Annotated in this window: 80 protein-coding genes and 2 pseudogenes (1 of these 82 only partly in view); 44 read left to right on the forward strand and 38 right to left on the reverse strand. The window is 72.8% G+C overall.

Going from position 1 to position 94,417, the window contains the following annotated elements:
• Positions 1–1,208, forward strand: a pseudogene (gene murJ, locus ABT171_RS11175) (murein biosynthesis integral membrane protein MurJ); it begins 360 nt to the left of the window's first position.
• A gap of 120 nt (positions 1,209–1,328) precedes the next feature.
• Positions 1,329–2,135 (forward strand): hypothetical protein, encoded by an 807-nt coding sequence (locus ABT171_RS11180; RefSeq protein ID WP_351242187.1) that lies wholly within the window; start codon positions 1,329–1,331, stop codon positions 2,133–2,135.
• 242 nt (positions 2,136–2,377) lie between these two features.
• On the opposite strand, the gene ABT171_RS11185 is transcribed toward ABT171_RS11180, so the two are convergent.
• The 3 genes from ABT171_RS11185 to ABT171_RS11195 form a co-directional block, all read right to left on the reverse strand.
• Positions 2,378–3,361, reverse strand: a complete 984-nt coding sequence (locus ABT171_RS11185) for a DUF1648 domain-containing protein (protein ID WP_351242189.1) — start codon at positions 3,359–3,361, stop codon at positions 2,378–2,380.
• Positions 3,358–3,708 carry a GntR family transcriptional regulator gene (locus ABT171_RS11190; RefSeq protein ID WP_351242191.1) on the reverse strand — a complete coding sequence of 117 codons (351 nt, stop codon included), beginning with the start codon at positions 3,706–3,708 and terminating at the stop codon, positions 3,358–3,360. The genes ABT171_RS11185 and ABT171_RS11190 overlap by 4 nt, the downstream gene beginning before the upstream one ends.
• A 99-nt stretch (positions 3,709–3,807) precedes the next feature.
• A complete protein-coding gene (locus ABT171_RS11195) occupies positions 3,808–4,719 on the reverse strand; it encodes a D-alanyl-D-alanine carboxypeptidase family protein (protein WP_351242193.1) in 912 nt (303 codons plus the stop codon).
• A gap of 190 nt (positions 4,720–4,909) precedes the next feature.
• Between ABT171_RS11195 and ABT171_RS11200 the strand changes: the two genes are divergently transcribed.
• Positions 4,910–5,584 (forward strand): GntR family transcriptional regulator, encoded by a 675-nt coding sequence (locus ABT171_RS11200; RefSeq protein WP_351242195.1) that lies wholly within the window; start codon positions 4,910–4,912, stop codon positions 5,582–5,584.
• Complete coding sequence (locus ABT171_RS11205; protein ID WP_351242197.1) at positions 5,581–6,888, forward strand: MFS transporter; 1,308 nt, start codon at positions 5,581–5,583, stop codon at positions 6,886–6,888. The genes ABT171_RS11200 and ABT171_RS11205 overlap by 4 nt, the downstream gene beginning before the upstream one ends.
• A 24-nt stretch (positions 6,889–6,912) precedes the next feature.
• Here the strand turns inward: ABT171_RS11205 and ABT171_RS11210 are convergent, their stop codons facing one another.
• Positions 6,913–7,737: a maleylpyruvate isomerase family mycothiol-dependent enzyme gene (locus ABT171_RS11210; RefSeq protein ID WP_351242199.1), complete on the reverse strand. Its 825-nt coding sequence runs from the start codon at positions 7,735–7,737 to the stop codon at positions 6,913–6,915.
• A 182-nt stretch (positions 7,738–7,919) separates the two neighbouring features.
• Between ABT171_RS11210 and ABT171_RS11215 the strand changes: the two genes are divergently transcribed.
• A complete protein-coding gene (locus tag ABT171_RS11215; protein ID WP_351242201.1) occupies positions 7,920–8,714 on the forward strand; it encodes a carbon-nitrogen family hydrolase in 795 nt (264 codons plus the stop codon).
• Between the two features lie 89 nt (positions 8,715–8,803).
• Here ABT171_RS11215 and ABT171_RS11220 read toward each other — a convergent pair whose 3' ends face one another.
• Both ABT171_RS11220 and ABT171_RS11225 read right to left on the reverse strand, forming a co-directional pair.
• Positions 8,804–9,298, reverse strand: a complete 495-nt coding sequence (locus tag ABT171_RS11220; RefSeq protein WP_351242203.1) for an LURP-one-related/scramblase family protein — start codon at positions 9,296–9,298, stop codon at positions 8,804–8,806.
• Positions 9,299–9,329: 31 nt separating this feature from the next.
• Positions 9,330–10,298 (reverse strand): GlxA family transcriptional regulator, encoded by a 969-nt coding sequence (locus ABT171_RS11225; RefSeq protein WP_351242205.1) that lies wholly within the window; start codon positions 10,296–10,298, stop codon positions 9,330–9,332.
• Positions 10,299–10,350: 52 nt separating this feature from the next.
• On the opposite strand from ABT171_RS11225, the gene ABT171_RS11230 reads away from it, so the two are divergent.
• Positions 10,351–10,764 carry a cupin domain-containing protein gene (locus ABT171_RS11230; RefSeq protein WP_351242207.1) on the forward strand — a complete coding sequence of 138 codons (414 nt, stop codon included), beginning with the start codon at positions 10,351–10,353 and terminating at the stop codon, positions 10,762–10,764.
• 103 nt (positions 10,765–10,867) lie between these two features.
• Here ABT171_RS11230 and ABT171_RS11235 read toward each other — a convergent pair whose 3' ends face one another.
• On the reverse strand, positions 10,868–11,494 hold the full coding sequence (locus ABT171_RS11235; protein ID WP_351242209.1) for a nucleoside/nucleotide kinase family protein: 627 nt from the start codon (positions 11,492–11,494) through the stop codon (positions 10,868–10,870).
• A 168-nt stretch (positions 11,495–11,662) separates the two neighbouring features.
• Between ABT171_RS11235 and ABT171_RS11240 the strand changes: the two genes are divergently transcribed.
• The gene (locus ABT171_RS11240) at positions 11,663–13,522 is read left to right on the forward strand and encodes an NHL domain-containing thioredoxin family protein (RefSeq protein ID WP_351242211.1); all 1,860 of its coding nucleotides are present in this window, start codon (positions 11,663–11,665) and stop codon (positions 13,520–13,522) included.
• 13 nt (positions 13,523–13,535) lie between these two features.
• Here ABT171_RS11240 and ABT171_RS11245 read toward each other — a convergent pair whose 3' ends face one another.
• The 3 genes from ABT171_RS11245 to ABT171_RS11255 form a co-directional block, all read right to left on the reverse strand.
• Positions 13,536–13,787 carry a DUF6458 family protein gene (locus ABT171_RS11245; protein ID WP_351242213.1) on the reverse strand — a complete coding sequence of 84 codons (252 nt, stop codon included), beginning with the start codon at positions 13,785–13,787 and terminating at the stop codon, positions 13,536–13,538.
• A gap of 66 nt (positions 13,788–13,853) precedes the next feature.
• On the reverse strand, positions 13,854–15,152 hold the full coding sequence (locus tag ABT171_RS11250; RefSeq protein WP_351242215.1) for a M18 family aminopeptidase: 1,299 nt from the start codon (positions 15,150–15,152) through the stop codon (positions 13,854–13,856).
• 77 nt (positions 15,153–15,229) lie between these two features.
• On the reverse strand, positions 15,230–17,056 hold the full coding sequence (locus tag ABT171_RS11255; RefSeq protein WP_351242217.1) for an acyl-CoA dehydrogenase: 1,827 nt from the start codon (positions 17,054–17,056) through the stop codon (positions 15,230–15,232).
• Positions 17,057–17,253: 197 nt separating this feature from the next.
• On the opposite strand from ABT171_RS11255, the gene ABT171_RS11260 reads away from it, so the two are divergent.
• From ABT171_RS11260 to ABT171_RS11275, 4 genes are all read left to right on the forward strand, one after another.
• Entirely contained in the window at positions 17,254–17,718 is a 465-nt protein-coding gene (locus ABT171_RS11260; RefSeq protein WP_031172737.1) for an SseB family protein, read from the forward strand.
• 110 nt (positions 17,719–17,828) lie between these two features.
• Positions 17,829–18,800, forward strand: coding sequence for a pirin family protein (locus ABT171_RS11265; protein WP_351242219.1), 972 nt, complete (start codon positions 17,829–17,831; stop codon positions 18,798–18,800).
• A gap of 244 nt (positions 18,801–19,044) precedes the next feature.
• Positions 19,045–19,368, forward strand: coding sequence for a hypothetical protein (locus tag ABT171_RS11270; RefSeq protein ID WP_351242221.1), 324 nt, complete (start codon positions 19,045–19,047; stop codon positions 19,366–19,368).
• Between the two features lie 141 nt (positions 19,369–19,509).
• Positions 19,510–20,598: an AI-2E family transporter gene (locus tag ABT171_RS11275; RefSeq protein WP_351242223.1), complete on the forward strand. Its 1,089-nt coding sequence runs from the start codon at positions 19,510–19,512 to the stop codon at positions 20,596–20,598.
• On the opposite strand, the gene ABT171_RS11280 is transcribed toward ABT171_RS11275, so the two are convergent.
• Complete coding sequence (locus ABT171_RS11280; protein WP_351242225.1) at positions 20,526–22,685, reverse strand: SpoIIE family protein phosphatase; 2,160 nt, start codon at positions 22,683–22,685, stop codon at positions 20,526–20,528. The genes ABT171_RS11275 and ABT171_RS11280 overlap by 73 nt on opposite strands.
• A gap of 172 nt (positions 22,686–22,857) precedes the next feature.
• On the opposite strand from ABT171_RS11280, the gene aspS reads away from it, so the two are divergent.
• Positions 22,858–24,621, forward strand: coding sequence for an aspartate--tRNA ligase (gene aspS / locus ABT171_RS11285; RefSeq protein WP_351242227.1), 1,764 nt, complete (start codon positions 22,858–22,860; stop codon positions 24,619–24,621).
• A 14-nt stretch (positions 24,622–24,635) separates the two neighbouring features.
• Here aspS and ABT171_RS11290 read toward each other — a convergent pair whose 3' ends face one another.
• Complete coding sequence (locus ABT171_RS11290) at positions 24,636–25,343, reverse strand: nucleotidyl transferase AbiEii/AbiGii toxin family protein (protein ID WP_351242229.1); 708 nt, start codon at positions 25,341–25,343, stop codon at positions 24,636–24,638.
• Between the two features lie 194 nt (positions 25,344–25,537).
• On the opposite strand from ABT171_RS11290, the gene ABT171_RS11295 reads away from it, so the two are divergent.
• Entirely contained in the window at positions 25,538–26,911 is a 1,374-nt protein-coding gene (locus ABT171_RS11295) for a pectate lyase family protein (protein WP_503074786.1), read from the forward strand.
• An 85-nt stretch (positions 26,912–26,996) separates the two neighbouring features.
• Positions 26,997–28,352, forward strand: coding sequence for an FG-GAP and VCBS repeat-containing protein (locus tag ABT171_RS11300; RefSeq protein ID WP_351242233.1), 1,356 nt, complete (start codon positions 26,997–26,999; stop codon positions 28,350–28,352).
• A gap of 78 nt (positions 28,353–28,430) precedes the next feature.
• Here ABT171_RS11300 and metG read toward each other — a convergent pair whose 3' ends face one another.
• The 6 genes from metG to ABT171_RS11330 form a co-directional block, all read right to left on the reverse strand.
• The gene (metG, locus tag ABT171_RS11305) at positions 28,431–30,143 is read right to left on the reverse strand and encodes a methionine--tRNA ligase (protein WP_351242235.1); all 1,713 of its coding nucleotides are present in this window, start codon (positions 30,141–30,143) and stop codon (positions 28,431–28,433) included.
• A 132-nt stretch (positions 30,144–30,275) separates the two neighbouring features.
• Positions 30,276–32,018, reverse strand: coding sequence for a VWA domain-containing protein (locus ABT171_RS11310; protein ID WP_351242237.1), 1,743 nt, complete (start codon positions 32,016–32,018; stop codon positions 30,276–30,278).
• 71 nt (positions 32,019–32,089) lie between these two features.
• On the reverse strand, positions 32,090–34,033 hold the full coding sequence (locus ABT171_RS11315) for an FUSC family protein (protein ID WP_351242239.1): 1,944 nt from the start codon (positions 34,031–34,033) through the stop codon (positions 32,090–32,092).
• Positions 34,034–34,070: 37 nt separating this feature from the next.
• Positions 34,071–35,027 carry an endonuclease/exonuclease/phosphatase family protein gene (locus ABT171_RS11320; protein WP_351242241.1) on the reverse strand — a complete coding sequence of 319 codons (957 nt, stop codon included), beginning with the start codon at positions 35,025–35,027 and terminating at the stop codon, positions 34,071–34,073.
• A 124-nt stretch (positions 35,028–35,151) separates the two neighbouring features.
• Positions 35,152–36,081, reverse strand: a complete 930-nt coding sequence (locus ABT171_RS11325; protein WP_351242243.1) for a hypothetical protein — start codon at positions 36,079–36,081, stop codon at positions 35,152–35,154.
• 275 nt (positions 36,082–36,356) lie between these two features.
• On the reverse strand, positions 36,357–36,842 hold the full coding sequence (locus ABT171_RS11330) for a hypothetical protein (RefSeq protein ID WP_351242245.1): 486 nt from the start codon (positions 36,840–36,842) through the stop codon (positions 36,357–36,359).
• Between the two features lie 380 nt (positions 36,843–37,222).
• Between ABT171_RS11330 and ABT171_RS11335 the strand changes: the two genes are divergently transcribed.
• The gene (locus ABT171_RS11335) at positions 37,223–38,692 is read left to right on the forward strand and encodes a hypothetical protein (protein ID WP_351242247.1); all 1,470 of its coding nucleotides are present in this window, start codon (positions 37,223–37,225) and stop codon (positions 38,690–38,692) included.
• A gap of 8 nt (positions 38,693–38,700) precedes the next feature.
• On the opposite strand, the gene ABT171_RS11340 is transcribed toward ABT171_RS11335, so the two are convergent.
• The gene (locus tag ABT171_RS11340) at positions 38,701–39,942 is read right to left on the reverse strand and encodes an amidohydrolase (RefSeq protein ID WP_351242249.1); all 1,242 of its coding nucleotides are present in this window, start codon (positions 39,940–39,942) and stop codon (positions 38,701–38,703) included.
• 78 nt (positions 39,943–40,020) lie between these two features.
• Positions 40,021–40,191: a hypothetical protein gene (locus tag ABT171_RS11345; protein ID WP_351242251.1), complete on the reverse strand. Its 171-nt coding sequence runs from the start codon at positions 40,189–40,191 to the stop codon at positions 40,021–40,023.
• Between the two features lie 112 nt (positions 40,192–40,303).
• On the opposite strand from ABT171_RS11345, the gene ABT171_RS11350 reads away from it, so the two are divergent.
• On the forward strand, positions 40,304–41,647 hold the full coding sequence (locus ABT171_RS11350; RefSeq protein WP_351242351.1) for a helix-turn-helix domain-containing protein: 1,344 nt from the start codon (positions 40,304–40,306) through the stop codon (positions 41,645–41,647).
• A gap of 2 nt (positions 41,648–41,649) precedes the next feature.
• Here the strand turns inward: ABT171_RS11350 and ABT171_RS11355 are convergent, their stop codons facing one another.
• Positions 41,650–41,991, reverse strand: coding sequence for a hypothetical protein (locus ABT171_RS11355; protein ID WP_351242253.1), 342 nt, complete (start codon positions 41,989–41,991; stop codon positions 41,650–41,652).
• A gap of 121 nt (positions 41,992–42,112) precedes the next feature.
• The gene (locus ABT171_RS11360; RefSeq protein ID WP_351242255.1) at positions 42,113–42,898 is read right to left on the reverse strand and encodes a hypothetical protein; all 786 of its coding nucleotides are present in this window, start codon (positions 42,896–42,898) and stop codon (positions 42,113–42,115) included.
• 305 nt (positions 42,899–43,203) lie between these two features.
• Here ABT171_RS11360 and thrS point away from each other — a divergent pair, with 305 nt between their 5' ends.
• The 3 genes from thrS (at position 43,204) to ABT171_RS11375 (ending at position 47,237) form a co-directional block, all read left to right on the forward strand.
• Positions 43,204–44,430 (forward strand): threonine--tRNA ligase, encoded by a 1,227-nt coding sequence (gene thrS / locus ABT171_RS11365; RefSeq protein WP_351242257.1) that lies wholly within the window; start codon positions 43,204–43,206, stop codon positions 44,428–44,430.
• A gap of 40 nt (positions 44,431–44,470) precedes the next feature.
• Complete coding sequence (locus tag ABT171_RS11370) at positions 44,471–45,439, forward strand: nucleoside hydrolase (protein ID WP_351242259.1); 969 nt, start codon at positions 44,471–44,473, stop codon at positions 45,437–45,439.
• Between the two features lie 139 nt (positions 45,440–45,578).
• The gene (locus ABT171_RS11375) at positions 45,579–47,237 is read left to right on the forward strand and encodes a glycoside hydrolase family 13 protein (protein WP_351242353.1); all 1,659 of its coding nucleotides are present in this window, start codon (positions 45,579–45,581) and stop codon (positions 47,235–47,237) included.
• Here the strand turns inward: ABT171_RS11375 and ABT171_RS11380 are convergent.
• Entirely contained in the window at positions 47,234–47,950 is a 717-nt protein-coding gene (locus ABT171_RS11380; protein ID WP_503074832.1) for a DUF4142 domain-containing protein, read from the reverse strand. The genes ABT171_RS11375 and ABT171_RS11380 overlap by 4 nt on opposite strands.
• Positions 47,951–48,227: 277 nt before the next feature.
• Here ABT171_RS11380 and ABT171_RS11385 point away from each other — a divergent pair, with 277 nt between their 5' ends.
• Both ABT171_RS11385 and ABT171_RS11390 read left to right on the forward strand, forming a co-directional pair.
• Entirely contained in the window at positions 48,228–48,914 is a 687-nt protein-coding gene (locus ABT171_RS11385) for a DUF6445 family protein (protein ID WP_351242261.1), read from the forward strand.
• A gap of 100 nt (positions 48,915–49,014) precedes the next feature.
• Positions 49,015–49,692 (forward strand): HNH endonuclease family protein, encoded by a 678-nt coding sequence (locus tag ABT171_RS11390; protein ID WP_351242263.1) that lies wholly within the window; start codon positions 49,015–49,017, stop codon positions 49,690–49,692.
• A 67-nt stretch (positions 49,693–49,759) separates the two neighbouring features.
• Here the strand turns inward: ABT171_RS11390 and ABT171_RS11395 are convergent, their stop codons facing one another.
• Positions 49,760–50,113: a cytochrome C oxidase subunit I gene (locus ABT171_RS11395; RefSeq protein WP_351242265.1), complete on the reverse strand. Its 354-nt coding sequence runs from the start codon at positions 50,111–50,113 to the stop codon at positions 49,760–49,762.
• Positions 50,110–51,822 carry an aa3-type cytochrome oxidase subunit I gene (ctaD, locus tag ABT171_RS11400; RefSeq protein WP_351242267.1) on the reverse strand — a complete coding sequence of 571 codons (1,713 nt, stop codon included), beginning with the start codon at positions 51,820–51,822 and terminating at the stop codon, positions 50,110–50,112. The genes ABT171_RS11395 and ctaD overlap by 4 nt, the downstream gene beginning before the upstream one ends.
• A 187-nt stretch (positions 51,823–52,009) precedes the next feature.
• On the opposite strand from ctaD, the gene ABT171_RS11405 reads away from it, so the two are divergent.
• Both ABT171_RS11405 and ABT171_RS11410 read left to right on the forward strand, forming a co-directional pair.
• Positions 52,010–52,675 carry an SDR family NAD(P)-dependent oxidoreductase gene (locus ABT171_RS11405; protein WP_351242269.1) on the forward strand — a complete coding sequence of 222 codons (666 nt, stop codon included), beginning with the start codon at positions 52,010–52,012 and terminating at the stop codon, positions 52,673–52,675.
• Between the two features lie 115 nt (positions 52,676–52,790).
• Entirely contained in the window at positions 52,791–53,738 is a 948-nt protein-coding gene (locus tag ABT171_RS11410; RefSeq protein ID WP_351242271.1) for an MIP/aquaporin family protein, read from the forward strand.
• A gap of 19 nt (positions 53,739–53,757) precedes the next feature.
• Here ABT171_RS11410 and ABT171_RS11415 read toward each other — a convergent pair whose 3' ends face one another.
• Positions 53,758–54,837: a PucR family transcriptional regulator gene (locus ABT171_RS11415; RefSeq protein WP_351242273.1), complete on the reverse strand. Its 1,080-nt coding sequence runs from the start codon at positions 54,835–54,837 to the stop codon at positions 53,758–53,760.
• A 215-nt stretch (positions 54,838–55,052) separates the two neighbouring features.
• On the opposite strand from ABT171_RS11415, the gene ABT171_RS11420 reads away from it, so the two are divergent.
• Together ABT171_RS11420 and ABT171_RS11425 are read left to right on the forward strand one after the other, a co-directional pair.
• Positions 55,053–57,242 carry a flotillin family protein gene (locus tag ABT171_RS11420; protein ID WP_351242275.1) on the forward strand — a complete coding sequence of 730 codons (2,190 nt, stop codon included), beginning with the start codon at positions 55,053–55,055 and terminating at the stop codon, positions 57,240–57,242.
• A gap of 51 nt (positions 57,243–57,293) precedes the next feature.
• Positions 57,294–62,099, forward strand: coding sequence for a DNA repair ATPase (locus ABT171_RS11425; RefSeq protein WP_351242277.1), 4,806 nt, complete (start codon positions 57,294–57,296; stop codon positions 62,097–62,099).
• A 67-nt stretch (positions 62,100–62,166) separates the two neighbouring features.
• Here the strand turns inward: ABT171_RS11425 and ABT171_RS11430 are convergent, their stop codons facing one another.
• The 3 genes from ABT171_RS11430 to ABT171_RS11440 are packed head-to-tail and all read right to left on the reverse strand — an operon-like array spanning position 62,167 to position 64,055.
• Complete coding sequence (locus tag ABT171_RS11430; protein WP_351242279.1) at positions 62,167–62,598, reverse strand: hypothetical protein; 432 nt, start codon at positions 62,596–62,598, stop codon at positions 62,167–62,169.
• Between the two features lie 58 nt (positions 62,599–62,656).
• Entirely contained in the window at positions 62,657–63,076 is a 420-nt protein-coding gene (locus ABT171_RS11435; RefSeq protein WP_351242281.1) for a hypothetical protein, read from the reverse strand.
• A 40-nt stretch (positions 63,077–63,116) separates the two neighbouring features.
• A complete protein-coding gene (locus tag ABT171_RS11440; protein WP_351242283.1) occupies positions 63,117–64,055 on the reverse strand; it encodes an SCO2400 family protein in 939 nt (312 codons plus the stop codon).
• Positions 64,056–64,203: 148 nt separating this feature from the next.
• Here ABT171_RS11440 and ABT171_RS11445 point away from each other — a divergent pair, with 148 nt between their 5' ends.
• Positions 64,204–64,977, forward strand: a complete 774-nt coding sequence (locus tag ABT171_RS11445; protein WP_351242285.1) for a VOC family protein — start codon at positions 64,204–64,206, stop codon at positions 64,975–64,977.
• An 18-nt stretch (positions 64,978–64,995) separates the two neighbouring features.
• On the opposite strand, the pseudogene ABT171_RS11450 reads toward ABT171_RS11445, so the two are convergent.
• Positions 64,996–65,106, reverse strand: a pseudogene (locus ABT171_RS11450) (DUF4333 domain-containing protein); the annotation flags it as partial.
• Positions 65,107–65,237: 131 nt separating this feature from the next.
• Here ABT171_RS11450 and ABT171_RS11455 point away from each other — a divergent pair.
• Together ABT171_RS11455 and ABT171_RS11460 are read left to right on the forward strand one after the other, a co-directional pair.
• Positions 65,238–65,996, forward strand: coding sequence for a GntR family transcriptional regulator (locus ABT171_RS11455; protein ID WP_351242287.1), 759 nt, complete (start codon positions 65,238–65,240; stop codon positions 65,994–65,996).
• A 4-nt stretch (positions 65,997–66,000) separates the two neighbouring features.
• Positions 66,001–67,248 carry an MFS transporter gene (locus ABT171_RS11460; protein ID WP_351242289.1) on the forward strand — a complete coding sequence of 416 codons (1,248 nt, stop codon included), beginning with the start codon at positions 66,001–66,003 and terminating at the stop codon, positions 67,246–67,248.
• Between the two features lie 11 nt (positions 67,249–67,259).
• Here the strand turns inward: ABT171_RS11460 and ABT171_RS11465 are convergent, their stop codons facing one another.
• Positions 67,260–68,363 (reverse strand): hypothetical protein, encoded by a 1,104-nt coding sequence (locus ABT171_RS11465; RefSeq protein ID WP_351242291.1) that lies wholly within the window; start codon positions 68,361–68,363, stop codon positions 67,260–67,262.
• Between the two features lie 182 nt (positions 68,364–68,545).
• On the opposite strand from ABT171_RS11465, the gene ABT171_RS11470 reads away from it, so the two are divergent.
• From ABT171_RS11470 to ABT171_RS11480, 3 genes are all read left to right on the forward strand, one after another.
• The gene (locus tag ABT171_RS11470; RefSeq protein WP_351242293.1) at positions 68,546–68,848 is read left to right on the forward strand and encodes an HK97 family phage prohead protease; all 303 of its coding nucleotides are present in this window, start codon (positions 68,546–68,548) and stop codon (positions 68,846–68,848) included.
• 180 nt (positions 68,849–69,028) lie between these two features.
• A complete protein-coding gene (gene sigJ / locus ABT171_RS11475) occupies positions 69,029–69,973 on the forward strand; it encodes an RNA polymerase sigma factor SigJ (protein WP_351242294.1) in 945 nt (314 codons plus the stop codon).
• 143 nt (positions 69,974–70,116) lie between these two features.
• On the forward strand, positions 70,117–71,313 hold the full coding sequence (locus tag ABT171_RS11480; RefSeq protein ID WP_351242295.1) for an NAD(P)/FAD-dependent oxidoreductase: 1,197 nt from the start codon (positions 70,117–70,119) through the stop codon (positions 71,311–71,313).
• Positions 71,314–71,368: 55 nt separating this feature from the next.
• Here the strand turns inward: ABT171_RS11480 and ABT171_RS11485 are convergent, their stop codons facing one another.
• Positions 71,369–72,025 carry a TetR/AcrR family transcriptional regulator gene (locus ABT171_RS11485; RefSeq protein ID WP_351242297.1) on the reverse strand — a complete coding sequence of 219 codons (657 nt, stop codon included), beginning with the start codon at positions 72,023–72,025 and terminating at the stop codon, positions 71,369–71,371.
• A gap of 101 nt (positions 72,026–72,126) precedes the next feature.
• Here ABT171_RS11485 and ABT171_RS11490 point away from each other — a divergent pair, with 101 nt between their 5' ends.
• The gene (locus tag ABT171_RS11490; protein ID WP_351242299.1) at positions 72,127–73,158 is read left to right on the forward strand and encodes a medium chain dehydrogenase/reductase family protein; all 1,032 of its coding nucleotides are present in this window, start codon (positions 72,127–72,129) and stop codon (positions 73,156–73,158) included.
• Positions 73,159–73,160: 2 nt separating this feature from the next.
• On the opposite strand, the gene ABT171_RS11495 is transcribed toward ABT171_RS11490, so the two are convergent.
• The 3 genes from ABT171_RS11495 to ABT171_RS11505 form a co-directional block, all read right to left on the reverse strand.
• Positions 73,161–73,943: a hypothetical protein gene (locus tag ABT171_RS11495; RefSeq protein WP_351242301.1), complete on the reverse strand. Its 783-nt coding sequence runs from the start codon at positions 73,941–73,943 to the stop codon at positions 73,161–73,163.
• Between the two features lie 105 nt (positions 73,944–74,048).
• Positions 74,049–74,681 carry an RNA polymerase sigma factor gene (locus ABT171_RS11500; RefSeq protein ID WP_351242303.1) on the reverse strand — a complete coding sequence of 211 codons (633 nt, stop codon included), beginning with the start codon at positions 74,679–74,681 and terminating at the stop codon, positions 74,049–74,051.
• 222 nt (positions 74,682–74,903) lie between these two features.
• On the reverse strand, positions 74,904–76,229 hold the full coding sequence (locus ABT171_RS11505) for a S53 family peptidase (RefSeq protein WP_503074816.1): 1,326 nt from the start codon (positions 76,227–76,229) through the stop codon (positions 74,904–74,906).
• 194 nt (positions 76,230–76,423) lie between these two features.
• Between ABT171_RS11505 and ABT171_RS11510 the strand changes: the two genes are divergently transcribed.
• From ABT171_RS11510 to ABT171_RS11545, 8 genes are all read left to right on the forward strand, one after another.
• Positions 76,424–77,239: a TrmB family transcriptional regulator gene (locus tag ABT171_RS11510; protein WP_351242307.1), complete on the forward strand. Its 816-nt coding sequence runs from the start codon at positions 76,424–76,426 to the stop codon at positions 77,237–77,239.
• Between the two features lie 126 nt (positions 77,240–77,365).
• Positions 77,366–77,587, forward strand: coding sequence for a hypothetical protein (locus ABT171_RS11515; RefSeq protein WP_503074833.1), 222 nt, complete (start codon positions 77,366–77,368; stop codon positions 77,585–77,587).
• Between the two features lie 242 nt (positions 77,588–77,829).
• A complete protein-coding gene (locus ABT171_RS11520) occupies positions 77,830–78,318 on the forward strand; it encodes a hypothetical protein (RefSeq protein ID WP_351242311.1) in 489 nt (162 codons plus the stop codon).
• 151 nt (positions 78,319–78,469) lie between these two features.
• The gene (locus ABT171_RS11525) at positions 78,470–79,234 is read left to right on the forward strand and encodes an SDR family NAD(P)-dependent oxidoreductase (protein WP_351242313.1); all 765 of its coding nucleotides are present in this window, start codon (positions 78,470–78,472) and stop codon (positions 79,232–79,234) included.
• Positions 79,235–79,278: 44 nt separating this feature from the next.
• On the forward strand, positions 79,279–82,212 hold the full coding sequence (locus ABT171_RS11530; protein WP_351242314.1) for an ATP-binding protein: 2,934 nt from the start codon (positions 79,279–79,281) through the stop codon (positions 82,210–82,212).
• 405 nt (positions 82,213–82,617) lie between these two features.
• Positions 82,618–83,424, forward strand: a complete 807-nt coding sequence (locus tag ABT171_RS11535) for a calcium-binding protein (protein ID WP_351242315.1) — start codon at positions 82,618–82,620, stop codon at positions 83,422–83,424.
• Between the two features lie 127 nt (positions 83,425–83,551).
• The gene (locus ABT171_RS11540; RefSeq protein ID WP_351242317.1) at positions 83,552–84,049 is read left to right on the forward strand and encodes a SigE family RNA polymerase sigma factor; all 498 of its coding nucleotides are present in this window, start codon (positions 83,552–83,554) and stop codon (positions 84,047–84,049) included.
• Positions 84,050–84,148: 99 nt separating this feature from the next.
• A complete protein-coding gene (locus ABT171_RS11545) occupies positions 84,149–85,432 on the forward strand; it encodes a hypothetical protein (protein WP_351242319.1) in 1,284 nt (427 codons plus the stop codon).
• 46 nt (positions 85,433–85,478) lie between these two features.
• Here the strand turns inward: ABT171_RS11545 and ABT171_RS11550 are convergent, their stop codons facing one another.
• Together ABT171_RS11550 and ABT171_RS11555 are read right to left on the reverse strand one after the other, a co-directional pair.
• Complete coding sequence (locus ABT171_RS11550; RefSeq protein WP_351242321.1) at positions 85,479–86,297, reverse strand: hypothetical protein; 819 nt, start codon at positions 86,295–86,297, stop codon at positions 85,479–85,481.
• A 5-nt stretch (positions 86,298–86,302) separates the two neighbouring features.
• Positions 86,303–86,689, reverse strand: a complete 387-nt coding sequence (locus tag ABT171_RS11555) for a hypothetical protein (RefSeq protein WP_351242323.1) — start codon at positions 86,687–86,689, stop codon at positions 86,303–86,305.
• Between the two features lie 66 nt (positions 86,690–86,755).
• On the opposite strand from ABT171_RS11555, the gene ABT171_RS11560 reads away from it, so the two are divergent.
• Positions 86,756–91,123, forward strand: coding sequence for a CHAT domain-containing protein (locus ABT171_RS11560; RefSeq protein ID WP_351242325.1), 4,368 nt, complete (start codon positions 86,756–86,758; stop codon positions 91,121–91,123).
• 11 nt (positions 91,124–91,134) lie between these two features.
• Here the strand turns inward: ABT171_RS11560 and ABT171_RS11565 are convergent, their stop codons facing one another.
• On the reverse strand, positions 91,135–92,235 hold the full coding sequence (locus ABT171_RS11565; protein ID WP_351242327.1) for a hypothetical protein: 1,101 nt from the start codon (positions 92,233–92,235) through the stop codon (positions 91,135–91,137).
• Between the two features lie 242 nt (positions 92,236–92,477).
• Here ABT171_RS11565 and ABT171_RS11570 point away from each other — a divergent pair, with 242 nt between their 5' ends.
• The 3 genes from ABT171_RS11570 to ABT171_RS11580 form a co-directional block, all read left to right on the forward strand.
• Complete coding sequence (locus ABT171_RS11570; RefSeq protein WP_351242329.1) at positions 92,478–93,008, forward strand: SigE family RNA polymerase sigma factor; 531 nt, start codon at positions 92,478–92,480, stop codon at positions 93,006–93,008.
• The gene (locus tag ABT171_RS11575) at positions 93,005–93,790 is read left to right on the forward strand and encodes a hypothetical protein (RefSeq protein ID WP_351242331.1); all 786 of its coding nucleotides are present in this window, start codon (positions 93,005–93,007) and stop codon (positions 93,788–93,790) included. The genes ABT171_RS11570 and ABT171_RS11575 overlap by 4 nt, the downstream gene beginning before the upstream one ends.
• 104 nt (positions 93,791–93,894) lie before the next feature.
• The coding region (locus ABT171_RS11580; RefSeq protein WP_351242333.1) for an endo-1,4-beta-xylanase at positions 93,895–94,417 on the forward strand (523 nt) is incomplete at its 3' end.

Here is a 94,417-nt window from a genome sequence, read left to right on the forward strand (position 1 = left end):
CACGGTTCCTGCTGCCGCAGATCTTCTTCTACGGGCTCTTCGCCATCCTCGGCCAAGTGCTCAACGCGCGTGAGAAGTTCGGCGCGATGATGTGGACGCCCGTCCTCAACAACGTCGTTCTCGTCACGATGTTCGGCGTCTATCTCGGGATGATGGCCCTGCCCCACTCCCTCGCCGACGTCACCGACAACCAGGTCCGCTGGCTCGGGGTCGGTACCACGGCCGGGATCGCCGTACAGGCCCTCGCGCTGATCCCCTTCGCGCGGGCCGCGGGCTTCCGGTTCCGGCCCCGGTTCGACTGGCGGGGCGCCGGACTCGGTTCCGGGGTGCACGCGGCCAAGTGGACACTGCTGTTCGTGCTGGCCAACCTGGTCGGGCTCACCGTCGTCACCAACTACGCCACCGCCGCCGACACGCGGCTGCCGAACGCGGGCATCGGCTACACGGCGTACAGCACCGCGCAGACCATCTGGATGCTGCCCCAGTCCATCGTCACCGTCTCCCTGGTCACGGCGCTGCTGCCGCGTATGAGCAAGGCGGCGGCCGAGGGGCGGATCGGTGACCTGCGGTCCGATCTGTCCCGGGCGCTGCGGGTCAGCGGAGTGGTGATCGTCCCGGCGGCCTTCCTCTTCACCGCGCTCGGGCCGGACATCGCCACCCTCCTGTTCGCCCATGGTGCCGCCGATCCCGCTACCGCCGCGCCGCTCGGCCATATGCTCCAGGCCTTCGGGCCAGGGCTGATCCCGTTCTCCGCGCAGTACCTGTTGCTGCGCGGCTTCTACGCCTTCGAGGACACCCGTACGCCCTTCTTCATGGCCGTATGGACGCAGGTGGTGAACATCGGGCTGGCCACCGCCTGCCACCTGCTGCTGCCGGTGCGGTGGGCGGTCACCGGTATGGCCGGCGCCTACACCGTCTCCTACGTCGCCGGTCTCGTCCTCACCGCCCGTCTGCTGGCCCGCCGCACCGGCGGCCGGCTCGACGACGGCACCCTGCGCGGCACCTACGCCAAGCTGCTGTGCGCCGGAGGCGGGGGCGCCGTCGCGGGCTGGGCGGCGGCGCGGGGGTGCGACGGTGTACTCGGGCACGGGACGGCGGGGGCGGTGCTGACGACCGTCGCCGGCACGCTCGCACTTGGTCTCGCCTATCTGGTGGTGGGCAGAGCGCTGAAGATCGGCGAGCTTCGGCGGATGCCCGGTCTTCGCTGACATGCGGGGCCTCGACGCCGGGCGCTGTGCGCGACCCTGAGGCGGTGTCAGGGGTTGATCGGGGTGGGGTGGGGGACGTCACGGATAGTGGCGAAGCGGACGGGGCGGCACGCTGGTGACATGACGAAATCCGCTGTCGCCCGCCCCGGTTCCTCTTCCGCCCGCCGTGTCGCCGCCGTTGCGGGTGCCGCCGTCCTCGCCGGTACGGCGGCGGTGTGCGCTCCGGGTGTCGCCTACTCCGCGCCGCTTGCCACCGCCGCGACGGCGACCGATTACAGTGACTGCCCGCCGCTGCCCGAGGGTGTCGACCCGGGCCGGTGGAGATGCGAAGTGCACACGGCCGCCCCGCGACTGACCCTCGGCAGCGTCACGGTGAAACTCGGCACGATCACCATGACGCACGCCGAAGGCCCGATGCCGGACGGCAGCAAGGGGCAGGTATGGGGCGCGATGCACAGCTCCGCCACCGCCATACCGGGAGGACTGACAGGCAGCCCTGCGGGCGATCGCGCTGCCGTCCTGGGACTGGCGGTACAGCCGGAGTACGGGGGCCGGTTCGACGCCTACACCGGACAGTTCAGCCTCCGCTTCCGGCTTCTCGGCCCGCTGCTGCCGCACAGCTGCGTCATCGGGGCGGATGCCCCCGTCGACTTCCAGCTGAAGCGGTCGGGTCCCTCCAAGTGGGTCTCCCAGGATCCCCCGGTGATCGAGTTCTCGGCGTACGACGACACGTTCGCGGCTCCGGCCGCCGGACACTGCGGGCCGCTCACCGCACCCCTCAACCGACGACTCGGCCTGCCGGCCGCCACGGGGAACCTGCTGTCGTACGACGCCTCATACACCTTCAAGACCTACGACCAGCTCCCGGCCAAGGGCGACGACAAGGAGCGGAAAGGAGGGAACTTTCGCGCTGACCCGCACTCCTGACCCGGCGACGCGGGCCGACGGGTGGCCGCACCGGCCCGAGAGGGGCCATGGCTGGCACCGCACACCGAGCTCCGCTGTCGGACGAGGAGCCCGCCGAGCACCGTCGGCGGCTCCATGACCAGGGCGTCCGCGTCCTGCGTGCCGCCCGGACCAGCGGTGCTGCCGTGTCCCGGGGCACCGCCCGGCCGCCGTTCTCGCCCCGGCCGCCCATGTCCCCCATCCCCGGAAGGCACGTGCCCGGCTCAGGCTCGCTGTCGCAGCGCGTTCAGCAGGGCCGCGCCCCGCTCGGCGTCGTCCACGCTCACCGCGAAGTCCGTACGGCCGCCCCGGGGGCGTACGACGAGACAGTCGCCGGCGCGGAGCATCACCGTCGTGCCGAGGCCGCTGAGGCGGTAGCCCCAGCCGCCGACCTGGGACGGCAGCCGGTACTCGGCCCGGGCGGACTCGATGGCGGCCGGGGACCAGTGGCGGGCGGGCCAGCCGAGCGGGCCGAACGACACCTCCAGGCCCGCTTCCGACACCTTCGCCTGGACCGAGGAGAAGGCGGCACCGGTGAGCGCGGTGACGCAGCAGCACCCGCACACCAGCCACAGGGTGGTGGGGTCGGCCAGGCCGACGGCCAGGGCCACCAGGGCGCCGGCGGCGATCAGGCCGGTCAGCGCGGACAGCAGCTGCAGCCAGGGGTTGGCCGCGCGGGAGAACCAGGCCAGCCGCTCGCCCTCCGGCAGGTCCAGTCCGGGAGCGGCGGGGACCGGCGCGGTGCCCCGCCGGGTGCTCCATCGCCAGGCCAGCACGCCGGCGACCGCTGTCGCCGCGAGGACCAGCACGATGTCCAGGGGCGTATCGCGGGCCTCGTGCCAGTCGGGGAGGTCGAGGTTCGCGCGGACGAGGGACGCCTGGGCGCCGACGAGCGCCGTCGCCGTGGGCGCCAGCGCTATCGCCCGCCAGGGGCGTGCGGTCGGCCGGGAGCGACGCCGGCGCACGCTCAGCGCGAGGGCGATGAGCAGCCAGAGTCCGGCCGGGAACAGGGAGACCGCCCACAGCGGCATCGAGTCGTCGGGGGTGGCGCTGCCGCCGCTCCAGTGGGTCGCCAGCCGGTCGGGCAGCCGGTCGTGCGCGGCCCAGGGCAGGCCGGCGAGCAGCGCCGCGACGGCCGCCGTGCACCCGGCCGCCCCCCAGCGGGTGGCGCGGCCCCGGCCGCCTTCGAGATCGTCCCCGTCCGTCATGTCGTCGTCCCCCGGATCATGTCGATGAGGTCGGTGCGGCTGTAGCCGAGCCGGGACGCCTCCGCGACCAGCTCCCGCACCCTGATCTGCAGTCCGGAACGCCGGGCGGCTCCCTCGGCCACGGTGATCCCCCGGCCCCGGCGGAACTCCAGCAGGCCCTCGTCCCGCAGTTCGCGCAGGCCGCGCAGGACGGTGTTGACGTTGATGTCCAGGGCCGTGGAGAGATCGCGGGCCGAGGGCAGCCTGTCGCCGGGGCGGCACTCGCCCTCGGCGACGGCCCGCCGGATCGCCGCCGCGACCTGCTCGTGCAGGGGGCGGGTGTCGGTCGTGTCCAGACGCAGCAGCATGGTGCCAATGACACTAGCACCATCGGCTTCATCTCGCATGGGGGGCAACACAACGGGCCCGCCGCTTCCGCGACGGGCCCGTCAGTGACTGGTGGCCGGTCAGCCCAGCCGGGCGAAGCTGTAGTTGAGGAGCTTCGTGGCGTCCGTCGCACGCTGCGCGTACGAGGTGGAGGCCAGGACCGTGCCGATGACCGTCTTGCCGTTGCGGGTGGCGGCGAAGACGAGGCAGGCACCCGCCTCGGGGCCGGAACCGGTCTTCACGCCGATGGTCCCGCCGTAGCTGGAGAGCAGCGTGTTGGTGTTGGTCCACGTGCCCATCGTGCGGGTGCTGCCCGTCTTGGTGATCGTCTTGGCCGTGTACGACTTGGTCTTGACGATCGTGCGGAACGTGGAGTTCTTCATCGCGCTGCTGGCGATCTTCGTCAGGTCGCGCGGCGTCGAGTAGTTGTTGCCGTTGCCGATGCCGTCGAAGGAATCGAAGTGAGTGTTCTTCAGGCCGAGGCTCTTCGCGGCCGCGTTCATCTTGCCGATGAAGTTGCTCACGCGCGCGGCGCGGGTGGAGCCGGAGCCGTAGGTGTCGGCGAGCGCGTAGGCGGCGTCGCAGCCGGACGGCAGCATCAGGCCGTACAGCAGCTGACGGACGGTGACCTTGTCGCCGACGATCAGGTGCGCCAGCGAGGCCTGGTTCTTCACCACGTAGTCGCTGTACGCCTGCTGGATCGTGACCTTTTTGTCGAGGTTCAGGTTCGACTGCGCGAGCACGACCTTGGCGGTCATGATCTTGGTGGTGGAGCCGGTGGAGCGCTTGTAGTCCGCCGCCTTGCCGTACAGCGTCGAACCGGTCGTGTTGTTCATCACATAGCCGCCCTTGGCCACGATCGAGGGCGTCGTGACGGCCTGAGCGGGCGCCGCGGTGAGGGCACCGGTCGCCAGTACTGCGCCGGAGGTGACGGCGACGGCGGCGGCTCTGCGGAGACGTGTGCTGCGTGTGCCCTTGATGCCGGTAATCAAAGTGAAATACCCCGATTGTCGTGAATGCCCCGGAAGTGCGGCCCGGTTGATGTGGCGGGAGCAAGGGGGCCGCACATGTGAGACACGTAAGTAGCACAGAACGTTGTGCCGTCGCTGCGCGCGATTTCCGTCACGTCCGGATGCTGGACGCCGCTGCCGCATGCGTACGTGTTGTATCTATCCTGTGGGCATGAAGACGGCCGTACAGCAGTCCGCACGCCGGCACGACAAGCCGCCGCCCGCCGCCGACCGCGTGTACGCCCACGTCAAACAGGGCGTCCTCGACCGTCGCTACGAGGGCGGGACCCTGCTCACCGAGGGCGAGCTGGCCGAGGCCGTCGGGGTCTCGCGCACACCCGTGCGGGAGGCGCTGCTGCGCCTGGAGGTCGAGGGCCTGATCCGGCTCTACCCGAAGAAGGGCGCCCTGGTGCTGCCCGTCTCCGCGCAGGAGATCGCCGACGTGGTGGAGACCCGCCAGCTGGTCGAGGAGCACGCCGCCCGCAAGGCCGTACCCGCCCCGCCCGGTCTGCTGGAGCGGCTGACCGAGCTGCTGGAGCTGCAGAAGGCACAGGCCGCCGCCGGGGACCTGGCCGCGGCCGCGGTGACCGACCGCTCCTTCCACGCCGAGATCGTGCGCAGCGGCGGCAACGAGATCCTGTCCCGGCTCTATGACCAGCTGCGCGACCGGCAGCTGCGGATGGGCGTCGCCGTCATGCACTCCCACCCCGACCGGATCGCCAAGACGCTCGCCGAGCACGAGGAGATCCTGGACGCGCTGCGCGCCGGGGACGCGGAGGCGGCCGTCGGTGTCGTGCACCGGCATGTGAGCTGGTTCTCGCACCTCGCCCGGGGTGAGGTGCGATGAGCAGCCCGTCGAGGAACGTCACTCTTCCGGGTGATCCGCCGGGCGGCCGGCGCGCCGTCACCGTGTGGTCCATAGGCGTGGCGGTCTACTTCGTCGCCGTCATCTTCCGTACGTCGCTGGGCGTGGCCGGCCTCGACGCGGCCGACCGCTTCCATGTGGGCGCCTCCGCCCTGTCGACGTTCTCCATCCTGCAGCTGCTGGTCTACGCCGGCATGCAGATACCCGTCGGCCTGCTGGTCGACCGGCTCGGCACCAAGAAGGTGCTGAGCATGGGGGCGATCCTCTTCACCGCCGGGCAGCTGGGCTTCGCCTTCTCGCCCTCCTACGGCACCGCCCTCGCCTCCCGCGCCCTGCTGGGCTGTGGTGACGCGATGACCTTCATCAGCGTGCTGCGGCTCGGCAGCCGCTGGTTCCCGGCCCGGCGCGGGCCGCTGGTCGCGCAGCTCGCCGGGCTGGTCGGCATGGCGGGCAACCTGGTCTCCACCCTGGTCCTCGCCCGGCTGCTGCACGGCCTCGGCTGGACCCCGGCGTTCGCCGGCAGCGCGTTCGCCGGGGTCGTCGTCCTCGTTCTGACGCTGTTGTTCCTGAAGGACCACCCCGACGGGCACGAGCCCGAGCCGTCGCCGCACCAGGGCGCGGCCTACGTCCGCCGGCAGATCGCCGCGGCCTGGCGGGAGCCCGGCACCCGCCTCGGGCTGTGGGTGCACTTCACCACCCAGTTCCCGGCGATGGTGTTCCTGCTGCTGTGGGGCCTGCCGTTCCTGGTCCAGGCGCAGGGGCTCAGCCGCGCCACGGCCGGTGAGCTGCTCACCCTGGTCGTGCTGTCCAACATGGCGATCGGGCTCGTCTACGGCCAGATCGTCGCCCGGCACCACGCGGCACGGCTGCCGCTGGCGCTGGGCACGGTCGGTACGACCGCGCTGCTGTGGGCGACGACGCTGCTGTATCCCGGTGCGCGCGCGCCCATGTGGCTGCTGGTCGCGCTGTGCGCGGTGCTGGGTGCCTGCGGGCCGGCCTCGATGATCGGGTTCGACTTCGCGCGGCCCGCCAACCCGCCCGAGCGACAGGGCACCGCGTCCGGCATCACCAACATGGGGGGATTCGTCGCCTCGATGACGACGCTCTTCGCGGTCGGTGTGCTGTTGGACGCCACCGGGGACGACTACGCCGTGGCGTTCAGCGCCGTGTTCGTGCTGCAGGCGCTCGGGGTGTCCCAGATCCTGCGGCTGCGCGGGCGGGCGGCCCGGCGGGAGCGGGAGCGGTTGGTCGCCAGCCGGGTGGAGACGGTCCACGTGCCCGCGTGAGCACCTGGTGCCGTGCCTGCAGGGCTACGGCGTCACGGCGAAGTTGCGCAGGATGGCCGCCGCCACGTCCTGGTCGCCCTCCGTCTTCACGCGGTCCGCCACCGCCTCCGGGGTGACCCGGCCGCAGGCGAGGCGGACGTAGGTCTCCCAGTCGAGGGTGAGGGTGGCGGCCGGGCCGAGGGCCGGGGTGGTTTCCAGGGTGCCGCGGCCCTGGATGTCGACGCGTATCGTGCGCAGGAACTCCACCGGGCCGTGTACGTCGAACACGATCGCCGAGCTGCGCGGCGCGTCCGCGTCCTTCGCGACGACCCTGGGCAGTGCCTCCAGCAGGACGTCCCGCACCACGTACGCGCCCGGCGAGTCCAGGTTGCCCGGCCGGCCGAGGGCCGTGCGCAGGTCCTGCTCGTGCACCCACACGTCGAACGCGCGGGTGCGGTAGGCCTGTTCCAGGGTGACCTCCGAGCCCAGCGGGCCGCGTACCGTGGTGCCGGGGTCGCGGTTCTCGTTGCGCAGCTGGCGGTTGCGGCGGATGGCCGTGTACTCCAGCTCGGCCGTCATCTCCGGCGCCGTGTGGTGGCGGCGGACGTCGACCTGCATCTCCATGTACCGCTGGTGCTCGGTGGTCACGTGGAAGAGGTCACGGGGGAGCGAGTGGATCGGGCGCGGGTCGCCGAGCATCTCGCAGTCCAGGCCGATCACATGGGACACGATGTCCCGCACCGACCAGCCCGGGCACGGGGTCCGCCGGTTCCACTCGCCTTCCGCGAGCGACTGGACCATCTCCGATATCGCGTCGATGGAGTGGGTCCAGGCGTCGGCGTAGGGCTGGAGGGTGGGATGCAGACTCACGGAACAGGACCCCTCGGCGGTCGGTACACGGGCAGGTTGTGGCGGCGTTGCCAGCGGGCGGCGGCTGCACTTCGGTGGGCGTCTGGGAGGCTAAGTTACGCTGCCCACACGCACCCCGGCAGTGCTTTCGTGTGACGATCGTAGGCCTGTGTGGACGACTCGAATGCCAGGACGGTGGTAGTGTGCGCGCCTCGCTGATCCAGATCGCTGTGAACGTGAACGAATCGGTCGACTCCCGGCGGCAGCGGGCGGCCGCGCTGGTGCGGGAGCAGGCCGGGTCCGACCTCGTGGTCCTGCCCGAGCTGTGGACCACCGGTGCCTTCGCCTACGAGGAGTTCGGCCGTGCGGCCGAGCCGCTCGAAGGGCCGACGTACGAGGTCATGGCCAAGGCGGCGAGCGACGCGGGCGTGTGGCTGCACGCGGGCTCCGTCCCCGAACGGGACCCGGACGGGCCTCTCTACAACACATCTCTCGTCTTCTCCCCCTCCGGTGAGCTGGCTGCCGCCTACCGCAAGATCCATCGCTTCGGTTTCGACAAGGGCGAGGCCGTGCTGATGGGCGCCGGGCGGGACCTGGTGACGGTCCGGCTGCCCGGGACCACGCTCGGCGTGGCCACCTGTTACGACCTCCGTTTCCCCGAACTCTTCCGCTCACTCGTCGACGCCGGCGCCGAGACCCTGGTGATCCCGGCGGGCTGGCCCGAGCGCCGGCGTGCGCACTGGACGCTGCTGGCTCAGGCGCGGGCGGTGGAGAACCAGGCGTTCGTGCTTGCCTGTGGAACGGCCGGGACCCATGCGGGAGTTCCGCAGGCGGGTCACTCGATCGTGGTGGATCCCTGGGGCGAGGTGCTGGCCGAGGCGGGGCCGGACGAGGAGGTCCTCACCGTCGACTTCGACCCGTCGAAGGTGGCGGCCACGCGCGAGCAGTTCCCCGCGCTGAAGGACCGGGTGCTCGGCCTGGATCCGCCGCGCCGCTGAGGACCGGCTCAGCGGGCCTTTCAGCAGACCTTTCGGCGGACGCTTCGGCGGGCCTTTCGGCGGACGCTTCCGCGGGCCTTCGGCCGGCTTCAGTCGTCCTCCCGCTCCTTCTGCGCCAGGTGGATCACACACACCGCCACCGCGATGAGCAGCGCCGGGTCGGCGTCCTCGCGCACGATGTCGACGCCGTAGGTGTCCCGCAGGTGCAGCCAGCGGCGGGAGACCACCGCGAGGAGTTCGCCGTCGTACTCGATGGCGAACTCGTGGTCGAGGATCCTGCCGCTGACGTCCAGCCCGGTGCCGTCGGCCAGGGACACCCGGTAGTGGTTGCGCAACAGGGACAGCCGTTTGCGCCTGATGGTGGCCAGGCCCTCGCCGTCCCGCTCGATCACCATGGTGTCGCGCAGCGCGAACATCTTCTGGTGGATGTCGACCAGGACGCGGCCCTGGGCGTCCTTCAGCTCGAAGGTGTCCCGCAGCCGCATGGCCTTGCCGTCGACGAGGAACACCTTCCGGCCGTGCTCGTCCTCGATCCAGTAGTCGTCACCGATGCCGAGGAGCCGGTCGCGTACGAGGAGTCTCATGCGGTGACCGTTCCCCGCCGCGGGTTGATCCTCACGGTCCCGCCGGCCCGAAACGCCTGCGGTACCCCGATGGGCTCAGCCCCGTCTCCCGGCGCAGCCGGGCCCGCAGATTGGCCGCCGTCCCCAGGCCGCTGCGGGCCGCGACGACGTCCAGGCGCTCCTCGCCCCGCTCGATCAGCCGGCAGGCCAGCGCCACCCGCTCCCCGGTGAGCCACGCCAACGGGGTCGTGCCCAGCTGGGCACGGAAGCGGCGGTGCAGCGTGGCGGGGCTGACGGCCGCGCGGGCCGCGAGGTCCGCCACCGTCAGCGGCTCACCCAGCCGTTCCTGCGCCCAGGCCAGCAGCGGGCCGAGCGACGCGTCGGGCACGTCGGGCACCGGACGCTCCACGAACTGCCGCTGACCGCCGTCCCGGTGGGCGGCGAAGACCAGGCGCCGCGAGACGTGGTTGGCGATCTCCGCGCCGTGGTCGCGGCGCACGATGTGCAGGCCCAGGTCGAGCGCCGAGGCGCTGCCGGAGGCGGTAAGGATGTCGCCGTCGTCCACGAAGAGCACGTCCGGCTCCAGGCGCGCCCGGGGGAAGCGGCTGCGGAAGGCCTCGGCCCACATCCAGTGACAGGCCGCCCGGCGCCCGTCCAGCAGCCCCGCCTCCGCGAGGGTGAACGCGCCCGAGCAGAAGCCGACGAGCCGGGCGCCACGCGCGTGTGCCCGGCGTACGACGTCCAGGACGCGTTCCGTGCGCGGTACCTCGGTGTCGGGACGGTTCGGCACGATCAGCGTGTCGGCGTCCTCGGCCGCCTCCAGACCGGCGACCCCGGTGAGCGTGAAGAAGCCGTCCCGCATCCGGGTCTCGGGCGTGGCGGAGCAGAGCCGGAAGTCGTACAGGTCCCGCCCCAGTTCGGGCCGCGGCAACCCGAAGACCTCGATGGCGCAGCTCATCTCGAAGGGGTTGGAGTTCTCGTCGACCACCAGCACGACGCGGTGAGAGGATCCTTGCGGCACATGCGATTCCTAGCACTCGTACGACGGCCCCGGCCACCCGCACGATGAACCCATGGAACCGATCTCCCTCCACCAGGCCCTCGCCTCCTTCACCGAGCAGTGGAGCCCCCGCATCGTCACCACCGTCAACGACTACGACGTGCGCGTGGCGAAGGTGGAGGGCGAACACCTCTGGCACGTCCACGACCACACCGACGAGTTCTTCCTGGTCCTCGACGGCGAACTGCGCATCGGCCTGCGCGAACCGGCCGGAGAGCGCACCGTCGTCCTGCCCAGGGGCTCGGTCTTCACCGTCCCGCGCGGCACCGAACACAAGCCGTCCGCGCGCGTGCCCACCTCGATCCTCGTCATCGAGCCCAGCGGCACCCTGACGGTCGGCGACCGGCACGAGGAGGTGCCGGACCACGTGGACGCGACCACCGGCCACGCCCTGTCCGGCGTGCATGAACCCGATCCGGTCGCTTGAGCGCGTGCGACGCGGTTCTCTGGCCCGCTCGTCGGGCGCCCCCCGACGAGCCGGACCTCACAGGCCGCTCGTCACGCCCGGGGTCACCTATGTCGAGGCGATGTCACTTGGGGACGATCCGGGGCTTCTGGAAGACCGAGTTGTCGATAACGATGTCTGCCTTCGGCAATGGGTCGACTTCCTGGAGATAGATCTGCTCGGCCACCAGATACCTGGTGCGGTGGATCGACTCAGCCTCGGATCCGGCCCGGTCCTGGTCACGCTCGGCGCCCCGCTGTACGGACAGCTCTGCCTCTACCTGCAGCCAGACCCGGAAGTCCCAGTACGCGTTGATCTCGGGCCGGAACGCGAAGACACCGTCCACGATCAGCACGGCGTCCGACGCGAGAGGCGTCGTCTCCCCCGAGTGGTCCCGCTGGGTCAGCGGATCGATGCTGCACAGCACACAGGATGTCGCCCCCGGTGACCGGCAGGGTTCCAGCAGCAGGCTCCTGACCCGGTCGTAGTCGTACGCGTTCCGGTAGTACCCCTCGCCGGACTCCCTGTCGTACAGGTGGCGGTCCTTCCACGGCTTCTTGAAATCGTCGAGCGTCGCGCGGAGCACCGGCCGTCCCGCAGCACTGATTCGCTCGGCCAGCTCATGGCCGAAGCTCGTCTTGCCGGCAGCGGTGAAGCCGTCGATCCCCACCAGTAGGCGCCCCTTACCGAGTTCCAGGACGCTGCGGGCCATTTCCCCGATCAACGTGCTTCGCTCGACGGAGGCTGCGGGGGGACAGGGTTGCCGCCAGGAAGAAGCCGAGTGATGCATGCCAGCCCGGGGTGATCTCATGGGGGAGAACCTATCGGCCGACCCTACGGCCGGGAACGTCTCCTACCTCGTCAATGGCAACCTTGAACCATGAACGATGCCGCCTCGGCGCCCACCCCCGCGCCCCGCCGCCGTGCCCGTGTCCGTGCCCCCGAGCTCATCGGCAAGGGCGGCTGGCTGAACACCGGAGGCAAAGAGCTGACCCTCGCCAACCTGCGAGGTAAGTGCGTTGTCATTGATTTCTGGACCTTCTGCTGCATCAACTGCCTGCACGTCCTGGACGAGCTGCGCGAGCTGGAGGAGAAGCACCGGGACACGGTGGTGGTGATCGGTGTGCACTCCCCGAAGTTCGTGCACGAGGCCGAGCACCAGGCGGTTGTGGACGCGGTGGAGCGGTACGGCGTGGAGCACCCGGTGCTGGACGACCCGGAGCTGGCCACCTGGAAGCAGTACGCGGTCCGCGCCTGGCCGACGCTGGTCGTGATCGACCCGGAGGGGTATGTGGTCGCCCAGCACGCGGGCGAGGGGCACGCACACGCCATCGAGCGGCTGGTCGAGGAGCTGGAGGCCGAACACGGGGCGAAGGGCACCCTGCGCCGCGGCGACGGCCCGTTCGTACCGCCGGAGCCCGAGCCGACGACGCTGCGCTTCCCGGGCGGGGCGCTGCTGCTGCCGTCGGGGAACTTCCTGGTCAGCGACACCACCCGGCACCAGCTGGTGGAACTGGCGGAGGACGCCGAGACCGTCGTACGGCGCATCGGCTCCGGCCTGCGCGGGCTGGCGGACGGCGGCCCCGACGCGGCCTCCTTCAACGAGCCGCAGGGTCTGGCCCTGCTGGACGACGGCAGTGTGGTCGTCGCCGACACCGTCAACCACGCCCTGCGCCGCCTCGACCTCGCCACCGGCGCGGTGACCACCCTGGCCGGCACCGGAAAGCAGTGGTGGCAGGGGTCCGCCACCTCCGGCCCGGCCCGCGAGGTCGACCTCTCGTCCCCCTGGGACGTGGCGGTCTTCGGCGGCATGGTGTGGATCGCCATGGCGGGCGTCCACCAGCTGTGGACGTACGACCCCGAGGCGGGCACGGTCGCCGTGGCGGCGGGCACCACCAACGAGGGCCTGGTCGACGGCCCCGCCGCGGAGGCCTGGTTCGCCCAGCCCTCCGGTCTCGCGGCCACCGCCGAACGGCTGTGGCTCGCCGACTCCGAGACCAGCGCCCTGCGCTGGGTGGATCGCGACGGACACGTCCACACGGCGGTCGGCACCGGCCTGTTCGACTTCGGCCACCGCGACGGCGCCGCCGGACAGGCGCTGCTCCAGCACCCGCTGGGCGTCACCGCCCTGCCGGACGGCTCGGTGGCGATCGCCGACACCTACAATCACGCGCTGCGCCGCTACGACCCGGCGACCGGCGAGGTCACCACGCTGGCCACGGACCTGCGCGAGCCCAGCGGCGCCGTGCTCGCCGGCGAGGACATCGTGGTCGTGGAGTCCGCCCGGCACCGCCTGACCCGGCTGCGGCTGCCCGAGGAGGCGGTACGGGTGGAGTCGGTCGCCCACCGCACCCAGCGCGCGGCGACCGAAGTCGCCCCGGGCACACTGCTGTTGGACGTCGTCTTCCAGCCGCCCGCAGGGCAGAAGCTCGACACCCGGTACGGCCCCTCCACCCGTCTGCTGGTCTCCTCGACCCCGCCCGAGCTGCTGCGCAAGGGCGCGGGCGCGGACCCGGACCTGTCCCGTGAGCTGGAGCTGAACCCGGCCGTCACGGAGGGCGTCCTGCACGTCGCGGCGATGGCCGCGAGCTGCGACGACGATCCGGCCAACGCGTACCCCGCCTGCCACGTCCACCAGCAGGACTGGGGTGTCCCGGTCCGCCTCACCGAAGGCGGGGCGCACCGCCTGCCGCTCGTCCTGGCGGGGATGGACGAGCAGGAGGCAGGGGCGGTCCTGTGATCAGGCGTCCGCGTCAGACGCCGTAGCCGTCGCTGTAGCCGTCGACGCGGTGGTGATGGCGGGGTTCCTCCTCCACCACCGGCGTCGGCGGCATCACGACCCGGCGGCGCCGCGCGATGCCGCTGAAGGTCGCCACGCCGATCAGTCCCACGGCCATCAGGATCAGGCCCACGACCGTGAGGTTGACGCCGTGCATGTGCCAGTCGGTCGCGAACGTGAGGATGGCCCCCACGGCGATGAGGATGATGCATCCTCCGAGCCCCATGAGAAGTCGCCTCCCCTTTCGGTTCCGGAATCTCCGGTGCCGTCCGGGTACCCGGGGCCGCCCCGGCTAGCCCTCCAGGAAGGCCACGAGGGCGTTCGCCAGCAGGAACGGGTCGTCCGCGCCGCACAGTTCGCGCACGCTGTGCATCGAGAGGATCGCCACGCCGATGTCGACCGTGCGGATGCCGTGCCGGGCCGCCGTGATCGGGCCGATGGTGGTGCCGCAGGGCATGGAGTTGTTGGAGACGAACGTCTGGAACGGCACGTTCGCCTTCTCGCAGGCGGCGGCGAAGACCGCACGGCCCGAACCGTCCGTGGCGTAGCGGTTGTTGACGTTGACCTTGAGGATGGGGCCGCCGTTGACCCGGGGGTGGTGCGTCGGGTCGTGCCGCTCGGCGTAGTTGGGGTGGACGGCGTGGCCCGTGTCGGAGGACAGGCACACCGTGCCGGCGAAGGCGCGGGCCCGGTCCTCGTACGAGCCGCCGCGCGCGAACACCGAGCGCTCCAGGACGGTTCCGAGCAGCGGGCCGTCCGCGCCGGTGTCCGACTGGGAGCCGTTCTCCTCGTGGTCGAAGGCGGCCAGCACGGGGATCCGGGTGAGCGGTGCGCCGGAGGTCGCGACGGCGGCCAGCGCGGCCGTGCCCGCGTGCACCGACAGCAGGTTGTCCATGCGCGGACCGGCGACCAGCTCCCGGTCCCGGCCGAGGTAGGCGGGGGCCTCCACCGGGTGCGTCATCAGGTCCCAGCCGGTGACCGAGCCGGCCGTGAGTCCCGCCTCCTGCTCCAGGAAGGCGATCAGATCGCCGTCGCGCACATCGTCGCCGAGTCCCCAGACCGGCTGCAGATGGCGCTGCTTGTCCAGCTTGAGGCCCTCGGAGCTGACCGAACGGTCCAGGTGGATGGCGAGCTGCGGCACCCGCAGCAGCGGACGGTCCACGTTGACCAGGACCGTGGAGCCGTCGCGCAGGCTGAGCCGGCCGGCCAGGCCCAGGTCGCGGTCCAGCCAGGAGTTCATCAGCGGCCCGCCGTAGATCTCGACGGCGACCTGGCGCCAGCCGTGCGCCAGGCTGTCCGGGCGCGGCTTGACCCTGAGGTTCGGGGAGTCGGTGTGCGCGCCGATGATGTGGAAGGGCGTGTGCGCCTCGGCGCCCTCGGGGACGTACCAGGCGACGATCGCGCCGCCGCGCAGCACGAACTTGCCGCCGCTCGACCCGTCCCAGGCGTCCGTCTCCGCGACCTGCCTGAAGCCCGCCTTCTCCAGCCGTTCGGCGGTGTTCGCCACGGCGTGGTACGGCGACGGGCTCGCCGCCAGGAAGGACATCAGGTCGTCGGTGTGGCCGCGGTCGAAGCGGGCTGGTGCGCTCATGGGTTCACCTTAACGACGTGCACGGGCCCGCTCCCGGGAAAGGGAGCGGGCCCGCACAGGGAATCCACGACGAGCTGCTAGAACGCGGCCTCGTCCAGCTCCATAAGGTCCAGCTCGACACCCGAGGCGACCTTGCGGGCCAGCGTGACGCCCGGCAGGACGTTCGCCGCGAAGAACTTCGCCGCGGCGATCTTGCCGGTGTAGAACGCCTGGTCCTTGGCGGAGGCCGTGGCCAGCTTCTCGGCGGCGATCGCGGCGCCCTTCAGCAGCAGGTAGCCGACGACGACGTCACCGGAGGCCATGAGCAGGCGGGTGGTGTTCAGGCCCACCTTGTAGATGTTCTTGGTGTCCTGCTCGGTGGCGGCGAGGTCGGTCAGCATCAGGCCGACGATCGCCTCCAGCTCCACGGCCGCCTTGGCCAGGTGCTCACGGGCGCCGGCCAGGTCCTCGCCGCCGGTGCCGAGCGCCAGGAACTTCTTGATGTCCTCGGCGAGGGAGTTCAGCGCGGCGCCCTGGTTGCGGACGATCTTCCGGAAGAAGAAGTCCTGGCCCTGGATCGCGGTGGTGCCCTCGTACAGGGTGTCGATCTTGGAGTCCCGGATGTACTGCTCGATCGGGTACTCCTGCAGGAAGCCGGAGCCGCCGAAGGTCTGCAGCGACTGGGCGAGCTGCTCGTAGCCCTTCTCGGAGCCGTAGCCCTTGACGATGGGCAGCAGCAGGTCGTTCAGCGCGTGCTCGGCGGAGGCGTCCTCGCCGGCGGCCTCCTTGAGCTGGATCGCGTCCTGGATGGAGGCGGTGTACAGCACCAGGGCCCGCATGCCCTCGGCGTACGCCTTCTGCGTCATCAGCGAGCGGCGCACGTCCGGGTGGTGGGTGATGGTGACCTTGGGCGCGGTCTTGTCCATGAACTGCGCGAGGTCCGGGCCCTGGACGCGCTCCTTGGCGTACTCCAGCGCGTTCAGGTAGCCGGTGGACAGCGTGGAGATCGCCTTCGTGCCGACCATCATGCGGGCGAACTCGATGATGCGGAACATCTGGCGGATGCCGTCGTGCTTGTCGCCGATCAGCCAGCCCTTGGCGGGGTGCTGGTCGCCGAAGGTCATCTCGCAGGTGTTGGAGGCCTTCAGGCCCATCTTGTGCTCGACGTTGGTGGCGTAGACGCCGTTGCGCTCGCCCAGCTCGCCGGTCTCGAAGTCGAAGTTGTACTTCGGGACGAGGAAGAGGGACAGGCCCTTGGTGCCGGGGCCGGCGCCCTCCGGCCGTGCGAGCACGTAGTGGAGGATGTTCTCGGACATGTCGTGCTCACCGGAGGTGATGAAGCGCTTCACGCCCTCGATGTGCCAGGAGCCGTCCTCCTGCTGGATCGCCTTGGTACGGCCGGCGCCCACGTCGGAGCCCGCGTCGGGCTCGGTGAGCACCATCGTGGAGCCCCACTGCTTCTCCACGGCGATCTTCGCTATGTGCTTCTGGACCTCGTTGCCCTCCTCGAAGAGGATGCCGGCGAACGCCGGGCCCGAGGAGTACATCCACACGGCCGGGTTGGCGCCCAGGATGAGCTCGGCGTAGGCCCAGATCAGGGAGCGCGGCGAGGTGGTGCCGCCGATCTCCTCGGGCAGGCCGAGCCGCCAGTACTCGGAGTCCATGAAGGCCTGGTAGCTCTTCTTGAAGGACGCCGGGACGGGCGCGGTGTTGGTCTCCGGGTCGAAGACGGGCGGGTTGCGGTCGGCGTCGGCGAAGGACTCGGCCAGCTCGTTCTCCGAGAGGCGGGTCATCTCCTCCAGGATGCTCTTGGCGGTGTCGACGTCCATCTCCTCGAACGGGCCGGTGCCGTACACCTTGTCGCGCCCCAGTACTTCGAAGAGGTTGAACTCGATGTCGCGGAGATTCGGCTTGTAGTGCCCCATGGCGACGGCTCCGTAGAGAGATCGGCGAGGCACTGACTCCTCGCACCTAGTTCACGTACCAACAAGTAGCTACGATGATGCTACCCGTCGGTAATAAGAAGCAACCCCTGCCGGTGCAAGTGTGAGAAGGGTCTACTCCCCGCCGCCGTAGTTTCCCGGGCCCCACCACGCCGCTCCCGCTCGGTACGCTTGCGCCCATGTACGGCTACGACCAGAACGTCGGTGCTCAGCAGCAGTACGCCGCACCCCAGCAGCCGATGGCCGGCGGCTACGGGCAGCAGCCGCCGCTGTATCCCGAGCCGTCCCCGCCCTCCCTCGCGGACGCGGTGCGCGCCTTCACCACCGGGCAGATGTCGGCCGAGGACTTCCAGCAGATCTTCGCGACGTCGAAGGTGTACTGCCCGCGCGGTGACACCCCGGGCTTCCTCGCCCTGCACAACACCCAGCAGCCGGTGATCCCGATGTTCACCTCGCTCAAGGAGCTGCGCCGGTACGCGGGCAAGGAGTCCAAGTACTTCGTGATCACCGGTGCCGAGGTGATCGACCTGCTGCCCACCGGCTACGGCTTCGTCCTGGACATGGAGGGCGAGCACCGGATGGTGTTCGACGCCAAGGCGGTCGAGCAGATGGTCGACTTCGCGATGCGCCGTATGTACGGCTGACCCGAGCTCCTCGACGCGAGCCCGGAGGGAATTCCCTCCGGGCTTTCTCTGTTGCAGGTGGCAGAAAGTTCAATGCTCAACTAAAGTGGGCGCACAAGGAGGTACCGACCATGCCTGCAGTGACCGTCGAGAACCCGTTGACGCTGCCCCGCGTGACCGCTCCCGCCGATGCGGTGGCGCGTCCGGTGCTGGCCGTCACGACCGCGCCGAGCGGCTTCGAGGGGGAGGGCTTCCCGGTGCGCCGGGCGTTCGCCGGGATCAACTACCGCCACCTCGACCCGTTCATCATGATGGACCAGATGGGCGAGGTGGAGTACGCGCCGGGCGAGCCGAAGGGTACCCCCTGGCACCCGCACCGGGGCTTCGAGACCGTCACCTACATCATCGACGGGATCTTCGACCACCAGGACTCCAACGGTGGCGGCGGCACCATCACCAACGGCGACACGCAGTGGATGACCGCCGGTTCGGGCCTGCTGCACATCGAGGCGCCGCCGGAGTCCCTGGTCATGTCCGGCGGTCTCTTCCACGGCCTCCAGCTGTGGGTGAACCTCCCGGCCAGGGACAAGATGATGGCCCCGCGCTACCAGGACATCCGCGGGGGCAACGTGCAGTTGCTGACGTCCCCGGACGGCGGCGCGCTGCTGCGGGTCATCGCCGGTGAGCTGGACGGGCACACCGGTCCCGGTATCACGCACACGCCGATCACGATGATCCACGCGACGCTGGCACCGGGCGCGGAGATCACCCTGCCGTGGCGTGAGGACTTCAACGGCCTGGCCTACGTCCTGGCGGGCCGGGGCGGCGTCGGAGCGGACCGTCGGCCGGTCCGCTCCGGGCAGACCGCCGTCTTCGGCGCCGGCTCCTCGCTGACCGTCCGCGCGGACGAGAAGCAGGATTCCCACACCCCGGACCTGGAGGTGGTCCTCCTCGGCGGACAGCCGATCCGTGAACCCATGGCCCACTACGGCCCGTTCGTCATGAACACCAAGGACGAGCTGATGCAGGCCTTCGAGGACTTCCAGAAGGGCCGTCTGGGGACCGTCCCGGCGGTGCACGGCATGACCGAAGGCGGATTGTAGGCCACGCCGACCGGCTGAGAGGAAGCCCCGTCCGGATGCCCGGACGGGGCTCTTCGTGTGCGCGGCGGAGTTCTTTCCGCGCGCGGCGCAAGGAGGCGCGCCGACCCGGATGGGCTAGTTCCGGAAGGCGTTGCGCCGAGCGGGCCCCTAGCGTCGCAACTGCGCGCCTCGTTCCGCAGCGCGCACCAGTGGTCGCGCCTGGTGGCCGACACCACGCACACACACCCCAGTTCAGGAGTCACATATGAGCAGCATCCGCAGCGTCCTGGCGTGCACCGCGGCAAGCGTCCTCCTCAGCGTCGGCGGGGTCGCGCTGGCCGCCCCCGCCCAGGCCCAGACGGGCGTCGCCCCGCAGAGCACCACGGTCACGGTCCTCGCCGACGACGGCACCGGCACGAGCAGCGACACCGGTACCGCCACGAGCAGCGACACCGGTACCGGTACGAGCAGCGAGACCGGTACCGGCAACGACAACGGCAACGGGAACGGGAACGGGAACGGCACCAACTGCGGTCTGCTCGGCCTCGGTTGCCTGCTCCAGGGTCTCCTCGGTGGTCTCCTGGGCTGAGGACGCTCCGGCAGCGCCCGGCCAGCCACCGCGTGAGCGGCCGCCCCGAGAGAGGCGGCCGCTCACGCCGCGTGCCGTCCGCCTCACCCGCCCGGACCCGTGCGGCAGGACAGCCGCCGGCGGCCGTGGTCCGCTGGAGGCGTGCCGCTGTTGCCCGACCCCGTGCGCCGTCTCGCGGCCTGGTGCGCCGTGCTGCTGCTCGTCGCCGGGGTCGGCTGGGTGGGGGTACGGCTGTGCGGGGAGTTCCGTACGGCCGTCACACCGGTGCTGCTCGCCCTGCTCGGGACCGCGCTGCTCGGCCCGCTGTACCGGTGGCTCGTGCGGGCCGGGGTGCAGGCGTCGGTGGCGGCCGGGCTCACCTGCGTCGCCGTGGTGGCCGTCGTCGGCGGTGCCGTGTACATCGTCGTCGCCGCGCTCATCGACACCGGTGACCAGATCATCGCCTCGCTCAGGGACGCCGCCAAGGGCGTCTCGCAGCACTTCGGGGCCGCCGGCACCGGGCTCGACGACCTCGCCGTCCACGCGCGCACGCTGCTGAGCAGGTTCGGCGGCACGGCCGCGTCCAACGTCATCAGCGGGGTCAGCGTCGTCGGCGAGGGCATCGCGATGGCCGTGCTCGCCCTGCTGCTCGTCTTCTTCTTTCTGCGCGACTCCCACCGCGCTGTCGCCACCCTCCGGTCCGTCGCGCCCGGCGGCACCGCCGACACCCTGGAGGCCATCGCCCGGCGCGCCTTCGAGGCCGTGGAGGGCTTCATGCGCGGTACGACCGTCATCGCGCTGATCGACGCCCTGTGCATCACCGTCGGCCTGCTGATCCTCCAGGTGCCCGGCGCGCTCGGGCTGGGCGCGCTGGTCTTCGTCGGCGCCTACATCCCCTACCTCGGCGCCTTCATCTCCGGCACGGTCGCCGTCCTGGTCGCCCTCGCCGACCGCGGGTTCGTCATCGCGCTGTGGGCGCTCGGCGTCGTCCTCGCCGTGCAGGTGCTGGAGGGACATGTGCTGCAGCCGGTCATCCAGAGCCGGACCGTGCAGATGCATCCGGCGGTGGTGATGGTCGCGATCACCGGCGGGGCGTCCGTCGCGGGGGTCCTCGGGATGCTGCTCGCGGTCCCGCTGACCGCGGCCGCCTTCGGGGTCGTACAGGAACTGCGGACGCGTTACGCGACACCCTCCGACGCGCCTTCAGACCCGTCCCCCGACACGCCCCCCGACGCCCCCTCCGACTCGTAGAGCTCGAACCAGATGCTCTTGCCCTCGCCCCGCGGGTCCACTCCCCAGGCGTCGGCGAGGAGTTCGATCAGCATCAGGCCGCGGCCGGAGGAGGCCAGCTCGCCGGGCCGGCGCCTGTGCGGCAGGTCGTCGCCCGCGTCGGTGACCTGCACCCGCAGGCGGCGGGCCGCGGTCTCGCCGGTCACCTCGGCGAGCAGCAGCGCGTCGGTGTCGGTGTGGACGAGGACGTTGGTGACCATCTCCGAGACCAGCAGCACCGCCGAGTCCACCTGGTCCGCACCGGCCCAGTCGTGCAGCAGCTCGCGCAGGTGCCGGCGGGCCTCGGCGATCCGGTCCGGCTCGTCCTGCGCCACCGAGAGCAGCGTGCGCCGGACCGTGGGCCGTGCCGTCTCCTCCCGTGGCCGGCTCAGCAGTAGTAGCGCGATGTCGTCCTCGCGACGGTCGGTCAGGGGACCGGTGGTGTGGTGCGAGTACGGCCCGTGCACCCCCTGCACCAGTGCGTCGGCCAGCGATTCCAGCTCGGGCCCGGCCGGGCCCCGGTGCTCCTCCAGGATCGCGCGCAGCCGGCGCCAGCCGCTCTCCATGTCGTGGCCGCCGGTCTCGATCAGGCCGTCGGTGCAGAGCAGCAGCGTCTCGCCGGGTTCCAGGGTGAACCGGGTCGTCGGATAGTCCGCGTCCGGGTCGATGCCCAGCGGCAGTCCGCCCGCCGTCGGCCGCATCATCACCGTGCCGTCGGCCATCCGGATCGCCGGGTGCGGATGCCCGGCACGGGCGATCTCCAGCGTCCCGGTCGCCGGGTCGGCCTCGACGTACACGCAGGTCGCGAAGCGGAGGTCGGCCGGCTGGTCGTCGTCGTGCGTGATGCCGTGCAGGAACCGGGACGCCCGGGAGAGCACGGCGTCCGGGCGGTGGCCCTCGGAGGCGTAGGCGCGCAGGGCGATGCGCAGCTGGCCCATGAGACCCGCGGCCCGCACGTCATGGCCCTGTACGTCGCCCACGACCAGCGCGGACCGGCCGGAGGGCAGCGGGATCAGGTCGTACCAGTCGCCGCCGACCTGGAGTCCCCCGCCGGTCGGGATGTACCGGGCGGCCACCTGCATCCCGGGGATCTCCGGGCCGAGCGAGGGCAGCATGGAGCGCTGCAGGCCCTCCGTCAGCTCCCGTTCGGACTCCTCGGCGCCGGCCCGGGACAGCGCCTGGGCGAGCATCCGGGCCACCGTCGTCAGAACCGCGCGCTCGTCGGGGGTGAACGCGACCGGATAGGCGAAGGCCGCCATCCAGGCACCCATCGTGCGCCCGGCCACCGTCAGCGGCAGGAAGGCCCAGGAGCGACGGCCGAAGGGCTGGGCGAGCGGCCAGGTCGCCGGGTAGCGCTCCTTGTACTCCTCGGGCGAGGACAGATACACCGCACGGCCGGTGCGGACGACCTGGGCCGCCGGATAGTCGGTGGTCAGCGCCATGTGCGAGAAGGGGTCCATGTCGCCGGGCTGGTGCCCGTGCTGGCCGATGATCGTCAGCCGGTCGCCCTCCGCTCCGAACACCACGAGCCCGTCCGGTGAGAAGCCCGGCATCGACAGGCCGCCGGCCACCCGCAGCACCTCCGCCGTGGACCGCGCCTCCGCCAGCGCCCGGCCCGCGTCCAGCAGGAACGCCTCCCGTGAGCGCCGCCAGTCACCGGTGACCGCGCTGCGGGCCGCCGCCGTGCCCGGGGTCGGCTCGGTGACCTCCTGGAGGGTGCCGATCAGCTCGTACGCCCGCCGCTCGGCATCGAAGGAGGGTTTCGACCGGCTGCGGACGACCCGCAGGATGTTCCCCTGCTCGTCCATGATCCGGATGCGCACCTCCGCGAGCGTGCCCTCGTCGACCGCCAGCGGGACCACGCCGGTGATCTCGTTCCAGTCCTCCGGGTGCAGCCGCGCCCGGGTCTGGGCCTCGGTGAGGGTGGTCGCCTCCGCGGGCAGCCCGAGCAGCCGCGCCGCCTCCGCGTCCACGGTGACCAGTCCGGCGGCCGTGTCCCAGTGCCACAGCCCGGTCGCGAGGGCGGCGAGGACATCCCCGACGGACGGGAAGGGCTCGCCGATACGCATTGCCCCACTTTAGGAAGATATGACCGATACCTGCCACCCTGGGTGGCGGACGGTAATGGTGGGGAGCCGATCTTGGGGTGCCCGGTACCCTTGATGGGTCCGGGCCCCGTGCCCGTTCTCGCGGGGGAGAGCACGCCCCGCAGACCTCACACACGAAGGACGATGAACGACGATGCATCGGTACAGGTCCCACACCTGCGGCCAGCTCCGCGCCTCTGACGTCGGCACCGACGTCCGGCTGAGTGGCTGGCTGCACAATCGGCGCGACCTGGGCGGCATCCTCTTCATCGATCTGCGCGACCACTACGGCATCACGCAGCTGGTCGCCCGCCCCGGCACGCCCGCGTACGAGGCCCTGGACAAGATCTCCAAGGAGTCCACGGTCCGGGTCGACGGCCGCGTTGTTTCACGTGGAACCGAGAACGTGAACCCCGATCTGCCGACCGGTGAGATCGAGGTCGAGGTGGCCGAGGTCGAGCTGCTCGGCGCCGCGGCGCCGCTGCCGTTCACGATCAACGCCGAGGACGGGGTCAACGAGGAGCGGCGTCTGGAGTACCGCTTCCTCGACCTGCGCCGCGAGCGCATGCACCGCAACATCCTGCTGCGCACCCAGGTCATCTCGGCGATCCGGCACAAGATGGCCGCGATGGGCTTCAACGAGATGGCGACGCCGATCCTGTCCGCCACGTCCCCCGAGGGCGCGCGCGACTTCGTCGTCCCCTCCCGTCTGCACCCCGGCAAGTTCTATGCGCTGCCGCAGGCCCCGCAGCAGTTCAAGCAGCTGCTGATGATCTCCGGCTTCGACCGCTACTTCCAGATCGCGCCCTGCTTCCGCGACGAGGACGCCCGCGCCGACCGCTCGCCGGGCGAGTTCTACCAGCTCGACGTCGAGATGAGCTTCGTCGAGCAGGAGGACGTCTTCCAGCCGATCGAGAAGCTGATGACGGAACTCTTCGAGGAGTTCGGCGGCGGCCGCCACGTCACCTCTCCCTTCCCGCGGATCCCGTTCCGCGAGGCGATGCTGAAGTACGGCTCCGACAAGCCGGACCTGCGCGCCAAGCTGGAGCTGGTGGACATCACCGATGTCTTCGAGGGCTCGGAGTTCAAGGCCTTCGCCGGCAAGCACGTGCGTGCGCTGCCGGTACCGGCGGTCCAGGACCAGCCGCGCAAGTTCTTCGACCAGCTCGGCGAGTTCGCGATCTCCCTGGGCGCCAAGGGGCTGGCGTGGGTTCGCGTCGCCGAGGACGGCACCCTCTCCGGCCCGATCGCGAAGTTCCTCACCGAGGAGAACGTCGCCGAGCTGACCAAGCGCCTGTCGCTGGCCCCCGGCCACGCGGTCTTCTTCGGCGCGGGCGAGTTCGACGAGGTCTCCAAGATCATGGGCGCGGTCCGCGTCGAGGCCGCTCGTCGCGCCGGGCACTTCGAGGAGGGCGTCTTCCGCTTCTGCTGGATCGTCGACTTCCCGATGTACGAGAAGGACGAGGAGACCGGCGCGATCGACTTCTCGCACAACCCCTTCTCCATGCCGCAGGGCGGCCTGGAGGCCCTGGAGACCCAGGACCCACTGGACATCCTGGGCTGGCAGTACGACATCGTCTGCAACGGCGTCGAGCTGTCCTCCGGCGCGATCCGGAACCACGAGCCGGAGATCATGCTCAAGGCGTTCGAGATCGCGGGCTACGACCGCGAGACCGTCGAGGACAAGTTCGCCGGCATGCTCCGCGCGTTCCGCTTCGGCGCCCCGCCGCACGGCGGCATCGCGCCCGGTGTGGACCGCATCGTCATGCTCCTCGCGGACGAGCCCAACATCCGCGAGACGATCGCCTTCCCGCTCAACGGCAACGCCCAGGACCTGATGATGGGCGCCCCCACCGAGCTGGAGGAGTCCCGCCTGCGCGAGCTGCACCTGAACATCAGGAAGCCGCAGCCGAAGTAGTACGGCGCCGTTCGTCAGTCCCCCGCGTCGGGGCCGGAGTCACTGTCCGGCTCGATGTCGGGGGACGCGCCGTCTTCCAGAAGGCGCTCGGCGATGTCGTCGGACCAGCGCTGGGCCCAGGCGCGCAGCGCCACGACCTGCTCCTCCGTCAGCCCGTACCGGAGGAAGTCCACGTCGGAATAGAAGTCCGTACCCGTCAGCCGGGACTGCAGGGTCGGCAGGTCGAACGGGTCATGCGCGTGCCTGCGGCCCAGTTCCTCCAGGCCGGGCAGCGAGAACCGGGCCGCGGCGGCCCGCGCGTCGATCAGATCGACCGCCGCGCCCCGGTCGTACAGCGCCCGGATCTTCGTGCCGACGGCGTCCTCCAGGGACAGCGCCGGGCCGTACTCGGTGAGCACCGGCGGCTGCCAGAAGGCCTCCTTGTGCAGGGCGAGGGCGCAGTGTTCGCCGGTCGGCGGGTCGGTGACGGTCAGCTGTGCGGTGAGCGCGGCGACAGCACCGGACCGTACCTGCCGGCCGCGTGCCTCCAGGGTGGCGCCGACGGCGGCGACGATCCGGTCCATGCCCTCGGAACTCTCCGTGGCGAAGTCGAGATTGCCGTGCGGACGCCGCACCAGGCCATGCGCCTGCAGGGCGTACCCACCGGCGAGCACCAGCCCGTACGGACCGCCCGCGGAGACGACGTCGGCGAGGAGCCGGTGGTGGGATTCGGGGACGTTCAAGATTTTTCTTCCGGGTTCCTGTCACACGGGAGCGGGCGGGGGGTCCAGAGAGGTGTCCGGAGTCTTCCGGCCGCTCGACGCGCGATGCTCGATGCTCGATGGGAGCCTCTCACGCGTACCGCCCAGATCATCGTCACCCTGCTCGCCGCGCGGCAACTTCCCTGCCCTCGGCGGCCACTGAGGAGTCGTAAGGCATGTTCAGCACACCCTTAAGGACTCCTCCCGTGGCAGCTCCCTCGCACCGCCGGGCCCTCCGCAAGCGCCGTACCCTCGTCGTCTCCGCCGCCGTCGTGGCCGCCGGTGCCGGTGCCGGGGTGTTCGTGATGAACGCGAACGCGACCGGCGCCGACCTCTACCACCAGACGCTCGCCGCCGAGGACGGCTGGGCCGCGTCCGGTACCGGGACCACCGGCGGTGCGAAGGCCGACTCCGCGCACACGTTCACCGTCTCCACCCGCGCCCAGCTGGTGAAGGCCCTGGGGTCGGCCTCCGACAGCACGCCCCGGATCATCAAGGTCAAGGGCACGGTCGACGCCAACACCGACGACAGCGGCAGGAAGCTGACCTGCGCCGACTACGCGAAGGGGACCGGCTACTCGCTCCCGGCGTACCTCAAGGCGTACGACCCCGCCACCTACGGCCGCTCCGAGCTGCCCTCCGGCGCCCAGGAGAAGGCCCGTGCCGCCGCCCAGGGCAGGCAGGCCGAGAACATCGTCTTCAAGGTGCCGGCCAACACCACGATCGTGGGCGTACCCGGCACCAACGCGGGCATCCTCGGCGGCAGCCTCCAGGTGAAGAACGTCGACAACGTCATCATCCGCAACCTGCTCTTCTCCGCCACCGAGGACTGCTTCCCGCAGTGGGACCCGACGGACGGGGACAAGGGGAACTGGAACTCGCAGTACGACGCGGTCACCCTGCGCGGTGCGACCCATGTCTGGGTGGACCACAACTCGTTCACCGACGCGCCCCACTACGACAGCGCCACCCCGGACTACTACGGCCGCCAGTACCAGGTCCACGACGGCGACCTCGACATCACCAACGGCTCGGACCTGGTCACCGTCGAGCGCAACCAGTTCACCGACCACGACAAGACGATGCTGATCGGCAGCAGCGACAAGGACAGCACCGGCAAGCTGCGCGTCTCCATCCACCACAACGTGTGGAAGGGCATCGTGCAGCGCGCCCCGCTGGCCCGGATCGGCCGGATCCACGTCTACAACAACCTGTACGACACGACGACCGTCGACGGCTACGCGCCGCTGTACAGCATCAACTCCCGTGCCGGGGCACAGGTCGTGGCGCAGGCCAACTACTGGAAGGTGCCGTCCGGCGGCAAGGTCGCGGCGCTGCTCAGCGGCGACGGCACCGGCTCGGTCGCGGGCAGCGGCAACCTGGTCAACGGTACGGTCACCGACCTGGTCGCCGTGTACAACGCCGCGTCCTCGAAGAAGATCAAGACGACGGTGAACTGGAAGCCGGCCCTGACCGCGGGCCTGGAGTCCTCGGCGGCCGGCCTGCCGACGGAGCTGGCGGCCACGACCGGCGCCGGGGTGCTGAACTAGGGTCGTACAACCGTGCGGGCCCCTCGCGGGTCTCCTCTGACACAGCGATGTGATCAAGAGGAAAAACAGGGGAACGGACGGTTACATGCGAAAAGTTCGCACAGTCGCGGCGCTCGCCACCGCCACGCTCGTCTCGGCGGGCAGCGTGGTGCTCGGCGTCGGCGGTCCCGCCGTCGCGGCCGGCACCACGGCCCAGGCGGCCTCCGCCGCCGGGAAGACGGCGGACTTCAACGGGGACGGGTACGGCGACCTGGCCGTGTCCGCGAACGGCTACATCACGGTGCTGTACGGAACCGCGACCGGCCTCACTCCCTCCCGGCACCAGATCATCGGAAACGGCAGCACCAGCGGGTACGTCGACCTCGGCGGCTCGATGGCCAAGGGCGACCTGGACGGCGACGGCTACGACGATCTCGTGGCCGTCGGCTCCGGGGCCGTGCAGGTCTACTGGGGCGGCCCCACGGGCCTGTCCGCCCCCACCCGGCTCGGGATCACGCCCAGCTATTCCCCGAGCCCGGTCGTGGTGGCCGACTTCGACGGCGACGGCAGGAACGACCTGGTCACCGGCGTCTCCAACGTGGGCACCGAGCTGCTCCGGGGCCCCTTCACCCGGGACGGCGCGAGCGCCTCGAGCAGCGTCGTCCACAACTGGCTCCACCCCTACTACCTGGCGGCCGGAGACGTGAACGGTGACCATGTCGCCGATCTGCTGTCCGTGGGCAGGGGCGACGGCGGTGCCGCCGACGCCAGCCTGCTGCTCGGCTCCAAGAGCGGCTTCGGCCCCGTCAAGGACTTCGCCACCAAGGTCAACTCCGGCTCCATCGCGGACGTCGACGGCGACGGATACGGTGACGTGGTGCTGGGTGCCGGGCTGGAGGGCTACCAGCCGAAGGGTGTCGTGGGCGGCTCGATCCTCGTCGAGTACGGCAGCGCCGACGGGATCAGCACCACCCGCACGCCGGTGCGCATCAGCCAGGACACCTCCGGTGTGCCCGGCGCCGGCGAGACGTACGACCGGTTCGGCTACAACCTCGACACCGGGGACGTCAACGGCGACGGCTACGCCGATGTGGCGATCGGTGTGGAGCAGGAGAGCATCTCGGGAGTCAGCACCACGGGTGCGGTGACCGTGCTGCGCGGCTCCGCCAAGGGCCTGACCGGCACCGGCGCGGTGTCCTGGCACCAGAACACCGCCGGTGTGGCGGGCATGAACGAGCCGTACGACAGGTGGGGCCAGCAGGTCGCCTTCGCCGACATGAACGGCGACGGCCGCAGCGAACTCACCGTCGGCACGGAAGCCGAGAACCGCGACCAGGGCAACCTCTGGTACTTCAGGTCGGGCAGCACCGGCCTGACCACCGCCAAGTCCGTCTCCGTCGGCCCCAGGACGTTCGGCATGGAACCCGTGCGCCGCTGGTTCGCGCGGACGGTGCTCAAGTAGGCGAGCGGTAGCGGCACGGGGAAGGCCCCGGCGCACCGTGCGCCGGGGCCTTCCCCGTGCCGTCGTCCGTACCGGGGCTCAGGCGGGCTCGCCGCCGAAGCGCTCCTTGTACGTCTCCAGGTCCTCGTCGGTGATCTTCGCGAAGAGCACCGGCGGGACCGTGAACGGGGTGCCGGCCGGGACGGCGGCCAGAGCCTTCGCCTCGTCCTCGGTCACCCAGGCCGCGGTGTCGCCGGCCAGCGTGAACGCCGCGCGCATGGTCTTCGCCGTCGCCGGGATGAACGGCTCCGAGACCACCGCGTACAGGTGGATCAGGTTCATCGCCGTACGCAGCGTGAGGGCCGCGCCGTCCTTGTCCGTCTTGATCTCCAGCCAGGGGGCCTTCTCCTCCAGGTAGGAGTTGCCGGCCGACCACAGGGCACGCAGGGCGGAGGCCGCCTTGCGGAACTGGAGCGCCTCCATCTGCTGCTCGTACTCGGCGAGCAGCCGGGCGATCTCCTCGCCGAGCCGGACCTCCGCCGCGCCGGGCTCGCCGCCCGCCGGGACCTCCTCGCCGAACCGCTTCTTGCTGAAGGACAGCACGCGGTTGACGAAGTTGCCGAGGGTGTCGGCGAGGTCCTTGTTGACCGTGGCGGTGAAGTGCTCCCAGGTGAAGGACGAGTCGTCCGACTCGGGGGCGTTGGCGATGAGGAAGTACCGCCAGTAGTCGGCCGGGAGGATGTCCAGCGCCTGGTCGGTGAAGACACCGCGCTTCTGGCTGGTGGAGAACTTCCCGCCGTAGTACGTCAGCCAGTTGAAGGCCTTGACGTAGTCGACCATCTTCCAGGGCTCGCGGATGCCGAGCTCCGTGGCCGGGAACATCACCGTGTGGAAGGGGACGTTGTCCTTGGCCATGAACTCGGTGTAGCGGACGTCGTCCGCCTCGTACCACCAGGACTTCCAGTCGCGGTTCTCCGGGTCCTGGTCGGCCCACTCCTTCGTCGCGCCGATGTACTCGATCGGGGCGTCGAACCAGACGTAGAAGACCTTGCCCTCGGCCGCCAGCTCCGGCCAGGTGTCGGCCGGGACCGGGACGCCCCAGTCCAGGTCACGGGTGATCGCGCGGTCGTGCAGGCCCTCGGTCAGCCACTTGTGGGCGATGGAGGAGGCCAGCTGCGGCCAGTCCTTGTCGTGCCGGGCGACCCACTCGCGGACCTCGTTCTCCAGCTTCGACTGGAGCAGGAAGAGGTGCTTGGTCTCGCGGACTTCGAGGTCCGTGCTGCCCGAGATCGCCGAGCGGGGGTTGATCAGGTCCGTCGGGTCGAGCACCCGGGTGCAGTTCTCGCACTGGTCGCCGCGGGCCTTGTCGTAGCCGCAGTGCGGGCAGGTGCCCTCGACGTAGCGGTCGGGGAGGAAGCGGCCGTCCGTGGGGCTGTACACCTGACGGATGGCCCGCTCCTCGATGAAGCCGTTCTCGTGCAGCTTGCGGGCGAAGTGCTGGGTGATCTCGCGGTTCTCGGGGCTGGAGCTGCGGCCGAAGTAGTCGAACGCGAGCGCGAAGCCGTCGTAGACCGCCTTCTGCGCGTCGTGCGCCTGGGCGCAGAACTCGTCGACCGGCAGGCCCTGCTCCTTGGCGGCCAGCTCGGCCGGGGTGCCGTGCTCGTCGGTCGCGCAGATGTACAGGACGTCGTGGCCGCGCTGGCGGAGGTACCGGGCGTACACGTCCGCCGGGAGCATGGACCCCACCATGTTGCCCAGGTGCTTGATCCCGTTGATGTACGGAAGGGCGCTGGTGATGAGGTGTCGAGCCATCGTGGCTGCTCCCAGGTCGCGTTTTCTGCGGTTTCGAACCTTGAAATCGTAGCCGACAGGGGTGGGCCGCCCGCTTCCCGTTTTGCAGGGTGGGAAGGGGCGGCCCGAGGGATGCTGTGCGGTGACCGTCCGTTACGGGCGCCAGGTGGCGAGCACGCCCTCGTACAGCTCCGTGTCCGTGAGCTCGCGGGGGGCGGGGCCCGCGTGGAAGAAGGACGTGTTGCCGGTCTTCAGCCTGCGGGCGTAGTCGAAGGCCTTGTTGTCGTGGTCTCCGAAGGCGACGAAGGAGAAGAAGACGGCGGGGTGTGACTGCGCGGCCTCGGTGAGGGCCTGGGTCGCGGGGGTCTTCGCGTCCGGGGCGCCGTCGGTCTGGAAGACGACGAGGGCGGGGGTGCCGCTCTCGTGGTGCTTGTCGTAGTGGGCCAGTACGGCTTCCACGGCGGCGTGGTAGCTGGTACGGCCCATGCGGCCGAGGCCGGCGTGGACGTCGTCGATCCTGGTCTCGTGGTCCGGGGTGAGGGTGAGGTCGGTGGTGCCGTCGACCTCCGTGGAGAAGAAGACGACGTGGACCGTGGCCTCGGGGTCCAGGTGGGCGGCGAGGGCGAGGGTCTGGTCGGCGAGGGCCTGGGCGGAGCCGTCCTTGTAGTACGGGCGCATGCTCGCGGAGCGGTCCAGGACGAGGTAGAGCTTGGCTCGGGTGCCGGTGAGGTCGGTCTTCTTGAGGGTCGCTGCGGCGGCCTTGTAGGCGGTGGCGAGGGAGGGGGTGCGGGACTTGACCTTGGTGAGGGGGGTGGCGGGGGTCTTCCGCTCGGGTGCCTCGGCGGCGTGGGTGCCCTCCGCCTCGGCTTCGCCTTCGGCGTCCGGGTTCCCACCCGCACCACCCGTGCTGCTTTCGTCGTCGGCTGCGGGTGGCCCCTGCGGGGCGTCCTCGCCGTCGGCGGCCTGCGACCCGCCCTCGGCCTCCGGCCGGGTACCGCTCTCGGCCTCCGGCTCCGCCTGGTCCTCCGGCTCCGCCTGCTGCTCGGCCTCGGCCTGCTCCGTGAGCGGCTGCTCGGTCTCGGCCTGCTTCTCGGCCTCCGGCCGGGTACCGCCCTCGGCTTCCGGCTCCGCCTGCTGCTCAGCCTCGGCCTGCTCCGTGAGCGGCTGCTCGGTCTCGGCCTGCTCCTCGGCCTTCGGCTCGCCGCTGTCCTCGGTCAGCTGACCGGCCTGCGGCCCAGCCTCGTCCTCGGCACCCGGCGTCTCCTCGGCGGGCGTCTCGGGCTCGGCCCGCTCCTCGGTCTTCGGCTCGGTGATGCTCCCGGCGGCCGTCTCCTGGACCGGCGCCTCGGGCTCGGCCGGCTCTTGGACCGGCGCCTTGGCCTCAGTCGTCTCCTGAACCGGCGCCTCAGGCTCGGTCGGTTCCTGGACTGGTGCCTTGGCCTCGGCCGTCTCCTGGACCGGCGTCTCGGGCTCGGTCGGTTCCTGGACTGGTGCCTTGGCCTCGGTCGGCTCCTGGAGCGGCGCCTCGGCCTCGGCCTTCTCCTCGGTCTTTTCCTGCGCCGCAGCCTTCTCCTCGGCCTTCTCCTCCGTCTTTTCCCCCTGCTCCGGGGCGGCGCCGGCCTCGGTGGGCCGCTTCTCGGCCGGGGTCTCGGGCTCGGGGTCCGTCGGTTCCGAGGGGTGGGGTACCTGGAGGTTGTCGAAGGCCGCTGCCACCAGGTCGTGCTCGTCGGGGGCCGAGCGGCGGGGCTCAGGAACGGTGGGCGTCGGCTCGTGGGGCTCGGGGGACTGTGAGGTGGGGGCGGGCTGTTGGGCCGGCAGGCGGTCCGCACCCTCTGCCTCGGCGCGTGCCTTGCGTGAGCGGCCGAATGCGTTCCGCAGGAGAGTGAGAATGCCCATGTGCGCAACCCTTCATGAGGTGATGCCCGTCGATCCCTGGCCAGGACGGACACGTAAGGTTAGCGAAGCGGTCAGCGGGGGGAAGCGAGCGACCGGGCCGCCGCAACCTCCTGCCGGAGGGGTTCCAGCACACTGTCCGCCGGCCCGGTGAGGTCCGTGCGGACCGGTGTCAGGGTTTCCGCATCCCGTACGCCCTCGGCCAGCTCCCGCAGTTGCAGCGAGATCTGGGCGATCTCGGCCGTGGACGGGGGCGGCGCCCCGTGCCCGACGCGGACGCGCGCCGCTGTCGTCGCGTCGACGATACGTTCCACCGCCACCACCAGCGGCCACCACGCGGCGGCGCGTCGGCCGGTCGGCGGCGGTTCGGTCAGGGCCCGCTGGAACTCCGTACGGATCACCGACAGGTCGCGGTAGAGGCGGCGGCGCATGCGGGCCCTGGCGGAGGGGTCGTCGGCCGGGGCGAAGGCCGCCTCCAGATACGTCGCCGTGTCCGCCACCGCGTCGGCCAGGCGGTCGCCGACCCGTGTGCGCCAGCTCTCCGGCCAGAGCAGGTAGCCGGCGGTCAGGGCGATGGCGCAGCCCAGCAGCGAGTCCGTCAGGCGGGGCAGCAGCAGTGCCGTGCCCTGGTGGTTCAGGATGTCCGAGAGGAGGAGGATCACCGGGGTGATCGCCATCGTCTGGTGGCCGTAGCCGCGCGGGGTCAGGGCCGGGATCAGCGGGGCCAGGACCAGCATCGCCGGGACGTCCCACCAGCCCAGCGGGACCTCCGCCAGCACCACCGCCGCGATCACCAGGCCCGCCACCGTGCCGAGGGCGCGCAGCAGGGCGCGGGAGAAGACCGAGCCGAAGTCGGGCTTCAGGACGAAGGTGATCGTCAGGGCCACCCAGTAGGAGCGGGGGACCGGGATCAGCGAGACGAGGGCCTGGGCGATGCCGATGCACACCGCCAGGCGCAGCCCGTAGCGCCAGGAGTTGGCCGACAGGACGACGTTGCGCGCCGCTCTCGCGGTGCGGATGCCCAGCGCCGCGGGGCGGCCCAGGCGGTCGTCGATGCCCCGGGGGTCGACGTCGGGGGCCGTCACCACCTCCGCCGCGTGGCGCAGGGCGTGGTCCACCGCGCGGGCGGTCTCCGTCTCCGGTGCCGGGAGGCCGAGGGCTATCGGGCCCGTGTAGCCGGTTTCGACGGCCTGCGCCAGGTGGTGGAGCGCCTCGGGGATGCCGGGCGGCAGGGGCCGGCCGGCCAGGTGGGCCGCGGGGGCCGCCTCCACCACGGGGGTGATGGCGTTCAACTGGGCGAGCAGGCGGGTGAGTTCGCTGCTGCGGCCGTGCTGGCGGGCGCGCCGGGCCAGGATCAGGTCGTAGGACTGGTTGAGGGACTGGGTGACGGCGCGGCGCGCGTCGTCGTACTCCTCGGTGCGGTCCGTGCCGGCCGCGGTGAGGAGCTCGGCGGCCGCGCGGTAGGCGGCCGCCACCGCCGCGCGTTCGGGGACACCGGAGCGCAACGGCCAGGCCAGCAGGGCGAGGAGGAGGACCAGCAGGCCGCCGCCGGTCATCAGGGCGGGGGCCAGCCACCAGGGGTGGGGCAGGGGGAGGCCCGCCCCGACCACGCAGTTCAGGAGCAGCAGCAGGCCGGAGACCGAGGCCACCGCGCCGATCGTCGAGATCATGCCGGAGAGCAGCGCGATGCCGGTGACGGCGGCGACCGCGTACCAGCCGTGGCCGTACACCAGCGTGCCCAGCGTCACGCCGACCGCGCCGAAGAGCTGCGGGACGGCGATGTTGAGGATGCGCATCCGGTAGGCGTCGGCGGTGTCGCCGATGACGCCGGACAGGGCGCCCATCGAGGCGAGGGCGCCGTACGCCGGGTATCCGGTGGCCTGGCCGATCGCGAGGGGGAGGGCCATGGCCACGGCGGCGCGGGCCACGGCGGCCTTGTTCAGGGGGGCCTGCTGGGGGCGGAGGTTCCGGACCAGCCAGTCGGGAGGGGTGAGGCCGATGGGGAACTCGCGCGACATGTCGCCATTATCGCCGGTCCGCTGCCCGCCCCCGGAGTCATCCGCGCTGGTGGAGGGTGAGATCCACGACGAGGGCGCGGTGGTCGGTGCCGGCCACGCGCAGGAAGCGGGCGCTGGTCGCGGTGAAGTCCGGGGAGAGCAGGACGTGGTCGATCTGGGCGCCGATGACGGAGGAGGTGCGCGCGGGCCAGCTGGCGGTGCGGTCGTGCCCGGCGAGGCGGGCGGCGTCGGTCAGACCGGTGTCTAGGATGCGGCGGAAGGCCGCGTGGTCCTGGGTGGCGTTGAAGTCGCCGGCGAGGACGGTGGGCGTGCGGGGGGCTGCGGCGGCGAAGGAGCGCAGCCGGCCCAGTTCGCGGTGCCACAGGCCGACCTGGCGTGGCAGCGGGGGCATGGGGTGGGCGAGTTGGAGGCGTACGGCGTGGCCCCGTACGTCGGCGACGGCACCGGGCATGCCCATCGTGCCGGGCACGCCCGCGGTGGGCCGCAGCGGGAAGCGGCTGAGGATGAGGGAGCCCTGCGAGCCGGCCGCGCGGACCGCCCGCCGGTACGGGTAGTCGGTGCCGAAGCCGCCTTCCAGCGCGGCCTGGCAGGTGTACTCGCACTCCTCGACGAAGACGACGTCCGGACGCAGGTCGCGGATCCGTGGGACCAGGGCGGGGGTGCCGTGTCCGAACTCGACGTTGGAGGTCAGCACGCGCAGGGTGGCGAGCGGCGGACCGCCGGGCTCGGTGACCTTGCCGTACGGCTCCTGGTACCAGGCGAGCAGGCCGAGTACGGCGACCCCGCACACCAGGCCCGGCCACCAGCGGGCCAGCAGCGCGCACAGCAGGGCGAAGCCGGTCGGCAGGAGCAGCCAGGGCAGGAAGGCGAGCAGCTGGGGTACGGGGGTGACGCCGTCGGTGTCGGCGGCCCGGCAGCCGGTCACCGCGCCGACTCCGGCCAGCAGCAGTCCGGCACACCAGGCGCCGAGCCTGCGTCCGGGGCGTCGGTCCACGGGCCGAGCCTACGGCGGGCCGTCCGCCCGCGCCAGGAGCTTCCCGGCGGACGAAGGGGACAACTGGGCGCAGCCGTCTTCAGGTTGTGGATACCGGAGGGTCCCTGTGGGTGAACCGCCGGCGTTATCTACAGGTTGTGGATACCGGTGGAGCCGGTGCCGGCGCGGGTGGGGCGGGTGCGGGCCGGGGGTGCGCCGGGTGCAGACGGCGGGTCAGCCAGGTGGTGAGGGCGACCATGAGGCCCAGGCCGAGCAGGAGCCAGGAGACCGTGCGCAGGGTGCCGGTGAGGGCGTCGTAGACCGCGCCGACCGCCGGGTGGGAGACCCCGTCGGGCAGGTCGGCGAGGGTGAGGCTGCGGCCCGCGGCCAGGGCCAGGGCGAGCAGTCCGCCGCCCAGGGCCGTGCCCAGCGCGGTCGCGGCGACGGCGCGGCGGCGGTGGACGGCCAGGGCGATTCCGCCGGTGGCGAAGGCGAGGGCCGCCACCGGGAGCCAGAAACCGGCGACTTCGAGCACGTGGAACCCCTTCCGGAGGGAGGCCAGTCGTTCTGCCGGGACCAACGGGACCGTGGTGTGCTCCACCGGGATGCGTGCGGCGAGCGGCACATGGTCCCGGGCCAGCTGACGCTTCACCTGGTCGGTGACGGGGGCGAGGTCGACGGTGACCGGACGCCCGGCCGTGCCGCCGTCACCGTCGTCGCGCAGGGCACGCAGTACCGCGTCGTGGGTGACCCGGTTACCGGTGTCCCAGGCCAGCTGGAAGGCCTCGGTCTGGGTGAAGGAGCGCACCGCGTCGTGCACGAACGGGCGGACGGAGCCCCGTACCGGCCGGACGTCCAGGTGCTGGTCGACCGCGCGCAGGATGTCGTCACCGACCGTGTCCGCGACGGCCTCCCGCACGTCCGGGTCGGTGGCGAGCGGCGCCATCGTGGCGACGTACCGGCCGGTGTCGGCGAGCCCGTACGCCGCCCAGGCCGCCGTCGCGCCGAGCGGCACGAGGAGGCAGGACAGGGCGAGCAGTACGGCCGACAGGGCGCTCCTGAGACGTGGGGGCACGCTTCCAGACAACGGCCCGCAGGGCGCGGACGCGAGCGGAGCGCCTGCGTTCGGGCGACGGCCCCCGCTGAGGCTCCGCCACGGCCCCCGGCTCTCGACCGCGCTCTCCGGTGGAGGGTTCACCCGAACGGGTGTTTCCTGGGGGGAAGGAGGTCTTCCGGTTCGCGCAGCCGGAACGTGACGGGGGGCGAGGGAAGAGGGGAACAGGGGAATGCGCGGGCCCCGGCCGGTCGGCCGGGGCCCGCGCACGCACCGTCACGGCCGGCTCCGCGTGTTCAGCGGACCCGGTGCCCGAAGGCGTCCTCGCGCGTGTAATAGCGGTAGAAGAACGTGGCGAAGGTGCACCCCGCGACGAGCAGCGACATCACCACGGTCCGCCAGACCGAGTGCGGTGTCTGGATGTAGAGGAAGCCGAACGCGACACCGGCGAACGCCGTCCACAGCAGCGCGTGCAGCTCCCGCGGCATCCGCGGGGCCAGCGTCAGCAGGCCGATGCACACCACCGCGAACACCAGCGCGCTGAGCCACCCGAGCAGCAGGTTCCCGCCCGTGATGCCGCCTCCCTGGCGGGCGTCGGCCGCGACCCAGTAGCCGTAGACGAGGCCCAGCACGACCGGGACGGCGATGTGGGCGACGCGATGGGTGCGCGCGTCGAAGACGTCGGGCGGACGGGCGCGCACATCGGAGGCCGCCCGCTCCCCGATCTCCGGCCTGCCGCCGCGGTGGGGCATACCGCCGGGCGCGGGTGCCGCTTGAGCCATGAGAGCACTCCTCTCTCCTCGCCCCCGCCTTCCAGGGCACACCTGGGGGCAGGTCCCGGCAAGTCGGCCAGGACGGTGACGGGCTGCCGCTCGGCCTCGGTGACCGGGCGGGGGCCTGCCGCGCGTGCTCCGGGCGCCGATCTCCGGCGCCTGGTCCTCCGGGTCCGCGCCGGCGTGCCGCGGCACAGCGGCGGCCGGCTGAGCGACACCGCGGTGTTCGCCGTGCGGCGGATACGGCAGGCGCGGGGCGAAGACCCCGAACCGGGATGTTTGCGGTCCTGAGGCGCGGGTTCGCAGCCGCAGCGGTTACGGTGCTGGCTGGAGAGCCGATCAGGGCTGACAGGGCCGACAGGAGCTACAGGGGCTACAGGGGAGGACCGATGCCCGGAACCGTGCTGCTGCTCGCGGCCTCGCCGGTGGGCCGGGGACGCCTGGTGGACGCGGCCGGCGTGCTGCCGGTGCTGGCCGCCGTGGCACCCGCCGTGCTGTCCGGCACCGACACCGCCAACGTGGTCGAACTCGCCGATCCCCTCGAACCTCAGGCCGTCCTGACCCGGCTGCGCGCCGCCGCGACCGCGTCCGGGCCGCTGACCGTGTACATCGCCGGCCAGTTGCAACTGGACCGCCGGCAGCGGCTGCCGCATCTGGCGCTGGCGCGCACCACCGCGGCGACCGTCCGCTACACGGGGCTGCCGTGGCACTGGATCCGGGAGGAGCTGCGGTTGCGCTCCGCCGCGGACACGGGGCTCGTGGTGGACCTGCACGCGGAGGGGGAGGCCTGGCAGTACGTCGCCGAGCGCGGGCTGGACTGCGGGCCCAACAGCGCTGTCTACGGCCGTGTGGTGGCGGTGGGCGGCCGGCGCGGGGTGGGGGAGCCGGCGTACATGAAGGCGGTCGCCACGTTGCTGAGGAGCGGTTACCGGCCGCCGCTGGGGCAGTTGCACGAGCAGGCGCTGGCTCGGGTCGGTGAGTCCGGCGCGGGCCCCGGGCTGATCCTCGCCACCGCGGGCCGCACCGCCCCCAGACCCGCGTTCGCCCCACCCCCCACCAGCCCCGGCCGCCCGGAGAACCAGACCACCACCTTGCCCGGCACCGCGCAGGACCCCTACGCGGTCATCGGCGCCGGGCAAGTCCCCTCCGTCGTCACCGGCACCGCGCAGGACCCGTATGCCGTGGTCGGGGCCGGGCAGGTCCGGGATGCCGTCACCGGCGCCGTGCAATTCCCCTCCGCTGTCACCGGTGCCGCCCAAGTCCCCTCCGCCGTCACCGGCGCCGGGCAAGTCCCCTCCGTCGTCACCGGCACCGCGCAGGACCCGTATGCCCTGGTCGGGGCCGGGCAGGTCCGGGATGTTGTCACCGGTGCCGGGCGGGGTCGTGGTGCTGGTGTCGGGGCCGCGCCCGGGGGGCACGTCGGCAGCGGGGCCGGAGCGGACCCCCATGCCCTCATCAGTGTCGCCGTTCAGGCCGGGCGGCATGCCGACGCCGAGGTGCTCGCTGCTCGGCATGAGCAGTTCGCCGTGCGGGATCACGGGCCCGCCTCCGACGAGGCTCTGCACTGGGCCGAGGTCCGCGCCGACCTGGCGATGTTCGCGGGGGACGCGGCGCGCAGTTGCCGGGCCTGGCTGGCGGTCGCACGGACCCGGCTGAGTGCGGGGCAGGCGGTGGACTCGCCCGCCGTGGAGGCGGCCGTGGACCGGGCCCACCACCAGTGGGGGCGGATCACGGACGTGACGCCGGCCCGGGAACTCGGACCGGTACTGGCCGAGTTGAGGCTACGGGTGCCGGGCCGCCGCAGCGGCGCGCTGGAGAACGTCCAGCGGCAGCTGCGCCAGCTCCAGGCTGCTCCGTAGCCCCGCGGTCATGCTGCCGACAGCATGGCCAGGGCCCCGGAGACCAGGGTGCGGACGCCGGGGGCGATGGTGGACAGGTCGGGTGCGAAGTGCGGGCTGTGGTTGCCCGGCACGGCCGCGAACTTCTCCGGCACCGTGTCGCCGGGAGCCTGCTCCCAGACCCCGGCGGGGGTGGTGGTGACGAACCAGTACGCGTACGGGATGGAGCCGAGCGCCAGCTCGGGGAAGTCCTCGCTGCCCATCGCCGGGCCCGGGTCGAACACCGTGCCCGCGCCGAAGACCTCCCCGTGCACGGCGGCCACGGCGGCGTCGGTGGCCGCGTCGTTCACCGTCACCGGGAAGGTGTTGCCGACGGTCACCTCCGGCTCGCGAGGGCAGCCGGCGGCCAGGCACTCGCCGTGGGCGATGCGCCGGATCGCGGCCAGCATCCGGGCGCGCACCTCCTCCGACTGCGTCCGCAGGTTCAGGGAGATGCGGGCCTCGGCCGGGATGATGTTGTGCCGGGTGCCCGCCTCGATGCGGCCCACGGTGAGCACGGCGGGTTCGCGGGCGGCCAGCTCCCGGGAGACGACCGTCTGGAGCCGGGTGACCAGGTAGGCGGCAGTCACCACCGGGTCGACGGTCGACTCGGGGCGCGAACCGTGCCCGCCCCGGCCGTGCACGACGATGTCGACGTCCGTCGCCGCCGACATGATGAGGCCGGGCGCGTGCGGGTACAGGCCCGCCGGGCCGGGCGCGGCATGCTGCCCGAGCAGCACGTCCGGCCGGCCGAACCGCTCGTACAGCCCGTCCGCGACCATCCGGGCCGCGCCCTGCCCGCTCTCCTCGGCGGGCTGGCCGACCAGCAGCAGCGTGCCGTTCCACGTGTCCCGCCCGGCCGCCAGCGCCGCCGCGGCGCCGGCCAGCCAGGTGACGTGCAGGTCGTGCCCGCAGGCGTGCATCACACCGTCCGCCGTCGAGGCGTACGGCAGCCCGGTCTCCTCCGTGACCGGCAGCGCGTCCATGTCGGCCCGCAGCAGCACGGTCGGGCCGTCGCCGTTGCGCAGCCGGCCCACGACGCCGGTGCCGCCGACGCCCTGGGTGGTGTCGAACCCGGCCCGCGCCAGCCGTTCGGCGAGCTTCCCGGCGGTGCGGTGTTCGCGCAGGGACAGCTCGGGGTGGCGGTGCAGGTCCCGGTACAGGTCCTCCAGGTCCGTCACCGGGAGGTCGGAGGTCAGGTCCAGGGCGGTGCGGGCGGCGGGAGAGGTCACGGGGCCAGCGTATGCGGGCCGGGTGCACGGGAGCCCCCGGGCGGGGAATCCGGCCGGGGAACCAAGGCCGGGCCCCGCTCAGGGGTGCGCGGGCGCCGCCTGCCGGGTCTGGACGCCCGGCCCCGTGTCCGCCGCCCGCGCCGGGCCCGCGTTCGCCGCGAGGACCAGGGCTGTCACGGCGATCACCGCGGCGGCGACGGCCCTGCGTGCGGTGGTGTTTCCGTAGGGTGCGGATGTGCGTCCGATCACGGCGACCTCGCAACACGACAGCAACGTATTAAGCAGACTTAATCCGCCGTTTAACCTAGGGGCTGGACGGGCCCAACGGCAAGAGGCACCAAGGGAGTTGGGGTACGCGATGATGCGGGAACGGGATGACCCGGCGGTCATCGGGCGGCGCGTACAGCAGCTGCGCACCGAGCGCGGGCTGACCCAGCGGCAGCTGGCGGAGCCCGCCTACACGCCCGCCTACATCTCCACCGTGGAGGCGGGCCGGGTGCGGGCCTCCGACGAGGCGCTGCGGCACATCGCCGGCCGGCTCGGGGTGGCCTTCGAGGAGCTGGCCGTCGGCCGGCCCGCCCACCTCGCCACCGGCCTGAGGCTGCGGCTCACCGAGGCCCAGCGGGTCCTCGCCGACGGCAGGGCCGAGGAGGCCGCCGTCCAGTACACGGCGCTGCGCGCGGAGGCGGAGACCCACGGGCTGGGCGGCGAGCAGGCCACCGCACTGCTGGGGCTCGGCGAATGCGCGCTGGAGACGGGGGAACTGACGCGGGCGCGGGAGTTCTTCGAACGCGCCGAGGAACACCTCGCCGACCAGTCCCTCCCGGTGCGCGTGCCGGCCGTCCGCGGCCGCGCGGTCGCCCACTACCTCGCCGGTGAACTCCGGTACGCCGTCTACCTCCTGGAGTCCGCCCTCGACGAACTGAACCGCGGCGGCCTGCACGACCCCGACGCCCTGCTGCTCCTGTACGCGAGCGTCATCGGCCCGTACATGGACATGGGCGCGCACGCCCGCGCCGCGCAGGCCGCCGAGTTCGCCCTCGCGCTCGCGCCGCGGGCCGCCGACCCCGCGCTGATCGCCCGGATGCACCGCTCGGTGGCCCGCACCCTGATCGCCGAGGGCCGGGTCGCCGAGGCCGACGCCTCCCTCGCCAAGGCCGCCGAGCTCTACCGCCAGCTGCGGCTGCGCACCGAGCTGGCCAACTGCCACTGGATGCGCGGTTACGTCTGCGCCCAGAACGGCGAACTGGAGCGCGCGGAGGCGGAGCTGCGGCAGGCGCACACCATGCTGGCGCAGAGCCGGGCCGCCCTCTACCGCAGCCAGGCCGCCGTCGAACTGGCCGACGTACTGCACCGCCGCGGCAAGTCCGCCGAGGCCGCCGTACTCCTCCGGGGCGTCATCGGCGACTTCTCCTCCGAACGGGGCGCGGTGCACGCCGCCGCGGCCCACCGCCTGCTCGGCATCATCGCCGAGGACACCCGGGACACCGAGGCCGCCGAGGAGCACTACGTCCGCGCGCTCAGCCTCCTGGAACGCGCGGGCGCCGCAGGCGACCTGGCCGACCTGTGCCGCCTCCTCGGCGACCTGCTCCGCCGCACGGGCCGTACCGAGGCCGCCCTGGACGCCTACCGCACCGGCCTCGGACACCGCACGGCCCCGGGCACGACGACCCTGGGACCGGCTCCGGCCCAGCCGCCGCTGTGACGTCAGAGGACTTTGTACGTCAGCTCGTACAGGGACAGGGACAGGGCGCCGATTGCCTGCGTTCGTTCTCCGAGGCCCAGCTCGGAGGGGACGATCGCCGCCCCTCCGATGAAACTGGCCTGGCCGGTCGCCTCATTCACTTCGTGCAGGACGATGTCGATCGGCGCTCCGTCGACGAACGGCACGAACCGCTCGTCGAACTCGAAAACGTCCCCCACCCGCATCCGCAGCCTTTCAAAGACGCCGCCGTCACCTCTGCTGACGAGGATCTCGTCCGCGCCGTCCGGGTCCTGGATCCTTTTCGCCTCCAGGGACAAAAGCTTGGCGAAAGCCGCATCTGCCATGGTGATCCTTCCGTGATCGCGTGTCGCTCAGCGTATGGCTGAGAGGCTGATCAGCTGGTCAAGGCGGGTTGACGCGGTTTCAGGTTCACGCGTTCGGCGCCCGTGACGGAAGCCGCGCGGGTCAGACCTGTGCCCGCCCCTGTCTGCGGACGTCCGCCAGGCGGAGTGCGCCGACCTGGACGGCGGCCTGCGTCGCGTCGTTCGGTACGTCGCCCAGCCCGCCGTTGGTGAAGGCGAAGGCGTCCTCGCCGACCCGCACGGCGGCCAGGTCCAGCGAGAGCAGGGACTCCTGCCCGTCCTGGTCCAGGGCGGCGATGCTGATGTGCAGGCCCTGGCGCGCGTCGCCGACCTCCGGCAGCGGGGCGTCGGTGACCTGGACGTCCTCCAGGACGCCCCGTTCCGTGGTGGCGGTGAAGCGCGCGCACCGCGCGGGCATCGTCCCGAGCCACTTCAGCGCCGCGTCGACGTCGGAGGGGCGGCGGGCGGCGATCTGGAAGCGCAGCTGGGCGTCGGTGTCGGCGTCGTCCAGGCCGACGGCGACGCGGGCGGGGCCGCCGAGGAGTTCGTCGGCGTAGAGGGCGTCCAGCAGCGGCTGGCAGTCACCGGCCTCGGTGGTCGCCTTCAGCAGCCCGTCCCGCCAGGTGGCCGCACCGCCGGTCGGCGTCCAGGGGGCGCCGAGGTCGGTCTGGGTGATGAGCGCGGCCTGTGCCTGCGCGTCGGTGAGGGTGCCGTCGGGCCGCGCGGACGCCTTCGGCGCCGGGACCTGCTTGTCGATCGTCGGGAGGGGCTGGGGCGCGGTCGCCGGGGGCTTGAGACCGAGCGCCGCGCAGCCGCCGAAGCCGAGAAGGCCGGCGACGGTGAGCCAGAGCCGGAGGCCACGGGGGCGGGGGCGTATCGCGTCGATCATGTCAGGGGTGCCTCCTGGGCTGCGGCCGGCGGGGTGCCTGCTCTCACGGCACCACCGCCCCGCCCGCCCCACCAGCGCTCGGGTCCGTCCGGGTGAGAGACCCGCCGAAAACGCCTCGACCTGCGGCTTCACGGCCTGCTACGGTCGCCGTATGCAGCGCGCCCAGCAGTGCCCGAAGAGCACGACGACGCCGGACACCGTCCCGGCGCGCTGACACCTGACCAGCACGGAAGCCCCGGGGCGAACGCCCCGGGGCTTCTGGCGTGTCACGGGGTGTCCGCCCCTCCTGACGAGGAGGAGACCCCATGGACGACCGTCTGCCCGACCACCGCCGGCTCGGCCGTGAGCTGGACCTGTTCGACACCGACCCGCTGATGGGTGCCGGGCTGCCGTACTGGCTGCCCGACGGCGCGGTCGTACGGCACACCCTGGAGGAGTACATCCGGGAGGCCGAACGCCGCGCCGGGTACCGGCACGTGTACTCGCCCGCGCTCGGCAAACGGGAGCTGTACGAGATCTCCGGGCACTGGGACCACTACAGCGACGACATGTACCCGCCGATGCGGCTGGGCGCGGACGAGGTCGTGCTGCGGCCCAGCCTCTGCCCCCACCACGCGCTGATCTACCGCTCCCGCTCCCACAGCTACCGTGAACTGCCGCTGAGGATCGCCGAGTTGGGCAGTATGCACCGCGCCGAGCTCTCCGGTGTCCTCGGCGGTCTGACCCGGGTGCGGGCCATCCAGCTCAACGACGCGCACATCTTCTGCACCCTGGACCAGGCGGTGCGGGAGGCCCGTACCGCGCTGGAGCTGATCGCCCGCGCCTACGCCGACCTCGGCATCGAGGCCGTACGGCACCGGCTGTCGCTGCCCGGCGAGGGCGGCAAGTACGTCGCCGATCCGGAGCTGTGGCGCCGGGCCACCGGGCTGCTGCGGGAGGTGCTGGACGCGTCCGGGGTGGCGTACGAGGAGGCGGAGGGCGAGGCCGCCTTCTACGGCCCGAAGATCGACGTGCAGATCGCCGACCCGGCCGGGCGCGAGTCCACCCTGTCCACCGTGCAGATCGACTTCCACCAGCCGGCCCGCTTCGACCTGCACTACATCGGCGCCGACGGCGCGAAGCACCGCCCGGTGATGGTGCACCGCAGCATCATCGGCAGCGTCGAGCGGGCCGTGGCCCACCTCGTCGAGGCCCACGCCGGCGCCTTCCCGGCCTGGCTGGCCCCGGTCCAGCTGGTGGTGCTGCCGGTCGCCGAGGACCAGGAGGAACAGGCGGCGGCGGTGGTACGGCAGGCCCTGGAGCTGGGCCTGCGGGCGGAGCTCGCCGGCCCCGCCGAGGGCACCCTGGGCGCCCGGATCCGCGCGGCCCGCCTGGTGCCGTACCAGGCGGTGATCGGCGCGCGTGAGGCCGAGGCCGGGCTGGCCGCCGTACGCCTGCGGGACGGCCGCCGCCCCGGGGAGCTGCCGGTGCCGGAGCTGCTGGCCAGGATCAGCGCCCGGGTGGCCGCACGCGGCACCGTGCTGTGGGAGTGACCGTGCTGATCTAAGGTCGGCTTGACGGAAGGAGCCCGCCGTGGCCGGTCAGCCCATCCCCGTGATCATCGACTGCGACACCGGCGTCGACGACGCCCTGGCCCTGCTGCTCGCCGTCCGCCACCCCGGCCTCGACCTGCGGGCGGTGACCTGCGTGGCCGGGAACACGGACGTCGACGGCGTGGTCCGCAACACCCTGACCGTGCTGGAGCAGGCGGGCGCCCCGGACATCCCGGTGGGCCGGGGCGCCGAACGCCCGCTGATCGAACCCGCCCGCTCGGCCCGGCACGTGCACGGCTCGGACGGGATGGGCGACCTGGGCCTGCCCGCGCCGACCCGCACCCCCGCCGGCCTGGACGCGGTCGCCCTGCTGCGCCGCGAGATCCTCGCCTCCCCCCGCCCGGTCACCCTCATCCCCACCGCACCTCTCACGAACATCGCCCTGCTGCTGCGCACCCACCCCGAGGTGACCCGCAACATCGAGCGGATCGTCTTCATGGGCGGCGCGGTCGCCGTCGGGAACGCCACACCGGTCGCCGAGTTCAACGTCTGGCACGACCCGGAGGCGGCGGCGATCCTGCTCACGGCCGGGGTGCCGATCACGATGTACGGCCTGGACGTCTTCATGCAGGTCGTCGTGGACGCCCCGGACGTCCACCGGCTGCGCACCAGCGGCGACCCCGGCACCCGGCTGGCCGGCGAACTCCTCGCGCACCGGCCGACCACGCAGGGAGAGGCCCCGGAGGCGGAGGATGCGGGCGGCCTCGGCGACGCGGGCGCGGTGTGCGCGGTCGCCGACCCGGCCGGCATCACCACCCGCCTCCTGCCGGTCGAGGTCGCCCTCGCCCCCGGCCCGGCCCGGGGCCAGACGATCGTCGACCGCCGCCCCCGCCCGGGCGAGTCCGAGATCCACGAGGGCGAGCGCGAACACGCCCTGGTGGACGTGGCGTTGCAGGTCGACGTGGACCGGTACGTGAAGCTGTACCTGGAGACGGTGGAGCGGCCCTAGTCCACACCGCGCGGTGCTGGAACTCCGCTGAGGAGCTCCCCTCCGCCCCCTGCGAAGGTTCCGTTTCCGGGTCATGTGGACAGATTTGTACTGTCGTATCCCCGAAGCGTCCTTCCCGAAGGGATCCCGTATGGCCCGTATGGCAGACCGCTCCCCGGACCTCTCCTCCAAGAACCCCGACTGGTGGCGCCAGGCCGTCGTCTACCAGGTCTACCCCCGCAGCTTCGCCGACGCGGACGGCGACGGCCTCGGCGACCTGCGCGGCATCACCCAGCGCCTGAGCCACCTGGCCGGCCTCGGTGTCGACGCCCTGTGGCTGAGCCCCTTCTACCCGTCGGAGCTGGCCGACGGCGGCTACGACGTCGCCGACCACCGGGACGTCGACCCCCGCCTCGGCACCCTGGACGACTTCGACGCCCTGGTCGGCGAGGCCCACCGGCTCGGTCTGAAGGTCGTCGTCGACATCGTCCCGAACCACACCTCGCACCAGCACCCCTGGTTCCAGGAGGCCCTGCGCTCCGCCCCCGGCTCCCCGGCCCGCGACCGCTACGTCTTCCGCCCCGGCCGGGGCACACACGGCGAACTGCCGCCGTCCGACTGGCCGTCCGTGTTCGGCGGCAGCGCCTGGACGCGCGTCCCGGACGGCGAGTGGTACCTGCACCTCTTCGCCCCCGAACAGCCCGACCTCAACTGGGACAACGACGAGGTCCGCGCCGACTTCCGCACCACCCTGCGCTTCTGGTCCGACCGGGGCGTCGACGGCTTCCGCGTCGATGTCGCCCACGGCCTCGCCAAGGACCTCGCCGAGCCGCTGCGGGACATCGGGGGCCTCGGCGCCACCGGCGAGACGGCCCTGCCGCACGTCCCGCCCGGCAGCCACCCGTACTGGGACCGCGACGAGGTCCACGAGATCTACCGGGACTGGCGCAAGATCCTCGACGCCTACAGCCCGCCGCGCACCGCCGTCGCCGAGGCCTGGGTCCCGGGCGCCCGCCGCGCCCTGTACGCCCGCCCGGACGAACTCGACCAGGCCTTCAACTTCGAGTACCTGGAGACCGGCTGGGACGCGGAGGAGCTCCGGCAGGTCATCGCCGGCTCCCTCGCCACGGCCCGGGCCGTCGGCGCCTCCGCCACCTGGGTGCTGTCCAACCACGACGTCGTACGGCACGCCTCCCGCCTGATGCTGCCGCCCGGCACCGACCCGGCGGCCTGGCTGCTGTCCGGCGGCACCGCGCCCGCGGTCGACACCCGGGCGGGGCTGCGCCGGGCCCGCGCCGCGACCCTCCTCATGCTCGCGCTGCCCGGATCCTCGTACCTCTACCAGGGCGAGGAACTCGGCCTGCCGGAGGTCGCCGACCTGCCCACGTCGGTCCTCCAGGACCCGATCTGGGAGCAGACGGGCCATGTCCGCAAGGGCCGCGACGGCTGCCGGGTGCCGCTGCCGTGGACGAGGAGCGGACCGTCGTACGGCTTCGGGCGCGGCGCGGCCTGGCTGCCGCAGCCGGCGTCCTTCGCGTCGTACGCCGTCGAGGCGCAGACGGGGGCGGAGGATTCGACCCTGGAGCTGTACCGCACCGCCCTGCGGCTGCGCCGCAAGCTGCTGGAGGGCGAGACGCTGACCTGGACACCGGAGGCGCCCGCCGGAGTCCTGGACTTCACCCGCTCGGAGACCTGGCGCTGCGTCACCAACCTCAGCCCCGAGCCGGTGCCGCTGCCGCCCGGGGAGGTGCTGCTGGCCAGCACGCCGCTCGGCGGGAGCGCGGACCTCCCGCCGGACACGACGGTCTGGCTGGCCTAACCCACGGTCGGGCTCGGGCTCGGGCCTGAGCCCGTGATGCCGTTGATGTCGACGGGAGTCGACGTGGGGCTCGGGGGCGGGGTGAGGACCACCTCCGGCTGGCCGGCGGCCGGGGGCGGCGGGGTCAGGTCGGAGTCGGGCAGCTTGGGCGGGGTCGTCTGCTGGAACAGGGTCTGGTCGAAGTCGACCAGACCCGTCTTCTCCATCACCGTCATATGGTCCAGAACCGTGTTGTTGGCCTGGTCGGCGAGGGCGCGCACCAGCGAGTTCTTGGTGGTGGAGCGGATCTTCGAGATGGTGTTGAAGATCGCGCCGTGCGTCATCCGCAGAATGTTGGCGAAGTCGCTGTCGAACTTCTTCCCGCTGTCCGCCTTCAGCTGGCTGACGAAGCCCTGCTGCTGGGGGCTCGGCAGGTTGGGCAGCGTGATGTTGAGCATCGGCGCGATCTTGCGGCAGGTGGTGTCCAGCGCCGCGTGCCCGTCGACCAGGTGCTTGCTGGCCGTGATGACCGCCGGTGAGGTGCCCTTCTGCAGCCCGATCTGGCCCACCGGGTACTCCCACAGACCGGCCGCCCGCACCTTCACCACGAAGTCCCGGTCCTGCTCGGTGAGCGGTCCCCACTGGGTGTTGGCGATGACGCGGTCCTGGGCGGTGGTGACCTTGTTCAGCCCGAGCATGCTCGGGTAGGCCAGAGCGACGAGGGTCATGGCCATCGCACCGCCCACGAAGAGGGTTCCCGTCGCGTTCCGCGAAAAGCGCACCGTGCCTCCTGCCCGGTCGTGGATCCGCCCACGGTGACGGCGCGGGGCGGTTCGGACGCACAGCAGTACGGATGGGAAGCCGGTTCGTCTCTGTGGAACAGGTAAAAACTCTCGAACACCGAGGCCGGTGTCGTCGATTGCCATGTGTTGGCGCACATGGGAGACGGTTGGTCAAAGGTTGACCGGTCTCCGGGAGAAAACAGCCGAAAAACAGGCCTAGATTCGCCGCATGCCCCCACAGCCCCCGCCCCGCGTGCCCGCGGCCCTTCCCGTCCTGCCCTACCGCAAGCCCACCAAGGGCCGCGACTACTGGGTCCTGGACGACGCCCTGCCCGACATCGACGCCGTACGGGAGCGGTGCCTGGCCAAGGACGACTGGGTCAAGGGCTACCCGTACACCTCCGAGACCTGGCCCGGCCTGCGCGCCATGCCCGGACTGGAGCCGTCCGAACTCGCCGTCGTCGAAGGCCTGGTGAAGAAGGCCACCGGGGCGAGGGAACTCTGGGTGCAGCAGGCGCCCGGCGGCGGCACGCTGAACCACAACTGCGTTCAGGTGGTCGGCGCGGGCGAGAGCGAGCCCCGCCCGCACACGGACTCGCGGGCGCTGTGCCGGTACGCCGCCGTGCTGTATCTGAATCCCGGTGTCCCCAAGGACTGCGGCACCTCCTTCTACCGCCAGTCCCTGCCCGGCGGCCGGCTCGGCGGCAACATCGTCCAGGCCCCGCACAACAATCTGGTCGAGGCGTTGGGCACCCGTTTCGTGCCGGGCGACCACTTCGAGGAAGACGTCCGCGTCCCGCACAAGTACAACCGCCTGCTCCTGTACAACGCCAACCTCGTGCACAGCGCGACCGGTTACCACGGCACGACACTGGAGGAGAAGCGGATGACTGCGGTGTTCTTCTGGATGGCCTGACACAGGGCGGTTGCGTCCTCGGGTGAACCGCGGCATCCATGTGGCTCATTCATTCGAGTCGGTCCCTCGAACGAGGTAGTTGACGTCAACTCTGTTTGACGTGATCAAGAACCTCAGGTGGGCCGCCCTCGCGGTCGCACTCCTCTTCGTGCCCTTCATCGCACCCACTCCGGCCCAGGCGCAGGGCCGTTCCGCCGCGACGTACACCGTCCCGATCGCGGCGGCGGTGCGCGCCCTTCCCGTCGCCGCGGAGGTACGGACCGGGTATCAGCGCACCAGCTTCAAGCACTGGAACGCGGGCAAGAACCCGACCGACGGCTGCAACACCCGAGCCGAGGTGCTGCTCGCGGAGGCGGTCGACCCTCCCCAGGTCCTTCCGGGCTGCAAGCTGTCCGGCGGGCGCTGGTGGTCGTACTACGACTCCAAGTGGATCACCTCGGCCGCCGCCCTGGACGTCGACCACATGGTGCCGCTGGCCGAAGCCTGGGACTCAGGGGCGTCGCAGTGGACGGCGGCGCTGCGCGAGGCCTACGCGAACGACCTCGACGCCCCGACCTCACTCGTCGCCGTGTCAGCGGCCTCGAACCGCAGCAAGGCCGACCAGGACCCGGCCCAGTGGCTGCCGCCGGCAGTCGACGTCATGTGCCGGTACATCTCGGAATGGGTGGGAACGAAGCTCCGCTGGGGACTCACCGCGGACGCCGACGAACTCGGGGAACTCATCCAGCTCGCGGACGCGTGCCCCAGTACGGCCGTCACCTACCAGCCCGCCCCGTGAAACGCCGGAGGCCCCCGAACGCTCCGGGGCCTCCCGTCCGAGGTCCAAGGGTCCGGGCGCGGCCGCGTCACAGGGTCAGCAGCAGGGCCGCCAGTGCCGCGCAGCTCGTGCACACCGCGCACACCGTCAGGGTCAGGGCCAGGCAGCGGCGTCGCAGCTCCTGGTAGCGGGCTTCGTACTCGGTGCGCAGTGCCGCGCAGCGGGACGCGATGCGTTCCAGGTCCGCGCGGGCCCGGTGCAGGCTGTCGGCGGCATAGCGGCGCTCGATCTCCTCGCGCTGTCCGGTCGTCAGCCATTCCAGGGGGCCGGCGAACTCCCGCGCGCGCTGCTGCGCCTCGGCGATCCGGGCCTGCCAGAGCAGGTAGCCCTCCACCTCGTTGGCGAGGGCGCCGTCGGAGCCCTGCCGCGGTGGACGGTTCACCCCTGGCCCCGGTCGGGCCTCGCCGGGGCCAGGGCCTCGTGCTCGCTCATCGCGATGTCGGGGTGGTGCAGGTCGAACGCCGGGGACTCGCTGCGGATCCGGGGGAGCGTGACGAAGTTGTGCCGCGGCGGCGGGCAGGAGGTCGCCCACTCCAGGGAACGGCCGAAGCCCCAGGGGTCGTCCACGCCGACCGGCGTGCCGTACCTGGCCGTCTTCCAGACGTTGTACAGGAACGGCAGCATCGACAGGCCGAGCAGGAAGGAGCCGATGGTGGAGAGCGTGTTCAGGCCGGTGAAGCCGTCGCTGGCCAGGTAGTCGGCGTAGCGGCGCGGCATGCCCTCGGCGCCCAGCCAGTGCTGGACCAGGAAGGTGGTGTGGAAGCCGATGAACAGCGTCCAGAAGGTGATCTTGCCGAGCCGCTCGTCGAGCATCTTGCCGGTGAACTTGGGCCACCAGAAGTGGAATCCGGCGAACATGGCGAAGACGACCGTGCCGAAGACCACGTAGTGGAAGTGGGCCACCACGAAGTACGAGTCGGAGACGTGGAAGTCCATCGGCGGTGACGCCAGGATGATGCCGGTCAGACCACCGAAGAGGAACGTCACCAGGAAGCCCGCGGCCCAGAGCATCGGCGTCTCGAAGGACAGACTGCCCTTCCACATGGTGCCGATCCAGTTGAAGAACTTCACCCCGGTCGGCACGGCGATCAGGAAGGTCATGAAGGAGAAGAACGGCAGCAGGACGCCGCCGGTGACGTACATGTGGTGCGCCCACACCGTCGCGGACAGACCGGCGATCGCGATGGTCGCGGCCACGAGTCCCATGTAGCCGAAGATCGGCTTGCGGGCGAAGACGGGGATGACCTCGGTGACGATGCCGAAGAACGGCAGCGCGATGATGTACACCTCGGGATGGCCGAAGAACCAGAAGAGGTGCTGCCACAGCAGCACGCCGCCGTTGGCCGGGTCGAACACGTGCGCGCCGAACTGACGGTCCACCTCCAGGGCGAACAGCGCGGCGGCCAGCACCGGGAAGGCCAGCAGGACCAGGACACCGGTCAGCAGCACGTTCCACACGAAGATCGGCATCCGGAACATGGTCAGACCGGGGGCGCGCATGCAGATGATCGTGGTGATGAAGTTGACCGAGCCGAGGATGGTGCCGAAGCCGGAGAAGGCCAGGCCCATGATCCACAGGTCGGGGCCGATCCCGACCGAGTGCCGGGCGTCCGTCAGCGGCGAGTAGGCGAACCAGCCGAAGTCGGCCGCGCCGTCCGGGGTGAGGAAGCCGCCCATCGCGATGAGCGAGCCGAACAGGTACAGCCAGTAGGCGAACATGTTCAGCCGCGGGAACGCCACATCCGGGGCGCCGATCTGCAGCGGCATGATCCAGTTCGTGAAGCCGGCGAACAGCGGCGTCGCGAACATCAGCAGCATCACGGTGCCGTGCATCGTGAACAGCTGGTTGAACTGCTCGTTCGAGACGATCTGCAGGCCCGGCCGGGCCAGTTCGGCGCGCATGATCAGCGCCATCAAGCCGCCGGCCAGGAAGAACGCGAAGGACGTGCTCAGGTAGAGCGTGCCGATCGTCTTGTGGTCCGTGGTGGTCAGCCACTTCACCACGACACTGCCGGGCCGCCTGCCCCTGACCGGCACCTCGCTCTCGTACGCCTCCTCGGCGGCACCATGGGGTTCGTTGAGGATGCTCACTGGTCGTCTGTCTCCTGATGCTCGCGGACCGCGCACGCCATGACATCGGCTACCCGCCATCCTTGCTGCGCGGTGCCGCGCGCGACGCCCTGAGCGGCCGAGGCACGGCCGATCGCGTGACGGATGCACGCGGACGGCGCAACGGACACCCGCCCCCGGCCCCGGGCGTGCGGTACGGATGGGTGGCATGAGCAGCATCGCCATCGTGGGGGCCGGGCCGGGCCTCGGGGCCGCTGTCGCGCGGCGGTTCGGGCGCGAGGGGTTCGACGTCGCCCTCCTCGCCCGGGACCGGGAGCGGCTCGACGCGCTGGTGCGCGGGCTCGGCGGGAGCGGGATCGGCGCCCGCGGGTTCGTCGCCGACGTGCGCAGGCCGGAGGAGCTGGCCGGGGCGCTGGAGCGGGCCGCGGGCGAGGTGGGAACGGTCGAGGTGCTGCAGTACAGCCCGGTGCCGCACCCGGACTTCATGCGGCCCGTGCTGGAGACCGGTCCGCGCGATCTCGTCGGGCCGGTCGAGTTCTCCGTGTACGGGCCGGTGGCCGCCGTACAGCAGGTGCTGCCGGGGATGCGCCGGCTGGGGCGCGGGACGATCCTCTTCGTCAACGGCGGGACCGCCGTCGTACCGCACACCGAGCGGGCCGGGACGTCCATCGCGTTCGCCGCGGAGACCGCGTACGGACATCTGCTGCACGAGCGGCTCGCGGGGGAGGGGATCCACGTCGCGCAGCTGGTGATCCCGGGGGCGATCACCCCGGGGCACGCGCGCAGGGATCCGGCCGTGCTGGCGGAGACGCTGTGGGGCATGCACCGGGACCGGCACGGGTTCCGGCACTTCGCCGACGATCTCGACGTCTGACGCACGGCCGACTGGACGGCTGACGGGGCACCGTCAACCTGCGAGGGGAGGGTTTGTAGGCCAATATGGTGATGTTGGCCGTATCGCTCTCCGTGCTCTCTGCAAGGGGGCCTCCATGGCTGTCGAAATCCCTCCGCTCATCAAGCCGTCCCGGCTCAGAGCCCGAGGAGGGTTGCTGGGCGAGTGTCTCGCCGAGTTCCTCGGGACCTTCGTGCTCATCGCCTTCGGCTGCGGTGTGGTCGCGATGGCGGTCGCCGCACTGCCCGGTTCGGGCCGTGCCGCCACCCCCACGACGATCTTCCTCGCGGCGGGGGACTGGCTGCTCATCACCTGGGGCTGGGCCTTCGCCGTCGTCTTCGGCGTCTATGTGGCCGGCGGCATCAGCGGCGCACACCTCAACCCGGCGGTGACGCTGGCCATGGCCGTGCGCCGCGGGTTCCCCTGGGCCAAGGTCCTGCCGTACTGGTTCTCGCAGGTCGTGGGCGCGCTCACCGGCGCGGCGCTCGTCTACCTCGTCTACCACGACGCGATCAGCGCCTACGACCACCTGTCGCCGGCACCGAAGGTGAACGGGCACACCAACGCCACGTTCTCCATCTTCGCCACGTTCCCGGCGCCGTACTTCCACGGCGGCTACTGGGGTCCGCTGGTCGACCAGATCGTCGGTACGGCCTTCCTGCTCATGCTGATCGCCGCCGTCATCGACGCGCGCAACCAGGCCGTGAAGGCCAACCTCGGGCCGCTGGTCGTGGGCTTCGTCGTGGCCGCCGTCGGCATGTCCTACGGCGCCAACGCGGGCTACGCCATCAACCCGGCCCGTGACTTCGGGCCGCGCCTGTTCACCTACGCGGCGGGCTGGAACAGCCTGGCGTTCCCGGGCAGTGTGCCCGGTTCGTTCAGCGCCTACTGGTGGATCCCGATCGTCGGGCCGCTGATCGGCGCTGTCGTCGGCATCCTGGTGTACGACCTCTTCATCGGCGACGTCCTGCTCCTCCGGGCGGAGCTGGCCGAGCTGCCCGAGCCGGGCCGCACCCGCCCGGTGGTCGAGACCGACGAGGAGTGACCGGGTTGCCCCCGCTGCCTCACAGCGGCCGGTTCGGCCAGTCCAGGAGGCGGGCGCCGATGACGGCTGTCTGGAGCATGTAGCGCTGGGCGGGGTCGGTCGGGTCGGCGGTGGTGAGTTTGTGGATGCGCTCCAGGCGGTAGGTGAGCGCGCGGACGCTGAGGGAGAGGCGGCGGGCGGCCTCGGCGGCCACGCAGCCGGCGTCGAAGTAGGCGCTGAGCGTGTCCAGGAGGGGCACGGCTCCGCCGCGGGCCTCGGCGAGCGGGCTGAGGGTGTGTGACACCAGGTCGACCAGCGCCTGCCGGTCCCGGGTCAGCACCGGGTAGACGAGGAGGTCGGCGGCGCGCAGCACGGGTCCGGGCAGGTTGAGCCGGGCCGCCATCTCCAGCGCGTCGAGGGCCTCCTCGTACGACTGGACCACCCCGCCGGCGCCGTGCTGCGGGCGGCCGATCGCGATCCGGCAGCCGTCCGCGGCCGCGTGCGCCTGCTGGGCGAAGTGGACCAGGATCTCGTCCTCGTCGCCGGGCGCGATGCACAGCAGCCGGCCGTTCTTGGTGGTGAGCAGGATGCTGCGGGAGTCGAAGCGGGTGAGTACGGCGGTCTCGACGCGGCGGGCGACCGGGCCGCCCTCGACGTACGCGGACGGGCCCTCGGCCACGGCCACCGCGTGCGCCCGGGAGAGGCGCAGCCCGAAGCGGTCGGCGCGCTGGGCCAGCCGTCCCAGGTCACTGCGGCCGTAGAGCAGGTCGTCGATGAACTCCCGGCGGGCCGCCTCCTCCCGCCGCATCGTGAGCCGCTGGGCGCGTTCGTAGCCCTCGGCGAAGGCGTCGACCGCCTGCTCGACGGCGGCCAGCGCGGCCAGTGTGCTCTCCGTCGAGCCGGGCCCGGCCGGCCAGGCGGCGCGGGCGGCGGCCAGATGGGCGACGAGCAGCGCGCGCAGTCCGTGCCCGGCGTCGGCGGCCTGCTCGCCCAGTGTCCGCCGGACCTTCAGCTCCTCCCTGGTCAGCCGCCGGCCGGTGGCCGACACCTCGGCCAGGGTGCGGGCGAAGCCGTCGAGATAGCGCTCGCTCGCCTCGTGTATGTCGTGCTGGTCCCCCATGCGGGCCCCGTCCCCGTCCCGTTCCCCCGTGGTCTTGACGTGCCGGTGACGTTTTCCTAGCGCCTGTCCGGCATGCAGACCCTAGTGAACACTGCCGGAAACCGGCAATGCGCGGGCGTATGCCCTGCCGCACCATCTCCTGCGGGGAGCACTACCGGAGGGGAGCACCACCGGCGGGGCTCCGTATCCCGTCGTCTGACGCAAGGACGTGTGTCATGGAAGCGCTCGGCGTGCTCGTCGCCGTCTGTCTCTTCGCCGTGCTGCTCGCGGTGCTCGCGTTCTCCCGGCTGTACCGCAAGGTGGACCAGAGCCAGGCCCTGATCGTCTCGAAGACGCGGCAGGTCGACGTCTCGTTCACCGGGCAGGTCGTACTGCCGATCCTGCACAAGGCCGAGGTGATGGACATCTCGGTGAAGACGATCGAGATCAGCCGCTCGGGGCGGGACGGGCTGATCTGCCGGGACAACATCCGCGCCGACATCCGGATCCTCTTCTTCGTCAAGGTCAACAAGACCGTCGACGACGTCATCAAGGTCGCCCAGACCGTGGGCACCGAGCGCGCCAGCCACCAGGACACGCTGCAGGAGCTGTTCCACGCGAAGTTCTCCGAGGCGCTGAAGACCGTCGGCAAGCAGATGGACTTCACCGACCTGTACACCAAGCGCGAGGAACTCCGGTACCACATCATCGAGTTGATCGGCATCGACCTCAACGGCTACCACCTGGAGGACGCGGCGATCGACTACCTGGAGCAGACGCCGCTCACCCAGCTGGACCCGGCCAACGTCCTCGACGCCCAGGGCATCCGCAAGATCACCGAACTGACCGCGATCGAGCACGTGCGCACCAACGAGGCACAGCGCACCGAGCAGAAGGAGATCACCCGGCAGAACGTCGACGCCCGCGAGGCCATCCTGGAGCTGGAGCGCCGGCAGGCGGACGCCGAGATCAAGCAGAAGCGGGAGATCGAGACCTCCCGGGCGCGCGAGGAGGCCGAGACCGCCCGGGTGGTGGAGGAGGAACGGCTGCGCGCGCAGGCCGCCTTCCTGCGTACCGAGGAGCAGTTGGGGGTCCAGCGCGAGAACCAGGCCCGCGAGATCGCCGTCGCCGCGAAGAACCGCGAGCGGGTCATCGCCGTGGAGAGCGAGCGCGTCGAGAAGGACCGGCTGCTCGAAGTCATCGCGCGGGAGCGGGAGACCCAGCTGACGAAGATCGCCGCCGAGAAGGAGGTCGAGGCGGAGAAGCGGGACATCGCCGAGGTCGTCCGGGAGCGGGTCGCGGTGGACCGTACGGTCGCCGAGCAGGAGGAGTCGATCAAGAAGCTCCGGGTGGTCGAGGAGGCCGAGCGGGAGCGGCAGGCCCTCGTCATCGCCGCCGAGGCGGAGGCGCAGGAGAAGCTGGTCAAGGACATCAAGGCCGCGGAGGCGGCGGAACAGGCCGCCACGCACCGGGCCGCCGAGGAACTCACCCTCGCCGAGGCGCGGCTGAAGACCGCCGACCTGGACGCGCGGGCCAAGCTGCGGCTCGCCGAGGGCGTCCAGGCCGAGGCCGCCGCCGAGGGCCTGGCCGCCGTACAGGTCCGCGACAAGGAGGCCGAGGTCACCCTCAAGGTCGGCCGTGCGCAGGCGGAGGCCACCGGGGCACGGCTGCGGGCCGAGGCCGAGGGCACCCAGGCCAAGGCGCTGGCCGAGGCCGAGGGTGCGCGGGCGAAGGGGCTCGCGGAGGCCGAGGGCGCGCGGGCGGCGGCGGAAGCCACCGAGGCGCGGCTGAAGGCGGAGGCGGAGGGGTCCCGGGCCAAGGGGCTGGCCGAGGCGGAGAGCGCCCGGGCGAAGGCACTCGCGGAGGCCACCGCCATCGGCGAGAAGCTGAAGGCCGAGGCCGCCGGTCTGACCGAGAAGGCCGCCGCGATGGCCGCGCTGGACGAGGCCTCGCGCGGGCACGAGGAGTACCGGCTGCGGCTGCAGACGGAGAAGGAGATCCGGCTCGCCGGGCTGGAGACGCAGCGGCAGGTGGCCGAGGCGCAGGCGACGGTGCTGGCGACCGGGCTGGAGAACGCCGACATCGACATCGTCGGCGGGGAGTCCGTCTTCTTCGACCGGCTGGTGTCCGCGGTGTCGTTCGGCAAGGGAGTCGACGGATTCGTCGACAGCTCCCGTACCGCGCAGGCCCTCACCAAGCCGTGGCTGGACGGCACGGGCAGCTTCACCGACGACCTCTCCCGGCTCCTCGGCTCACTCGGCTCGGCGGACGTGCGGAACCTGACGGTGTCGGCCCTGCTGATGAAGCAGATCAGGGGCGGCGGCCCGAACGCCGGCCAGCTGCAGAAACTCCTCGACCGGGCGAGCGAGCTGGGCCTCCAGGACACTCCGCTCACGGCCCTGAACGGGAGCGCCGCGGGGAGCTGAGCCACCAGCGCCCCGCTGTCAGCCGCACAGCCACGAAAGGAAGCACACCCCATGGCCACCGCTGAGGCGCCGCAGGCAAGCGTGGACGCCGGTACCTACGAGGTGCTGCGCGACCGGCTCGCCGGGCATGCCGCCGAGCTCGCCCGGCGGGCCGGGGAGCTGAACGCCCGCCGGGCCGAGGAGTTCGGCTCGGCGCGGCTGGACCTCGCGCGCACCGCCCGCCTCCGCAGCGCGCACGCGTGCGTGCCGGGCGACATCGTGGCCGTGGGGGACGCGCTGCTCTTCGGCGCGACCGGCGGGGTCACGGACGTCCTCGCGCTGTACGGCCGCGACGGCGAGCGGCTGGCCGAGGACGCCGTACCCGGTCTGCTGGACGACCCCGGGTACACCAGGGAGTTCGGTGCGCTGCACCGCTACTACCGCGAGGCGAGCCTGCTGCGGCTGCGCCGGGTCGACGGCCTGCTGCTGGCGGTGTTCCGCACCGGCGAGAAGGCCGAGGACGTCCGGGTCCTGCGCTGGTCCCTCACCGAGGACGGCCGGGCGGCGCGGTTCCTGGACGCGCGCGGCGACCGCGACGACGTCTTCCCGCCCGCCCAGGACATGACCTGGACCCAGACCACCCGCGAGGACCACGTGCTGGGGCGCGAGCCCTGTGTCGCGGTCCCCGGCGGGCTCGGCGTCTCGACCGTCGGCGGCACCCTCGCCGTCCGCGGCCCGGACGGCGAGGAGCTGTACACGGAACCCGTCCAGGAGCCCCTGCAGTCGCTCGCGGACGCCGCCGTCGCCCACGCGCGCGTGGGCGCACTCGTCCTGCTGCGGGTGCGGCCGTACAAGGAGGATGCCGACCGGTACCTGGTGTTCGACACGCTCTCCCGGACCGTCGTCCGGCTCGACGGGATCGGGCAGGCGTGCCGGCGGCTGCCGGAGGAGCAGGGGATCGTCTTCCCCGGCGGGTACTGCCTGGCGGGCGGCAGCCACAAGACGTACGAACTCGACGCCCGGGGGCTGGAGTTCGAGCGGGAGGTGCGCGCGCCGAACGGCGAGGACGTGCTGTACGCGTTCCGGTCCCGCGCCGGGGGCCGCACGCTGCTGCTGTCGTACAACACCCTGCGCAAGGAGGTCGCGAACCCGCTGCCGTGCCGGGGCTGGGCGCTGTTCGAGGACGGCGCGCTCGCCGTGCTGCGCGACGGGGGCGACGAGCCCGCGCACACCCATCCCGTCCAGTGGTGGACCTCGCCGTACGTCTCCGACACCCACGCCGCGGCCCTGCGCACCGGCACCGGCGCGCTCGCCCGGGTCGGCAACGCGGACCTCGTGCGCGGGCTCGCCGACTGCCTGTCCGTGGCCCGGCTGGTCACCGACGGCATCGAGACCAGCGAGGGGTACCGGGCGCTCACCGCCGCCTGTGTGCGCGCCGCCGACGCCCATCACTGGCTCGCCGATCCCGGACTCGGCGCGCTGGCCGGCCCGCTGGGCGAGGTCAGGGACACCGCCGAGCAGGTGCTGGGTGAGTTCGAGACCGTACGCGAGCTGGCCCGGCAGGCCACCGGCGCCCTCGACGAGGCCGCCGAGCGGATCGCCGCCGTGGTGCGCCGGCTGCGCGGCGAGGCCCCGCGCGAGGCCGCCGCCTGGGTGCGCGGACTGACCGAACTCCGGCAGGCGCAGGGGCATCTGCTCACCCTGCGCGAGCTGCGGTACGCCGATGCCGCCCGGCTGGAGGAGCTGGTGGCCGCCGCCGACCGGGAACTGGCCGGGTTCGGGCGGCGCGCGGTGGCGTACCTGGCGCGCGAGGACGCCTTCGCCGGGCAGCAGGCGGAGGTCGAGCGGCTCGTGGCCGACGCGGCCGGGGCCGAGACGGTCGCCGCGGCCCGGACCGTCGCCGGCCGGCTCGACGAACTGGCCGCCGGGCTGCGTACGGTCACCGAGGTCGTCACCGGCCTCGACATCGCCGACACCACCGTCCGTACGGCCGTCCTGGAGCGGATCGCCGAGGTGCTGGGCGGCGTCAACCGGGCCCGCGCCACCCTCGACGGACGCCGCCGCGCCCTCCAGGACCGTGAGGGGCGGGCCGAGTTCGCCGCCGAGACCGCGCTGCTCGCCCAGGCCGTCACCGCCGCGCTCGCCGCGTCCGGCACCCCCGAGGAGTGCGACGACCAGCTGGCGGCCGTCCTCGCCCGGGTGGAGGACCTGGACGGCCGGTTCGCCGAGTTCGACGACTTCCTCGCCGAACTCGCCGACCGGCGCACCGAGGTCTACGAGGCGTTCGCCGCGCGCAAGCAGTCCCTCGCCGATGCCCGCGCCCGCCGCGCCGAACAGCTCGCCGGCTCCGCCGGGCGGATCCTGGACACCGTCGGGCGGCGCGCGGCCACGCTCGCCGACACCGACGCGGTCACCACCTACTTCGCCTCCGACCCGCTGGTCGCCAAGGTCCGCCGCACCGCCGGTGAACTGCGCGCCCTCGGCGACAGCGTGCGCGCCGAGGAGCTCGACGGCCGGCTGAAGTCGGCCCGCCAGGAGGCCGCCCGCGCCCTGCGCGACCGTACCGACCTGTACGCCGACGACGGCCGCACCCTGCTGCTCGGCGGGCACCGCTTCGCCGTCAACACCCAGCCGCTCGACCTCACCCTCGTCCCGCACGGCGACGGGCTCGCCTTCGCGGTCACCGGGACGGACTACCGCACCCCCGTCACCGACCCCGGCTTCGCCGCGTACCGCCCCTACTGGGACCGCCACCTGCCGTCCGAGTCGCCCGAGGTGTACCGCGCCGAGCACCTCGCGGCCCGCCTCCTCGCCGAGCACGGCCCGGCCGCGCTCGCCGCGACCGACGACCTGCCCGGCCTGGTCCGCCGGGCGGCGCAGGAGTCGTACGACGAGGGCTATGAGCGCGGCGTCCACGACCACGACGCGGCGGTCGTCCTCACCGCCCTGCTGCCCCTGTACGAGGGCGCCGGCACCCTGCGCCACCAGCCCGCCGCCCGCGCCGCCGCCCAGCTGTTCTGGGCGCACGGCACCACCGAGGAAGCCCGCACCGGATGGGTACGGCGGGCGGTGTCGCTGGCCCGTGCCCGGGACGCCTTCGGTGCCGTACCGGCCATCGGGGAGCTGGAGCGGGAGCTGGCCGGGGCGATCGAGGCCTGGGATGCGGAGGCGCCGGGCGGTCCGGCGGCCGCCTACCTCTTCGAGGAGCTGACCGGCGGCCCGGAGGGCTTCGTCCTCGGCGAGGCGGCGCGCACCCTGCTGGAGAAGTTCCGCCACGCCGACCGGAGTTACGGCGGTGACCCGCGGGACCTGACCGGCCTCGCCGCACGGCGCCAGGTGGTGCACGCCTGGCTCGCCGCGTACGCCGCCGCCACCGGCACCGAGGCCGGACCCGGCGAACTGGCCGAGGCGGTCGCCGCCGAGCTCTGCCCCGGCCTGCCCCGCTACGACGGCGACGCCCCGCTCACCGCGACGGCGGAGGGCCTGCTGGGCACGCACCCGCGGGTGCACGGCGGTCGACTGCACCTGCGCGTCGACGAGTTCCTCGCCCGCACGGCCCGTTTCACGGCCGAGGAGGTGCCCGCCTTCCGCGCCTACCAGCGCCGCCGCACGGCCCTGGTGAACGCCGAACGCGACCGCCTCCGCCTGGCCGACCACCGCCCCCGCGTCCTGTCGGCGTTCGTCCGCAACCGCCTGGTGGACGAGGTGTACCTCCCCCTGGTCGGCGACAGCCTGGCCCGCCAGCTGGGCACCACCGGCGAGACGAAGCGCACCGACACCGGCGGCCTGCTGCTGCTCGTCTCCCCGCCCGGCTACGGCAAGACCACCCTCATGGAGTACGTCGCCGACCGGCTCGGTCTGATGCTGGTCAAGGTCAGCGGCCCGGCGCTCGGCCACACCGTCACCTCACTGGACCCGGCCGACGCCCCGGACGCCACCGCCCGCCGCGAGGTCGAGAAGATCAACTTCGCGCTGGCGGCGGGCAACAACACCCTCCTGTACCTGGACGACATCCAGCACACCTCGCCGGAGCTGCTGCAGAAGTTCATCCCGCTGTGCGACGCCACCCGGCGCGTGGACGGCGTGTGGGACGGCGAGCCGCGCACCTACGACCTGCGGGGCAAGCGCTTCGCGGTCTGCATGGCCGGCAACCCCTACACGGAGTCCGGGGAGCGCTTCCGCGTCCCCGACATGCTCGCCAGCCGCGCGGACGTCTGGAACCTCGGCGACGTCCTCACCGGCAAGGAGGCCGTCTTCGCGCTCAGCTTCGTCGAGAACGCCCTGACCGCCAACCCGGTGCTCGCCCCGCTCGCCGCCCGCGACCGCGCCGACCTGGAGCTGCTGGTCCGGCTGGCCGCGGCCGACCCCACGGCCCGGGCCGACCGGCTGACCGCACCGATGCCGGCGGCCGAACTGGACGGCGTCCTGGCGGTGCTGCGGCACACGCTGGCGGTCCGCGAGACGGTACTGAAGGTCAACCGGGCCTACATCGCCTCCGCCGCCCAGTCGGAGGCGACCCGCACGGAACCGCCCTTCCGCCTCCAGGGCTCCTACCGCGACATGAACAAGATCGCCCAGCGGCTGCGGCCGGTCATGAACGACACCGAACGCGAGGCCGTCGTCGACGACCACTACACCGCCGAGGCCCAGACCCTCACCACGGGCGCCGAGGCCAACCTGCTGAAGCTGGCGGAGCTGCGCGGCACGCTCGACGCCGGCCGGGCGGCGCGCTGGGCCGAGGTGAAGAGGGCCCACGCCCGTGCCCGCACCCTCGGCGGCCCCGAGGACGACCCTTTGACCCGCGCGGTCGCGGCGCTGGGCCTGCTCGCCGACCGGGTGGCGGCCGTGGAGAGCGCCATCCGCTCCGCGGGGAGCTGACGGGTCGGGGTGGTGCCCGCGGGGTGCGGTCGCGTCGTGGTGGCGCTGCGGCCTCTCGGGGACCCGCTCAGAAGTCGATGTTCGAGTGCTGGAACCCCTCGGCCAGCGCGTACACCGCGACGACCCACATCACCAGCGTGCCGAGGAGCGCACCGCCCGCCGCCCACACCGCGGCCCGGCGCCGGAGCAGCGCCCCGGTGGTCCCGAGGAACACGGCACCGGCGACCGGCCCGCCGACGAGCGACAGGCCCCAGTCCACGGCCGGCATCACGGTGGCGCCCTGCCCCCGGCAGCCGGCCGGCCGGCCGAGACAGGCGAGCGTGTCCTGGCTGAAGCGGTACCACCCGTAGAGCAGGGGCAGCAGCAGGAGCGCGGTCACCAGGAGCAGCGCGATGACCGGGCCGCGGTCGGCCGCGGGAGAGACGGAAGACGGGGGCGAGGGGGGCGAGGAGGGCGAGGGGGATGAGGAGGGGGGCGAGGCCGAAGAGGATGAGGTCACGCCGCCATCCTGGTCAGGCGCCGGCGCCCGGCCCATCCGCTCTCGTACTCACCTGCGGTCAGCAGCCGTTGTCCGGGAGCAGCGGGACGAACTCCACGCGGGCCCGGTCGCCGGCGTCCACGACCCGGTCGTAGTCGGTGCGGTCGACGCGGTACCAGACGTCGTTGCGCTTGCGGTCGCCGTCGACGTCGTCCAGGCGGACGCACCAGCGCTCCGGGCGCAGTTCCCTGCGGTAGGTCTCGGTGCCGTCCTGGACCTTGCGGCAGGTGCGGTGGGTGCCGGTCGTGCAGTGCTTGACCAGGTGCGGACGGGTGGCCCGGGTGGTCTTGCGGGGAATGTGGCGGACCGTGTCCTTGAGGCCGTGGACGGGGTCGGGAGCGTCGTCTCCCCCGCCGCCGCCGCAGGCGGTGAGCGCGGCCAGCAGGACCGCCGTCGCCCCCACCGCGCTCAGGTGCTTGCGGCACATGGTGCCGAACATGTGTCTCTTCCCCCCGTTGCCGGACGCGCAGCCTAGCCGATCAGCCGACGCAGAGCAGGACCAGGCAGAGCCGGTCGGACGAGGTCGTCGACGTGGACGACGGCGACGACGGGGTCGTGGACGTGCCGCTGCCGCCGCCGCTGCTGCCGGTGGAGGACGTCGGCTGCGTCGCCGTACCCGAGCCGCCCGCGCCCGTGCTCGTGCCGGTGCCGGTGCCGGTGCTCGTGCCGGAGGAGGACGGTGCGGTGGTCCGTGGCTGCGGTGCGGCCGGTGCCGCCGGTGCCGCCGGTGCGGCCGGGTGCGGTACCGCCGCGAGGGTCTGCGGGTGCACTGCGGACCGCGCCGTGCGGGACGCGGGCGCGAGGGTCTGCTGCCGGGGGACGTCGACGGCGGCCGTCCGTGCCGTCGGGGTGGCGGGCGTGAGCCGGTGGTGCCGCTCTCCGGCGGGCGGCGCGGGCGTGGACGCCGGACGGCTGGGCGCGGCCGACGGCTCGTCGGTGAGGCCCATGCCGCGGTGGTCCGGTGCGGTGGCCGCCTGGGCCCGGTCGCCGGAGCCGCGGTCCATCGAGGCGAGCGTCAGGCCGCCGCCGACCAGCGCGACGGCGGTCGCCACCACGGCCCGGCGCTGGCTCTTCTTCCAGCGGGCCCGCTGCCGCCGCCGCGCGGCGCGTCCCCGCGGGGCGGGCGGCGCGTCGGTGACGTCGGCGGACGGGGCGGACGCGATGTCGGTGGCCGGGGCGGACGTGGTGTCGGCGCGTTCGGCGGGCCGCGTGTCCGTGGATTCGGCGGGCCGCGCCGTCGGGGCTGCCTCGGCGGTGAACCAGCCCTGGTCGGCAAGTGGCACCGATGCCGCGTTCCCCTGGGCGTTCAGGCCGAGGCCGTCGGTGCCGGGCGGGGCTATGTCCGGGGCGTAGGCACCGCACCCGGGACAGACCAGGGCGCCGTTGAGGTACCGGCGGCACGAGGTGCAGTAGTCCATTTGAGGTCTTCCTGAGTCCAGGGGGAGCGGCGAGCAGCCACGCTAACGAGCCTTTCGAAAGGCTGTGTGCAGCCCGTGTGGCTCTCCTGCACAGATTCGTGGAGTTCCGTGGCGGGCGGCCGCACACCGGACCGGCAGGAGGACATACATGCTCGGCACAGAGTTCCGCACCGGCTCGCCCGTCTGGCTCGACCTCGGCAGCCCCGACACCCGGACGGCCGCGGCCTTCTACGGCGCCGTCTTCGGCTGGGAGTTCGCCTCCGCGGGCCCGGAGGCGGGCGGTTACGGCTTCTTCCGGAAGCACGGCGGCACGGTGGCGGCCCTCGGCCCGCTGACCGAACCGGGGGCGAGGTCCGCCTGGATGACGTACTTCCGCACCGACGACGCGCAGGCCACCGCCCGGGCCGTGACCGACGCCGGCGGTACGGTGCGCGCCGAGCCCGTGAGCATGGGAGACGCCACCTTCGCCCAGTTCACCGACCCGCAGGGCGCCCGGTTCGCCGTGCTCCAGTCCGCGCAGGGCCTGGAGCGGACGTCACAGGACGACACGCTGGTGTGGGTCGAGCTGCACGTCGGCGACCCGGAGGCGGCCATCGGCTTCTACCGCCGGCTGTTCGGCTGGCGCGCCCAGGAGATGCGGGTGCCGGGCATGACGTACCAGGTGCTCAGCATCGGCGAGGGCGACCAGCAGGAGGGGTCCTTCGGCGGCGTGGCCCCGCTGCGGGACGGTGGGGAGGACGCGCTCTGGGTGCCGTACTTCGCCGTGGCCGACGCGGACACGACCGCCGACGCGGTGCGCGCGGGCGGCGGCACGGTGCTGATGCCGGCCGCGAACGTCCCCGGCGTCGGCCGCATCGCCTGGCTGGCCGACCCCGCCCAGGCGGTGTTCGCCGTCCTCAGGCCGGACCCGCGCCAGACGTGAACGGCCCGTGGAAACGCCTCAGCCGGGGGCCGGCGAGGCGTGCTCGTCGGCCTTGAAGTCGAAGCCGATCCGGCCCTCCTTCACCGAGGTGACGGTGACCGTCACGCCCAGCGTGCTGCCGTCGTCCGCGAGTGGGGCCCTGCCGGGCGGCGGCCAGGCCGGCCGCGGGCTGACCGAGCGCAGTGCTGCTCCAGTAGCTTTCCGCCGGTGAAGTAGCTTGCGGACTCGTCCGGATCACCTCACCAACCGGGGAGTCGCACATGCCGCCCAAGGCGCCGTATCTCGCCGTGGCCGACGCGTTGCGCGCCCGGGTGCTCGCGGGCGAGTGGGCGGTCGGCGGGCGGCTGCCGTCCCGGGCGCGCCTCGCCGAGGAGTACGGCGTCGGGCGCAACGTCATGCAGCGGGCCGTGGACCGCCTGATCATCGAGGGGCTGCTGGAGGGACGCGCGGGCTCCGGCACGTACGTCCGCGCGCCGCGCGAGCGCCTGCGGATGGTCCGCTCGTGGCACCGCGAGCACCGGGGCTCCCTCGCGCTGGCCGGCCGCGAGGAGCGGGGGCGGGCGGCGGCCTGGGACGCGCACAGCCTGGTCCGGGTCCCCGCCCCCGAGGCCATCGCCGAGCGGCTCGCCATCGAACCCGGGGCCCCGTGCGTCAACACGCAGTACGAGTTCCTCGCCGACGGGCAGCCCGTCCAGCTCTCCGACTCCTGGGAGCCGATGGCCGTCACGGAGGGAACGCCGGTCGTCCTGCCCGAGAGGGGGCCGCTCGCGGGCAAGGGGGTCGTGGAGCGCATGCGCGCCATCGGCGTGGTCGTCGAGACCGTCGTCGAGGTGCCGCGCCCGGCCCGGGCCGGCCGGACGGAGGCGAATCTGCTCGGGATCGGCGTCGGGGACCTGGTGCTCCGTATCGAGCGGACCATCCACGACGCCGACGGGCGTCCGGTGGAGACCGCCGACATCGTCATTCCGGACGTACGCCGCGAGGTCGTCTACGAGTTCGCCGTCGACGTGAGGTCCTGAGCCGATGCGCATACGCCCCCGTGACCCGGACTTCGGGCTGCTGTTCGCCGCCACCGCGCTCGGTCAGCTGGGGGACCGCATCCTCTTTCTGGCGCTGCCGCTGGTCGCCATCGTCGCGCTGCACGCCGACGCGTTCCAGGTGGGCCTGCTGACCGCGCTGACCACGGCGGGTTCGCTGCTGGTGGGCCTGCCGGCCGGGGCCTGGGTGGACCGGACGCGCAAGCGGGCGGTGATGGTCGCCGCCGACCTCGCGCGGGCGCTGGTCCTCATGACCGTACCGGCGGCCTGGTGGACCGGTCTGCTGTCGATCCGCGGGCTCTGCGCCGTCGCCCTGGTCCATGGCGTGCTGACCGTGTTCTTCGACGTCGCGTACGTCAGCTGCCTGCCGCACCTGGTGGGGCGCGGACGGCTCGTCGAGGCGAACGCGCGCCTGTCCGCGGTCCGTTCGGTGACCAGTATCGGCGGGCCGGCCGTCGCGGGTCCGCTGGCCGGCTGGGCCGGGGCGCCGGCGGCGGTCGTGGCGAGCGCGGCCGGGATGGCCCTGTCCGGGTTCCTCGCGAGCCGTATCCGCGAGCGGGAGACGAAACCGGGGGCGAGTGCGGGGCGTGAGCGGTTCCGGCTGCGGCGGGAGATCAGGGAAGGGCTGCGGTTCGTGCTCGGACAGCCCGTCCTGCGCGCGACCGTACTCGGCGACGCGCTCTTCAACCTCTTCCTCGTGATGTACCAGACCATGCTGCTGGTCTTCCTGGAACGGGAGGCGGGCCTCGGGCCGTCCGCCGTCGGCCTGGTGCTGTCGGGCATGGGCTGCGGCGCCCTGCTGGGTGCCCTGCTGGCGGCCCGCCTCGCGCAGCGGTTCGGGCCGGGCCCGGTCATCTGGCTCGCGCCGCTCGTCACCTGCCCGCTGACCGCTCTCATGCCGGCCGCGCGACCGGGGTGGAGCGTGTGCGCGGCGGCGGTCGGGCTCGCGGGCCTCTCGCTGGGCGGGGTGGTCCGTGTCGTGGCCCAGTCGAGCGTTCAGCAGGCCCTCACCCCGGACCGGCTCCTGGGCAGGATGAGCGCGACGGCCCGGTTCGTGTCCTGGGGCGGCCTGCCGCTCGGCGGAGTCCTGGGCGGCGCCGCCGGCTCGGCGTTCGGAGCGGCGGCCGCCCTGTGGCTCGGCGCGGCCGGCATGACGCTGAGCTTCCTGCCGGCCTTCCTCTCCCCCCTGCGCACCCTGCGCACCACGCGCCCGTCACCGCTCACGGCCGGGTAGCCGTACGCCGCCTACGACCGGCTGGCCGTCCCGCACGCGGTGTCGCCGTCGCCCCGCGCGCCGGCGTTGACCGACGTGCTCCGGTCGTACGGGTCGATGGCCGGGCCGTCGTGCGGGCTCGCGGTCGCGCCGTCGGCGCCGAACTCGGGGGTGAGGTAGCCGGTGTAGGCGCCGCAGCCGCCGTTGGTGGTGTCCATCTTGTAGGAGAGGAGCGAGAACGTACCCGGCTCGGTGATCACCTTCGCCGGGTCGTCCCAGCTCATGACGATCTCCCGGCGCACGATGGTGCGTTCGACGTCGTCGCTTCCCGCCGTCGCGGACACGACCGGGTAGACGAACGTGACATCGGCCGTCACCTCGACCGCGCCGCGCCTGCCCTCCCGGTACGTGATCCGTCCCCGGGTCTTGACCACGTCCCCGACGAGCCGGACCTTGCTCTTGTCGAACCGGCTGAACAGCAGCAGCGGGTCGTCCCTGCGGCTGGGTGCGCGGAACGCGGTCGCCAGGTAGTCCCGGACGTCCCGCTGGCGGGGGTTGATCAGTGCGATCGCCTTCCCGGGCCGTTTCCCGCCCAGCACACCGGCATCGAGACCGGACGCGGCGAGGAAGTCCCGGCTCCGGTCCAGCGCCTGCTGGACCTGTGCCTTGCTCATCCAGCCGGTCGCCCGTGCGGCGGGCATGCCGATGCCCGCCGCACCGTCAGCCCAGTGTGCCGCCGGCGATCCCCTGAACGGCTGGGCACGAGTGGGCCGTTGGCCCGCCCCCTCGGTGGGCGGCGGCTGGTCCGGGCGCTTCGACTCCACGGCGAGCGGCACATCCTTGCCGTCTCCGCTCCCGCCCCCGAACCATCCGGTCACCCGGCCCGGGTTCAGCGCCACGACCAGCAGTCCTGCCGCGACCAGCAGACCGGCCACGTACCGGCCCTTGCCGCCGCGCCGCCGGGGAGGTTCGTGACTCCGCCACGCGTCCGGCGGGCCGGGTTCCTCCCGCAGCCGCCGGGTCACCATCCGGGCCCGCGCCGACGGCTCCTTGGGGGCGTCCCGGGTTCCGGCCCCGGCCTCCCGCAGGAAGCGCTCCCACTCCTCGTCCGATATGGACTCCCCGCCCTTGCCCACCACGAACTCCCGCCCCTCTCGGCCCGCCCGGCCCCTCCCGGGCGGCTCACGGCCCGCATCATCACACAGCCCGGCCCGGCACCGGCCCCCGCGCTCACGGTCGCCCGGAACAATCCGGGCGTACGGTGCGCTGTTCCTCATGCCCAGTGGGCGGAGCCGACCGGTGGAGGAGCGGAATACCGATGGAGAGGGCGATGGCGGGTACGGCGCGTACGGCAGACACGGCAGACACGGCAGGCACGGCGGAACAGCACCGGCGTGACACCCCTCTGGTGACCCGGTGCGGACGCAGGATCGACGTGCGGTGCCTGTGGCTCGGCCGTCCGGAGCGTCCCGTCGGCCGGATCACGCTGGACGTGGGCGAGGACCAGGGCGGCGAGCCGGGAGTCTGGGCGGCACTCACCCCGGACGAGGCGCGGGACCTGGCCCGTCTGCTGCTCCAGCGGGCGGGAGCGGCCGAACACCCCGCGGCCGACCGCCCGTAGCCCGGCCCACGCCGCGTGCTGCCCCGCTCAGGGAGCGAGGACGATGCGCGCCGTGATGCGAGCGTACGGCGCGTCCTTCGCCCGCCGTGACGCCCGGCCGCGCCGGGGACCTGCCCGCACCCGTCGCCCGCCCCCGGGGCGGACGACGGGAGTTCGGCGACAGGGCCTAGGATCCCGGCCATGGCCCTCACCGCGGACGACGTGGACCGCTTCGAGGCCTCCAGGCCCCGCCTGGAGGCCATCGCCTACCGCCTGCTCGGCTCGGCGAGCGAGGCGGAGGACGTCGTGCAGGACACGTTCCTGCGCTGGCAGGCGGCCGACGTCCGGCGCATCGAGGTCCCCGAGGCGTGGCTGACGAAGGTGCTCACCAACCTGTGCCTCAACCAGCTCACCTCGGCCCGCGCCCGGCGCGAGACGTACGTGGGCCAATGGCTCCCCGAGCCGCTGCTCGCCGGTGACCCGATGCTCGGCCCGGCCGACACCGCCGAACAGCGCGAGTCGGTGTCGTACGCGGTCATGGCCGTACTGGAGCGGCTGTCCCCGGGCGAGCGGGCCGTGTACGTCCTGCGGGAGGCCTTCGGCTACCCGCACCGGGAGATCGCCGAGATCCTCGACCTCACCGAGGCCGCCAGCCAGCAGATCTTCCACCGCGCCAGGAAGCACGTCGCGGACGGCCGGGCCCGTACCGAGATCGACGAGGCCGCCGCGCGGCGGATCATCGACGAGTTCCTCGCGGCCGCCACCAGCGGCCGGACGGAGCCCCTGGTACGGCTGCTCACCCAGGACGCCGTCGCGATCGGCGACGGCGGCGGGAAGGTGCCGGCCCGCACCAAGGCGTTCGAGGGCGCCCTCGCGGTGGCGAAGTTCATGCGGGGCCTGTTCAAGCCCAGCAAGGCCAAGCACGCCCTGGTCGGCGGCTCGCCCGAGATCCACGCCACGACCGCCAACGGCGGCCCCGCCCTCGTGGCGGTCCTCGACGGACGGGTCATCGGCGTCATGTGCCTGGAGATCACCCCGGAGGGCATCGCCGCGTTCCGCAGCCAGGCCAACCCCGACAAGCTCGAACGGGCGACCCGCCGGTGGGCGGCCACCGACCACGGAGAACCCCTGCTCACAGCCTTCTGACCGTCTTCCGACCGCCTTCTGGCCGCTGTGTGAGCCGCTTCACACCACATTCCTGTCAGGAAAGGGCGCGCCGCCCGGTTCAAGGGGCGAATCCGCTGAAGCGCAGCGCCTCGGGCGCATCCGCAGAAGACAGGAGCAGGGACATGCAGCACCGCATCGTCGTCCTCGGAGCCGGATACTCCGGAGCCATCGCCGCCGGGCGCCTCGCCAAGCGGCTGCACCGCGAGGACGTGGCCATCACGCTCGTCGACGCCGAACCCGACTTCGTCGAGCGCGTCCGGTTGCACCAGCTCGCGGCCGGCCGGGACCTCAGGCCCCGGCCCTTCAGCGAGATGTTCGCGGGCACCGGCGTCGAACTGAGGACGGCGCGGGTCACCGGCGTCGACGTCGACCGCAGGACCGTGACCGTCAACGGCGCCGGGCGCACGGAGGAGTTGGCGTACGACACCCTCGTGTACGCCCTCGGCAGCGGCTGGCACGACCAGGGCGTCCCCGGCGCCGCCGAGCACGCCCACGAGATCGCCGGACGCGCCGGCGCGCTCCGGCTGCGCGCGCGGCTGGCCGGTCTGGCCGCCGGAGCGCCCGTGGTCGTGGTCGGCGGCGGCCTCACCGGCCTGGAGGCCGCGACCGAGATCGCCGAGGCCCGCCCGGACCTCGACGTCGCCCTCGTCGCCCGTACCGGCCTCGGCGAGGGGCTCTCGCCCAAGGGCCGCCGGCACCTGCGCAAGGTCTTCGGCGGACTCGGCATCACCGTCCACGAAAACGCCGTCGTCACCGCCGTCGGGAGCGATCACGTCACCACCGCCGGGGGCGGGACGATCCCCGCGGCGGTCACCGTGTGGACCACCGGCTTCGCCGTCCACCCGATCGCGCGGGCGACCGCCCTGGAGGTCGCCGGCACGGGCCGGATCGTGGTCGACGCGACCATGCGCTCGGTCTCGCACCCGGACGTGTACGCCATCGGCGACGCGGCCCTGGTGAGGGGCCCCGGCGGCAAGCCGCTGCGGATGTCGTGCGCCTCGGGCGTCCCCACCGCCTGGCAGGCCGCCGACGCCATCGCGGCCCGCCTGACCGGCGGAAAGCTCCCGAAGGTGCCGCTCCGCTACTTCAACCAGTGCATCTCGCTGGGCCGCAGGGAAGGCCTGATCCAGTACGTCACCGCCGACGACCGCGCCGTGCGGGCGGCCCTGACGGGACGCCTCGCCGCCCTCTACAAGGAACTGGTCTGCAAGGGCGCGGCCTGGGGCGTCGCCCACCCGACGCTGGGGATGCCCACCCGGCGCCACCGCGTGACACGCCCGCCGGTCCCGGCCCCCGCCCCGGCCGAGACCCCGGCCTGACCCCCTGCTGACCGCTGCCGAACCACGACCGATCGGACGCCGGCCCTCGGCGTGATCACCCCGCCGACGGGCCGGACAGGTCGTCCAGTTCGGCGGCGAAGAGCCGCGCGGGGTCGAATCCCATCCCGGTGAAGTGTCCGGCGAGTTCCAGGGACAGGACGCCGTGCAGCCGGGTCCAGAAGGCCAGGGCCCGGCGGAGCACCGCGGGCGGGGCGGGGTGGCCGCCCGCCCGGTCCCGGTGCCCTTCCAGATGCGCGTCGAACGGTGTCGCCGAGCCGGCCGAGGGGAGCGCGGCACAGGCGTCCAGGAGGGTCGCCATGATCTCGGACGCGATCGCCGTGATGTCGTCGGGCGCGTGGTACCCGGGGACGGGCGTGCCGTAGACGAGGAAGTAGCGCTGGGGGTCCGCCAGGGCCCATTCCCGCAGGGTGTGGGCCAGCGCGCGGACGTCGGCACCGCCCTGCGCGGCCGCGCGGAAGGTGTCGGCGAGGCTTCGGTACGCGTCCCTGACGAGCTCGGTGATCAGCTCGTCACGGCTGCCGAAGTACCGGTACAGCGCGGGTCCGCTCATGCCCATCCGCTTGGCGATCGCGTTGAGCGAGAGCGCGGACGCGCCTGCCGTGGCGATCTGCTCCCACGCGCGCTCCTTGATCTCCGTACGCACCTGGGCGCGGTAGCGCTCGCGCGGGGTCTTCGCTTCCGAACTCACCATGGTTAGAAGGTATCACTGAAGTGATTGACACTCGCGCGCCCTCGCGTTACAACTTCTAACGAACGCGAAGACAAGTCACTCACTGGCGCGCGGAGGTCGTCATGCACACCGAAGGACTCGTCGAGGTCGTCCTGCCGGGCAAGGTCGAACCCGAAGGACTTCAGATCCGGCACGGAGCCGTCCCCGCCGCGGGCCCGGGCCAGGTCGTGATCCGCATGGAGGCGACCGGTGTCTCCTTCGCCGAGCAGCAGATGCGGCGCGGCCGGTACTACGACCAGCCGCCGTTCCCGTTCGTCCCCGGTTACGACCTCGTCGGTACGGTGCTGACGATTGGCGAGGGCGTCGAGCCGGGCCTCGCCGGCACCCGGGTCGCCGCGCTGGTCAAGGTCGGCGGCTGGGCCAGCCACGTGCTCGTCGACGCGGCGGACGTGGTGCCGGTGCCCGAGGGGATCGGGGCCGCGGAGGCGGAGACGCTCGTCGTCAACGGGATCACCGCCTGGCAGATGCTGCACCGCAAGGCCCGCGTCCGCGCGGGGCAGACCGTCGTGGTGCACGGCGCCAACGGCGGCGTCGGCTCGGTCCTGGTCCAGCTCGCCCGGGCCGCCGGCGCGCAGGTGATCGGTACGGCGTCCGCGCGCCACCACGCCGCCCTGCGCGAGAGGGGCGTCACCCCCGTCGACTACCGCGCCGACGACGTCGCCGCACGGATCCGGGCACTCGCCCCGCACGGGGTGGACGCCGTCTTCGACCACGTCGGCGGACGCGGCATCGTCGCCTCCTGGCGCCTCCTCGCCCCCGGCGGCACCCTCGTCTCGTACGGCAGTGCCGCCACCCGTGACGCCGAGGGCTCCAAGCAGTGGCCCGTGCTGAAACTCCTCGGCCGGGTGTGGCTGTGGAACACCCTGCCCAATCGCCGCCACGCCTGTTTCTTCAACGTCTGGGCCGGCCGGGCGCTGGCCAGGAACCGCTTCCGGTCCCGGCTGCGCGCCGACCTCACCCAGGTCTTCGCCGCGTTCCAGCGCGGGGAGGTCACCGCGCAGATCGCCGCCCGGCTGCCGCTCACCCGGGTCGCGGACGCCCTGCGGCTGGCCGAGTCCGGCACGGTCGCCGGAAAGGTCGTACTGACCCCGTAGGGCTACGGATGCTTCCCGCCGCCCTTCCCGCTGCTCTCCCCGCCGCCGTTGCCGCTGCTTTCCCCGCCGTCCTTCCGGCCGCTCTCCCCGCCGTCCTTCCCGCCGCCTGTCCGACGGCTTGCGCCGCCGTCCCCGGCCCCGTGGTCACCGGACGTGCCGGTGTGCGGCGCGCCCTTGCCGGAGGCGCCGGTGTCCCCCGCCGTGCTCTTGCCGGGCTTGCCCCTGCCGTCCGGCCCGTCCGTCGCACGCGCCAGCTGGTCGGAGCAGTAGGCGGCCACCTTGTCCTTCCCCCCGGCGGCTGCGAGGAGCCGCTGCCACGCCCGGGCGTCGAGCGCCTTGCCGCGCTTCTCGACCTGCTCGTACGCGCGGCAGTGGGCCTCGGTGTCCTGGGCGGGGGAGGGGCGGTCCGTCGGACCCCGCCCGCCGGAGGACGCGGACGGGGCGGCACCGCCCGGCCGCGCCGGGGCCGCCGCCGACGGGTGTGCGGCACCCCGGCCGGTACCGGCACCGGCCGTGGACGAGCCGGCGGAACCGATGGCCGCGACCGCGACACCGCCCAGGGCGAGGCTGGCGAAGGCCACGCCGAACGTCAGCCGCACCGGGCGCCGGACGCGCCGTTCCCCGGGCAGCCGCCAGTCGTCCCGGCGCCGGGTACGCGCCCGGCGGGCGCCCGACCCGTGGGCGGCGGCCCGGAAGGCGGCCAGGGCCCGCTGCTCGGCCTCGGGGTCGAGGCGGTCCGCGCGGATGACGGTGGCCAGCAACGTTTCCAGCGGGGATTCAGCCATGTCCGCTTCCGTTCCTGTCCGGCAGTGTCGATGCGTCCGGCGTGGGGGCCCGATGCCTGTGCGTACGCACACCGTCGACGTCGTTGTTCATGCCGGCGTCGTAGTTCATGTCGACTCCCCCAGCGCGCGGGAGCCCCCATCCGTCACACCCGCCTCCGCCTCGCCGTCGGCGCCCAACTGGCGGGCGAGGCGTTTGAGCCCTCGGTGGGCGGCCGTGCGCACCGCTCCCGGGCGCTTGCCGAGGACCCGCGCGGTGGCGGGACCGTCCAGGCCGACGACGACCCGCAGGAGCACCGCCTCGGCCTGGTCCCGGGGCAGCGCGCGGACCAGTTCGAGGGCCCGCTCGGTGGAGAGGCTTTCCAGGGCCTGCTCATGGGTGCTGTAGGGGGCGGGCAGATCGAGTACGTCCTGTTCCGTGCCGCCCGCCCGGGGCCGTACCCGTTGCCGGCGCAGGTGGTCCAGGGCCCGGTGCCGGGCGATCGTCGCGGTCCAGCCCCGGAACCCGGCGCCGTCACCCTTGAACCGTCCGAGGTCGCGGGCTATCTCCAGCCAGGCGTCGGACGCCACGTCCTCCGCGTCGTCGCCGACGATACCGTGCAGGTAGCCGAGGAGGCCCGGCTGCACGATCCGGTAGGCGACCGCGAACGCGGCCTCGTCCCCGTCCTGGGCCCGCGCGACCGCCGCGCCCAGTTCCCCGTCGTACGCCTGCACGCGCCGGGGTTGCCGTACCTGGCCCAAGACTGCCCTCGTTCGCACCGGTCCACAGCGGTTCCTGCCGTCCGCCGTGCTCCGGTCGCATCGACGGCCCCCTGGTGATCAGCGCCAGGGCCCGCAGAAATGTCACCACGGACGAGGGACCCGGCACGTCCCGGTGCCGGACAGCAGTTCGCCCCGCCGGACGACCGGCGGGGCGAAGCGGGCGGTGCGGTTCTGCTGTGTGTTACCTGGTGAAGCCGGGTGTCACTTGGTGAAGGCGTCCACGCCGTTCGGGGTGCCGAGGCCCGTGGGCCCGTCGTAGCCCTTGCCCGCCTTGCACTGGTAGTCGCTGCAGGACCCGTTGGTGCCGTCGGTGACGTCGTTCAGCTTGTCCGGGTGGGCGTAGGGGTAGGAGGCCGGGGTGTCGCCGCTGCCCGGGGCGCCCGCGAGGGCGTAGACGCCGGCGATGAACGGCGCGGAGGCGCTGGTGCCGCCGTACACGTTCCAGCCGCTGGCCTGGTAGGTGTCGTAGACGGCGAGACCGGTGGCCGGGTCGGCGACGGCCGCGACGTCGGCGACGCTGCGCTTGGCGCAGCCGGTGTCCTTCTGCCAGGACGGCTTGGCGTCGAACTGCGAGCAGCCCGAGCCCGCCCCCTCACCGCCGGCGGACGTGCCCCAGACGGACTCGGACCAGCCGCGGGTGCTGCTGTCCTTCTTCAGCGAGGTGCCGCCGACGGCGGTGACGTACTGGGAGGCGGCCGGGTACTCGGTGCCGTAGCCGCTGTCGCCGGAGCTGACGGTGATGGCGACGCCGGGGTGCTTGAAGTACTTGTCGTCGGCGGAGGTGTCGGCCGCCTCCTCGTTGCCGCCGTAACTGTTGGAAACGTACTTGGCGCCCTGCTTGACCGCCTGGTTCACGGCCGCGCCGAGGTCGTCCATGTTGGCGGACTTGGCCTCGACGAGCAGGATGTGGCACTGGGGGCAGGCGGCGCTGACCATGTCGACGTCGAGGGAGATCTCACCGGCCCAACCCTGGTCGGGCGTCGGGTAGTTGGTGCCGCCGTCCTGGTCGATCTTCTTGAAGCAGCCGTTGCTCGTGCTGCACTCCGGCAGGCCGTACTGGGAGCGGTAGGCCGCGAGGTCCTTCTCGGCGTTCGGGTCGTCGTTCGCGTCGACGATCGCGACGGTGGCACCCTTGCCGCCGTCCTTCGGCAGGTGGTACGCGGCCTGCAGATCGGCCGGTCCGAAACCCTTGGGGGTGTCGTGGCGGCCGAGGGACTTCTGCGCCTTCAGGTCGGTGCGGACGACCGCCTGGCACGCCATGTAGCCGGGCTTGCTCGGCTCCGAGCAGAGCCGGTGGACGGGCACCGTGGAGGCCGTGGAGGCCGTGGGCGCCGCGGTGGTCGTGGTCGCGAACGCCGCCGACTGCGAGGCGACGGCCAGGCCGCCGGTGATCAGAGCCGCTGCGGACAGCAGCGCGGGCGCGCCGCGACGTATCAGGGTCCTTCTGCGGTGAGAACGCAAGGAACTGCCCTCCGTGGGGGGATGGGGGGGCTCCGCGACGGCGAACCGGCTGAGTGTCAAGTGCATGACAATAGCCGGTGTTGGGGGGTGCCGAAGTGAAGCCGCTTCCGGGCATGTTGTTGTCGGTCGATCGATGGATTGCTGCCACCCCGGTCAGTGGTGGCTCCTCAAGAGGTTATGGATACTTTGCCGAAGAGAACAGTGCCAGTTGGTAAAACCTTGGCCTCAACTCCTCGGGTACGCCGGTACCTTGTGCAGCCATGGAGCTTGAAGACGGAACCATCAACGACCTGATGTCGCTGGGCCTGGCCCGGTACGAGGCGCGGGTCTACCTGACGCTCATCAGGCGTGGTTCTTACACGGCCGCCGAGGTGGCCCGGGAGGCCGACGTGCCGCGCCAGCGCGTCTACGACGTGCTGGACGCACTCGTGCGGCGGCAACTGGCCACCACCCACCCCGGGCGGGTGGCCACGTACTCCGCCGTCACCCCCGAACTGGCCCTCGCCCGGCTGATGGCCGTGCAGCGGGAGTCGGTCGACCGGCTGGAGCGGGTCTCCCAGGGCCTGGCCGGCCTCCTGCAGCCCCTCTGGTTCCAGGGCCGCGAACACACCGACCCGCTGGACTACATCGAGATCCTGCGCGACCCCAAGGCGATCGCCGAACGGTTCGCCGACATCCAGCGGCAGGCGCAGCGCGAACTCCTCACCTTCTGCAAGCCGCCGTTCGTCGCCCCCGCCGAGAACACGGAGGGCATGGAGGTGGTCCGCCGGCTGCACCGGGCGGGCGGCACCGTCCGCGCGCTCTACCTCGACGCCGCCCTGGACGACCCCGAGACGGTGGAACACGTACGGCGCTTCGCCGCCGTCGGCGAGGAGGCCCGCTTCGCCTCCGAACTCCCGCTGAAACTCGTCATCGCCGACGCCTCCCTCGTCCTGTGCGACATGCCCGACCCGGTGGCCGGCGCGGGCTCCACCACCACCCTCTTCATCGAGCACCCCGCCCTGGCGGGCTGTCTGCGGCTGGCCTTCCACACCGTGTGGAAGGACGCCGCACCGATGAGAACGTCGAACGCGTGACCGGGTGAACCGCGGAGTCCCCGGATGGCGCTGCCGATGAGCGCTGCGGTGCGGATCGGATTAACCTCCGAAATGAGCGCAAATTGGATCTTCGACGGCGCGCTCACTACAACCCGAGGAGGACGAATGCGCAAGCTCCCCAAGGCCGCTGCGGCGGCTGCGGTCATCGCTAGCGTGAGCTTCATAGCCACCGGCCCCGCCACCGCCGCCCCCGCCCGAGGCGCGGTCATGCATCGTGGCGGCGGGTGCGTCGACATCCTGGGTGAGGTGGGCGTCCTCAACGGCCTCGCCGGCAACTTGCTGAACGGCGAGGGCGATCCAGGCGCGCAGTTCACCGACTGCGGCTAGCGGGTCACCCAGCTCACCGAATCGGGTTTCGGCGCCCGGGCCACAGGCCCGCCGCCCGCTTGGCCCTCCGTGGCCAGTCCTCATGTGAGAAGTGGATGCCGAAGGCCCCGGACCGTCACCGGTCCGGGGCCTTCGCGTGGCGTCCGCGGCGCACCGCTCCCCTCCGGCCTGTGCGAAGACCGGCCGCATAATGACCGGTGCGGTGCCGTCACCGAACGGCGGCACCGAAACGGGGAGTTGAGATGCACAGCACGAACAACGGAGGCTCTCTTGTCCTGGTCCTGGTGGTCGTCGGCCTGGTGATACGGCAGCAGCTGCGCACCCGTCCGGTCCGGCGCCGCGGCTCGCTCATCGCGCCGGCCGTCCTCGGTGTCCTGGGCGTCGCGGGGATCGCCTTCGGCGTCGCCTCGGTCCTCGAACAGCACCCGCTGACCACGCTGCCCGTCGTCCTCCTGGTGGCCAGCCTCGCCGTCGCGGCGGTATTCGGCATGGTCAGGGCCCGGACCGTACGGGTCTGGCGCGATCCCCAGGGCGAGGTGCTGCGCAAGGGGACGGCTGCGACGACCGGACTGTGGCTCGCCTCGGTGGCCGCGCACATCGGGCTGGGGCTCTGGATCGACCACGCGGCCGGCGCCGGACTGCTGGGGACCGCGTCGGTGTACGCGTATCTGGCGGTCGGCCTGGGGACGCAGAACCTCCTGGTGCGCGGACGGGCGAAAGCGCAACCGTGACGATCCCGGTGCCCGTACGGATCACACCCCGTGTCCCGGGCGCGCTCCGCCGCGGTGAGCCCGCGGTGAGCCCACGGTGATCCGTCGTCGCCAGTGTGGGGCCCATCGCCGGTCCCGCGTGGAGGACCGGCCGCCGGACGAGGAGCGGACGATGGGTGAACTGACGGGCAGGACGGCACTGGTGACCGGGGGATCGCGGGGTATCGGCCGGGCGGTGGCCCGGCGGCTGGCCGCCGAGGGCGCGCTGGTCGCGGTCCACTACGGCGGCAACGAGGACGCGGCCGAGGAGACCGTGACCCGGATCGAGCAGGCCGGAGGCCGCGCCTTCACCATCCGGGCCCGGTTCGGGGAGGAGGGCGCGGTGGAGAAGCTGTTCCAGGGACTGGCCGCCGGACTCGCGGGGCGGGGCCTGGACATCCTGGTCAACAACGCGGGTATCTCCTCGACGAGTTCGATCGCCCAGCTGAGCCCCGACGAGTGGGACACGCTGATGGCGGTCAACATCACCGCGCCGTTCTTCGTGATCCAGCGGGCGCTGCCCCTGCTGAACGACGGGGGACGCATCGTCACCATGGGCTCCACCGCCAGCCGGTTCGCCGTCTCCACGCAGATCGGCTACACCGTCACCAAGGCCGCGGTCGAAGCACTGGCCCCGTCGCTGGCCAACGAACTGGGCCGGCGCGGGATCACGGTGAACACGGTCGCGCCGGGGGCGGTGCGGACCGATCTGACCGCCGGCTACACCTCGATCCCCGAGGTGGTCGCCGGGCTGGAGGCGATCACCGCGCTGGGCCGCATCGGTGAGCCCGAGGACGTGGCCGACGTCGTCGGCTTCCTGGCGGGCCCCGGAGGACGGTGGATCACCGGGCGCACCATCGACGTCTCCGGTGGCACCTACCTCGGCCCGATCGCCTGACGGCCCGCCCGTACAGGCAGTTGGCCGAGTGGATAATCACCCGCATGCGCTTCGGAATCCTCGGCGGGACACAGGCGTGGCACGACGACGGCGCGGAGGTGCCCCTGGGCGGGCCGGCACGGCGAGCGCTGCTCGCGCTGCTGCTCGTCACCCCCGGTGCGGTCGTCCCGACCGACCGGCTGGCGGACGGCATCGGGGCCGCCGGGGCCGGCGGACCGGAAGGCGCGACGCCGTCCGCGCACGCGATCCAGTCCCAGGTGTCCCGGCTGCGGTCGGCCCTGGGCGACACGGCGCTGATCGAGCGGACCGGAGCCGGCTACCGGATCGCCGTCGCCGCCGAGGACGTGGACGCCGTACGGTTCGAACGGCTGGCGCGGGAGGGCCGCGCGGCACTGGGGAAGGGCGATGCCGGAGCGGCCCTGCCGCTGCTGCGTCAGGCGCTCGGACTGTGGCGGGGACCGGCGCTCGCCGACCTCACCGACAGTACGTTGGTCCGCGCGGCGGCCGTACGGCTTCAGGAGCTGCGGCTGGCGGCACTGGAGGACCGCCTCGAAGCCGAGCTGTGCCTCGGCGAACACCGCGCGGCCATACCGGAGCTGCGCGAACTCCTCGATCGCCATCCCCTGCGCGAGCGCCTCGCCGGGCTGCTGATGCGGGCGCTGTACGCGGACGGCGCCCAGGCCGAGGCCCTGGTCGTCTTCGAGAAGGTCAGGCGCCGTCTCGCCGACGAGCTGGGCGCCGATCCCTCCGCGGAGCTGGCCGCACTCCACGGCGAGCTGCTGCGCGCCGACGCGTCCCCCGCGCCCACCGCGCCGCCCGCCCCGCTCACCCCCCTGGTCGGCCGTGCCGACGAGGTGACCGAGGTCGGCCGACTCCTCCGTTCCGCCCGGCTGGTGACGCTGACCGGTCCGGGCGGCGTCGGCAAGACACGGCTGTCCGCGGCGGTGGCGGAGAGGGCCGACGGCGAGGTGTGCTTCGTGGAACTGGCCGCACTGCGGGACTCCGCCGTTCTCCCGCAGGCCCTGCTGGGCGCCCTCGGCCTGCGGGAGAGCGGACTGCACCTGGCGGCCGGTGCCCAGGGCCCGTGGGACCGCCTCGTCGCGGCGGTGTCCGGCCGGGAGCTGCTGCTCGTCCTGGACAACTGCGAGCACCTGGTGGAGGAGGTCGCCGTACGGGCGGCACGCCTGCTGGCGGCGTGCCCGCGCCTGCGTGTGCTGGCGACGAGCCGCGAACCGCTCGGTGTCGTCGGTGAACACCTCTACCCCGTACGACCGCTCGGTGCCGCCGCTGCCGCGGCGCTCTTCACCGACCGGGCCCGAGCCGCACGCCGGGCGTTCGCCCCCGACCCCGACACCGTACGGCGTGTCTGCGCCGCACTCGACAACCTGCCGCTGGCCATCGAGCTGGCGGCGGCCCGCCTGCGCACCCTGACCCTGGCGGAGCTCTCGGCCCGGCTGCACGACCGGCTCGGCGTGACCGAGCGCGGCAGCCGTGCCCCCGAGACCCGGCACCGCACACTGCGCTCGGTGGTCGGCTGGAGCTGGGACCTGCTGCCGGAGCCGGAGCAACGGGCCGCCCGGCGCTTCTCGGTGTTCGCCGGCGGGGCGGGTGTCGCCTCCGCGCTGCGGGTCTGCGACACCGACGAGGAGACCCTGCAGTCCCTCGCCGACAAGTCGCTGCTGGAGTGGGCGGGTGGCCGCTGCCGCATGCTGGAGACGATCCGTGCCTACGGCGCCGAGCAGCTGGACGCCGCGGGCGAGACGGAGCCGGTACAGCGGGTCCACGCCAAGGCGCTGCTGGAGCTGCTGCGTGCCGCCGGCCCCGGGCTGCGGCGCGGTGCGCAGCTGGAGCTGCTGCCGGCGCTCGCGGCGGAGCAGCCCGACCTGCTGGCGGCCGTGCGCTGGGCGGTGGGGGCGCGGGAGACCCGAACGGCCCTGGAACTGATCGCCGCTGCCTCGGCGTACCTGTGGATCCGCGGCGCGGCCGGCACCCTGGCCCCACCGGCACGCGTCCTTCTCGGTGCCGTCGGCGACACACCCCCGGACGGGCTGGCCGAGGAGTACGCGGTCTGTGTGCTGATCGCCGCGTCCGGCCCGGACGGGCGGGACGTGTGGCGCCGGCACCGGACGGCGGCGGGCGAGGCGCTGACCGCGGCGTGGTCGGACGGCCGGGCGGGGCGCCATCCCGTCGCCCTGCTGCTGTGGATGACACACAACGCGACGAGCGACGGGGACGCACCGGGTGCGTTCGCCCTCGTCTCGGCCCAGCGTGACAGCCGCGAACCCTGGGCCAGGGCTGCCGCGCAGTACGTGACCGGGTTCGGCGCGCTCGGCGACGGCGACCTGGCCGGGGCCGAACGGTCCTTCCGCACGGCCGCCACGGAGTTCCGTGCGCTGGGCGACCGCTGGGGCGCGGCCCTGGTGCTGGACGCGCTCGCCGGCGTCGCGCGCACACGGGGTGACCGGCGGACGGCCCTCGCCCTCACCGACGAGGCACTCACCCTCGCCGAAGAGCTCGACGCCCCGGAGGACTGCGCCGACCTCCTGGTCAACCGCGGGGACCTGCGTGCCGGCACCGACCCGGCGGCGGCACGGGCCGACTACGCGCGGGCAGCCGAGTTCGCCCGCCGCGCCGGCGGCACCGGCACCCTGGCGGCAGCGCTGCGCGGACTCGGCGACATCGCCCTGGTGGAGGGGGACCGGGGCACGGCGGAGCACCTCTACACCCAGGCACGGGAGCACCTCGACCCGCACGGGGTGAAGGGGGCCGCCAACCGCGTCCGTACGCTGGCCGGCCTGGCCCGGACCGCCGAGGCGCGCGGCGACCACACCGGCGCCCGGACCCGGTACCGGGAGGCCGCGCAGGCCGCGGTGTCCACGGTCGCCGCGGCGGCCACCCTGCCCGCGGCGCTGCGCCTGCTGGGCCTTCCCGAACCACTCGTCGAGGCGGTGTCCCGACAGGGCGACACCGCTTCTTGAAGCGACATGGTCCACGTGCGGGTGCGGGGCGTCAGGGAGCCGGCCGCAGGGGCGCCGGCTTGTGCCCGGTGACGTTCGACCAGGCAGGTGCGCTGGATACCACGAGCGGTCTGTGTGACTGCTGTGCCTCAACCAGGGTCATGTGAACGGGGGATGAGGGTGGCACCTCGTGCAACACATCATCGGCGTGCGCTGAAAGGTCGTGTCCTTGCCGGTACTTGTGCCGCACGCCGGACGGCCGGGTGCCCCAGGGCGACGCCCACCCGAGTTCCCGGTTCACGGTGATCCGGCAGCAGGAGACCCACCCGTACCCGATCAAGTCCGTCACCGGTCCCCGACCGGCTGCGGCTGTCCCGCCCCGCCCCGCCCGGCGGGTTCCCCCTCTTCCCCTCCTGAAGGAGACGCATGCGCAAGCGCGCTGCCCTTGCCGTCCTCAGTGCCGTCACCGCGCTGGCCGGCTTCGCCGTCCCCGGTGCCCACGCGGACGAGCCCCAGACCACCGCTGTCCAGATCAGCGACGTCACCTTCGACGGTGGCAAGAACATCGTGGTCGGCCTCTACGCGAAGACGATCACGGTTTCCGGGACCTTCACCCACCCCTCGGGCATCCAGGACGCGGACTTCGTCCTGTGGCGCGGACCGGATGGTGCGAACCCCTACGAGACCTACGACGACCGCATAGTGTCGGACCAGTACCACTCCCATGCGGACTGCGTCGCATCGAGTGCCACCACCTCCACCTGCTCGCAGACGTTCTCCCTGGAACCGGACTGGAAGTACAGCGGCACCGCGCTCACCAATGCCCACGCCGGCACATGGAAGGTCAGCGTGCAGGGGGTGGCCGACGACGACAGCTGGACCCAGACGGCGGACTACACCACGACCCGTCTGCAGCGGCAGTCCCAACTCACCGTGGACGCGGGCCCGGAGCCGGTCGCCCAGGGCGGGACCCTCACCGTCACCGGCAGGCTCACCCGGGCCGACTGGGACAACCTCGACTACCGGGGTTGCGCCAACCAGCCGGTCAGGCTCCAGTTCCGCAAGGCCGGTACGACGACCTACACCACCGTGAAGACCGTGTACACCTCCAGCACCGGCACCCTGACGACCACGGCCCCCGCCTCCGAAGACGGCTACTGGCGCTGGAACTTCGCGGGCACCTCCACCACCCCGGCCGCCAAGGCGACCGGCGACTACGTGGACGTGCGGTGACACTGCCGTCCAACGCCGGGACACTGCCACGGTTCCGCCTCGGCACGGCGCCCGAACCAGGGGTGTAACGCGGAAGCGCCCTCATCGCGTGTAAGAGGTGACGTCCGACCCCGAAGGGACACACACGGTGAGGGAAGCATCCGCGGACTACCTGGAGTTCGCAGCCGCTCGCAGCGGGCCCCTGTTCCGCACGGCCTGCCTGCTCACCGGCGACTGGCACCTCGCCGAGGACCTGGTGCAGGAAACCCTCGCCAAGATGTACCGCTCCTGGCGGCGGATCAGCCGTGCGGGCTCCCCGGTGGCCTATGCCAACACCGTGCTGGTGCGCACCTACATCTCCCAGCGCCGCCGCCGCAGCTCCACGGAGCGTCCCAGCGGACGGCTGCCCGAGACGGCGGGGCCGGCGCCGGACGCGGAGCTGCGGATGGCGCTGCTGGACGGCCTGGCCCGGCTGACGGCCAAGGACCGGGCGGTGCTGGTGCTCCGTTACTGGGAGGACCGCTCGGTGGAGGAGACCTCCCAGGTCCTCAAGCTGTCCCCGGGAGCCGTCCGCACCCGGAGTATGCGAGCTCTGCAGCGGCTACGCGCCGTGCTCGGCGCCGACCTGGCCGACCTGACGGCATGACGGCATGACGCAGCCCCGAGCAGTCGGTGCCGCGACGGCGCCGCACCGGCTCCGGACGTTCCAGAACGCCCCAGCATCCCAGAAGAACGGAGACCCGCCATGTCCCTCGACGAGGACTTCGAGAGCCGGGTGACCCACGCCATGAGCCGCGCCGCCGACGAGTTCCCGCCCCACTCCGCCGACCTGGTACGGCGTTCCGTCACCCGGGGCCGCCGGATGCGGCTGTTCGCCGCCACCCGCGTCGCCGTCACGGCCGTCGCGGTGGTCACCACGGGCGGCACCCTGATGGCCACGGGCGCGTTCGGCAGCCACGGTCCCGGCGACCCGGGCCGGCTGCGGGCCGGCGCCCCGGCGCGCGCCACCGAACAGCCGCCGTCCCGGGCACCCGCGTCGATCAGCGGTGAGGAGATGGTCCGCACGCTCAGGAGTCTGCTGCCGCCCGGCGGCACCGTTTCGGCGGCCTCCGGCAGGGCGTCACAGGCCGGCCCGCCCGTCGTCTGGCCGACGGCCAGACTCACCTACTCCACCGCGAAGGGGTCCGCCGGTCTCGACGTCCTGCTCACCCGCCTGGACCCCGGCATCCCCGCCGGCCGGCAGGGAGAGGGCGGTTGCCTGCCGGTCGAGGTGCGCCCCTACGACAAGTGCACCACCGAGAAGCTCCCCGGGGGCGCGGTGCTCAACACCACCGAGTCCTTCACCTACCCCAGCGCTGACACGGGGCAGAAGCGCTGGTACGTGGTGCTCACCACCGCCGACGGGGTCCAGCTGACGGTGCAGGAGTTCGGCGGTGGCGACGAGAAGGCATCGTCCGGCGGGGCCGATCCGCTGCTGTCCATGGCCCAGCTGACCTCGATCGTGCGCAGCCCGGCGTGGCACCAGGCGATCAGCGCGCTGCCGAACCCGGCGGCAGCCCCCGCCACCCCCTCTTCCACCCCCGGCAGGCGCGTACCCGGCACCCGCATGGCTCGGGTGCTGACCTCACGCCTGCCCCGGGGCGGCACCGTCTCCGGCCTGAACGCCGATGACGGGCTGGTCCAGCTGGTGTACGACGACGGCCACGGGAAGAACATGGTCGAGGCCGACGCGCAGTACGACATGACCGTCCCCCTGGCCGGGCACATGGACTGCACCGGTGTCCCCGGCCGCTGCCAGGCCACCACGCTGTCCGACGGCACCCGGGTCAAGAAGGTCCAGGGGCCCTCGGAGAAGGGCGGCGCGGCGCAGGTGTGGCTGGTCGACACCCTGTATCCGGACGGCCGCCGGGTGGTGCTCCGCGAGGTGAACTCCTACGCCGAGAGCGCTCCCGTGACACGTCCCCGGCCGGCGCTGAGCCTGGCCCAGCTGCTCGGCATCGCGCGCGACAAGCGGTTCTTCACGCCCTGAGCACCGCCGTCCCGCCCGGTCACCTCCTGCCGTGTGCCGGCCGCCGTCAGGGCCGGACGGCCGGCGGGCCCGGCTCCCGCAGGGCGAACGCCGCCTCCGTCGTGCGGCACAGTGCCTGTACCGCGTGGCGCAGCGAGCGCCAGGAGGCCAGGCCGAGGAGGACGCCGACCAGGGCCGCGGGCCACCACCAGGCGCCGGTGATCGTGAGCACCGTGCTCCAGGCGAGGGCCTCACAGGCCGCGTCGTAGGCGTCGCGGGCCTCGGCCAGTGCGGCGCGGGAGGAATCGGCGGCCCCGAGCAGGAGTACGGTCCAGCCGTGTACGACGTCGCCGCCCGTGTCCCTTCTGATGTTCGCCTCGGTGAGGCGGAACCGGTCGCCCGACCAGGTCGGTGACTCGGGCCGCCCGACGGCCCTGGCGCGGGCGGCCCGCGCGTCGAGCCGGTCGGCGCGCAGGGCGCGGCCCGCGGCGCGTGCCCGTACGGACTCCCTGGCCAGCGTGTCCGGCTCCACCCAGCGCCGGATCCGCCAGGCCTTCACCCGCCGGCCCACCGGCATCAGCCACCACGGCCAGGCCCCGGACGCCAGCGCGCCGATCGCGGCCGCGGCATACGGCACCGCGAACGCGGCCCCCACCACCGGCACCGCGAAGAGCACGAGCGAGGCGGCGGCCTCCGCGGTCAGGCCGCCCCCCATGCGCAGCGCGCCGGCGATCCGCTCGCGGGCGAGGGCGACGTCGTTCCAGTGCGAGTGGCCCAGTTCCCCGCCGCCGACGACCGCGACCACCACGAACAGCGCGGCGGGCAGCAGCCGCCGCAGGAACCAGCCGTCGGGTATGCGCTTCTGCAGCTCGACGAGGAGCCCCACCGTCGTCAGCCGTCCACCAGGCGCATCGCGTCGCCGTCCAGCGCACAGACCGGCGTCGCGGCGGCGGCCGTGTCCCGCAGCTCGACCCTGGCACAGCGGCCGGTGGGGCAGACCCAGCCCACCGACTGCGGGGTGGGGGCGCCGGGCCAGTCACCGAAACCCATGGTGGCGGACAGTCCGAGCCCGTTCGGGACGCCGGCCGACTCGACCGCGTCGTGCAGGGCGCGTACGGCGTCGCGCCACTCGGCGCCGGCCGGGTCCGCGTCCCGTACGACCGGGAAGGCCCGCTCCCAGACGGCGGAGGCGATCAGCGGACGCAGTTCCCCGGCATTGCGGCACAGGTATTCCACGGCGTCCTCGTACACCCTGTGCGCCTTCGTCCCGTCCCCCACGGCCGCCTCCTCAACGCCCCGTTCACCACTTCCCCCTGACTATCAGTCAGACTAATGTAAGAGGCGATGTCCGAGCTTCGGGAGCGAGTGGTCGCACGTCTCGTCACGGCTCAGAACGCCCGCGATCCCGCACCCCTGCGCGATCAGGACGCGGTGGCCGACGCGCTGGCCCTGCTGCGTGAGGCCGCGCCCTCGCCCGAGGAGATGATCGACCTCGACTCGCTCGCCGCCGTCTTCTGGACCTTCTGGCTGCGCCACCAGGGCGCCGAGGACCCCGACGCGGCACAGAACCTGGCCCTCGTCTTCGGCACCTTCGGCTTCCTGCGCCCGCGGGTCCGCGACGGCGCCCGGTTTCCCGAGGCCCTGACCGAGGGCTTCGACCCCGCCGACCCGTCCCACGAGGCGCGGTTCGCGCATCTGATGAGCACGGCGTACACGCATGCCGTGGCCGAGGGGCCGCCGCGGGCGAGGGCCGCCGCTCTTGAGGCCGCGCTCGCCTGGTCGGACACCTCCTTCGAGTACGTACGGGCCGAAGACCACGCGGGCTTCCTGGAGTTGGCCGTGCACGCCCACGACCTCCACATGACCCGCTTCCAGTCGGCGGCGGACCCGGACGGGCTGGCCGCCGCCGCCCGGTACGGGCAGGCGGTGTGCACGCGGCTCGCCGCCGTCGAGCCGGGCCTGATCGACCCTGAGGGGGCGCGGGCCGTCGCCGCGGCCACCCTGCGCACGGTGGTGGACGCCGCACGGCTGCTCGGCACGCCCCGGCCGGACCTGGTCGAGCGGCTGGTCGCGGCGGCGCCCGACGGCGCGGTCACCCCGGAGACCGCCGACGGGCTGCGCTTCCTGCGCATGCTGGACGCCCAGCCCGTCACCTGGCCCGGCGAACGCGACCTGGTCGTCGGCGCGGCCCTCGCGGACGCGGGCATCGCCGAGCACGACGCGGGCCGTATCGCCTGCGCCGTACGACGGCTGCGTACGGCCCTGGCGGCCACCCCCGCCGGGCATCCCGCGCATCCACAGGTGACCACCGCGCTCGGCCAGGCACTCGCGGCCCTCGGAGCGGAGCGCGACGACGAGGACGCGGCCGTGGAGGCCATGGAACTGCTCGACTCGGCAGGGGCGTTGAGTGACCGGCAGCGGGACATGCTCTCCGCCTACCGGGAGTTGAGGGAGGCGGGCCGAAGCGAGGATCCGGGCGGCCTGGAGCGGGTCGCGCCGCTTCTCAGGCGCTTCGTCGAACGGGTCCGGGAGAGCGCCGCACCCGCGGGCGGCGCCCCCGACATCGACCTCGAACTCATCGGCCTGGCAGCCGGATTCGAGCCGGACGACACCTCCGACGAGCGGATCGACCGCTACCGCACCGCCGTCGCCGGCCTCCCCGCCGACCGGCCGCACCGCCACTCCTACGTCGCCGTACTGGCCGCGCTCACCGGGCTGCGCGCCGCGGCACTGCGCGACACCGCACCGGACCGGGCCGGGCTGCTCGCGGCGGAGTGCCGGGAACTGACCGAGGAGGTGGTGGCGGCCGCCCCGGCCGGGTCCCTGACCGCGGACCTGCTGCGGCGGGGCATGTTCGCGGTCGCGCTGCCCATGGCCGTGGCGTCGGCCGGCACGGGGGACGTTCCGGACGGCGAACTGCGCGGGCTGGCGGAGCAGCTGATCCGCATGGAGGACGTCCGGCTGGACGGCTCCGAGAACCTCGACGCCGACATCGAGATCATCCGGGAGCTCATCGAGGGCGTGGGCGAGGACGACACCACCCTGCGGCCCTACCTCTCCGCCACGCTCGGTGCCGCCCTGTCCGCCCGGTCCGCCGGCCGCCCCCGCCTCACCGAGCTCGAAGAGGTCGTCGGGCTGCTGCGTGACGCCCGCGCGAACGCGCCCGGCCTTCCGGGCGACTTCGGCCGGCTGCTCGCGCACGCGCTCACGACCCTGTCCATCGGCCGCTTCGACGCGGAGGGCGCACGCGAGGCAGCGGCCCTGCTCGCCTCGGCGCGGGCTGTGCCCGGCATGCCGACGGCCCAGGCGGAGCCCGGCGACCCGGTGCTGTCCGAGACCGACAAGGAGCTCCTGGCGGCCCGCACCGAACTGCACAACGCCCTCCAGAACTACCTGCTCGGCCATGAACCGGCCCAGCTGGAACGGGCCCGGAAGATCGCCCGCCGCATGCGGGACGTCACCCGCGCCCGACCCGCCGGGGACGAGCGGCCCTGGTACGACCTGATGGGCGACGCCTACGTCGACCTCGTCGAGACCGTGGGACCGGGCGGCGGCCCGCGCCGGGACCTCGGCGACGCCGTGGTCGACCAGTGCCGGGCGACCTTCGCCCGGTGCGCTCCCGGACACCCGATGCGGCCGATGACCGCGATGACGCTCGCCCGGGCGCTCGCCCAGCGTGCCGTCGTCCTCCGGCCCGCCGAACCGGAGCGGGCGCGGGCCCTGCTGGCCGAGGCGGAGGAACTGAGCCGCGTCCTGACGGACGAGATGCCGGAGGGCGCCCCGGTGGATGCGGGCGCCGCGATGCGGACCGTTCTCGACCTCATCGGCCGGGGCCGCCTGCCGGAGGTGACCACGGCCACGGGCGCTCCCCGCACCGGCGCCCCGGAGGACTTCCCCTCCTCCCTCATGGGGATCATCCAGGACCGCCTCTCCGGCGTCGCGGACCCCGAGGCGTGGCAGGACACCGCGCTACCGGTGTGGATGCGGGCCCACGGCGAGATCGGCGCCGCGGCCGGTGCGCTCGGCCGGGGCCGGGTCGACCTGGCCCTGGCGCATCTCGAAGCCGGCGTCGAGGCCATGGCGGCCGTCACCGACCGGGGCAGTGACCAGGCGTCCGCCGAGCACGGTCTGTCGAGCTTCGAAGGAGACATCCGCTCGATCACCGAGCTGGTCCTCGCCCACCTCGTCGGCCAAGCGCTCGCCGACCGGCTCCCCGCCCATGTGAAGGCCCTGGAACAGAGCGTGCGCGCGGTGCGGGCGGGGCAGACGCCGCTCGTGCCCGCCCCGCCTGAGCGCAGGGCCGAAGGCCCCGATGTCGACCGTGCCGCGGAACTGCTGGAGCGCGGCCGGGGTCTGCTGCTGGCCCGGCGGATCGAGGCCCATGCCGACATCGGCGAACTGCGTACCGCTCACCCGGAGCTGGCCGACGAGTTCGAGCGGCTGACCGGACAGCTCGACGCACCGCCCGGCGCACAGTCCGACGCACACCCCGGGACGGCCGCGGCCGGCGACGCCGAGTGGGCCCGGCTGGCGGCTCTGCACGCCTCCCGCGAACTCGACGGCCTCGTACGGCGCATCCGCGCGCAGCCCGGCTTCGAAGGCTTCCTGCGGCCGCTCCGGGCCGATGAGCTGAGGGCGCTCGCGGCCGACGGACCGGTAGTCGTCCTCAACCACGGCAGGCGCTTCTGCCACGCCCTCGTCGTCACGCCCGGATCGATCACCGCCCTGCACCTCGGGGCGGAGGCCGGCGAGATCACCGCCGCGGCACGGAAGCTGCGGGACGCCGTGGACGACATCAACGCGCAGGGTACGTCCCGTCCGTCCCCGCTCCAACTCGTCGCCGCGGGCAACACGGTGCGCGAGACCCTCGCGTGGACCTGGCACGAGATCGTGCGCCCGGTGCTGGAGCTGATCGGCTCGGCGGACCCCGTCCCCGACCACGCCGACTGGCCGCGCGTCTGGTGGGTCCCCACCGGCCCCTTCAGCGCCCTGCCGCTGCACGCGGCCCAGTGCACGGCCCCGGACTGCGAACGCGACGGCTGCGGCGCCGCACTCGACGCCGTGGTGTCGTCGTACGTACCCGGGCTGCGGACCCTGGCCCACGCCCGTGCCCGCGCCCGGCAGCGCGGTACGGCCGACCACGGCAGCGCGCTGCTTGTCGCCGCGCCCGAGGACGACCTCCCCGGCGTCGCCGCGGCCACCGCACGCGCCGCCGAACTCCTCGGTGCCCCCGAGCCGTTGACCGGCCCGCTTGCCACCCGGGAGGCCGTGCTCGCCGCGCTGCGCGACGCCTCGTGGGCCCACTTCGGCTGCCACGCGGCCACCGACCCGACGGAACCCTCCGGCGCCCTGCTGCACCTGCCCAGCGGCGAGCCGGTCTCGGTCCTGGAGATCTGCCGGGCCCGCCCGCGAGCGGCGCGTCTCGCCTTCCTGGCGGCCTGCGGCACCGCACGCGCCGCCGAACGCCTCACGGACGAGGCCATCCACATCACGAGCTCCTTCCTGCTGGCCGGCTTCCCCGCCGCGGTCGGCACCCTGTGGGAGATCGACAGCACCCACGCCGACCACATGACGCGCGACTTCTACCGCCGCACGACGTCCCCCGACACCCCCGGCCCCGCCCACGCCCTGCACGACGCGGTCCGCCGGCTACGCCGCCGCATCCCCGACCGCCCGCACATCTGGGCGGCGTACGTGCACGCGGGGACGTAGAGCGGCTGGGTTCACCTGCCGTGCGCCGCCCTGCCGCGACGTGGGCGGAACACGAGCACGCAGCCGACGGCGAGGGCCAGCAGGCCACCGAGGGCGCTGTATGCGACGGCGTCGCTCACGCCGGTGCCGGCCAGTCCGCCGGCCGTGCCGCCCCGGTCCGTGCGGGGGACGGATGCGCCGGCTGCCGTGGCCTGCGCCCGGGTGCCGATCGTGCCCGAGGCGGAGGCGACCGGCGCGGCGGCGGTGTGTGCGGCGGCGGTCGGTGTGGGGGCGGGTGACGGGGTGCCCGTGCGCGTGGCCGCGGACGAGGGCTTCAGCCGGAGCGTCGTGATCGAGTAGGGAGGCAGCGTCTGTGCGGCCGCCGTTCCCCGTGCCGCCGTGTTCAGGGCGGTGCCGCCCTTGGTGTACGAAACGGTCCTGACCGTTCCCGGGGCGTATCCGGTGAGCGACACCTTCGCCGCGTGCCGCGGGTCCTTGTTGATCAGCATGACGTTCAGGCCGCCGCTGCCGACGCGTACCGCGTGCACGGCGACCGACGGGGTGGCCGAGGACGCCTTGACCATGGTGTCGCCGGGCCGGGCCAGTGCGGTCAGCGAGCGGATGCCCCAGTAGGTGGGGAAGGGGTCGGCGGCCTCCTGCGGGGTGCCGGAACCGTGGTTCGCGGTGATGACCGGCTGGGCGCCGGCCTTCTTCGCGGTGGCCATGAAGTGGTCGAAGTCGGTGCCCGGCGCGGCCCAGCTGCCGCCGGTGACGGTATGGGTCTTCCAGTGATAGGCGTCCGCGACCGAGCCGCCGGGGAAGCGCAGCTGCCGGATCCCGGCCGCCTTCATCAGCGACGCCGCCTCGGCGTCGTTCATGCAGGCGTCGTAGACCGCCGTGTTGAGGCCGACCCCGGTGCTGGGCACCGTGCCCAGCGAGGTGCCCGCGTCGACGGTGACGGTGACCGCGCCGGTCGGCGCGGCACCCGCGCTGAGCGCCAGGGCGCCCGCGCCGGCCCCGGCCAGCAGGGCCGCCACCGTCCCCGCCACGATGTGGCGGCGCGTTCGGCCACGGCGGTGCGTACGGCCCCGGGGCGTCGGCTGCTCGGTGGTTGTCGGGTCGTCAGGTGACACGTGTGGCTCCCGGTCGGAGTGCGTGGATACGGGTGGCGTTGCGCGGCTGACCGCGCTCGCCGTGGTGGGTGCACCCCCAGGTGGCCGCGCGGAGTGGAAAGGTTGCCGCCGGAACCCCGTCGACGGCATCGCCGTGCGAGCACTGTTCGTGTCCCGGGCCGGGCGCTGTTAGGCTGCGCCCCTCGTTGTCGTTAAACGCGCAACCAACGCGCACATCATGGCCAGGAGAGGGCGACCGGGGGATGGTCCTCGACGACGCGTCCGCGGAGTTCCACGAATTCTTCGAACGCCACTATGCCGAACTCGCCCGTCTGGCATACCTCCTGACCGGCGAGAGCGACGCGGCGGACGACCTCGCGGCGGATGCCCTGGTCGCCCTGTGGCAGCGCTGGGACCGGTTGCGGCAGGCCGACCACCCGCTGGCCTACGCCCGGGGTGTGGTGGCCAACATGGCGCGCGGACGGATCCGCAGCGCGGTGCGCGAGCGCCGCCGGATCACACTCTTCTGGTCCCGCAGCCCGCAGAAGGTGGAGGGGCCGGACATGGCGGCCGTGCTGGACGTCCGCGCGGCGCTCGCCCGGCTGCCGTTCCGCAAACGCGCCTGTGTGGTGCTGCGGCACGCCTTCGACCTGTCGGAGAAGGACACGGCGGTGGCGCTGGGCATATCGGTCGGTACGGTGAAGAGCCAGACCTCGAAGGGAATGGCCGAGCTGGAAAGGATACTGGGCGCGCGAGCGGTCGGGGACCTGGTGGCAGGCAGGAGGAACCGGTGAACGAGGAGATCGCCCGTCGGCTGCGCGATGCCGCCGAGGCCCACCGGCCCGACCGCGCGAGGATGCTGGCCCGGGTGCAACGCGGCATGGCCGGCCCCGCCGTCCGTCACCGCGCGCGGCCGTTCGCGAGGTCCGGTACCAGGGTCGCGCTCGCCGGGCTCGCCGCCACCGGCATCCTGGCGACCGGCGGCCTCGCCGTCGCCGCCATCGTCTCGCACTCGTCGCGGCCGGCCACCGTGACCGAGCCCGCCACCCCGTCCCCCACCGCCGGCTCCCCGCGCCCGACATCGGCCCGCCCCACGCCTGTCGCGCCGGCCCCGGCCACCACCCCGGGCAGCGCGCGCCCGACTCCGCCGGCCACCAGTCCGTCGCCGACCGCCGACGAGAGCCGGAGCGGGGCGCTGTCGGCGGCCGGCTCGGTGGACCCGCACAGCACCGTCTACTGGACGCAGAGCAACCTCGTCCTCAAGACGACCCGGCCGCTCACCTCGCTCACGGTCGAGATGCGGATCGTGCAGACCGGCGGGGTGAAGAGCACCGGCACCTGGCAGACTCTGCCGAGTGGGGACTTCACCGTCACCGTCCAGGAGGCCGGCGGCACGCTGGTCTACCGCTGGGTCCTCAAGCCGGGCCTGACCGTGCCGGCCGGGAGCCATGAGCTCGCCGCCCAGTTCAACAACGGCGCCGGCAAGCGCAGTGCCGCGGGCGACGGCTACCGCGTCGACGCGCAGGGCCCGGGCGGCTCCGCGTCGGTCCGGGGAGGGTTCGTCCCGACCCGGTGAACGCGGCCGGGAAAATTCCTCTCCCGATCGCGGCAACCTTTGGCGGCGTGGCGGCAACTGGCGGGTAACCGGGGCCGGATCAAGGCCCGCTGTGCCAGAAGGACATGCCGTTGTCAGATCAGAACCGCTCTCATCGCCGCCGTCCGGCCACCCGCCGCGTGCTCGCCGCCGCCGTGGTCCTCGCCGCCGCGGGTGCCGCCGTACCCCTGGCCGCACTGGCCGCACACACGACGAAGGACCGCACGCTGGCCGATGCGGCGGCCGGCAGCGGCCGCTACTTCGGTACGGCCGTGGCCGCCGGAAGGCTCGGTGACCCGGCGTACTCCGCGATTCTCGACCGGGAGTTCAACATGATCACCCCGGAGAACGAGATGAAGTGGGACGCCACCGAACCCTCCCGCGGCACCTTCGACTTCGGGCCGGCCGACCGGATCGTCGGCCACGCCACCGCGCACGGGCAGCGGATGCGCGGCCACACCCTGGTCTGGTACAAGCAGCTGCCCGGCTGGGTGAAGTCCATCACCGACGCCACCACGCTGCGCAGTGTGATGAAGAACCACATCACCACCGAGATGACCCACTTCAAGGGCAGGATCTACGCCTGGGACGTGGTCAACGAGGCCTTCG

Source organism: Streptomyces sp. NPDC001851 (assembly GCF_040297165.1).
Classification (GTDB): domain Bacteria; phylum Actinomycetota; class Actinomycetes; order Streptomycetales; family Streptomycetaceae; genus Streptomyces.

What these genes read in the sequence shown, in the direction of transcription:
- ABT171_RS11350 (WP_351242351.1), top strand. Translation starts at nt 40,304, where the DNA reads ATGCGGGAACGGGATGACCCGGCGGTCATCGGGCGGCGCGTACAGCAG.
- ABT171_RS11570 (WP_351242329.1), top strand. Translation starts at nt 92,478, where the DNA reads ATGGTCCTCGACGACGCGTCCGCGGAGTTCCACGAATTCTTCGAACGC.
- ABT171_RS11545 (WP_351242319.1), top strand. Translation starts at nt 84,149, where the DNA reads ATGTCCCTCGACGAGGACTTCGAGAGCCGGGTGACCCACGCCATGAGC.
- ABT171_RS11190 (WP_351242191.1), bottom strand. Translation starts at nt 3,708, where the DNA reads ATGCTGCTGCGTCTGGACACGACCGACACCCGCCCCCTGCACGAGCAG.
- ABT171_RS11310 (WP_351242237.1), bottom strand. Translation starts at nt 32,018, where the DNA reads ATGGGCATTCTCACTCTCCTGCGGAACGCATTCGGCCGCTCACGCAAG.
- ABT171_RS11185 (WP_351242189.1), bottom strand. Translation starts at nt 3,361, where the DNA reads ATGACGGACGGGGACGATCTCGAAGGCGGCCGGGGCCGCGCCACCCGC.
- ABT171_RS11515 (WP_503074833.1), top strand. Translation starts at nt 77,366, where the DNA reads ATGCGCAAGCTCCCCAAGGCCGCTGCGGCGGCTGCGGTCATCGCTAGC.
- ABT171_RS11315 (WP_351242239.1), bottom strand. Translation starts at nt 34,033, where the DNA reads ATGTCGCGCGAGTTCCCCATCGGCCTCACCCCTCCCGACTGGCTGGTC.
- ABT171_RS11405 (WP_351242269.1), top strand. Translation starts at nt 52,010, where the DNA reads ATGAGCAGCATCGCCATCGTGGGGGCCGGGCCGGGCCTCGGGGCCGCT.
- ABT171_RS11470 (WP_351242293.1), top strand. Translation starts at nt 68,546, where the DNA reads ATGGAGAGGGCGATGGCGGGTACGGCGCGTACGGCAGACACGGCAGAC.
- ABT171_RS11180 (WP_351242187.1), top strand. Translation starts at nt 1,329, where the DNA reads ATGACGAAATCCGCTGTCGCCCGCCCCGGTTCCTCTTCCGCCCGCCGT.
- ABT171_RS11415 (WP_351242273.1), bottom strand. Translation starts at nt 54,837, where the DNA reads ATGGGGGACCAGCACGACATACACGAGGCGAGCGAGCGCTATCTCGAC.
- ABT171_RS11530 (WP_351242314.1), top strand. Translation starts at nt 79,279, where the DNA reads ATGCGCTTCGGAATCCTCGGCGGGACACAGGCGTGGCACGACGACGGC.
- ABT171_RS11485 (WP_351242297.1), bottom strand. Translation starts at nt 72,025, where the DNA reads ATGGTGAGTTCGGAAGCGAAGACCCCGCGCGAGCGCTACCGCGCCCAG.
- ABT171_RS11385 (WP_351242261.1), top strand. Translation starts at nt 48,228, where the DNA reads ATGCCCCCACAGCCCCCGCCCCGCGTGCCCGCGGCCCTTCCCGTCCTG.
- ABT171_RS11260 (WP_031172737.1), top strand. Translation starts at nt 17,254, where the DNA reads ATGTACGGCTACGACCAGAACGTCGGTGCTCAGCAGCAGTACGCCGCA.
- ABT171_RS11335 (WP_351242247.1), top strand. Translation starts at nt 37,223, where the DNA reads ATGCCCGGAACCGTGCTGCTGCTCGCGGCCTCGCCGGTGGGCCGGGGA.
- ABT171_RS11280 (WP_351242225.1), bottom strand. Translation starts at nt 22,685, where the DNA reads ATGCGTATCGGCGAGCCCTTCCCGTCCGTCGGGGATGTCCTCGCCGCC.
- ABT171_RS11300 (WP_351242233.1), top strand. Translation starts at nt 26,997, where the DNA reads ATGCGAAAAGTTCGCACAGTCGCGGCGCTCGCCACCGCCACGCTCGTC.
- ABT171_RS11510 (WP_351242307.1), top strand. Translation starts at nt 76,424, where the DNA reads ATGGAGCTTGAAGACGGAACCATCAACGACCTGATGTCGCTGGGCCTG.
- ABT171_RS11425 (WP_351242277.1), top strand. Translation starts at nt 57,294, where the DNA reads ATGGCCACCGCTGAGGCGCCGCAGGCAAGCGTGGACGCCGGTACCTAC.
- ABT171_RS11440 (WP_351242283.1), bottom strand. Translation starts at nt 64,055, where the DNA reads ATGGACTACTGCACCTCGTGCCGCCGGTACCTCAACGGCGCCCTGGTC.
- ABT171_RS11330 (WP_351242245.1), bottom strand. Translation starts at nt 36,842, where the DNA reads ATGGCTCAAGCGGCACCCGCGCCCGGCGGTATGCCCCACCGCGGCGGC.
- ABT171_RS11240 (WP_351242211.1), top strand. Translation starts at nt 11,663, where the DNA reads ATGAACGATGCCGCCTCGGCGCCCACCCCCGCGCCCCGCCGCCGTGCC.
- ABT171_RS11490 (WP_351242299.1), top strand. Translation starts at nt 72,127, where the DNA reads ATGCACACCGAAGGACTCGTCGAGGTCGTCCTGCCGGGCAAGGTCGAA.
- ABT171_RS11205 (WP_351242197.1), top strand. Translation starts at nt 5,581, where the DNA reads ATGAGCAGCCCGTCGAGGAACGTCACTCTTCCGGGTGATCCGCCGGGC.
- ABT171_RS11560 (WP_351242325.1), top strand. Translation starts at nt 86,756, where the DNA reads ATGTCCGAGCTTCGGGAGCGAGTGGTCGCACGTCTCGTCACGGCTCAG.
- ABT171_RS11270 (WP_351242221.1), top strand. Translation starts at nt 19,045, where the DNA reads ATGAGCAGCATCCGCAGCGTCCTGGCGTGCACCGCGGCAAGCGTCCTC.
- ABT171_RS11295 (WP_503074786.1), top strand. Translation starts at nt 25,538, where the DNA reads ATGTTCAGCACACCCTTAAGGACTCCTCCCGTGGCAGCTCCCTCGCAC.
- ABT171_RS11380 (WP_503074832.1), bottom strand. Translation starts at nt 47,950, where the DNA reads ATGGCCATGACCCTCGTCGCTCTGGCCTACCCGAGCATGCTCGGGCTG.
- ABT171_RS11505 (WP_503074816.1), bottom strand. Translation starts at nt 76,229, where the DNA reads ATGCACTTGACACTCAGCCGGTTCGCCGTCGCGGAGCCCCCCCATCCC.
- aspS (WP_351242227.1), top strand. Translation starts at nt 22,858, where the DNA reads ATGCATCGGTACAGGTCCCACACCTGCGGCCAGCTCCGCGCCTCTGAC.
- ABT171_RS11235 (WP_351242209.1), bottom strand. Translation starts at nt 11,494, where the DNA reads ATGGCCCGCAGCGTCCTGGAACTCGGTAAGGGGCGCCTACTGGTGGGG.
- ABT171_RS11535 (WP_351242315.1), top strand. Translation starts at nt 82,618, where the DNA reads ATGCGCAAGCGCGCTGCCCTTGCCGTCCTCAGTGCCGTCACCGCGCTG.
- ABT171_RS11375 (WP_351242353.1), top strand. Translation starts at nt 45,579, where the DNA reads ATGGCAGACCGCTCCCCGGACCTCTCCTCCAAGAACCCCGACTGGTGG.
- ABT171_RS11520 (WP_351242311.1), top strand. Translation starts at nt 77,830, where the DNA reads ATGCACAGCACGAACAACGGAGGCTCTCTTGTCCTGGTCCTGGTGGTC.
- ABT171_RS11200 (WP_351242195.1), top strand. Translation starts at nt 4,910, where the DNA reads ATGAAGACGGCCGTACAGCAGTCCGCACGCCGGCACGACAAGCCGCCG.
- ABT171_RS11230 (WP_351242207.1), top strand. Translation starts at nt 10,351, where the DNA reads ATGGAACCGATCTCCCTCCACCAGGCCCTCGCCTCCTTCACCGAGCAG.
- ABT171_RS11360 (WP_351242255.1), bottom strand. Translation starts at nt 42,898, where the DNA reads ATGATCGACGCGATACGCCCCCGCCCCCGTGGCCTCCGGCTCTGGCTC.
- sigJ (WP_351242294.1), top strand. Translation starts at nt 69,029, where the DNA reads ATGGCCCTCACCGCGGACGACGTGGACCGCTTCGAGGCCTCCAGGCCC.
- ABT171_RS11410 (WP_351242271.1), top strand. Translation starts at nt 52,791, where the DNA reads ATGGCTGTCGAAATCCCTCCGCTCATCAAGCCGTCCCGGCTCAGAGCC.
- ABT171_RS11460 (WP_351242289.1), top strand. Translation starts at nt 66,001, where the DNA reads ATGCGCATACGCCCCCGTGACCCGGACTTCGGGCTGCTGTTCGCCGCC.
- ABT171_RS11245 (WP_351242213.1), bottom strand. Translation starts at nt 13,787, where the DNA reads ATGGGGCTCGGAGGATGCATCATCCTCATCGCCGTGGGGGCCATCCTC.
- ABT171_RS11265 (WP_351242219.1), top strand. Translation starts at nt 17,829, where the DNA reads ATGCCTGCAGTGACCGTCGAGAACCCGTTGACGCTGCCCCGCGTGACC.
- ABT171_RS11255 (WP_351242217.1), bottom strand. Translation starts at nt 17,056, where the DNA reads ATGGGGCACTACAAGCCGAATCTCCGCGACATCGAGTTCAACCTCTTC.
- ABT171_RS11420 (WP_351242275.1), top strand. Translation starts at nt 55,053, where the DNA reads ATGGAAGCGCTCGGCGTGCTCGTCGCCGTCTGTCTCTTCGCCGTGCTG.
- ABT171_RS11355 (WP_351242253.1), bottom strand. Translation starts at nt 41,991, where the DNA reads ATGGCAGATGCGGCTTTCGCCAAGCTTTTGTCCCTGGAGGCGAAAAGG.
- ABT171_RS11435 (WP_351242281.1), bottom strand. Translation starts at nt 63,076, where the DNA reads ATGTTCGGCACCATGTGCCGCAAGCACCTGAGCGCGGTGGGGGCGACG.
- ABT171_RS11455 (WP_351242287.1), top strand. Translation starts at nt 65,238, where the DNA reads ATGCCGCCCAAGGCGCCGTATCTCGCCGTGGCCGACGCGTTGCGCGCC.
- metG (WP_351242235.1), bottom strand. Translation starts at nt 30,143, where the DNA reads ATGGCTCGACACCTCATCACCAGCGCCCTTCCGTACATCAACGGGATC.
- ABT171_RS11220 (WP_351242203.1), bottom strand. Translation starts at nt 9,298, where the DNA reads ATGAGACTCCTCGTACGCGACCGGCTCCTCGGCATCGGTGACGACTAC.
- ABT171_RS11445 (WP_351242285.1), top strand. Translation starts at nt 64,204, where the DNA reads ATGCTCGGCACAGAGTTCCGCACCGGCTCGCCCGTCTGGCTCGACCTC.
- thrS (WP_351242257.1), top strand. Translation starts at nt 43,204, where the DNA reads ATGGACGACCGTCTGCCCGACCACCGCCGGCTCGGCCGTGAGCTGGAC.
- ABT171_RS11480 (WP_351242295.1), top strand. Translation starts at nt 70,117, where the DNA reads ATGCAGCACCGCATCGTCGTCCTCGGAGCCGGATACTCCGGAGCCATC.
- ABT171_RS11250 (WP_351242215.1), bottom strand. Translation starts at nt 15,152, where the DNA reads ATGAGCGCACCAGCCCGCTTCGACCGCGGCCACACCGACGACCTGATG.
- ABT171_RS11495 (WP_351242301.1), bottom strand. Translation starts at nt 73,943, where the DNA reads ATGGCTGAATCCCCGCTGGAAACGTTGCTGGCCACCGTCATCCGCGCG.
- ABT171_RS11525 (WP_351242313.1), top strand. Translation starts at nt 78,470, where the DNA reads ATGGGTGAACTGACGGGCAGGACGGCACTGGTGACCGGGGGATCGCGG.